The sequence below is a fragment of the Microbacterium sp. NRRL B-14842 genome (assembly GCF_050470785.1).
The window spans coordinates 55,847-137,284 of sequence record NZ_JBFLUM010000048.1 but is presented as its reverse complement, the minus strand read 5'-3'; the positions used below and the strand labels follow the sequence as shown (position 1 = coordinate 137,284).

Sequence of the window (81,438 nt, the reverse complement as noted above, 5' to 3'; positions counted from 1 at the left end):
CTTCCCGAGTGCCCCGCTCGCTGCGCTCGCAGGGACGGGCGCCCGGCAGGCCGGGCGCTGCGCGCGGGGTCGGGCCGCTGCGCGGCCCTCCGGTTGGGTGCGGTGTGCGTGCCTCTGGCTGGCGGTCTCGGGGTGGCTGGTGTCGGTACGTATGCCGGTCACGAGTCTCCCGCTCAGCGAGATCGTCGAGATCCATCGGATCCTCGACACGCACCACGCCGTCGGCAAGACCGTCGTGGACCTCTCCGACAACCCGCACCTGCCCCAGGAGGCGTGACCAGATGTCCACGACGCAGACGCCGACGCTGACGCTGATCGGCCCCGGTCGGCACGGCACAGCGATCGCAGGCCTGTTCGCCTCCCACGGCGTGAACATCAGCCTGTTCCACTACAAGCCGGCGAAGGCTGAGGCCGCCGCCCGGCGACTCCGACCGATCGCGCGGAATGCCCGCATCGACATAGCGACATCCCTGGAGGAAGCCGCCCAGGCATCCCCGTTCCTTGCCCTCACCACCCTCTGGGGCGCCCCGCAGCAGGCGGTGGTCTCTGCACTCGGGGACCTCCTGGACGGCAAGATCCTGATCGACGTCGCCAACCCGCTGGACGTCACGCCCACGGGCGTGCAGCTGCGGCGACCCGTGGAAGGGTCTGCGGGGCAGTACCTGGCGTCGCTCCTTCCGGCGAACGTGGGACACGTGAAGGCGTTCTCGAACCTCGCCACCGCCGCGGTCGCGAGCTCCGCGATCGCCGAGGCGAGCCCGAAGGCGGTCCTGCCGTACCTGGCCGACTCGGCGGAGACATCCGCGCAGGTCCGCCCGCTGCTGGCGCAGACCGGCTGGCAGCCCCGCTACGTCGGCACGCTCCGCAGCGCCCGCGACCTCGAGATCACCGGCACCTACAACCAGGTGTCCGGCCGGCTCGGACGCAACGTTCTCGACGTCGACGAGTTCACCGCCCGGTTCGGCCCCGAGCAGACGCCGGACGCCTGACGGCCGCGTGAGCCATCCGGCACACCGGGCGAAGCGGCGCCGAATCCCGGTCAGTCCCGTCGTGCAGGCGGGCTGAAGGCGTGCTCTGTCTTGATGGATGCCGTCGAATCGGACGCGAAGAACGCCAGGACGTCGCGGGCTCGTCGCGGGTCGGATGAGGTGGTCGCGACGGCGCCCGAGAACACGGTCTCGATGGCGCAGTCCGAAGGCAGGACACCGAGGATGCGCACCCCGGGTTGACCGACGAGCTCGCTGAGCTGCTGGAAGCCGAGGTCGACCTGGCCGTCGGCGAGCAGCCGGGCGACCGGGATGCCGGGTCGCGCCTGCACGAGACGATCGCCCACCTGGCCGGTGAGGCCCCAGTCGTCGATCGTGCGGACGAGCGCCGTGCCGCTCGGGCCGGTGGAGTAGCCGATGCGAGCGGCGGCGCGCAGGGCCTCGCGGACCCCGCGGGCGTCCGCGAACGCCGCCGTGTCGGGGCGGGCGGCGGGCGAGGGCGTGCCCGAGGGAACCGCGACCGCGACGCGCGAGAGCATGAGCGGTGTGACCGTCGCCGCGTCCACGTGGCCGTCTCCGGAGAGCCGGTCCAGAGCGTCGGCGGCGAGGAACACCAGATCGAGCTGCTCACCCCCGGCCACGCGCTGGGCGGCGTCCACTCCGCCGACGGACTCGATCTCGACGAGGGGCAACCCCCTGTCCGCTGCCGCCGTGGCCAGGTCGGCGAGGACCTGACGCGTCGCCATGGAGGAGATGGCTCTCACACGGCCGCCTCGAACGACTCGGCGTCGACCTCGCTCGTCCCGGTGGCGTTGTAGCGCGGCCCCGACACCGTGGCGGTGTCGATCAGCTCGCCCGCGCGCACGAGCACCGCGGGATCGACGACCGTGCCGAGAGAGCGCTGGTTCTCGCGCACGTGGTGCGCATCCGTGCTCCCGGGGATCGGCACGACGTGATCGCCGCGGGAGAGCAGCCACGCCAAGGCCAGCTGTGCCGGCGTGCGGCCGGCCTCGGCGGCGAGGGCTCGCCACGCGGGCAGCAACGCGGCGTTGGCGGCCCAGTGCTCCGGCTGGAAGCGCGGCATCGCGCGGCGGATGTCCTTCGGCGGCAACTGCTCCGGGTCGGTGATGGAGTCGGCGAGGTACCCGCGTCCGACCGGTGAGAACGCGACCAGCGCCACCCCGGCGTCACGGGTGGCGTCGAGGATGCCGAGCTCGGGATTGCGACTCCAGAGCGAGTACTCGTTCTGCACCGCGGCGATGGGCGCCGCCGCGAGCGCCTCCCGGAGACGGTCCACCGACACCTCCGACAGCCCGATGGCGCCGATCTTTCCCGCCGCCACCATCTCGGCCAGCGCCCCGACGCTCTCGGCGATCGGCACCTTCTTGTCCCACCGGTGCAGGTAGTAGAGATCGATGTGTTCGACGCCGAGCCGCCGCAGCGAGGCGTCGACCTGTGCGCGCAGCGTCTCGGGGCGCCCGTCGATGACCTTCACGCCGTCGACGAGCGCCATGCCGCCCTTGCTGGCCAGCACGACCTCGTCCCGACGCCCCGCGATCGCGCGCCCGACGAGCTCCTCGTTGCGGCCGCCGCCGTACAGCGTGGCGGTGTCGAGCAGCTGGACGCCGTCGTCGAGCGCGGAACGCACGAGCGCCACTCCGTCCTCGAGAGACGGAGGGGTGCCGTAGGCATGGCTGAGGGACATGCACCCGAGCCCCATGCGGGGAAGCCTCACGCGAGCTGCTCCTCGAGCGCGCCGAGCACGCGGTAGCAGTCGATGACCTGGCGGATCGACGAGTTCGGCTCGCGGCCCTCGCGGATCGCGCCGACGAACTCCCGGTCCTGCAGCTCGATGCCGTTGAGGCTGACGGCGACCTGCGAGACGTCGATCTGCTCGTCACGACCGTTGTAGAGGTCGTCGTAGCGCGCGATGTAGGTCTCGGTGTCGCCGATGTAGCGGAAGAACGTGCCGAACGGTCCGTTGTTGTTGAACGACAGCGACAGCGTGCAGATCGCGCCGGTCTCGCTCTTGAGCTGGATCGACATGTCCATCGCGATGCCGAGGTCGGGGTGGATCGGGCCCTGGATGGCGTTGGCCTGCACGATCCGACCCGCCTGGTAGGCGAACAGGTCGACCGTGTGTGCCGCATGGTGCCACAGCAGATGGTCGGTCCACGACCGCGCCTCGCCTTTCGCGTTCGTGTTCGTGCGGCGGAAGAAGTACGTCTGCACGTCCATCTGCTGCACCGCGAACTCGCCGGCCGCGATCCGGTTGTGCACCAGCTGATGCGACGGGTTGAACCGCCGCGTGTGCCCGACCATGGCGACCCGGTCGGAGGCGGATGCCGCGGCCAGGGTGGCCTCGGCATCCGCCAGCGAATCGGCGAGCGGGATCTCGACCTGCACGTGCTTGCCCGCGGCGAGCACCGCCTGCGTCTGATCCGCGTGCTGCTGCGTCGGCGTCGCGAGGATCACCGCGTCGACGTCGTCTCGCTCGAGCACGGCGTCGAGACCGAGCACGGCATTCGGCACGCCGTACTTCTCGGCCACCGACTCCGTGGGCTCGGGCCTGGTGCCGCTGACGACGGTCACCTCGGCGTCGGGGATGTTCGCGAGGCCGTCGAGGTGCTTCATGCCGAAGGCGCCGGCGGCGCCGACGACGGCGACGCGAACCTTGTCACTCATGCGTGGACTTCCTCCAGGGGGAGGCTCACACTCTCGGACTCGACGGGCCGCGGCGCGACGGGGTTGGTGACGACCAGGTGGCCGACGGCGGTGTTGGACGCCGGGACGTGGTAGAACCGGTGGTTCACCTCGGGCGCCCCGCCGCCGAACTGGTCGTCCATCGCCCCACGGGCGATGAGCCAGTCCACCAGCTCGATGCCCTCGGATCCGGCCTCGTCGACGTACTCCATGTGCGACCATTCGGTGAGGCCCAGCGGGTCGGCGATCAGGTGGTCGAGGAACGCGTTGTCCCACTCCTCGTTGATCAGTCCCGCGCGCGGGCCCTGCAGCTGGTGGCTCATCCCCCCGGTGCCCCAGATCTGCACGTTGAGCTCGGGACCGTCCCACTTGTCCAGCGCGCGACGGATCGCCTTGCCCAACTCGTAGCACCGACGCCCGGACGGAACCGGGTACTGCACGACGTTCACCGGAAGCGGGATGACCCGGCACGGCCACTCCTCGACGTCGCCGAACACCAGCGACAGCGGCACGGTCAGGCCGTGGTCGACGACCATCTCGTTGACGAGGGTGAGGTCGAAATCGTCCTGGATGACCGACTGGGCGATGTGCGCGGCGAGCTCGGGATACCCCTTCACGTCGGGCACCGGGCGCGGGCCGTAACCCTCGTCGGCGACGGGATAGTGCGCGCCCGTGCCCAGGACGAAGGTCGGGATGATGTTCGAGTCGAACGCCGTGGCGTGGTCGTTGTACACCAGGATGATGACGTCGGGCGTGTTCTCCTTGGCCCACTTCCGGGTCCACTGGTACCCGTCGAAGACCTTCTTCCAGTACGGCTCCTCGGTCTTGCCCAGGTCCATCGCGGCGCCGATCGCCGGCACGTGCGACGTGAACAGCGCCGACGTGAACTTCGCGGGGGCGTCCGGGCGCATCACCTCGGACTTCTCGTTCGAGGGCGGGGTCCACCCGTCGAGATCCTTCAGGCGCACGCCCTCGGGACGTCGGCCACCTCCGACCATCATGTCGCGGTACGCCGCCTCCGACATCCCGGTCATCGAGCCGGCCATCTGCTGGAAGCTCAGACCGTGCGTGGCGCCGATCTTGCTCAGGAAGTAGATGTTGCCGCCCTCGGCGATGCAGGTGTTCAGGTCGAGATCGAGCACCGCCTGACGCTGCACCGGGGTGAGGGGCCATTCGTCGAGGTACGCCTCGCGGTCGGCGAGGTAGCGCTCGCGGTTCTCGGGCTTCATGAGAGACATCGAGAACTGGTTGAGGTGGTAGCCCTTGCGGGCCTGCTCGGCATCGAAGATGGTCGTGCCGGGGATGTCCTTGTACGGCTTGTCGAGTGCCATGGTCATTCTCCTTCGGGCCAGTACAGCCGCGACGGGTTGTCGACGAGCAGCCTCTGCTGCAGTTCGGGGGTCGTCGCGATCTGTGGGATGTAGTCGACCAGCAGCCCGTCGTCAGGCATGTGGTCCTTGAGGTTGGGGTGGGGCCAGTCGGTGCCCCACAGCACGCGATCGGGGAACTCCTCGACCACGCGACGGGCGAACGGCACGACATCCGTATAGGCGTGCTGCTCGCCATTCAGCGCGCGCGGACCGGTGGCGCTGAGCCGCTCGGGGCACGACACCTTCGTCCACACGTTGGGGTTCTCGCGCATGAAGCGCAGGAACAGCTCGAACTCCGGACCCTCCGGGTCCTTCGTCACATCCGGACGCCCCATGTGGTCGACCACGACGTCCGTCGGGATCGCCGAGAAGAAGTCGTAGAGGTCGGGAAGGTCCTCGGCCTCGAAGTAGATGACGACATGCCACCCGAGGGGGGCGATCTTCTCCACGATCGCGTCGAGCGAGTCGGTCGGCACCCGGTCGACGAGGCGTTTGACGAAGTTGAACCGCACGCCGCGCACACCGGCCTCGTGCAGCTCGGCGAGCTCCTCGTCGGTCACGTCGCGACGAACCGTCGCGACCCCGCGGGCACGCCCCTTGCTGCGGCGCAGCGCGTCGACGAGCGCCCGGTTGTCGGCGCCGTGGCAGGTCGCCTGCACGATGACGTTCCGGTCGAAGCCGAGCTGGTCGCGCAGCGCGAACAGCTGCGCGGCCGACGCGTCGCACGGCGTGTACTTGCGCTCGGGGGCGTAGGGGAACTCCGCGCCGGGGCCGAACACGTGGCAGTGCGCGTCGACAGCGCCGGCGGGGAGCCGGAACGTCGGGGTCGTCGGGCCGTCGTACCAGTCCAGCCAACCGGGCGTCTTCTCGAAGCCGCCGCTGGTGTCGCCGTGCGCGATCGCCTGTGCGTGAGCCATCGTCAATCCTCCACGTACTCGAGGCCCGCGGCCGCCAGCGGCTCCCGCATGCCGTAGATGTCGAGACCGAGCACGCCCTCGCGGAACTTCTGGCGCTTGGCCTCCTCGTTGTCCTCGCGCTTCTGCGAGGCGTCGGCGACGGCGCCGACGAGCTCGCGGGGGACGACCACGACGCCGTCGACATCCGCGACCACCACGTCGCCGGGGTTCACCACGGCGTTCGCCACGACCACGGGGATGTTGACCGAGCCCAGCGTCGCCTTGACGGTGCCCTTCGCGCTGATGGCGCGGGAGAAGACCGGGAAGCCCATCTTCTCGAGGTCGGCGACGTCGCGGACGCCCCCGTCGATGACCAGGCCCTTGCAGCCCCGGGCGGTGAGGGAGGTGGCGAGCAGCTCGCCGAAGAAGCCGTCCTCGCTCTCCGTGGTGCAGCCGGCGACGATGACGTCGCCCTCCTGCACCTGCTCGGCGGCGACGTGGAACATCCAGTTGTCGCCGGGCTGCAGGAGCACCGTGACGGCCGGGCCGCACAGCGTCGCCCCGCTGTACGCCGGGCGGATGTACGGCCGCAGCAGGCCGACCCGGCCCATCGCCTCGTGGATCGTGGCGACCCCGAACCGCGAGAGCCGCGCGACGTCGGCGGAGTCGGGCCGCTCGATGCGCGTGCGGACGATGCCGAGGTCGTTCAGTCGCTGAGTCATCGGGTTCTCCAGGGTGAGGTCACAGGCCGCGGGCTCGCAGGGCGTGGTCCAGGCGCGGGTACACGCGGCGGGCGTTGCCTTCGAAGACCTGTCCGCGTCGTTCGTCGGTGAGGTTCCCGGTCGCATCCACGTATCGCTTCGTGTCGTCGAAGTAGTGGCCCGTGCGCGGGTCGACGTCGCGGACGGCGCCGATCATCTCGCTCGCGAAGAGGATGTTCTCGGTCGGGATGACCCCGGTGAGCAGGTCGATGCCCGGCTGGTGGTACACGCACGTGTCGAAGTACACGTTGCCCAGGAGGTGCTCCTCCAGCTCGGGCTTGCCGAGCGCCATCGCCAGGCCGCGGAAGCGTCCCCAGTGATAGGGCACCGCGCCGCCGCCGTGCGGGATGACGAGCTTCAGGTCGGGGAAGTCGCGGAACAGGTCGCCCTTGAGCAGCTGCATGAATGCCGTCGTGTCGGCACCCAGGTAGTGGTCGCCGGTGGTGTGGAACTGCGGCTTGCACGAGGTGCTCACGTGGATCATCGCGGGCAGCTCGTACTCGACGAGCTTCTCGTAGAGCGGATACCAGCTCTTGTCCGTCAGCAGCGGGGCGGTCCACAGTCCGCCGGACGGGTCGGGGTTGATGTTGACGGTCACGACGCCCAGATCGTTCACCGCCCGGTCGAGTTCGGCGAGGGTCGTCTTCGGGTCGACGCCCGGCGACTGCGGGAGCATCGCGCCCGGGAGGAAACGGTCGGGGAACAGCTGCGACACCCGCGCGACGAGGTCGTTGCAGATGCGCGCCCAGGTCTCGCTGACGGCGAGGTCGCCGAGGTGGTGGGCCATGAACGATGCACGGGGACTGAACACCGTGACATCGCTGCCGCGGTCGTCCATCAGCCGCAACTGGTTCGCCTCGATGGTCTCGCGGATGTCGTCATCGCTGATCCGCAGCGCGGCCGGGTCGGGCGCCTCGCCCGCGCCTTCCGCATACGCGATCTGCAGATCGCGCCACGCTCCCAGCTGCGCGGGGGCCGTGGTGTAGTGGCCATGGATGTCGATGATCAACGTGCGTCCTCGTCACTGTGATCGGGTCGGTGCCGGGTGGTGCGTGCCACGTCGGCAGCGGTGCCGGTGCTGTCACCCTGACTCTAGTTCGCTCTATGGGTATGGTCCAATAGATGTAGGAGCCGAACCGTATAGATGGGATCAATGCGATGTCGCTCACCGATCTCAACCAGTTGCGCACTTTCGTCGTGCTGTACGAGCTGCGCAGTCTGACCGCCGCCGCCGAGCGATTGCACGTCACGCAGCCGACGGTCAGCTACACGCTGAGGAGGTTGCGGCAGCGGTTCGGCGACGACCTGTTCCGCCGCCAGGGGAACGAGATGGTGCCGACCCCGCGTGCCCGGCAGCTGTTCGGACCGCTGCACGAGGCACTGTCGCGCATCGATGCCGTGGTGAGCGCGCCCGACGCCTTCGATCCCGCGAGCTTCGGCGGGGAGCTCTCGCTCGCGCTGACCTCGATCGGCGAGCAGACCTTCCTGCCGCCGATCATGCCGGTGCTCGCGAAGGAGGCGCCGGACCTTCACCTGCAGGTGCGGCGGCTGGACGCGGATCAGGTGGAAGACGGGCTCGTCCGGGGCACCATCGACCTGGCGATCACGGTGTCGTTGCTGGACTCGCCGCGGCTGTGGCGCACACCGGTGCGCGACGTGGAGTACGTGGCGCTGTCCTCGCGTGCCCATCCGCTGCCTCCGACCGCCGCGGACATGTTCGTCGGGCGCCGCTTCGTGCGGGTGTCCTCCCGCGGCGGCCACGTGTACCCGCTCCAGGCGATGATCGAACAGGGACTCATGCCGCAGGTGACGCTGACGGTCGAGGAGTACGCCACCGTGCCCGCGGTGCTCGAGGCGACCGATCTCGTCGTGCTGCTGCCGCGACACGTGGCCGAGGTGTTCTGCGGATGGTTCCCCGGTCTGCGCATCGCCGAGCTGCCGTGGCCGGGCCAGAGCACCCCGGTCGCGCTCTACACGCGACGCGAACTGAGCATGTCTCCCGCGCAGACGTGGTTCCGATCGGTGGTGCTGGATGCGGTGGCCGCCGACGACCACCGGCCGACCTAGCCGTTCTTGCGGTTCCAGCTTGCCTTCGCGGGCGCGAAAGGGCTGCGCACGTGGATCGACCAGTTCGAGTGCGGGTGGACGGAGAGGATCGCCCGTTCGAACCACGACCGGGCCTCGTCCGAGAGCTGCGGCAGCACCACGTCCTTGTCGAGGTCATCCTCCGGCCGCGGCCGCAACGCCTTCCAGACCAGCTGCACCTCGGGCGCACCGGTCGGAATGCCGTCGACCTCGAGCACGGCGCGATCCCACGGCAACTGCAGCCGCGGGTCTCGCCGGTACAGCCAGGCATGTTCCGTCCCATCCTCGACGTTCACCTGAAGCACCCAGGCGCCGGAGCGCTCGTCCTGAATCCGCACCGGCTGCACATCGGCATCGTCGGGCGCGTCGGCCCAGGGGATGACGGCGTCCTCCCCCGCAGGCGCCCAGGCGGTGAAACCGGCAGGCAACGCCCGGACCAGCTGCGGCAGCCCGCCTTGGGTGGTGCTCACGTCCGTGTTCGGCCGTTCGCGGATCGTCCGGCCCAGCCAGTGCTCCAGGGCCACCCCGCCCGACAGCCACCAGCGGGCGCTACCGACCCGAAGGAGCTCAGCGACAGCATGAGGCGTGAGGGGCTCCCAAGCCGTTGCAGCATCCGGAACAGAAACCATGAGCCGAGGCTACCGCCGTCGCGTCAGGCAGGGGACCAACCATCGCCGCAACACCGTCGACGCGAGCCGTGTCATCCTGAGCGCATGGCGAACTCGCCCTCCAGCGACTCGATGATCGACCGCATCGTGCGCGTCCTCGAGACGTTCACAGCTGATCGTTCGGTGCAGTCGGCCAGTCAGATCGGGCGCCGAGCGGCGCTGCCGTCGTCCACCGCGCACCGGATCGTGGACGAGCTGGTCGACGCCGGACTGCTCGGACGCGACGAGGACCGCCGCGTCCACCTGGGAATGCGCTTGTGGGAACTGGCCCTCCGCGGGTCGACCGCGCTACGTCTGCGCCAGGCGGCGCTCCCCTATATGGAGCGCGTGCAGACGCACATCCGCCAGCACACCCAACTCGCCGTTCTCGAACAGGACGAAGCACTGTTCCTCGAACGCCTTTCGCACCCCGACGCCGGTGCGAACATCACACGGATCGCTGGGCGGCTACCGCTGCACGCCTCCTCGTCGGGCCTCGTCCTGCTCGCGCACGCTCCCGCCGATCTCCGCGAACGCGTGCTCGCCCAGCCGTTGCGCGCTCTCGCACCCGAGACGGTGACCGATCCCGGACGTCTACGCCGTCTCCTCGCTGGCGTGCGTCGCGATGGCGTGGCGATCGCGCAAGGTTCGATCGAATCCGTCTCGACCGGCGTGGCCGTGCCGATCCGCGACGCAGGTGAAGTCGTCGCCGCGCTTTCCGTGGTGCTACCACGACAAGCGCCGCACACGGCGGCGATCATCGCTCTGCGAGAAGCCGTGACCGGCATCGAGGCCACGCTGCGGTCCCCCCGATAGTCGGCGTCTCCCGTTCAACGGGAATGCGGCGTTCGACCGTCTGAACCGGGTTCACACTGAGCGAGGCATCCGTTGTCACGTCGAAGGAGACGCCCCAATGTCCACCATCCGCACCCGCGTCGCCATCGTCGGCGCTGGACCCGCCGGACTGCTGCTGTCGCATCTGCTCGCGGCGTCCGGCCTCGAGTCAGTCGTCATCGATCAGCGTTCCCGTGAAGAGATCGAGACCACGATCCGGGCAGGCATCCTCGAACAGGGCACCGTCGAGGTGCTCGACACGCTCGGCGCGTTCAGCCGCGCCCGCACCCTGGGAGACCGCCACGACGGCATCGAGCTCCGCTTCGCCGGCAGCGGACACCGCATCGACTTCGCCGACCTCGTCGGCCGCGGTGTGTGGCTGTACCCGCAGCACGAAGTCCTGAAGGATCTCATCGCCGCGCGGCTCTCCAGTGGCCAAGACCTGCGCTTCGGCGTGACGGCGCATCGTATCGAGGACCCCGCGTCCGACCGCCCACGCGTCATCGCCACCGGCGCAGACGGATCGCCTCTCGAGATCGAGGCCGAGTTCGTCGTCGGCGCCGACGGGTCACGCAGTGTCGTGCGGGAGGCCGTAACCGGTTCCCACACAGGCGGGCACTTCCGCGAGTACCCGTTCGCCTGGTTCGGCATCCTCTGCGAGGCGCCGCCCAGCGCCGACGAGCTCATCTACAGCAACTCCCCCGATGGCTTCGCGCTCATCAGCCAGCGAAGCACCACCGTGCAGCGCATGTACTTCCAATGCGATCCCCGCACCGACCCCAGCACCCTCACCGAGGAGCAACTGTGGGAAGAACTGCAGAAGCGGGTGCCGGGGACGACGCTCAAGGAAGGCCCCGTCTTCCAACGCGACGTGCTGCGATTCCGGAGCTTCGTCGCCCTCGAACTGCTTCGCGGCCGCCTCGCACTCATCGGCGACGCCGCCCATACCGTGCCGCCCACCGGCGCGAAAGGCATGAACCTTGCCGTAGCCGACGTCCTCGTTCTCGAGCGCGCGCTGCGCGCGCTTCTGCTCGAGAGGGACAGCCGCCTCGTCGAGGCCTTCCCCGAGACGGCGCTGCACCGCATCTGGAAGGCCCAGCACTTCTCCTGGTGGATGACCAGCATGCTTCACGTCGCCCCCGATGCAAGGGACTTCGACCGCCTCCGCCAGCTCGGAGAGCTCCAATCCGTCGTCGAGTCCGAAGCCGGCCGCCGCTTCCTCGCCGAGGCATACACCGGCTGGCCCCTCCACACCCTCACCTGAGCCGGCGCTCACGGTTCGGACCAGAGGGTGCGGCACCCGCGGGTCGGCGTCAGTCCAGCCAGCCGGGGACCGCGGGAACCACCGGGTAGTCGATCGCAGGCGCGTCGCCAACGATGGGATCCATGCGGATCCGGCTCAGTCGCATGAAGGCGATGCGCCAGCCGGACTCGGTGAGTCGGTAGAGCTCCTCGTAGTAGCCATATCCCCGCATCCCCCTCTGTTCCGGCACGGTGATCCCCATATACCCTCGTGACCCGCGTGGCCACGTCAGATAGTCGGTCATGGCCCAGCGCCCGCGAGCCGAGAAGTCATCGATCCGCCGAAACTGCGGCATGAACCCGTGATGGACGCTGACGACCTCTTCGGTCATGTTGCGCATCAGGTTCTCCACGAACGTGTCGGGGTCGGGCGCGGCGGCCCACAGTCCTTCGAAGACGCAGTCGTCCACGAAGAGTCCGCGCAGTTCGTCCCACTGCTTCAGGTCGACGTAGTGAAAATAGCGTGCCTTCAGGTCGCGGAGCTCCTCTGCCACGGTGGGGGTGACCGCACGTACTCGGGGCATCGAGAAACCATCCTCGCTCTTCACGGCGCCTGGGTACTTCCTCTACTGCTCGTCGATCTCGAAGTCGACCGAGGCGATCTGCTCCGAGATCGCTCCGGAGAGAGGGAAGAGCGGCAGATGCGCGGGGTGCGTCGCGTAGGCACGGACATCGTCGAGGGTGCGGAAGTCGGCGACGAGTGCATAGTCCCATGCGCGTTCGCTGCGCATCACGTCGGGGCCGTGTGACAGTCGGACCAGGCCGGGAATCTTTCCGAGCAGACCATCGAGCAGGTCGCGCCACTCCTCGAGCACGGCAGGATCATGGTTCGCTGCGAACGAGAAGAACACGACGTGACGGATCATCGTGCCCCGGCTCCGTCGGCAAGGCTCAGGTCGCCGATCGACGCGCCGCTGGCGGTACGCCCGAGAAGGTAGGCCATGGTCATGATCGGACCGAGCGTGGCGCCGGCGCCGGGGTAGCCGGCGGCGAAGGCGTTCTCGGAGGCGTTGCCGACCGCAAACAGGCCGCGTATGGCATCGCCGTCTGCGTCGAGGACCCTTCCGAGGCCGTCGGTGGCGATCCCTCCGCTGGTGCCGAAGCAGCCGTTCACCACGGCGAGAGCGTAGTAGGGGCCTTGCTCGAGCGGTGCGAGGCTGGGATTGGGATACGGGTTCTGTTCGTCTCCCCAGTAGCGGTCGTACGCGCTCGCACCGCGGTGGAAGTCCGGATCCTCCCCACGGGCGGCGTGCTCGTTGAATCGCGCGACCGTCTCGGCCAGCGCCTGGGCGGGAACGTCGATCTTCCCGGCGAGCTCTCCGAGGGTTGCTCCTTCGACGAGCCAGTCGGGAGTCGGCTCCTGGCGTGCATCGACCAATGTCGGAGGCCTCCCGTAGCCTGTAAATGTCACATTCACTAGCCAACGTTCCGGGAGGACACCATGGCCACCACACCGACCACCATCAAGGCGGGCACCCCGCGCGACTTCCTCGGCCTCGTGCCCGCGCTGCTCGGCTTCACCCCGCAGGACTCGCTCGTGCTCGTGCCCTTCGAGGCGTCGCGCACGATCGGGGCGATGCGACTCGACCTCGACGCGGATGCCGCGACGCTCGCGCACACCAGCCTCGGGCTGGTCTGCCGAGTGCCGCGCGTGACCGGGGTAGCCGCCGTGATCTACGCCGCCGAGGACGCCGACAGCACCCGCGATCTCGGCCAGCAGATCGCCGATGTCGCCGACCGGCAGGGACTGCACCTGGTGGACGTGCTCTACGTCGCCAGCGACGGCTACGGCAGCCACCTGACCGGCGAGGCACCGCGCCCCGTCGCCGAGATCGCGACCCCGGACGCGCTGCGCGAGAAGGTCGCAGCATCCCAGACCGCCGGGGCGAGCATCCCCGACGCCGACCCGGCGCGTGCCGCCCGGATCGCGTTCGCGGCCGCGCGGATGGACGACGATGCCCTCGCGGACTTCGTCGCCGTCGCGGAGGACGCCCTGACCGGTGACCCCGCCGACCTCGACACCCGCCAGGCTGCGATCCTGCTCACCGGCATCGGCATCCCGCTGTGGCGTGACGTGGCCCTCATCCAGTGGGCCACCGACCGCGGCAACGGCACCCGTGCCCTGGCCGCGCAGATCGGCCACTCGATCATGGGCGCACCCGTCCCCGAGAGCATCGCCCGCACCCTCTACGGACAGGGCGACCGCCCCGACGCCGACCGGCTGACGGCGGGACTCGCGCTCGTGCGCCACCTTGCCGCCTACGCCGACGACCAGGAGCGCCCCAACCTGCTCGCCGCCGCCGCCTGGCTGTCCTGGGCGCTGGGCCGATCCACTCACGCCACCGTCTACACCGACCGCGCCCTCGCGATCGACCCCGACCACGGCATGAGCCAGATCGTCGCGACCCTCTGCTCGGCAGCCGTGCTCCCGGATTGGGCGTTCGCCCGCTGAGCGTCACCGAGTGCCCGCCGGTCACCCCGGCGGGCACTCGCCCGTGACGCACTCGCGATGTCCCCGCGCGATGTCGGAGGCCACCCGTAGCCTATGAATGTCACATTCACTAGCAATCGTTCCGGGAGGACTCCATGACCGAGACCATCAACAACGTCCACGACATCCGCGCAGCCGTCGAGCGCGCGATCCGCTTCCACGCTCCGCTGCGCGCCGAGTTCGACGAGGGATGGACGACCATCGAGCCGGACGAGCTGCGCCAGGCCTGGGACGACTACAGCCTCAGCGACCCGTTCACCCTCGACCCCGCAATGCCCGCCCTGCTCGCTCGCATCGACGCCGACCACCCGGACGACGACCCCCAGGTGTGGGTGCCCCTCGGCGGGCAGGGCGACCCCGACTATCTGGATGCCGTCGTGGTCACCGAGCGCACCGTCACCAAGTACACCGCGCGCGACGGCCAGATCGAGCAGCCCTACTCGCTCCCCGAGGGCGACCCCCACGGCCTCACGCAGAGCGGCTGGCGGGCCGCGGCGAGCGCAGCGCGCTACGCGATCATCGGCCTCAACGCCGACGCCAGCAACACCGAGTACCTGCGCGGGCAGATCGAGGCGTACCTGACCGCGTTCGGTCACTTCGAGCCGGGGCGCGATGCCGACGCCAAGCGCGAGCGGGTCACCGCCGAGATCACCGCGGCGATCGCCGCCCAGTGACCCACGCCGGGGCGGGCGCGCAGACCGCGCCGCCCGCCCCGCCCAATGTCGGAGGCCACCCGTAGCCTGTGAATGTCACATTCACCGTCGAGAGTCCAAGGAGGACGCCATGACCGACACCACCACCCTCATCACCCGCACCCCCGGCGACACGTTCCGCTTCCGCGGCACCGAGTACGTGCTGATCGACTTCGCCCGCACCAAGGCGAAGATCGCAGCCCTCACCGAACCCGGCAAGGTGTACACCCTCGCCCGCACCGCCACCGTCGAGCCGACCGGGCACAGCGACGACGCGCTCGCCGCTGCCCTGCAAGCCACCGCGGCCGCGCTGCCGAGCCTGATCCCCGGAACCCGCGTGCGCATCGTCGCCAACCCGCGCACCACCCGTGACGGGCTGGCCGGAGTCGAGACGCTCATCGTCCGCACCAACCCCAAGTCGTACACGCTCGCCAACGGCTGGCGCGTCAGCCCTGGGCTGGTCGAAGCCGTCTGACCCCCTCGCCGCCGCCGGGTGCACACCTACCCCGGCGGCGGCGAGCACCACCCACCCGAGGGGAGCCGGCTACACGCCCCTCCCCTCGGCGGGAGCACCTCGAGTTCTAATCCCCGCCCGCGCTCGCCGCAGGCCTTCACCGTTCCCAGGAGGACACAATGACCACCACCGAACCCGCGGCCGCGGCCGCTCCCCGCATCCCTGCCGACGACCTGATCGACCGGCTGTGGAGCGTCATGCACGAGATCGAGGCAGCCGATTTCCCCGCGCTGCGCATCGTCGAGCTCGACGAGCCGACCGACTACGGCGAGCGCGTCGTGCTGTGGTGCCCGCGCTGCGATCAGCACGTCAACGTCGAGGACGGCTACCTGCGCGCGATCGACGTGGACGTGCGCTACAACAGCGTCGGCCAGATCAACACCATCGAGCGCACCGTGCCGCAGTACGAGGCCGACCCCGACCCCGGCGACGTGCTCGTGTACCTGCACCAGACCGACGAGCACGGCGAGCACGGCGTGCGTCTCCCCGAGGGCTGGGAAGGCACCTGGAAGGCGTAGCCACACCCCACGACGTGAGCGCCCTACGCCTCGGCTGGGGCGCTCACGCACCACGCACCCCACGACCGACACCCCGCGGCGATGTCCGACCCCCGCCCTAGACTGTGAACGTCACATTCACTACCAACCGATCCGGGAGGACACCATGACCACCTACATCACCTTCGGCCCCGACCACGCCGACCTGCACCCGCACGTCGGCACCGGCCTGAACCGCGGCTACGTCGCGATCAGCACCGGCGACCGCGGCCGCGACATCGCCGCGGCGTTCGCGATCCTCGGCGAGCAGTGGGCCTTCGACTACCAGGACGCCGCGGCGCTGGATGCCCGCTACCCGGACGGCGAGATCGCCCGCCTCACCCTCATCGACGAGGCGGCACAGAAGGAGATCGCCGGTCTGATCGAGGACACTTTCGCCGCCGCCGAGGGCGACAGCAACGACACCGAGATCGAGGCGCTACAGGCCGCACGCGACCGCCTCGCGGCGCTGATCGACTACACCCCCGCCCACGAACGGGACTGGACGCCGCTCGACGCGGCCTGACCCCACGCGGTGCCCCGCCGGACGACCGGCAGGGCACCGTCGCGTGCGCTCGCCGCCGATGTCCGATCCCCTCTCTAGACTGTGAATGTCACATTCACTAGCCAGCGTTCCGGGAGGACATCATGGCCACCACCACTACCGACTGCGACCACGCCAACATCGAATGGCTCTCCGGCGTCCCCGGCGTCGTCGTCACCCTCAACGGCGACGTCGCCGCCCGGTGCCTGGACTGCGGCGCGACCGCGACCATGGACACCGACGACGAGGACGCACCCGCCGAGCCGCTCGCCCACCAGTGGCAGAGCGGCCGCTTCACCGGGACGACGACCTGCCAGGCGTGCGGACTGTTGCCGCTCGACCAGGACGACATCGACACCGAGTGCCCCGGCGCATAGCCAGCCCCTCGTGTGGTGCCTCGCGGCGACGGTCGCGGGGCACCGCCCTGCGATGTCTGCGAACCCCCGAAACCGAGGCCTATACCCGTGGGCAGCTCCAATGTCGGAGGCCACCCGTAGGCTGTGAATGTCACATTCACTAGCCAACGATCCGGGAGGACACCATGGCAAACCGCACTCGATTCATCACCATCGACACCCGCCAGTACACCGAGGCGGAGGGCGAGATCGCCAGCAACCGCGCTCGCCAGCAGCGCGACGACGACCTGAACGCCTACGGCGCACAGGGCTACACGCTCCTGTCCACCGTCACCATCCCCCTCCACAACGGACTGCGGATCATCGACACCCTCGCCCGCACCGACGAGGACTACTGACCCACCGACAGCGCCCCGCCGGGATCTACCGGCGGGGCGCTGTCGCGCTCGCCGCAATGTCCGACCCCCGCCCTAGACTGTGAACATCACATTCACTACCTGACACCCAGGAGGACACCATGACCAGCGAGAGCGGATCGCCCGCAGGATCACAGCCGAAGCCCATCCCCGTGAGCCTGGCCGCAGCCGAATGGGGCGCGATCGCGGGCGTGATCGCGGCCTACGGCGAGTCACACAAGGACGGCGCGATGATCCTCGCCGCCGAAGAGATCAAGACTCAGGTCACCAACGCCCTCTCCCCCCAGTAGGCGACGAGCACGACCCCTCCCGCAGCGCCCCGCCGGAACTGACCGGCGGGGCGCTGCCGCGCTCGCCGCAGTGTCCGACCCCACCCGTAAGCTGTGAACGTCACATTCACTAGCCAACGATCCGGGAGGACACCATGGCAACCGCACCCCTCACCTTCGGCGACCGACTCACCGCGGCCGGACTGACCTGGGAGGTCTCCGACGCCCGCAGTCACGAGCCCGGCCCCACACTCGGCGAGCCGCGCGCCGACCTCTGCCCGATCGACCCCGACAGCGGCGAGCGCATCAGCAACGTGCGCATCGGCCGCGCCGAGCGTCCCTACGTCCGCGTGAACATCCGGGCTGGCCGCAGCGGAGACCTCGAGCTGTACCCCAGCAGCGGGTACGGCACCCCGCTCACCGATCGGCAGCGCGCGATCATCCTGGCCGACCTCGCCGGCTACCGCTTCGAGCTGCCCCCACTCACCGTCCCGGAGATCATCGAGCGGATCACCCACGACATCAGCACCCGCTCGGCGCACAAGGCATCCGAGGCTCTGCACTACAGCACCCGCACCGCCCTCCGAGACGCGCTCGCGACCCTCCCCGCGGGCGAGAGCAGCACCTATCGTGCCGCCGTCATCGACGCGGCGTGCGCGGCGTTCCGCGAGCGCATGGCGCGGGATGTCGGGCAGATGTAGCCCGCCCGGACATCGGCGAGCGCCCCACGTTCGCGGCGAGCGCGCGCCGATGTCCGACCCCCTCCCTAGGCTGTGAACGTCACATTCACTAGCCAACGATCCGGGAGGACACCATGGCAACCAAACCGATCAGCGAGATCGTCGCCGAGACGATCGCGCTCAACTACGAGGACATCGACGGGCTCACCCAAGCGCTCGGCCAGGGCGACGTGGACGCCGACGCGATCCGCGCGCTCGCGACCGGCGCCGCCGAGCGGGCCGTCGCCGACCACGCAGGCGAGGCCGCAGGCATCGACGTGCACGGGTACGTGTCCCTCATCGACGGCGCGGCCGTCGCGCAGATCGACACCACCGAGAGCACCGGCCGCATCCGGGTGTTCCTCAACGACGGCACGATCTACGACGGCAACCCCGAACACGACGACGCCCCCCGCCAGGTGTACACGCTCCGCGATCTCGACGGCACCGACGATGCCGCCGACTGGATCACGACCGGGCATGTTCTCGACGCCCAAGAGGTCGACTGGCTGCGCTCCCTGCGGGTGGTGGCACCGTGACCGCGGCGAGCGCGACCCGGCGCAACCCGATCGTCGAGGCGTTCCGCGACTGGGCATGCCTTGAGACGTTCCCGCTCACCGCGTGGGCCTGCGATGAGTGGGTGCACTCGATCGACCGCGGCGACCACGACGCGCTCAGCAGCCGCGATGAGATCGCCCGCGCTCGCCGCGTGCTCGACCGGCTGGGCACGGCGCTGGACGCGATCGAGGCCGAGCGGCCGGACGACCCGGAGGCGGTCATCCACACTCGCAGCTTCGATCCGGCCGCGCGGACGATCACCGAGACGTGGAGGCTGTTCGACACGGAGTACGCCGCCCCGTGGGGCGGGCCCGGCTTCGTGGCCTTCCAGGTCATCACCGGCTACGCCGACCGCGCCTACCAGGGCACGGCCCGCCGCATCCTCACCGGCAGCACCCCGCACCAGGCTCCCGAGCGAGACGTGCACCCGCAGCGCATCCAGCCGCTCCCCACGCGCCGGTACGCGGCGAGCGCGCTGCACATCGCCCACGACGGCATCGCGGCACGGTTCGACCTGCCGTGGGCGCTCTACTGGGCGCGCGGCATCCGCCGCTGACGCTCTAATCGGTGCCCCGCCGGGATCATCCGGCGGGGCACCGTCGCGCTCGCCGCGGCCAATGTCTGACCCCCTCCCTAGGCTGTAAATGTCACATTCACTAGCCAACGATCCTGGAGGACACCATGGCAAACCCCACCACGCAGCTCGAGCTCACGATGAGCCGCGAGCTGCACGCGAACACCGAGACCGACACCATGCAGCGCTCGCGGTTCCGCACGGACACGCTCATCGCGGCCTGGTACGACGACGAGCCGAGCGAGCCGGACCAGGCGATCCGGGACGTGCTCACGGATCTCGTGCACTTGGCCGACGCGCGCGGCGTCGACCTTCACCACGCGCTCGACCGGGCCGTGTGGATGGCCGACGAGGAACGAGCCGACTGGGGACTGGGGAAGGTGCAGCGATGAGCAGCGGAACGATCCCCGACCTCGCCGTCGTCGCGGCCGCGGCCGACATGATCGGCAGGTGGCATGACGACGTGTTCAGCTCGATCAACATGACCGAGGGCCGCATCCTCGCCGACCTGTTCGACGAGCTGGGGCACACCGGCACCGCTGACCACATCATCCGCGAGACCTGGCTGGCCGAGAGCGACGGTGACCGCGACCCGCTCCCCTGGGCGAACGGCCACGGCTCCCGGCTCAGCGAGGACGAGTACGTGGCCCGCAGCGACGACCTCGCCCACAACGAGGCCCGCGAGCGGTTCCACTTCGACCCCCGCCTGGAATGGTCGGAGGACGAGGAATAGCCGCACGGTGCCCCGCCGGGATCAATCGGCGGGGCACCGTCACGTCTAGGCCAGATAGCTCGCCACGTCGAAGCTCTGCAACGGCCAGGCGTAGCGGGCGCGTGACGGATGCCGGGGGTGCCCGCTCTTGAGCAGATCGCCGATCGACACCCAGTCACAGCCGGAGGCATCCGTCACCGAGGCGATGCCCTCAAGCATCTGCGGGAGGTAAGGGCGGGATCGGATCAGCTCGCCCCACGCGGCGACGATCGTGAGCTGGCGTCCGCCGATGAGATCGGCGATGTGTCGCTCGTTATCGGCTTGCAGCTGGGGGTCGTGCACCAGGTGCATGCCCTTGGGGTCGATGGATCTCTGCGGGTAGAGGTTCAGCATCACCCAGCTGTCGAACCCGTTTCGGGCCGCGAACCCCATGACCTTGCTGACGGTGCGATCCGGGTCTCCCGGCGCCGCGGTGCTGGGGTTCACACCGACGCACACGAGAGGGTTTACGCCCACCGTCCCCAGCACGAAGCGCGCAGAGTTGTCCGCCGTGCGCTCGTAGATCCACGTCTCAGTCATGCACGCCGCCGTCTCCCCATCGTCCTGCGCTCACCCGCCGGGCCCAATGTCTGACCCCTCACTTAGAGTGTAAGCGTCACATTCACTAGCAAGCGATCCGGGAGGACACCATGACCGAGCAGAGCGAAAACCCGTTCAAGGGCGCAGAAATCATCGCCGTCTACACCGCAGAGGAGGCCGTCGCAGACGGGCTGCTGCTGCACTTCAACCCCGCCACCGCCCTCGAGGCCGGATACCGGCTCACGGTACTGCTCACCCGCGCCGCCTACGAGGCCGCGGTGCAGTGGACCCGCGAGGGCGACTGGCAGAGCGAGGACGCCCGATTCTGGGACGTGCTCAACGTCATCCGCCCCACCGCCCGCCAGGTCGCCGGCGATCTCGTCCCGCGCGAGACCTACGTGCTGCGCGTGCCGAACGCCACCCGCTCCGGCAACCCGAGCACCGCCACCACCGCCAGCCGCCAGCGACTCCGCGTGAGCATCGAGGGGTACAACCTCACCGGCCAGGCGTGCATCATCATCGCCCTCCCCGGCGAAGACTGACCCCCACCAGCGCCCCGCCGGGATCTACCGGCGGGGCGCTGCCGCGCTCGCCGCAGCAATGTCGGAGGCCTCCCGTAGCCTGTGAATGTCACATTCACCGCCTACGTTCCAAGGAGGACACCATGGCACCCACACCACTCACCGTCGACGAGATCTCGCGGACGATCCTCGAGCGGATGACCAGCAACCACGGCGGCTCGCTCATCGAGGCAATCGACGACGGCGCGTTCGTCGTCGACGACCAGGCCGTCGCCTACTGGGTCGGCCAGGCCGTCGAACTGGCCCGCCAGGGCATCGACGACGACACCGAGACCGACGCCCCGCCGGTCGGATACTCCTGCGCCGAGTGCGGCGTCCAGGACGCCCGCAACTACGTCGTCACGATCTTGGACCACGAGGACATCCGCCACACCCGCACAGAGGTCTGCATCCCCTGCGCCGTGACGGTCTCGGCCGAGTCCGTCGACAGGATCATCGCCGGGCTGCTCACCCGCTGACACCACCGGGGGCGGGCACCGCGCCCGCCCCCGACCCTCTGACGAAAGGACCAGCCATGACCACCGCACTCACTCCCTACGACACCGGCCAGCGCGCCGAACCGGCGACCTGGACGCCGAGCAACTCCCACCTGTACTCGATGCCCGTCGACGACCGAGCACGCATCCTCGCCCACCACGGCGACGACTTCGGCAAGGTCGACTTCGACAACGCCGAAGGACAGGCGATCGCCACCGTGTGGGCGACCCCGACCGGCGACGGATGGACGCTGCACATCACCGAGCACGGAGCACCCCTCGCGCTCGCCGCAGACACCGCCCGCCTGCGCGAGCTGACCGGCGCCGCACAGGCGGCGATCGAGGAGGCCGAGCGCTCCACAGAGGCCGATACCATGGATGCCGTCTTCGAGGCCCGTGACGGGGCTGTGGACGCCCTCAGAGCACTCCTCGCGGCACTCACACCACCCGCCAGCTGAACCTCCCCCAGTGCCCCGCCGGGATCTACCGGCGGGGCACTGCCGCGCTCGCCGCAGCAATGTCGGAGGCCCCCCGTAGCCTGTGAATGTCACATTCACCGCCTACGTTCCAAGGAGGACACCATGGCAACCACCACCAACATCGAGTTCGCTCAGGGCCAGCTCGACATGCCCGCCCCGGTCACCGAGCGGCGCGGCGCCTACGTCGGGGAGATGGCCCGCACGCAGGCCGATCTCGTCGCCGCCCAGGCGCAGGCCGCGGATCTCGCGCTGACCGTCGAACGGCAGCAGCGCGAGATCGACAGGCTGCGACTGCCGATCACCGACGCCGCCGACGACCGGCTCGCGGCGATCTGGGAGAAGGGTGAGCAGATCGCCAACGATGAGGGCTTCTGCTCCGAGTACGACCGGCTCGTGGAAGCGATCGGCGGCACCCCGCGCGAGCGCGACTTCCGGGTGACCCTCTCCGTCACACTGACCCAGCGCGTTACCGTCTCGGTCACCGCCCGCACGTCGGACGAAGCGGAAGACCTCGCGATCGAGGCGTACACCGTCGAAGACGTGATCGAGTCGCTCCGATCCGACAACTACGTCGCCGACTCGATCGACGCGGAAGTCACCGACTGGGAGCGCGAGTAACCCAACCCGGCGGGGCGGGCACACCGCCCGCCCCGCCCCTCGCGGCGCTCGCCGCTGCCAATGTCGGAGGCCCCCCGTAGCCTATGAATGTCACATTCACTAGCAATCCGGGAGGATGCCATGACCACCAACCGCACCGTACACGCCGTCTGGTTTCAGTCCGTCGACCCCGAGGAGGCCTGCATCGGCGGATGCCAGTGGCACCCCGACAACGCGCAGATCGACCGGTTCATCGAGTCGGAGCGCGCCTGGCGCAACGAGGTTGACTTCGAGTACCTGCGCAAGACCCTCACCCTGCCCGATACGATCCTGCCCGGCCTGGCCGTCGACCAGCTGACCGAGGCGCAGCGCGCCGACGTCACCGACTGGGTCGACTCGCTCACGGGTGAGGTCGCATGGGATCGCCGCGTCGTGCTGCTGGGCAGCACTCACCCCGGCGGCGAGCGGCGCCGGATCGACGCTGAGCTGGCAGCCGCACGAGGCTGACACCGCCGCGCTGGGCCCCGTCGACGAACGCGGGGCTCAGCCCAGCCCGTCCAGTTTGTCCAGACGGGTCGCGATGTCCTCTGCCCAAATGTTCTTCGACGGCCAGGATCGCACCAACGCCTCGGTCGCCTCCGGGAGGGTGTAGTCCCGACCTCCGGGATATTCGCCACGTCCGCCATCGGCGTGAGCGCTCAGAATGTTGCCGTCACGGTCAAGCCACACGACAGGCCAATAGTCGACTTGAGTGTCGTCTTCCGAGTCGACGTCGAAGTGGACTGAGTAGTCTCCCTCCCTTCCGACGCAAATGGCACTCGGCGTGACGGCATAGCTCATCTGTCTTGGGGTATTCCAGGGGAACGCCTTGGGGAATGTCTCGAGCAGCGCAGAGTACATCTCGTGGGTGGGCAGCGGGCGGGCGATAATGGCCCTCACCTGATCCATGAGCGCCCGCGCGTCATCGACCGTAGGCCCCTCCACGGACACCGCTAACCCGCGCTTCATGCCCGACGCGATCTCGGTCTCGAAGTATGGGCCGGGATAGCTGCGCCCCTCGAAGGGTCGCTCGTCATAGAAGCGCTCAAACGCGCCAAGTTCCACGTCCTCAAACCTGTCTGCCCTCATGGCCGAGAGCGTACACAGGCCCGCGGTAGCAACCTAGATCCCCGGCGAAACCCCTCTCATCAACCGCCTGCCCTCATCGCTTCCGGTTCGCGAACGGCCAGCGACCGAACACGTCAGCGAACGCGGCGCGGTAGCGAACCTCCACGTCCTCCGCGGACTCCTCCGGCGTCGTCACCCACGCAACGAGCAGCTCGTCTTGATCGGCCAGCTGCCAGATCGAACGCCCGCCCTGGTGGCTGGCACCCTTCCGCGCGAACTGCCCCAGCCGCTTGCGCAGCCCGCCCACTTTCGCCTCTGCCTTGCCGATGTACAGCACCGGCGTCCCCGACACCCACCGAGCCGCGAGGTCATCCAAAGGGTAGGCGGATCCCGCCCGCGCTCGCGTCAGCTCGAGCAGCTCCGGCGACGTCGCCGCCGGACGCAGCACCACGTAGATCCCCGCCTCAGTCGGCACCCTCGCGGCCGCAAGATCCGCGAATCGAACGAACCCCACGAACCCGACCGCCTCGAGCGAGGCCCGATCCCACACGGCCGGCATCCGCAGCCCACCCGCCTCGCCGTCGCGATGGGTCGTCTTCATCGACGCATCGTCTCACGGCACCACAGGCGATGTCCCGGCTCCGGGCAACAGACCCCTCGGCTATGGTCTGAGCTACAGACGCCTGATGAGGAGACTCGTTCATGCCCAACGTAGACAGCAGCGGCCGCGACAGTTTCGGGCGGCGTGTAGAGACAGGGCTGGCAGCTGAACTCTTCAAGCAGCTCAAGCCGCTGCTTCTCGAAAGTGACATCGACCTCGACAGCGGCAAGGCCTACACAATCGACGAGATCAACGATGGCCTACAGGTGGCGATCCAACGTCACAACTTCATCATGGCGGTGCCTACAGGTGAGGCTCGAAAAGAGGCGTTCCGCGCGATACGGCTCGCTGCAGAGTACTTGTGGGAGGCCGACTACGAAGACTTCTCCGACTTCCTCACCGGGATGACCCCCGACGAAGAACCAACCCCCGCGCAGATCATCGGGACGACGCTCAGCCTCCTGGATTCCTGGTTCGAGGACGAGGTTCTCACCGGGGCAATCGCGCGCCCATCCTTCACCGAACGCTGGGACGAGGAGTCAAGCAAGATCATGTACGAGATCTTCGAGCGAGCCAGAGAGCACAGAGCTTTCGACTCCTACTCGGAGTTCATCGGCCGTTGGGGCGGACTCGTCGTGATGACGTTTGCAATCGGCGTGGTCTTCGAGGGCCTCTACGCATGGAGTGAAGACGACGACTACTTCGTCGATGTCGCTGACGAACTTCTTGACCCCGAGGCCTGGTAGCCCCTTCGCTCTCCCCCGAGCTCGGCCCCGCGCTCGCGCTCGCCATCCCGCCGCCGTCGTTGTTGCTGTCACGTCGGCGATGTCGGAGGCCTCCCTTAGCCTGTGAATGTCACATTCACTAGCAACCGAGGAGGACACCATGGGTGCCACATCCACTCACAAGACGGCCGGCGTCAGCGTCAGCGACTACTTCGCGGACTACTTCACCAACGCCACGATCATCGCCAGCGGCACCCGCCGCGACCCCGACTACATCGGCGGGAGCTACGACTGGCCCTACGAGTTCTACGCCGCGGTGCGCTACAACGACGGCCACCCCCACGCCGGGGAGGTCTTCGCGTTCGTCGTGCTCTACTCCGTCGCCCCGTCCAGCTACTACAACTTCACGTACAAGGACATGGACGAGACGGTCGGCCCCGGCGCAGTCCACGCACCCCGCCGGGTGCTCGAGGCCCTCACCCCGACCGACCACGAGTACGCCAACCAGTGGCGCGCCGCCTGCTGGGCGAACCTCGAGCTCGAGGAAGCCAAGCCCCGCGTCCGCCGCGGCGACCACATCCGCTTCGCAGAGCCGTTCACCTTCGGAGGAGGGCTGCAGACCACCACGGAGACCGTCTTCGAGGTCGAAGGGCGCGACGTGCTCCGCGTGATCGACCACCACGGCGTGCGCGTGCGCATCCCCCGCTGGCGGGCACGCAGCTACGCGCTCGCCGCAGCCAGCTGAGCGAGTGCGGGGCGCCCCACACAGGGACGCCCCGCAGTCCTCACCGCGCAGCTGCTCACGCGCCGGGGCGCCGGCGCCAGTGACCGGCGATCTCCCGTCCTGCGCGCGTGTGCTCCGGCACCCACACCATCCCCCGCCCATCCGGGAGCGCGACAGGCTTGACCAGCCCATCTAGGGACTCCTCGAGCATCAGCGCCGCCGTATGGCGATCGCCACCCGCCGCGAGGTACTCCTGGCCTCCCGCGGCGTCGAAGACCCGCTGACGCAGCTCCGCGGGCGCGTCGAGGCTGTCTCCCCGCAGTCGCCGTGCAACGGCATCCATCCGAACCTCTTCACGGATCTCCGATATCCTGCCCGCGCCCGTGCGCAGCTGCCGCCGGAACCGCGACAGCTGCGCATCCCGTCGACGCGCCAATGGCGACCTCGCCCGCCACGCCTCGAGCGCCGCCTGATCCAGCGGTGTGTACTCCGCCATGACCCGCTTCCGCGCGCTCACCGCCCGGTCCCGCTCGAAGAACTCCCGCGACTCCGCCTCATGCGCTCGCCGCTCTGCTGCCGGGGACCGACGCACGCGCTTTGCCGGCAACCCCAACGACTTGAGGCGGCGAGCCAGCCGCTTCGACTCACGGTTGGACTGCAGCGCCCGCTCATACACATCCGGGTTCTCAGCCCGATACTGCCGCTGCCACTCGGTCAGGTGTTCCCGGTTGCGCTGCTGCCAGTCCCGCGACGACGCCTTCACCTTCTCCGGGCTCTGATCTCGACGCTGTCTCGCCCTGGCCAGCACCGCGTCACGGTTGCGCTCGTAGTAGCGCCGCGAGTACTCCGCCGTCTTCTCTGGGTGCTCCGCGTGCCACCGCCTGATCGTCTCGCGCTTGCGCTCACGGTTAGCCTCGGTCCACCGCCGCACCCGCTCGCGGTCCTTCTCGCGCCGCTCCTTCTGCGCTCGCATCTTCCGCGACCGCTCCCGCATGTACTCCCGGTTCTTCCGGTTCACTTCGTCACGGTTCTCCGCGTGATACTTCGCCCGGTACGCGCGGATCTCCTCGCGATGCTCCTCGCGATACCGCTTCGCGTAGTCCCGCTTCGGATCGGCCGCAGCGCTCGCCGCAGCCGACTGCTCCTGCTCGGCGCGCTTCGCCTGCTGGCGTGCCTGACCCGCTCGCAGCCATGCCGCGTGAGGGTCGGTTGGTCCGCCAACCGGTCGCGCCGACGAGTCGTCGACGCCGGCGGACATTACGACTCCGCTGGCGCCAGCTCGAGCAACGTCTGGAACAGGGCGTACCGGTGAGCTGTCGGGTTGGTGATCGCCAGGCCGACCGCCTCTCGCAGCGGGGCGCGTTGCTCATCGGTCAGGTCGGTCACCGGCTCGAGGCACCAATCAACGTCGGTGTCGACGGTGTAGTCCGGCTCGTCGATGTGAATCTCTGGGTAGTACGAGATCGCCGCCAGCCCCACGCGCTGCAGGACGTCGTCTACCTCTTCGCGACTCGGCATCGCTCCTCCTCTCGTCGCGGGCTTGTGCCCGTCTGAGGGGTATAGGCCGCATCCCGGCTGCTTCGCGGACACAGAGTGCATCGCTCGCTCGCCGGCGCAATGTCGGACCCCCACCGTAGCCTATGAATGTCACATTCACCACCTACTACGGAGGACACCATGAAGCTCACCCTCAACTTCGGGCACCGCCAGGAAGAGATCGACCTGGGTGAACCCGACGCCCGCGACGGGCTGTTCGACAACGGCGAGATCGGCGCCTACGCCGGGAACATCTACCTGTACGTCGACGGCCGCGAGTACGGGTCGCTGTTCATCCACCACGACGACCAGGGGCCGATCATCGAGCTCGGCCAGTTCGACGAGACCGCCGACGAGTGGGTGACCCGCGCCGCGCTACGCGCCCTGCCGGCACACGTCGCGCAGCCGCTCGAGAACGCCGGCGCATGAACGGCCACGAAGGCGGCTCCAAGACCGTTGGCCGGTGGTACGTCGAGGTCAGCCCCCTCGGTGTGATCGCCGGCCCCCTCGAATCCGGGGCCACCTACACCACGACCACCCTCCGGTTCCCCATCGGATGGCGCGTCGGAAAGGTGTGGAGCAACGGCGTCGCGTCCGGCCCTCCCGAAATCTTCGGCATCCCCCGTCGAGTCGTCAGCGCCGCAGCCGGCATCGCCAGACAGATGCAATAGACCGAGCTGAGGGCGGCGGCAACTCCGCCGCCCTCAGTGACGCACTCGCGATGTCCCCCAGCGATGTCCGACCCCCTCCCTAAGCTGTGAATGTCACATTCACTAGCCGACGATCCGGGAGGACACCATGGCAACCATCAACCAGCACCCGTCCGGCGTCGCGGACTGGGCCACCATCTGCGCCTGGATCCACGAGAACCGCCCCGACCTTTGGGAAGGGCTCGGCCCCGCCGACGAGGACCGCGCACCCGCGAGCTGATCCAGCAGATGCAGGCCAGATCGCCACTTGACCTCCGGGCAGGAAACACCTACCCTAGTAAATGTCACATTCACTACTAACTGAGTAGAGGGAGAACCCACAGACCCACAACCAGGGGAACCGCGCAACGCCGTTCCCCTCCCAGGGACAGGCGCCACACCGCAGCCTGACGAGCGCTCGCCGCGCTCGCCGCCATGTCCCTCCCGGCGACCCGCCGTCCTCCCAACCAGGTCGCCGCCGCGGGGGCGGCTCCGTGACACAGCCGCCCCCGCCCCTTCCCCTTCATGTCCGCGAAGAGAACGATCCGCGGCCTATACCCACAGACGAACCGGAGGATCCCATGGACAGCATCGACACCACCGCACCGGCCGATTGGCACGACTTCTACGTCGACCCCTTCCCCGGCCGCAAGGGCTCCGAGCGGATCACCGACACCTGCGGCAAGTGCATCGGCACCGGCCTGTACACCGCGCCGACACATTTCACCGATGGCCAGGGGCGCCCGATCTGCTTCGACTGCCGCGGCACCGGCACCCGCAGCCGCCTCGTCAGCAGCGCCCGCGCCACCGCACGAGCCCACGCGAAGGCACACGCCGAGCACGTCGACACAACACGGGCGATCACCGCCCGCCGCGCCGCCTTCGAGGCCGAGCACCCCGGCCTCCGCGACCAGCTCACCGAGGCACACCTGAGCATGCGAGACGGAAACCCGCTGCGCGAGAAGATCGGCTACATCCTCGACTCCCTCGAGGACTACACCGGCACCCTCGACGACGACGAGGTCCGCACCGCCCACGAGCTGCTCGAGCAGTACGAGCTCGAGCTGGCCGCGCGCCGCCCGGTCCCCACCGGGCGCACCCTCATCCAGGGCGAGATCCTCGCGACCAAGACCACCGACACTCAGTGGGGAATCACCGTCAAGATCCTCGTCCAGGGCGAGGGCTGGCGCGTATGGGGCACCAAGCCCTCCGAGATCTCCACCGCCGCCCGCGGCGACGTCGTCGCGTTCACCGCCACCGTCTCCGCTTCCGACGACGACGACAGCTTCGGCTTCTACTCCCGGCCCACCAAGGCACACATCATCGCCGCCGGCATCCGCCGCACCGCATGAACGAGCGCCTCATGAACAGCCGCACCAGCCTGACCATCTACCCCGCCCACGACGAGAAGTCTCTGCTCCCACCGACGCCGATCCTCGTCGACGAGCACTACTTCGTGCGCGCCGGGCTCGAGCAGCTCCCCGCACGACTCATCGGATTCAGCCCCGCCGGCGCGCTCGCCATCACGGCATGGGTTCACGACGTGTTCCGCACCCCCGAGCTCGCACGCGACCTGTACCCGATCTTCATCATCGCCGGCCACGTCCAGGCGTATCCGATCCCCGCAGCCAGAGTCACCGTGCGCGAGCCATCCGGCGTCGTCCAGGTCGTCATCACAGACCCCCGCGGCAAGCGATACCGCCCGTACCTCGGAGAGGACCGCGACGTCGCCGACCGCATCGCCGCCGCCTGGGGTTCCCACCGCGGCTACTCCGCCACCGTCCAACCGATCACCCCGGCAACAAGCGCCTGACCACGCGAACGGAGATCACCATGCGCTGCCTTATGTGCGAAGAGCCGACCACCATGTACATCCCCTCCGACGACGTCGACGGGATCGGGCTGCACAGCTGCGGCGCGTGCGGCTTCGAGATCGAAGCTCCCCGCGACGAGCCCGTGCGGATGATTCCCGTCAACGAGCGTCGAGAGCGGCCCGTCGACGTGACGACGACGACGGTTGCGAAGACCCTGCAACCTCTCTAGTATCAGTGAATGTCACATTCACTACTTTCTTACTGATCCGAGGAGTGCTCCCCAATGAGCGAAGAGGCAGCGACCGTCACCGAGGAAGTCGTCTACGTCGGCCGCAAGGCCGCGAGTAATGGAAAGCTCGCGCACTGGTATCGGACGCTCGACGACGGTGAGCTCACCAGCAAGGAGCTCGGCTCGTACAAGCCGTACACGTCGGCTCCGGTGGGCGCGATCATCACGATCACCCGCCCCGCCGGCGAGCCGACCGTGCTCTACACGGGCGGACAGTACACGCCACGGATCACCGGCAGATACGCCGACACAGCCGCCACCGACGAGTGGCGCGTGGCCGATCAAGCGGAGGCGCAGCGGGATGCGAATGAGCGGCGCATCAAGCGGGATCTCGACGGTCTGCCCGAGGAGTTCACCACGGCGCTAGACACCGTTGGTGCGCACTTCTCACGGCTCAACGCCCCGCAGCGGGCAGCACTGTTGACCCTGGTCACCGCGAAGCTCCTCCGCTACTGAGGTCGACCGTCATGTCCACCCTCGATCTCCTCGACGACCGCTTCCCGCACGGTACCCCGGACGGGTACCGCCACGGATGCCGCACTGCCGCGTGCCCCGCGCTGATCCCCTGCCGCACCGTCCACACCCGCTACGTGGGCGACTACTCCTTCGCGAAGCTCATCGACGCCGGCACACCGCTCGCCGAGATCCTCGAGCGCGACGAGGCCGCGCGTGCCGAGTCGCGGCAACGGGACAAGATCGCCGCTCGAGAAGAGCGCCGTGCCGCCGTCGAAGCCACACGCCCCCGTCGACCCAAGCCGACCCCCAAACCGAAGCCGGCGCGCGCCAACACACCCAAACCCCCGCGCATGCCGAAGGAGGCGCCGGCGCCGGCGCCGACCGCACGGCCTCGCCCGTCGACGCCGCGGCCGCGCACCCATCCCGGCTACCAGTGGCTCGACAAGGCACGCAGCGACGCCGAGAAGCTCCCCGCAGAGCTCGCCAGCGCGTTCTCAGAGGCACTCGACGGCTACGAAGCGGACCTCGATCGTCACGTCGACGAGCTCGAGCAGTGGCGCAAAGACCACCGAGAGCTGCGCGGCCAGCTGCGCGCCGCGGCCGAGACCCTCAAGACGGCCACCATCGCCGCCGGCACCGGCCTCTCCGTCGGAGGGGTGATCGAGAGAGCGCTGCAGGAGGCAACCCTGCGGCACCAGTCCGCCGTCGACGCCCTCGCAGACCACGATCGCCCTTCCCCACCGGCCAGGCCACGCACACCGCGACTTCGGACCGCGCGTGCTGCCCGAACCTCGCAGCCGAGGCAGCTGCAGCCGCACGGCACCAACGCATGCCGAGCGCGCGGCTGCGACCGCCCCGAGTGCATCGAAGCCGGCCGCGAGTATCACCGGCAGTGGATGGCGAACCGGAAGGCGCAGAGCATCCCGCTCGAGCACCACGGGACCGCCTACGGCTACCAGCTCGGCTGCAAGGACCGCGACCACTGCCCCGCGGAGATCTCGTGCGCCGATGCGTCACTGGCTGAGGAACGGCGCCGACGCCGGGAGGCCGGCATCGCCCCGCAGGCCCCGCGCGTGCCCGCCGAGCCGATCCGACAGCACGTCCGCCAGCTCATGGCATCCGGCATGACCGTCCTCGAGATCGCCGACCAGGCACAGGTGTCCAAGACCGGCGTGAAGATCCTCCTCTACGGCCGCTCAGGCACCCGCAAAGGAGAGCTGCCCCGCGAGATCGAAGCAGAGAAAGCACGACGACTGCTCGCCCTGCAGCCGACTACCGCAGCCACGAAGTTCGCCCGCTCCGCCTGACACCAACATCAGGAAGGCCACCATGAACGACCGCACCACACCTACCACCACCATCACGATCCAAGTGCCCAGCACCGCACCCGAGGACGTGATCTCACGAGTCACCGCGCTCGGCGCGGAGCTCGGCGCCCAAGGCGGAATCGACCAGGTGCTCCTCGAGCTCGTGCGCACCTGTCACGTCTGCGGCTGCACCGACGAGCGAGCATGCTTCGGCGGCTGCTGGTGGGTCAACGACGACGGCACCCCCGACCTCTGCTCGAGCTGCGAGGACAGGCCCCACCAATGACACAGGAAAGCACCGCCCGAACCTGCCTTGCCACCGCCACAGGGCAACGCGGCTACTGCGGACGCAAGACGTCATCGGCAGCCACCACGATCGCCGACGTGACCTGCAAAGACTGCGGCGCAGCCGTGCGTGCAGACCAGCAAGCCGGCATCCTCACCCCCGAGCTGACCGCGGCGATCGCATGCTGACCGCCAGCTGGTCATCATGGACTCCCGGACGCCCAGGAGGCGCGCTGCGCGGCGTCATCGACGACGTCGCCGACAAAGACACCCACCAGTCCGGCGAACGAGTGTGGCGCTGCGCCCACCATCACACCACCGAGGCCGACGCCACGCGATGCGCCACCACCGAGCTCAAGCGCCGCCAGAACGCCCGGCCGCTGAACTGGTCCCAACGAGTCACCATGCGGATGATCGCCGATGGCCGATCACTCTCCGGCGGCGCCAGCTACCTCGACACGACAGGCCTGGGGATCCCCGGCGGCACCATCCAGTCCCTCCGCAGGCGAGGACTGATCGAACGCTACTCGTGGGTCGAACCCGGCTGGGTGCTCACGAAAGTCGGCGTCGACGCCATCAACAGCGGCGCGTGCGACGAACCCGACAGCGGCCCCGACGACTGACCGCACCGACCTCCACAACCCGGATGTCCGCGAACACCCCCAACATCGGCCTATACCCAGCAAGAAGGGCCTGCAGCAACACCATGCACGGGGGTTCCCCCACCGGGCATGCAGGCGTATAGTCAGTGAATGTCACATTCACTGTTCGATTGAGGAGAAACGCCATGACCATCACCCAGACCGCCGCCCCCACGGGCACCGCGGTCACCATCACAGGAACCATCCGCACCCCGCTCACCCTCGTCCGCCGCCTCCCCGACCGCCGAGCACGAGTAGGGTTCCGCGTCGACACCGACGCCGGCCCCTACAACGTCCACGCCAACGGCGCCCTCGCCGAGCTGCTCCGACTGACAACGCACCGCGGGGACCGCGTCACCGTCCACGCCCCCGCCGCCACGTTCAGCCACCCTGACCAGACCATCCCCGACCTCGAAGCCGACAGCGTCGAACTCGACCTCCACTGACCCGCGACGAAGATGGACACCACCGACGCACTACCAGGGAGCACCATGACCCGCATCTTCCACGTCAACGGCAAGCCCGTCGACGTCACCGACGCCGCGGCCGTCCAGGCACTCACCCCGGACGAGTACGCCGACCTGCTCACGCAGACCCTCAACGACACCGACGCGAACGACACCGAGATCATCGGACTGCGCCAGGACCAGCCGCCCACCGGCACAGGGTTCATCATCATGAATCCGCCCACAGAGGAGGCCGAGCATGCCTAACCCCGCCCCCACCACGACCGGCACCGACAGCTCCCTCCTTACCCCCATCCAGCGCCAACGCGCACTCACCCTCTCCGACGCACTCTGGCGCCTCCGCACCGGCCAGCACGACGCCGGCGACGACATCACCCTGACCATCCCCGCACCCGCCATCGAAGGCATCGAGAAGATCCTGTTCGCCCTCGCCGAAGGGGATCTGCGGTTCGCGTCCGTGCGGGCCGGTCAGCTGATGGATGGTGTCAGCGCGGCGCTGCGCGATCGCGCAGTGGGGGAGCAGTGGCGGGCGGCGTTCGATCACGCCCGCCAGGACGGACACAACGAGGCCGAGGCGCGTGAGTTCGCCGACGAGTACGCCGCCTACGTGGAGGACCGGCAGTACGAGCTGCGCGACCCCGACCTGCCGATCCCCTCACCGAGCGAGTACACCCGATGACCGGGGCTGCGCCGTCGTCCGTCACTCTGGATGTGCGCGCGACGATCGTGCGAATAATCCAGCAGCACACCGACGAGCCTGACGAAGAGGCAGGTTTCATCGCCGACGACATCATGGACGCGCTGAACCTGGGCAGTGAGCTCACGGTCGCCGTCCCGAGGCCGCGGCGCCGCGGCGAGCATGAGTGGCCGTGCGCGCTGTTCTACACCGGCAATTGGAAAGGCCAGCAGCCACGCGCCCGATGCAGCTGCCCGCCGGTAGCGGATGGGTCCGTGTCATGAAGGATCCACGCCAGCTCTCGCAGGCCGAGCTCGACGAGTACCTCGACCAGCTCATCAATGAGGGGAACGATGACAGCCCCGAGTTCCACCGCGCGTACCAGGTCTGGGAGGAGCTCAACGGCTGACCCAGACCTCGACCGCACTCCTCGGGGCCCCGCTCACCGGCGGGGCCCGATTTCTGTCCGCGAACACCCCCAACACCGGCCTATACCCAGCAGACGAACGGGAGAGGCCATGTGCGACGACATCGACCACGGAGGGCGACGGTGCCCGTCGTCGACAGCCGCAGGGCAGCGGCGTCGGCGTGCGGAGAAGCGTGAGCAGAACGCCGAGAAGCAGCTCGAGGCCTTCATCGGGGCAACCCCGTTCCGGCCGGTCTCTGGCGAGCTGATGCGAATGAGCTCCCGCCCCAGCTACTACGACACCGACGAGTGGATCGAGTACGAAGACACCCTCCGCGCCGCCGCGGAACGCCACGGCATCGAGATCTCGGAACTGCAGCACGCAGACGGGCTCTGGGAAGGCGCATCTGAACCAGCCGGCGCCTACATCGTCCGTGCGGACAGCTTCGAGCAGGTCACCGACTGGGCGGGAGAGCTCGCAGGACGGTATGAGCAGGACAGCATCATGGCCGGGTACTTCGACCCGGACGGACCTGACCGGGTTTACAGCTTCGCCGCCGACACCGGCTCGCAGCTGCAAGTCCAGGAGACTCTCGACATCCTCCGCGCCGCCGGCGCACCAGGTGGCAGGCTCTACGACGGCAAGCTCGAGATCGCCGAACCCGCCGAGTACCCGCTGCCGGCATCCGCCGTGAACGCGATCGCCGCACGTCTCGGCACGTCGCCCACCTTCGCTCGAGCGCACGTCGCGTTCGTGCCAGGCACCGACAGCTACCAGCGCCACCAGCCCATCAAGGAGATCCAATCGCTCAGAGAGCGATACGCCGACGCGCACGGGTTCCCGCAACGCAAACCCATCCCCCGGCTGACCGAGCTCGACGACATCGCTGCAGCGCGAGCCTACGCGGCCGCAGCGCACGAACCCACCCACCCACAGGTCGCCCGGTCTTACCGAAGCCTGCGCCAGCACATCGGCGCGCAGTGGGACATGCTCACGGAAGCCGGCTACACCTTCGAGCCCTGGCACGGAGAGGCCGAGCAGCCCTATGCCGACTCCGCCGCGATGCTCGACGATCTGCGACAGAACAAGCATCTGTTCTACTTCCGCACCGAGGTCTCGCAGCACACCGAAGGCGCTCTACCGCCGGACCACCCGATGGCACGCACCGTGACCGTCACCCTCCCCTCGGGAGAGCGCGCGCCGATGCTCGCCAACGACGTGTTCCGCGCTGTCCACGACGCAATCGCCCACAGTGAAGGGCACCAATTCGGCCCCTACGGGGAGAAGCGCGCCTGGTGGACGCACCGGGCATGTCTCCCCCGCGAAGCGCGACTCGCGCTGTGGTGCGAGACGCGCGCACAGAACTGCTGGACCAACGCTGGCCCACACATGACTGCTGAGACCGAGCCCGGACACCCGCGCCTCCTCCGCCGAGGAGAAGAGGGCTGGATCCCGTTGAGTGACCGTCCCTACGCGCAGCAGAAGTGCTGCCGCGTGGACACCGCGCTCCTCTAGCGCGTCAGAGACCTCGGGCGATCTCGTGCGCCAGCGCCGAGGGGAACACCTCATAGTCGTCTGTACCGACCGCGAGGATCCTCACGGTCGCATCCTCCTCGAGGAAAGCGGCATTGTAGGTTCCCGCTCGAGATGGCATGAACCCCTCGCGATTCCACGGTAGTTGGCAACGGTTTCAGGGCCAGGATTCCACGCGAAATGGCATTTTCCTACAGTTGGTCCGACTCAACTCAGATGCCCGCTTGGGTGACGTCCCGCTGTGTGGTGGAGTTTCTCAACACCGTGCGGGTCAGCTGTTTTTGATTATGCCGCGGTCAGTTCCGGGATGGCCACCTCCTCGGGTTCGGTGAGGAGCAGGGCCATGGAGTGTTCGCTGAAGTAGCGGCGGTCGGCGCCGTCCCATTCGTCGTGCTGCTCGATGAGAACGTGCCCGGCGAGGCGGAGCAGCGCGGCAGGGTTCGGGAAGGTTCCGACGACGTCGGTGCGGCGTTTGATCTCCTTGTTGACCCGTTCGAGGGGGTTCGTGGACCAGATCTGACGCCAGTGCTGGAACGGGAACTGGCAGAACGCGAGGAGCTCGTCTTGCGCGTCCTCGAGCATGCCGGCGACTTTCGGATGCGACCGGGTCAGCATGCGCACGACTTCGTGGAACTGCGCGAACACGTGCTCCGTGTCGGGCTGGGCGAAGATCGTGCGGATGATCGACGCGACCATCGGGCCAGCGGTCTTGGGGACCGCGGTGAGCACATTCCGCATGAAATGAACCCGGCAGCGCTGCCAGCTGGCGCCTTGGAACACGGTCTGGATCGCGGCGACCAGCCCGGTGTGCGCGTCGGAGATCACCAGCTTCACCCCGCCGAGCCCACGGGCTTTCAGCGAGCGGAGGAAAGTCGTCCAGAACGGTTGCGACTCGGTCTCCCCGACCTCGAACCCGAGCACCTCACGGCGCCCATCCTGCGCGACCCCGACGGCGACGACCACGGCTTGGGAGACGACCCGGCGCCCGACACGGGCTTTGCAGTAGGTCGCGTCGAGGAACACATACGGGTAGGCCTGGTCGGCGAGGGGCCGGTCCCGGAACGCGGCGACGTCCTCGTCCAGGTTCGCGCAGATCCGGGAGACTTCAGACTTGCTGATCCCGGTGTCCGCGCCGAGCGCTTTGACGAGATCGTCGACCTTGCGTGTCGAGACGCCGTGGACGTAGGCCTCCATCACGACCGCGAACAGGGCCTGATCGACCCGTCGGCGCCGCTCCAGCAGCGACGGGAAGAACGAACCTTGCCGCAGCTTCGGGATCCGCAGCTCCAGTTCCCCGGCCGTGGTTGTCAGCGTCCGCGGGCGGGTGCCGTTGCGTTGCGTGACCCGGTCCGGGGTGCGCTCGAACGGGGCGGCGCCGATGAACGCGGCCGCTTCCGCGTCGATCAGCTCCTGATAGAGCGTCTCGGTCGCTGTCCGGATCCGGTCGGTGACGTCGGTGAGTTTCAGTTCCCCGAGGAGCTCGAGGAGGGCAGACTGGTCTAGAGCCATCGTGCGTTGTGTCTTTCTGTGAGTAGCTTTAGTCGGTTCTCACTGACCATCGCACGATGGCTCACCACGTCCTCGACGTGACACCCAGCACCGAGAACTACACCACCCCAGGGGACGTCACCCCCGCTTGCGGCAGGCAGATCGACCTAGAGTGTGTTAACGAGTGAGCAGCCGCGCCGTTCAGAGGCGAGGGCGATCGCCGACGGGGCGGCTCACTCTTCTCCTCATCCCGGTGTTGCTCAGCGCGACCGGCGTCCTCGATCTCCGCATTCCTTGGCCGTGGCTCCATGGCGAGTCCGCGGGGGATCGTCCGGTCGAGCACTCACCCCTGAGAGCCCTGTCAAGGTGAGCTGGACCGGGACAGCCGCTGGAGTGCTCTATCTCGCGTGGCTGGCGTCCGCAACCCTGCGCCCCGGCGGCAACGGGCTATTCGAGACACAATCCCACGCGCGCGACTCCCGGTCGAAGCTGTTCCGGATGGGGCTCGTCACCAACCTGCTCAACCCCAAGGCCGCTGTCATGTAACTCGCGATCATCCCGCAGTTCATAGATCACGGGCAGGGAAACACGACCGCTCAGGGATTCGTTCTCGGCGGAGTTCAGATCATCGTCAGGATGATCGTCAACTCCCTCATCGTGCTGGGCGCCGGCACAATCTCCGGATTCGTGTCGACGCGACTCACATGGATCCGGCACCCCGCTCGGCGCAGTGGCGGTCACGCTGGCCAGAGAGGTCCCGCAATGCATCTCGCCCCTGAACCGGGCGATCATGCTGCAGGACCTCCGTGAGACGCCGCTCAGATAGACCGTCCTCCGGAAGCTCGACGAGTACGAATGACCCTTTCTGAAGGGATTGAACAGGACTGTTGTTCTGCACAGATTCTGCTAGGTAGAGTGGGATTCCATCCGACGGAACCCGCCGTCGGTGAACAAAGGAGTTCCAGAATGCGCATCGTCTTGGTTCATGGAGGTTGGCAGGGTGGTTGGGCGTGGGACGGCGTTGTCGCTGAGCTCACGAAGGCAGGCCACGAGGTATGGGCCCCAACCTTGCAGGGTCACGGTGACAACGACGACCGTGCAGGTGTCACGCTCTCGACCATGGCGGACAATCTCATCGGCCGGATCGCCGACAAGGGGTGGGACCGGTTCGTCGTAGTCGGCCACAGTGGCGGCGGCCCGCTCATCCAACTCGTAGCTGAGGCGATGCCGGAGCAGGTGGAGCAGGCGATCTTCATCGACGCGTGGGTACTCGCCGACGGCGAGTCGATCAATGCGATCCTCCCCGCCGAGTTGGCGAATTTCGCCCGTGGCACAGCCGCGTCCTCGCCCGACCAGAGCGTGCCGATCCCGCCGCAGCTATTCATGACGGCTTTCTTGCAGGACGGATCGGAGGAGCTTCACGCGCAGGTCGAGCCTCGTCTGGTGCCGTCGCCTGGCGGTTGGCTCGACGAGCCGATCCGTCTTCGGACGGCCGGCACCGGTGACGTGCCGAGCGGCTACATCTTCCTGCAAGAGGATCGGGCTGTGCCGCAGGAGTTGTACCGCGCATCAGCAGACCGGCTCACGAACCCGACGACCGCGAGCTCGCCGGGGAGCCATCAGGCCATGTTGACGCGCCCGGTGGAGCTGGCAGCAGCCATCGTCTCCGTTATGTCGTGACGACGTTTCGCTCTTTCGCGACTTCCGCTGGGACCGTCGCTTACGCCGAATGGCTGCCCGGCGGCCCCGCCCGTGCGACGGTGCTGCTCGTTCACGGCGGGGGGGTGGGCCCCGGTGGCTGGAGTCGAGCGATCGGCGGGCGACCCGGGTGGGCACCCCGTCTCGCCGAAGCCGGATACCGCGCGGTCGTGATGACGTGGCCTGGGTTGTCGGCTGGCGGCGCATGGGACCCCGACACGCGGCTGGATGGGGCGGCGGTCGCCGGCGCGATCGTCGAGCTAATCGCTGCGCTCGGCGGCCCGGTCGTCCTCGTGGTCCACTCCATGTCCGCCGCTTTCGGCTATCGGGTCGCTTTCCACCATCGGGATTCACTGATCGCCCTAGTCGCGCTGGCACCCGCTCCCCCCGGGGACATCCAGCCCGAGCCCGCCGTGCTGGAAGAGGACGCCGATCACATCGTCGTCCAGGGACGCCCGCTCACCTGGAGGCTTCCCCGTCGCGGCTGGTGGCATCCCGGACCAGAGTTCATCGAGGCGAAGCTGGTCGGTGCAAGCGAGCAGTTCCCACCCGGTCACCTGGACGAGCTCCGTTCGCAGCTGGTGCCAATCCCAGCCGGGCTCCTCCTCGAGCGGCAGAACGTCCGCGGTGCGCAGGTCCATATCGGCGACAGGGAGTTGGACGGCCTACCGACCCTCGTGATGGTCGGTACCCACGACACCGATCATCCGATCGAGTCGGACCGCGCGACTGCTGACTGGCTCGCCGAGCGAGGCGGCGATGTCAGGTTCGTCGCGTTGACGGCAGCGAACGTGGCTGGCAACGGCCACATGCTGATGCAGGAGTCGAACAGCGATGCGGTACTCACCCTGGTGACGGAGTGGCTCGGTCCAAATGTGCGCCTGCGGCGGTGAGGATGGTGCAGTTGATCGCGACCCGGGCTCCGGACATCTGTGATGGCCCGACTACAGCAGGAGCCGTTGCTCAGCAAGTTCCTGCAGCAGGAATCGCCAGAGATGCCCGTCGTTGAATGCGTCACCCAGGTCGGGCAGGTCGGCGAGATCGTCGTCATCGATCGGCATAGGCTCGGCCCCTGCCTGCAGAACGGCGAGGTGCACGCGAGCCAGGCTGTCGACATTGATCGCGCGGATGACGGCCTGCGGGACGCTCTCGCCGACGGCCGTGAGGCCGTGACCGCGCAGGATGCCGACCGGCCGCGTGCCGAAATCGTCCGCCATGGCCGTCGCGCGTGCGTGGTTGCGGATCAGCGCAGACGAGGGGTGCGCGGGGATGCCGCCGCGCGCCATCCGCATAGCGGGGATGTTGAAGGCACCGACAATCGGTAGCAACGTCCGTCCGGTCAGCGAGAACGCGACGACAGCCGGCGGATGCGCGTGGACGACGGATCGAGCCGCAGGATTGCGGCGCAGCAGCTCAAGATGCAGAGACAGCTCGTTCGGCGCCCGGTACCCGCCGGCGAGCTCGAACGATCCCTCAAGGGGCACGGCGAGGATGTCGTCGGCGGTGGTGAACCGCAGCCCCCGCTCCTGCGGTCCGCGGGCTCGGATGAGGACGGTGTCGTCGTCGACCCGCAGGCTGACGTGCCCGAGGATGTCGTCCACGAGCCCCCGGACCGCGAGCACGCGGCAAGCATTGGCGACGAGCATGCGTTCGTCGACGTAGTCGTTCATCATCCACTTCTCCTTCGAGGCGTGATCTCCGATTGCGAATTCCTGGAAAATCTAGCAGAATCAGATTCTGTCTTAAAGAAAACCGGTCTCGACCGACATCATCTTCAAGGCGCGGAATAGGACTCTGACATCAGGAAGCAGCGACCCAATGGCGAGCAAGACGACGATCTTCGAGGACGTGCGGCGCGGCATGATCCCGGCGCACATCTATAACGACGAGGAGATCTTCGAGCAGGAGAAGAGCAAGCTCTTCAGCCGCGCGTGGATTTTCGTCGGACATGAATCCGAGATCCCTCAGCCCGGTGACTACGTGGTGCGGCATGTGCTCGACGACTCGTTTATCGTCGTGCGCGATGAGAGTGGTGAGATTCGGGCGCACTTCAACATGTGCCTGCACCGCGGGATGCAGGTGTGCCGCGCCGAGGTCGGCAACGCCTCCCACTTCCGTTGCCCCTACCACGGGTGGTCATACCGCAACGACGGCCGGATTATGGGCCTCCCGTTCCACGAGGAGGCCTACGGGGGTGAGGCAGGGTTCAACAAGAAGGGTGCACGACTGCTCCCGGCGCCGAACCTGGACACATACAACGGTCTGATCTTCATCAGCATGGACCCGAACGCGCCGACCCTGCGGGAATACATCGGCGACTTCGCGTTCTACCTCGACTACTACACCGGGCAGAGCGCCAAGGGCATCGAGCTGCGTGGCCCGCAGCGGTGGCGCGTCAACGCGAACTGGAAGATCGGCGCCGAGAACTTCGCCGGCGACATGTATCACACGCCCCAGACCCACACCTCGGTCGTCGAGATCGGGTTGTTCCGTGAGCCGAAGGCGGAGAAGCGCAAGGACGGCAACACGTACTGGGCCGGCAACGGCGGCGGCACGACCTACAAGCTCCCGCCGGGCAGCCTCGAGGAGCGGCTGCGCTACGTCGGATATCCCGACGCGATGATCGAGCGGATGAAGGAGCAATGGTCGCCTGAGCAGCTCGATGTGATTGGCCGTGACGGGTTTATGATCTCAGCGGCATCGCTCTTCCCGAACATGAGTTTCGTGCACAACTGGCCGAAGGTGGAGGACGGGGACGACGTGCTGCCCTTCATCTCGATCCGTTCGTGGCAGCCCATTAGCGAGAACGAGACGGAGGTCTACTCCTGGTTCGCGGTCGATGCCGAGGCGCCGGAGGAGTTCAAGGAGCTCTCGTACAAGGCCTACCTTATGTGCTTCGGTAGCACGGGAATGTTCGAGCAGGACGATGTCGAGAACTGGGTCTCGCTGACCACGACTGCCAAGGGTTCGATGGCTCGACGGCTCCTGCTCAACAGTCGGATGGGGACTCTCAAAGACGACACTCCGGTCGTCGCTGCGCTGACGCCTGAACAGTTCGCCGGTCCAGGCGTCGCGCACGTTGGTTACGGCGAGTACAACCAGCGTCATCTGCTCGATCGCTGGGCCGACTACCTCGACACCGATGACGAAGTCGAGGTGCAGGTCGCGAGCATCGGTACAGGCATCACCAACAACGGGGAGGCACCCGCATGATGAACACCGAGACCGGTGTCCAGATATCCGAGCAATCGCCTCTCGGCGCCCACGCCACGCGCGCCGATCGAGTCGGGCGGTCCCTACTGTTCTCCGACGAACTGCATCTCGAGGCGCATCGTTGGTTGATTGAAGAGGCTTACACCCTCGACGAGCAACGGTACGAGCACTGGCTTGAGACGCTTACAGAGGATATTCACTACATCATGCCGGTGCGTCAGACGACGGCTCTCGGGTCTTCCTTCACGACGGCGAGGGGGATGTCGCACTGGGACGAGAATAAGTACTCGCTCAGCCGCCGGGTCGCGCGATTCCTGACTGAACACGCTTGGACGGAGGACCCTCCCTCACGCCTGCGTCACTACGTGACGAACGTGCGCGTGTTCCTGTCCTCGGTCGAGGACGAGCTCATCGTCGACTCCGCCGTCCTGCTGTTCCGCAGCCGGGGAGACGTCAACGAGCCGTCAATCATCTCCGCTCACCGCGAGGACGTATTGCGTCGCGTCGGTGACGACCTGCAGTTGGCACGTCGGGTGATCATGGTGGACGAGTCGGTGCTCCGCACCCAGAACCTGGCGATCTTCCTGTGAGCGGCCTCGACTGGGAGGGTGCCGACGTCGATCGTGATGCCGCGGCGGCTGCGGCGGCGGAGCGCGAGCGTCTTATTGCCCGCACCGTCGGAGAGCCGCTCGTCATCGCCAACGAGTTTTCGGAGATCGAAGTGCGCCGCGTGGAAACTCACAACGGCACGAGGCTACTGATCGACGCCCCGAAAACTGGCCAGTGGATCGCGATCGACCCCATGGAACTCGAGGCCCTGACCTGGCAGACCACGCAGACGTTCTCCGAGATGATCGCGCGGCCTGACCAGCCGATGTTTCCCGAAATGCGACCGCAGTAGAAAAGGAGAGACCGATGGCACGGATCATCGCCGACCGCAGCGCCTGCCAGGGCTACGCCAATTGCGTTGTCGCCGCGGGCGACTACTTCGACCTAGATGACGACGCCCTAGTGATCGTTCTGCGCGAGGACCTGCCCGACAGTGACCGCAAGCGAGTAGAGGAGGCGGCGCGCAGCTGCCCCGTCTCCGCCTTGGTTGTGGAGGACTGACGTGTCGCGGGTCGTCATCGTCGGCGCCTCTGTTGGTGGGCTCAAGACCGCCCAAGCCCTTCGAAGCGAGGGATTCGAGGGCGAGATCGTCCTGATTGACCAGGAACGCCATCCCACCTACGACAAACCTCCGCTCTCGAAGAAGTACCTCACCGGTGAGACGGCGCGACACGAGATCGAGCTTCTCTCCGAGCACGAGACGCGGGGGATCGGAGCCATCTCAATCTTCGGCACGCCCGCGGCATCCCTCAACCTCGAAGGCCAGGTTGTGACGCTCGAGGACGGTACAGCCGTCTCATACGACACACTCGTGATCGCCACCGGGTCACGCGCCCGTCGCTCTCCGTGGGGTGAAGGTGAGCATATTCACTTGCTGCGTACCAGCGGCGATGCCGAGCGCTTGCGGGATGAGCTGGCCACAGCGCGGCACCTTGTGGTCATCGGCGCAGGCTTCATCGGGGGGGAGGCTGCCGCAACGGCGATCACGGCGGGCGTACGGGTCAGCATGGTTGACCCGTTCCCGGCGCCGATGTCGCGGGTGCTCAATGCCGAAGTCGGCCAGATCTTCAGCCGCAAGTATGCCCAGGAGGGCGTCGAGGAGTACTTCGGAAGGACAGTCGAAGGCGTCGAACAGACGGCAGACGGGGTGCGCGTGGTGCTCGATGGCGGCGAGATCATCGAGGCCGATGCAGCTCTCGTCGGTATCGGAGCTGTGGTCAACACAGAGTGGCTCGAGGGTTCCGGCATCGAACTCGACAACGGGGTGACCTGCGACTCTGGGCTGCGGGCCATCGGGCATCCTGAGATCTTTGCCGTCGGCGATATCGCACGTTGGGCGAGTGCGTCGCGCAACGTCTCGCTGCGCCTCGAACATTGGACCAATGCCGTTGATCAGGCTCGCGTCGTCGCACACAACATCGTCCACCCTGATGATTGCGAGGACTACGACACGACCGAGTATGTCTGGAGCGACCAGTACGACTGGAAGATCCAGATCGTCGGGCATACCGGATCTGATCACTGGACGATGGTGGGCGACCCTGCGCAGGACCGCTTCGCCGTCGTGTACGGCGAGAGCCAAGGGCAGGCCGAAGGTGCCGTCATCGTGAACTGGCCGCGTGCCCTCGTCGACGCCCGCCGCTCGGTCGCCTCGCGAGCGAAGGCGGACGAGCTGATACATCGGCTGCGCGCCCTCCTCGAGCCCTCGAGCACGGCTCCGGCGAAGGCGGCCGCCCGATGAGAGCTGACGACACCACCCTCCCCCTCCTGCACGGTCACCGCATCCCGCGAATCGGGGTGGGCACGTGGCCACTCACGGGAGACGAGTGCGCAACGATGGTCGAGAAGGCGGTCGGCTACGGTTACCGCCTGTTCGATACGGCGTACAAGTACGCGAATGAGGAGGCCGTCGGTGCCGGTCTGCGTGCATCGGGCATCCCTCGTGACGAGGTCTTCATCACGAGCAAGTTCAACAAGGAGGACCACAGCGTCGAGGGAGTGCAGCGCGCGTACGACCGATCGCTGAAGACCCTTCGCGTCGACTACCTCGATCTGTTCCTGATCCATTGGCCGGTTCCGGCCCTCGACCGATACGTCGAAGCGTGGAAGGGTCTGGTGAGACTGCTCGAAGAGGGACGAGTGAAGGCGATCGGCGTCTCCAACTTCAAGTCTCACCACCTTCAGCGCGTCGTCGACGCGACCGGTGTCGTCCCCGACGTCGATCAGATCCAGCTCAGCGTCGACATCGCCCGTGTCGAACAGCGCAGCTTCCAGCGCGCTCACGGCATCCTGACCGAGGCGTGGAGCCCGCTCGGACGCGGAGGAGCCCTGCTGTCCGATCCCGCGGTGACCGCGATCGCGTCGAAGTATGACAAGTCGCCCGCACAGGTCCTACTGCGCTGGCACATCGAGGAAGGGATCGTTCCCGTCCCGCGCGCCGGCGATGAGAAGCATCTCGCGCAGAACATCGACGTCTTCGATTTCACGCTCAGCTCGGAGGATATGGCGACGCTGAGTGGGCTGGATCAAGGCGAAGAAGCCGCCCGCGACCCGGACGATCCGGCCAACGGGCACTGAGGCCCACGGCGGCGGGTCGGTCGCTCCCGCAGCCACGCTCATCAGCGGCGTGTTCGCGTGCGCAGCGCATCCATGGGCGCTACGACGACCCGGGCCGGTTCACCCCAACAGTTCGGCGAGGCGGATCGCGGCGTCCTGCAGTGACCGCGCTAGGGACTTGACCTTGCCCGGCGGTAACCGCTGCACGGGCGCGGAGGCGTTGATCGCCAGTCGCAGTCCCGACGAGACGTGGACCGGGACCGCGACGCTCGCCACGCCGTCCTCGCTTTCCTGCCGATTCACGGCATAACCGTCCAGTCGTGTCCGAACCAGTTCGGCGACGAGTTCGTCTCGGGAACGTATGGAGTTCGGTGTGACGATCTCGAGCTGCTCGTCCGGGTACAGCCGGAAGAGCTGCTCGTCGCTCAGCTCGGCAAGCAGCGCCTTGCCGGTCGAGGTGCAATGCGCCGGCAGGGTCTTGCCCAGTCTCGAAACCACGCGCACGGCCACATCGGGCTCGGCAACGGCGAGGAATCGGACATGGTTGCCCTCGAGCGTGCCCAGGTGGCAGGTCTCACCGAGGGCGGCGCTGAGGTCCTCGAGGATCGGCTGCGCCAGTCTCGGGACATCCATCCTGCGCAGCACCGAGAAGGCCACCGTCGTCAGCGCCGGGCCAGGGCCGTAAGCCTTGGTCACCGGGTTCTGCCGCACGAAGCCGCGCCATGCCAGCATCGCGAGAAGTCGGTGCGCGGTCGAGGTCGCCACCCCGAGGAGGGCACCGGCGTCCGTGAGCCGCAGCTCGTGCTCCTCACCCAGCAGCAGGATCAGCTTCAGCGCGTTGTCGACCGACTCGATCGGATACTGGGGTGGATCGCCCGGCGACCCGAGCTGTCGATTCTGCACGGCAGAAAGCTTACTTGCAACGTGGGCGCGCTCCTCCTGCACCGCGCGCTCCGATGCCGACCCGACAGGCGGGAGGATCGTCTCCGCGGTGCCACTGCAGCCCGTGCCACCCCACGCCGCCCGCGTGGCTCCCTGTGACGGCCCCGACGGCCCAGGCGCTCTACGGTCGGAGCAGGACCTTCAGGCTGCTGGACGCGTCGCGGGACTGCTCGAAGGCGGCGGCGGCATCGTCGAAGGCGAACTCGTGGGTCGCCAGCGGCGACAGATCGATCCCCTGGGCGTCGGACGCCTGACGATCGACTCGAGGACGGCCTCGTACTCGCGATGAGCGATGGCGAACGACTGCGGGTGCCACAACTGATAGATGTGTAAGCAGCGTTCCGGGTAGGAGTCCACTACCCGCCCCAACGGGATGTCTGCACGCGCGACGCAGCAGCGGAGGAACGCGTGGTGCGCCACCAGCCAGGCGTCCATGTCACCGACTGCCAGCGCCGCATCCATTAGCGTCCCGTACTCGCGCGAAGCGCCGATCTCGGAGCGCAGCATCCGTCCACCGTCCGGCGCGCGCCTAAGGACTCCAGCTGAAGCCGGACACCGTAGAGCTGGTCGACCTCTTCTACGTCCGGGTGATACACCGTCGCTCGGCGATGGTATCGGCCTCGTTTGAGCCTTTCTTCCCGCAGCAAGCGAAACGCCTCGTGCAAATGACCTCCCCGTCGATCCAGGTCTTTCAACTTTCCATCCTGCGTGAGGCGGCAGTGGCGGTGACACTCCACTGCTCGGAAGAGCACTATTTCGCGCTATTGATCCGGACCCCGATGGTCGGAAGCTGTTCAGTGCCGCGTCATCGGCGCAATACGCTGGGAGACGGGGCTTCCTCTGCCCCGGGAGGACACCATGCAACCAGATAACCTCACGGTCACGGCTCGGGTGGCGCGCACAGCCGTCCCCGGGCGGCTGGACGATCTCACCGAGTGGGCGCATGGTTTCACCGGCCGGGCCCAGTCGTTCCCCGGCTACCGGGAGTCGAAGGTCCGAGTCTCGGAACGGCACCGGCGCCAGGTTGTCGTCGAGATCACGTTCGCTTCCCCCCATGACCTCATCCGGTGGGAGGACAGTAAGGAGCGGCAGGCGCACCTGCAACAGGCCGTGCCGCTCACGATCGGGCAGGCCCGTCCACTGACTCCGGACGCCCTCACCGGTGCAATCCCGACGGCCGGTCCCGCGCGCCCGCGGTGGTGGACGGCGATTTTAGTGTGGATCGCGCTGGTACCGCCTGCCATGTTCAACGCCTACTTCATCGCTCCGCTCCTGACCGGCCTGCCGCCGTACCTCCAGATCCTATGTACGACGCCACTGACCGTCGCGTGCGTCATCTGGGTGATGTTGCCTCTATTGCACGCGCTCGAGGAGAGCATCCGCCACTGGCTCGCGTGGCGGCGCGGGCGCTGAGCGTCTGCCCCATTAGGCGCTGTCGCGGCGGGCAAAGCCCTCTCCGCTCCCTCTTGTCAATCTTGCCTACCTTGGTGAGGGGCATGTCGTCGACGGCGATCAGCCGCTCGGGGTGCTTATGCTTAGCCACCCCGGCGGACTCCATGGCGGCGCGGATCCGTTCGAGCCCGAGCGGGCCGCCCTCCTTGAGACTCACGTAGACGCATACCCGCTCGCTGAACACGGGGTCGAGCATCGCGACGGCGGCCGCTAGATCGAAGCTGTCATAGCGGTAGACGAGGTCCTCCACCTCTTCGCACGAAATCTTCTCGCTGCCTCGGTTGATCATGTCGAGATGTAGCCATCCTCGGTGAAGGACCGCGCGTTCGTCTCAGGTGCGCGGTAGCATCCGCGCGGGGTGTAGCGGATCGGTTTCCTGCTCGAGCATAGATCGACGGCTCATCAGATGCCTCCAGAGTTCTTTTCGTCGGTTATGTCGGTGTGGTGATCAGCGGCGGCGCTGGCGCTTGCCGCCCCAGAACGCGCGGACTGCCATGGTGATCGCTTCGTCTTTGGTGAGGCGATCACCACGGGCCGCGGCTTCGTCGCGTGCCTGGTTGATGTACTCGAAGACGTCCGGAGGTAGTCGGAAGGTCGCGGGGTGTTTTTCGATGCGCTGGACATTGTACGGGCCGCGCTTCTTGCCGGTGCGGGGCGACGTGTCACACCCCAATCAGGGCGGCTTCGACGTCGTCATCGGCAACCCACCCTACGTCAACCGGCGCGAGCTCAGCTACCGCATCACCGGCTTCGAGACAGACAACGTCGACGACATCTACGCCTCCTGCTGCGAGCGCTCGGCGCAGATCACGCGCCCGGATGGCCGGCTCAGCCTGATCGTTCCCATCCGCAGCCAGTTCGCCGATCGCGACGAGTCACTGCGGAAGTTCTACGAGCGGCGGTTCGATGCGATCTGGGTGAGCACCTTCCAGGAACGCCCGGCTGCCCTGTTCCAGGTGAAGGTGCGCAGCACGATCATCACCGCCGCCGGGTATGGCAGCGTCTCCGAGCTGCACACGACGCTCACCCACAGCTGGATCGAGGCGTTCCGTCCGCATCTGATGGCGACACTGCGGTATTCGCTTCGGCCCGCCGGCTCGCGGACCCCGAACTGGATGCGCGCCAGCAGCGACGCGATGTTCGAGCTGATCGACACGCTGCTTGCGAAGGGCACGATCTCCTCGACGCCGCTTGTCCGTGTGAGCGACTACTCCGTCGGTTTCAAGAAGACCGCCACGTACTTCCTGAGCACGTACACGGTGCCGCCGGTCACCTACGACAAGACCACGCACGCCACGGTGCCCCTCAACGAGGGGAAGCTGTTCGTTCAGAACCGGAAGGACCAGCTCGCGGCCAGCGCGATCGCGGCGTCGCGGCTGGCGTTCCTGTGGTGGACGTTCACGGGCGACTGCTTCAACGTCACCAAGGGCACGATGTCGCAGATCCCATTCTCCCCGCACGCTTACGGGCAGGACACGTTCGATGCTCTGGTGGAGCTCGGCGAGAGGATCGAGGAGGCGCTGCCGGCCGTGCGCTCCTGGGATCTCAACTCCGGGAAGTACGTGGGCGGGTACGCGATCCCCGAACTGCGTCATCTCACCGGTCAGGCCGACGAGATCATGCTGGAGGCGATCGGCCGCATCGATCTGCTGCCGGAGATCCAGTACGCCCACGCCCGGATGTACAAGAGCACCGGGATTTCCGCGACGACACTGCGAAAGTTGCCGTTCGAGGTCGAGGTGTGACGCGCGACATCCGCACGGGTCCTTTGCCCTCGAGCGACTGCGATCGTTCGTCCGGGTCAGGATCCTCTGAGTGATGGATATGACAGGTAGGCGCTACCGGATGAGTTGACCCATCTCCCAGTCGCCGAGAGGGATCGTCCGACAAGTTCTGTCAGCGGTCCAAGCGGGACGGTGGCGGTCAGGTTGATCATCGCCGCACAGCATAGAACGCGTTCTCGAACTCGATGGGCGGGACGACACACCGACAGCGGTGGGGTGCCTACCCTTCTCAGGCGGAGTCACGGAGCGAGGTGACAAGCTCCGCGGGGAGGGCAAAGACCTTCTCGAGCAACGGGAGAAGGTCCCGGACTGCCTCGAGGTGCTGCTCTTCGGTCAGATCGTCGATCGCCGGAGGCTCGTCGCCAGTCCAGCCGATCGCTTCCGCCACGATCGTCAGGGACCAGGAGTCCCACCTGAGCCGCCCCTCGGATCGCAGCTGCTCCCGGAACTGACCGAGCACGCCCACGGGCTGAAACGCATTGCGATCGCGCGCGAGCTCGTCGCGAACGTACAACATCGCCGTTTCGAAACCGAGCAGGAACGTGTGCACTCGCTCGAACGTGACGGGCTGCCCGATATACATTCCGGATCGCTTCACGAATGCCTCGGCGATCGAGTAGACCGGCAACTCGGCCGGCCCGTTAGTTTCACTCATCTCGACTTCCCTGCCAGCAGCTCAGGAGACGGTCATTACCCGCGGCGCCGTTTGCGGCCCCAGTAGGCGCGAAGCGCAACGGTGACGATCTCGTCCTTGGTGAGGCGGTCGCCGCGGCTGGCTGCATCCTGCTTGGCCCAGTCCATCAGTTCAAGCGCGTCGTCGGGGAGACGGATCGAGACGGGCTTCTTCTGGACGTAGACGACGTTGTAGGGCCCCCGCTTCTTCTTCGCCGGCGGTGGCGTCTCCGCCTCGGCCGACTCAGGAGGCGTCGCGCTCGCCGCTGCCGGCTTCTGGCTTGCGCGAGGTGCGCGTGCGGGTGCTTCGGACGTCGCTGCCTGGTCGACGTCGCTGGTGACTTCCTCAGCGGGGGGCGCGGCCTTGCGTGCGCGGGGCTTCGCTGCAGCTGTGGGCTTCTTCGGGGCGGCCATGGTCACTGACCACCTCCTCGGTTTCCACGGCGGCGAGCGCGGCGCTCCTCGATGCGCCGCTTCTCTTCCATGCTGATGAGCTCCGCCGGCGACAGCGAGCGGGGGCGGCGAGTGCGGCCGCGCTCGGCCTGCCTCTGGTACTCGGTCGTCTTGGCCGTGCTGACGACGTTGAGGGTGACGCCGGTGATGGTGTCGCGGCTGGTGTCGAGGTTCACGTATCGGTTCTTCGACTCTTCGCGGAACCAGCCGAGGGCGTCGCCGCCGTTCTCGTGGATGCGCTTGAGCATCGTCGAGGCGTTGTACGAGTTGACCTCCATCACGCGGCCGTTGGAGAAGGTCAGGTGGGCGGTGATCTGCTTCTGCTTGTCGTGGGACTGGCCCTTGGCGGCGTTGCGGACCTGCTTGATCAGTTCGGCGTTCGCCTGCTCGCGGCCCTTCGCGGTGCGGCCCTTGGGGATGCGCATCTCGATGTACCGGTCGCCCCCGGTGGCGTATGCCACGTCGACGCGCAGCCGACCACCCTGGCGACCCTCAACGTAGGTGCCGCTGAGGTCTTCGGGGATGACGGGCTTGGCGCCGGCCTTGCCTCGCACGGGGGCGATCGAGCCGTCCTTGCGCCGGCGCCGCGGCGGGACGTGGGTGAGGCGTCCGGTGTCAGCGAGCTCCTGGAGCGCCTGGCGGTAGAGGGCGCCGCTGGTTTCGCCGTTGAGGATCTTGCGGACCATTCGAGGCGAGCGGTGCAGCTCCTCGGCGATCTCGGCCGTGCTGATGCCCTTGCGCCGCAGATCGCGGATGAGGTCTTGGGCGGTGCGCTGCTGGTCAGCCATCAGCCCTTCTCCTCTGCCTGCTCGAGCGCCTTGGCGATGCCGGCCCGCTCGGCACGTGCTTTCAGCGCGTCACGCTGCCGCAGCGTCTCCGGCGTGATGAAGGATCCGTTGAGGTAGCCCTGCAGGCGCAGGCGCCCGGTCTTGCCGTCGTCGCCGCCGCCGATGAACCGGTCCGGCAGGGACCACGCCGGCAGCTTGGTCGTGTAGATCGCATCACCCTGGATGCCGATGAGCGTCGAGGGGTCGACCGTGAGAGCACCGGAGGTGTAGCCGCCGAGGGAGCTGGGGCCGTGGAGGACGCGAGCGCGTGCGCGACCCCAGACCTGGGCGGCGAGCTCCGGGTGGTAGAAGCTTCGGGTGCGGTCGTTCGGGCGCGACGGGATGCGATAGATCCAGAGGTTGCCCTGTCGCAGCATCTTGGCCCTGTACTCGGGCGGGACGTCATCGGGCGACGCGGCGACGCGGGTCTCGTCGCGGCCCGCGGCGGCGAATGCACCGATCGAGTGCAGCATGATGTTCCGCAGCGCGGCGAGCACAGCGCGGCGCAGGTCCGGGTGCATCTCGTCCTGCAGCTGGACTCGCTCGCGGGCGCGCGTCATGCGCTCGGTGAAGGTGTCTAGAGGCTTGGCCTTGCGGAACACCACGGCCTCGTGAGGGCGGATCTCCCACCCGTGCTTGAGGGCGACGTGGATCTCGCTGCCGTCGGCCCAGGTGTCGTGCACCGCTCCGGGCCGGTTCGGATAGAACCAGCCTTCGCGAACGTCCAGGTGCTTCACACCGAGCAGGCCAACGTGGTTCCAGCCCTGAGGGACGCGGAACCGCACGTGGAAGCGGGCGCGCGCGTAGGGGTCTTGCTCGAGCAGCTCGTACGCGGCGGCCTGGTTCAGCCGGATCGCGGGGCCGATACCGAGCTCGCGCCCGACGCCGGCGAACATGAACCGGCCGTCGACGTAGGCGAACTCGCTGATCTTCTTCGTCTTGGCCGGGTCGATCAGCGGGACGCAGTCCTCGTGCTTGGCGAACGACTCCCCCGCGACCAGGTGGTCGTAGTGGTGCAGGCCCGAGGTGAAGTGGATCTCCTGGGCGATGTCGTCTTCGACCGGCACGGGGTTGATGTTCTTCGGCAGCGACAGCGCCCACAGGTTCGTTCCGGTGGCGGCAGGGCTGTTGAACAGGCGCGCGTTCTCGTCGGCGTGGCGAATGATCGACGCGGTGACGTTCCAGGCCAGACGAGCCTGGGCAGGGGTCAGCGGCCCGTCGCCGAACCACTCCTCCGCGGTGCGGACTTCGATCTTGAAGCCGGTGACCGCGTGCTCGAACCGACCGGTGGGCGGGCCGTTGTTGACCCAGTGGGCTCCGGGCTTCCAGTTCGGGGTCTGGACGTACAGCCAGTGCCGCACGCCAGGCGCAGGCTCGGGGCGCTTCCCGGTCAGCATGATGCGGTTAGCGCCGTACGAGGCAGCCGTGTCGAGCAGGTCCGTCAGGTTGGGGTTCTTGCGGCGCTCGCCGATGACGGGGCGAACGGGCGTGCCGGCGTCGGTGACGCCTTGCCCGGTGGTCTGGTCGACCCAGATCGTGGGCACGTCCTTCGGCGTCCACGGCTTGGGTCGGTAGTTCAGCTCGTCCATCTCACCCCCTCATTCGTCAGGTTATATTAGTCAAGAGTGCTTGAAAATTGCAATCAGATTTCGCAGTCGACGGGCGCTCCATGAAGGTCTGGCGGGGTCGCTAGGACGCGAGGCGGCCGCCGTAAGAGCGCCCGCGTCCGTGGTAGGACTTCTGCGCCTTCCGCAGCCCTTCCTCGGTCATCCCCAGCAGGAGGGCGATCTCTCGCTGGGTCAGCTCGGCCGCGCGCGCCTCGTCGACGACTTTGCCGCGGCGTTCGCGCAGCTCGTCCGCTTGCGCGAGCTGCTGGCCGATGCGACGGAGCTCCTCACGGATGGCGTCCGCGTCCTTGTTAGCCATGCGCCCCAGCATCCCCAACCAAGTTGGGTCTGGTTGCCGCGGCGCGCCGTAACCGCGAAAGTGGTTATATTCATCCAGCTGAGAGGAGCGCTGATGACCGGACGGCACCTCACCACGGCGGACGTCGCCGAGAAGCTCGGCGTGTCCGTCGTCGCGGTCTACAAGATGCGCTCCATCAGCAACAAGCTGCGCAGAGCCGGCCAGGAGGGTCCTCTGCTCCCCGAGCCGGTTGCCATAGAAGGCAACTCCCCGCTCTACGACGAGGCCGCGATCGACGCATTCGCGCAGGAGCGCGCGCGCAGGGCGCCCTCGCAGCGCGGCCGCCGGCCGCGACTGATGCCGGGACTGGCGCGCGATGCGGCTTTCGCGGAGCGGTTGCGGGCGGCGATCGCGGACGGGGCGGGGGCGCCCGAGGTTCCCACGCAGGCGGCTCTGATCGACCTGCTCGGCTTGAACGTCGTCACGTTCGGTGAGCGGATGCGAGGGCGCACCCGCTGGACCGACGCCGAGCTCGAGGTGATCAGGCGCACCCTCGGTGTCGACACGACGGATGCGAACGAGGTCGTAGACCGCGCTCGCGCGGCCAAGCGTCAGGCGCGCGCGGCGAGATCCCACGCGGGTTCGTAGCGGCTTCACGACATGCTCCCGCTCTCGTCGCTGGCTTGCTGGGCAGCGCAGGTTGAGAGCGTGTCCACGAGCGCACCGCGGTCGGCTTCGTCGACCGCGAGGTGCCAGGTGTCGACGATCTCCGTGTAGCGGGCGACGTAGGTGCACACGTAGTCGGCGTTCGATGGCAGCCACAGGGCTGGCCCGTGGTCGTTCTTGGCCGCATTCGTGTTGCCATCGACGGCGACGATGTTGTCGAACGAGTTGGCGAACTGAATGCGCTGCTGCTCGGTCCACGCCCACGCGCCCCCGGCGTGCGCCGCCGAAAGGCTGACGATGTGGTCGATCTGGACGCCGGAGCTTCCCGGGGCTCCAGGGGCGGCGATCCGGTCGTGCTCGAACTCAATGCGTGTGCCCGTGTACGGATCGGGGTCGAGCACGCCGGAGAGCACCGTGCAACCGTCACGGACGACGTCCTGCAGCTGGACGGCGAGGAGATCGTCTCGCTGATCGCAGCCGTTTCCCTCGATGTCGATCCAGCGCTCGCCGAACGTGGCGCGGCGATACTCGGGAATCTCCTCGGTGGGATCGATCAGCGGCAGCTCCTGCGCGACTGCGGCGAGCGCGGTGTAGTCGTAGGTCGGGTCCGGGGCGGGTGCCTGCGGGCGCGTCCATGTGTCGATCCAGGAGGTGATGCCCAGCTGGTGGGCGCCGAAGCCGAGCGCGAGAGCTGCGACCGCGGCGAGGGCTGTGCTGGCGCGGCGGGTGCGTCGGTTCATCTGCGCTCCTTTGCCTGTGCGGTGTCGGCTTGGTCGAGCAGCAGTATGGTTCGGGCGATCTGGGTGCGTGCCTCGTCGATGACCTCGAGGGTTTCGTCGTCGGCGTCGAGCTCTGAGAGTGCGTGGCTCTGGCGGCGGAGCTGGTCGCCGAGGTGGAACATGCCGGCACTGAGGAGGACCTCGGCGAGCGCGGCCGCGCGGGCGCCTTGGTGGTCGGCGCTGACGGCGAGGTCGTCGATGATCTCGATGAGGGTTGCGCGGGATCCCATCGTTGGGTCTTCTCCTGGAGTGAGCTCGCGGAGCGCTTCACGGTTGAGCAGCGTCTGGAAGAGCCTGTGCATCCGTTGGGTGAGGGGGCGGCCGTCGCGGCGGGTGCAGTTGAGCGCGAACTCGCGGAAGCTCCATCGGACGGTGACGGGTGTGCCGGTCTGGATGGTCATGGCTTCCTGGAGGCGCACGGCGATGTCGGTCATCAGTGCTCCTCGGTTCGGCCCAGGTGGGGGATCTGCTTGAGGTGGGCGCCGCGGCCGTTGCCGAGCTGGGGGGAGATCGCGCAGCTGGGCAGGTGCAGTCTCGCGTTCGGCCCGTGGCCTGCTGCCGCGTGGGGTGTGGGCTGCCGCGTTGGCCGGGTGTGCCGGGCGCCTCGCTGAGTCAGCGGGAGGGGGTTGAAGCGCAGCGACAGGGCCCAGCGATGGCCGCCGAGCGCGCGGACGACCCGCAGCCACTCTCCCTCTTTGGTGGAGTCGATGGTGAAGGTGTTCGGCTGGTCAGACATCTGCGGCTTCTTTCGGTGCGAAGGGGCTGTTCTTGGCGTCGCGGAGCATCTGCCGGGTGATCGGCTCGGTCTCCTCGAGCGAGGCGAGCGAGAAGTAGTGGCGGCGGGCGCGGGCCGCTTCGGTGCAGGTGAGCAGCTGGCGGTTGCCGTGGTTCGGGCATCCTCCCTTGCTGCGGCATCCGGCCAGGTAGCCGGCGGTGGTGCCGTGCAGGGCGGCTTCGAGGATGTCGAGCGTCTTGCTCATCAGGCGGCCTGCCGGAGTCCGAGGTCGTCACGGTCGCGGTCGATGGTGCGGACGTCGACGCCGAGCAGGTCGCTGAGCTGGGTGAGGCTGAGTCCGCGTTCGGTCCCGCGTCGGGTGGCTTCGAGGCGCTCGTCTCGGGTGAGGCGGACGTTCTGGCCGGCGAGAGCGAGCTCGATCGCGATCTCGTCGAGCAGGGGTTCCTGCCCGGCTGTGGGCGGTGCCGGGTCGGTGTCGATGTCGTCCCAGGCCAGCGGCGGCAGCCAGCCGTGCCGGCGTGCGACCGTGAGTGCGTAGGAGCGGCCGACCCGCTGCGCTCGGGTGTGGGTGGGGGGCTGCTGGTCCCAGAGCTCGTCGTAGAGCGCGGCGATGTCGTCGTGGACACGGATGTCCACGTAGGCGCCTTCGAGTGCCTTGTTGACCTTCCAGCGCGGGTAGCCGAGTCGGCGTGCGATCTCGTGGTGGTTCCATCCGATCGCGGCCAGAGCCTGGAGGCGCCGGCGGGTGCCGCGGCCGTTGACTCGGCCCTGCGCGGCGAGAGTGCTGCTGTCGGGGGTGACTGCGAGGAGTTTGCGGGCGGTGGCGCCGGTGACGAACCGTGCCGTCTCGCTGTTGAGCAGGCGACGGACCGTGGCGCCGCCGACGCCGGCGCTGATGGCGATCCGTTCGGGGATCATCCCGGTGTCGACCAGTGCCTGCAGGTGCTGCCGGATCGGCTCGATGGGTTGGTGCGCGTCCTGGTATCGCCCGTAGGCCAGGAGACGGTAGCGGTCGCGGCGGCGGCGCGCGTTGCCGTCCATGCAGGCGCGGCACCCGCAGAGGTGGACGACGTAGCAGGTGGAGGTCAGCCCGTGCTTGTGGTCCGGCGGGCAGGTGTGGGTCCGCATCTTCTCCTCCTCACAGATGGTTATATTCCCGAATATAACCCGTTCCCGAGGGTTTGGAACCCCCTCACTGCTAAGGGGTGGCCCCAGAGGCTCGAAGTCGACAATCTGAACGAGCTACAACGTTTGTTGCGGTTTCTCGCTACACTGTGCGCATGGCAGGATCAACTTTCGCTCGTCTGGGCGAGCTCGCGTCACAGCGTTGGGGCCTGGTGACCACCGCCCAGGCGCTCGAGGCTGGCGTGGCGCGCCCGACCCTGACGCGCCTCGCCAACAGCGGCGCGCTCATCCGCGTCGCGCGCGGCGTCTACCGCCTCGCCGGCGCGCCAGAGCACGAGCAGGAGGCGATCCTCGCGACCTGGCTCGCCCTCGGCGGCGCCGACCGTCCCCGCACAGACACCGGCGTCCCGCCCGTCGTCGCCGCAGGCCAGACGGCCGCGCAGCTGCATGGCATCGGCGACTGGTTCCCCGGGCCACTCGAGTTCGTCGTTCCCACCCGCCGCGGTACCCGCCTGGACGGGGTGCGGCTCCGCACCCGCGAGCTCGCGCCCACCGAGGTGGTCTCCGTCGACGGGATGCCGACCATGAGCGTCGAGCGCACGATCGCCGACCTGATCGAGCAGTGGGTCGACCGCTCCCTCGTCGCCGATGCGCTCGCCGACGCCGCGGACGCGGGAAAGCTGCTCTCCCCCGCCCGCCTGACCGAGTATCTGGAGCCGCTGGCCAAGCCCAACAAGTACCCCTCGGGTGCCGCGCTCGCGGCTGATCTGCTCGCTCTTGCGGGCGTCGACGCGGTGGTGCCGGCCGATGCCTGAGCCCGACGGCTACAAAGACTGGACGGGGCTTGCGCAGGCGATCAAGGCGGCCGCGACGAAGGCAGCCGGTGACGGCGCGAGCGCGCTGGATGTGAATGCGCAGATCGTGCAGGCACAGCACGATCGTTTCCTCAGCCGGGTCTTTGCGGAGGGGGAAGAGTCCGAGTGGCTGCTCAAGGGCGGCACGGCGATGCTCGCCCGGGTGCCGAAGTCACGGTCGACGAAAGACCTGGATCTGGCCTCGACCGGCGCCGCCGATCTGGATGCCGCGCAGCAGGCGCTCGAGCAGGCAGCCGCGCGTGATCTCGGCGACCATGTGCGGTTCCAGCTCACCCGTGCCCGTGCGACCGGGCGAGGAGAGAACCAGCCGGGTGTCGCGACCCGGCGCCTGGTGTTCACATGTCTGGACGCGAACACCGGCCGGAGGATCTCCGACATCCCCATCGACGTGGTCGTCGGCCCTCCCCCGGTCGGCCGCGTCGAGACGATCGAGCCGTCGACGCGGCTGCAGCTGGGGCGGCCGGTCCCGTCGCACCCCTACCGGCTGTTCCCGATCTCCGATCAGGTCGCGGAGAAGGTCACTGCGACGATGAGCACCTACAACGGCCGCCCCAGCAGCCGCGCGAAAGACCTGGTGGACATCGTCACCATTGCACGCACGCAGCGCGTCGACCTGCGCGAGCTGCAGATGGCCATCGACGCGAAGCGTGCACTGTCAAAGCTCGACTCGTTCACTACGTTCACGGTCCCGGACGGTTGGGACGGTCCCTACCGGGTGCTCGCGGCCGGCACGCCCTCAGCCGGCGGGATCACCGATCTGGGTGAGGCCGTGGCTCTCGCGCGTCAGCTGATCGATCCCGCGCTCGCCGACGCGCCCGTGCAACCGGGGACGGTCTGGGTCCCTGGCTCAGGCTGGACACAGAACCCTCCGCCGCCGGAGCCGGGCGGCAGCGGATCCCCTTCGGGGGAGGTCCACGTGCGCGCGCACGTGCGCTCCGGTTATCCCGTCACGGAGCACTGGCGCGCAGCGCGCGGCTCAGCCCAGGAGTGACCGCGTCAGTGCGCCGCGTCGTACGCCTCGAGGATGGACGCGGGAACCCTGCCGCGATCGCTGACCTGGTGTCCGTTCTGACTGGCCCATTCACGCACCGTGTTGAGATCGGCCCGTCCGCCCCGCGACGTCCTCGCCGGACGCCGGGTGGCTGCGCCGATGCGGCGCGCGCTCTTGGCCCAGGCCTCGAACTCGAGATCGATCTCGAGTTGCTTTCCGTCGATCGCGAAGGTCGCGGGATCGAGCCGCTCGCCAGGTCGCGCACACCACCGCGAAGGGCGGCGTCATCGCGATGACGAAGTCGCTCGCTGCGGAGGGCGCCCGCTACGGCGTCCGCGCGAACTCGATCTCGCCTGGCTTCGTCAGCACCCCGGCGACGGACAAGGCGGTGGATGCGGAGGGCAAGGCCTGGCAGGTCGGCAACGCGCTCATTCAACGCCCCGGCACGGGCGAGGACATCGCGTACATGCCGCTCTACCTGGCCTCCGACGAGTCCTCTTGGGTGACCGGACAGAACTACAGCGTCGACGGCGGCGCGACCGCCGGGTGGCGGAACGACAGCGAGACGGACCGACTGGCCGCGAAGAACGGCTGACACGCGGGTCGCGGCGCGACCGGTGACGGACGTGAGGCACGGTGTCAGCTGACACCGTGCCTCCCGTCCGTCGTGGCCACCTCGTCTAAATCGCGAGGTACCCGCCGTCGACGGCGAACTGCGCGCCGGTCGCGAAGGCGGCCGCGTCGGAACCGAGCCACGCGACCATCTCGGCGATGTCGTGCGGCGTGCCGAGTCGGCCGATCGGGTGCTTCGTCAGCAGCGCGTCCTTGAAGCCGGGGTAGGTCTCCTCCAGCGCGTCTATCATTGGCGTCTGGATCACCCCGGGCAGCACTGCGTTCACGCGGATGCCTTTGTCGGAGTACTCCACCGCGGCGGCTCGGGTGAGGCCGATGACGCCGTGCTTCGACGTGACGTAGGCGGACTGGTGGGCGATGGCGACCTGCCCGAGGGACGAGGCGGTGTTGATGATGGATCCGCCGCCCTGCGCCAGCATCTGCGGGATCTCGGCCTGCACGCCGGTTCAATATTCCGCACAGAGGAAGTTGGCCCCACGGCGTTACTGCAGTCAATCGTTCTGTTGCGCAAGCCCCCGCAGGTAAGCACGTGCGTCGTCGAGGCTGACGACATCGCCGTACTTCGCGTCGATGTCAAAGAGGCTGGCCAGGTGCGGAAGGGCTGCCCGGTCGCCGACTGCCTCTTCGACGACGATGGTGTGGAAGCCGTAGGAGCAGGCGTCAACCGCCGAGGCGCGCACGCACCCACTGGTGGTGCAGCCGACGATGATGATGGTGTCGACACCCCGTGAGATCAAGCGTGCGGCGAGATCAGTTCCGAAGAAGCAGGATGCGTACTTCTTCACCAGGGTCATCTCGTGGGGCAGCTGGCCCAGCCTGCTGTCGACCTCCACCCATTCGCTGCCCTCCACCAACAGGTGGTTGGACGGGATCTTCTTGATCCAGAGCCCCGCCTCCTGCAATTCGGTGTCGTACGCGACCGTCGAGAAGAAGATGGGGATCTCGAGTTCACGGGCGGGGACGAGTAAGGCATTGGTGGCGGCCAGCTGTGACTCCAGTTCGCCTGACAGGGGCGAACGGCTGTCCGTGAATCCGGTGATCAAGTCGACGATCAGCAGCGCCGGCTTCTCGCCGTAGCCGATCCGGCCGCCCAATCCCTTGGCCTTGAACTCGTCGCGCAGCCGTGCGTACTCATCGATCAGCTCCGTATTCGTCACGAATCGGCTCTCCTGTTCCCCGTCGACTGATAGTGCGCCGCGATGGCATCGCTCGTCGTCACCCAGACACCATCGTGAGACGTGATGTGCTCGAGGGCCCGATCAAGGTAGCGGTGGCGGAACGGCTGGCCGACGATGAACGGGTGCAACGGCAGCGACATGACGCGACCCGAGTGCTCGGAGTCTGAATAGAGCTGATCGAACTGGTCGATCACCGCTTCCAGGAACTGCGGGCCGGTATAGCTCTTACTCACGAACATCGTCACATCGTTGAGTTCTATCGTGTAGGGAACGCTGAACATCCCGTCGACGTTCAGCGGATACGGCTGATCGTCGTTCGTCCAGTCCAGGACGTAGTCATACCCCAGCTCCCGAAGGATCCGCGGCGTCTCGAACGTCTCTGTGAGCGCCGGGCCAAGCCAGCCCCGCGGCCGTACTCCGGTGGCGGAGGCGATTGTATCCGTCACGTCTTGAAGGTAGGCGCGCTCCGTGTCAGCACCCATTCCAGCTTGGAAGGTGGAATTGTCGCGGCCATGCGCGAGCCACGCCCAGCCGCGTTGCCGGCCTGCCTCGAGAATCTGGGGGTAGTGCCGACAAACGTCGGAGTTGAGAAGCACACTTGCGGGCACTCCATGTCGGTCGAGGCTCTCGATCATCCGCCACAGGCCTACCCGCGGACCGTAATCGCGCCAGCCGTAATTGAGTGGATCCGGCTGCAGCATCGCGGTACCGCCGAAGATGCTCGTGGAGGGCTTGTCGATCTGATAGTGCTCGATGTTCAGCCCGACATAGAACGCCACTCGGGCCCCATTCGGCCACGAAATCGTCGGTCGCTCCGTGATCGGGCTGTAATCGAAGCGGAAAGTGTCAAGGCGGGTGAGACAGATTCCGTCAGGCGGTCTGTATGAGGGCCTCCTGTGAGGGCTGGTTGATCCAGGCGGCCTCGGGCAGCTTGGGCGCCTGGGGTCGGCGGTGGCCGAAGCGCTCGGGACGGGCGGCGTAGGCCGCGTCCAGGGTGGCCTGGCGCTGGGCGCGGACCTGCCCGGCGGTGCCGAAGTGGACGCTGGCGGGGGTGTGCAGCCCGATCCCGCAGTGGCGGTGCTCGTGGTTGTAGTAGGCGAAGAACTGCTCGGCGAACGCGCCGGCGTCGGCCAGGGACCCGAAGCGCTCGGGGAAGACCGGGGCGTACTTCAGCGTCTTGAACGCCGCCTCGCTGTAAGGGTTGTCGTTCGACACGTGCGGGCGGGAGTGCGACCTGGCCACCCCGAGGTCGACGAGCAGCTGAGCGACCGGTTTGGAGGTCATCGAGGTCCCGCGGTCGGCGTGGATCGCCTCCGGCACGCCATGGATGCCCATGGCGTGCTCGAGCAGGTTCTTGGCGATCTCGGCGTCCTCGCGGGCCGCGATGGTCCAGCCCACGACGAACCTGGAGAAGATGTCGAGCACGACGTACAGGTCGTAGTACACGCCCCGCTCCGGCCCCTTGAGCTTTGTGATGTCCCAACTCCACACCTGCCCCGGCGCCGTCGCGACGAGCTCGGGCCGGGTCCGGGGCGGGTGGCTCGCCTGCCGGCGCCGTTCCCCGGCCATGTCGTGCTCGCGCAGGATCCGGTGCATCGTGGACATCGAGCACAGGTAGGTGCCCTCGTCCAGCAGCGTGGCCCAGACCTGGGCGACCGACTTGTCCGCGAACCGCTGGCTGGTCAACACGGCCAGCACGTGGGCCCGCTCGGCGGCGGACAGCTTGTTCGCCGGTGCCGGCCGCGGTGTCCGTGGACGTGGCGGTGGCGGGTTCTTGGCCCGGTAGTGACTGGCGCGGGAGCGACCCAGCAGCGCGCACGCAGCCGCGGTGCCGACGTGCTCGGCCAGCCCGTCGACGGCCGGGTTGATCACCGCGGCGACCGCGGCGGCTTGTCCGCGCTCTCGGAGAGCGTCTCCAAGAGCGCGTGTGCTTTTCCCATCAGGTCCAGCGCCGCCCTGGTCTTGGCCAGCTCGGCCTCGGCCTTCTCCGCCCGGGCCCGTAGCGCCTGCAGCTCCCGCTCGCGCCGGTCCCGCGGCTTGCTGCCCAGCCCGGACAGCGAGCCGGCGGCCGCGGCCTTGCGCCACTCGATGATGTGGGAGGTGTACAGGCCCTCCCGGCGCAGGATCTCCCCACGCCCAGAGCGGTCCGCGGCGTCGTACTCGGCCAGGATCGCCGCTTTGAACTCGGCGGTGAACGTCCGCCTCTTGGGCCGGTCAGCACGAGGAGCCATAGCCCCATCATCGGTGCCGACGTCAGCAACCGTCATCGTCATCTCAGTATTGGTCCGTTCTCGCCCCGTGCAGTGCGAAGGTCAGCAGTGCTGGTGTCTCACCCCATCCTGACGCACAGGGGGCGGCTGGACGATCTCACCGAGTGGGCGCATGGTTTCACCGGCCGGGCCCAGTCGTTCCCCGGCTACCGGGCCTGGAGTCCCGCGGGGTGGTGGTCTTTCGGGCCCGCGGCGTCGTGACCGCGACGGGGTGAGCCATCGTGCGATGGTCAGTGAGAACGACCAAGAACTCACACAGAAAGACGACACCGCACGATGGCTCTTGACCAGTCTGCCCTCCTCGAGCTGCTCGGGGAACTGAAGCTCACCGGCACCACCGACCGCATCCGAGCCGCGACCGAGCGGCTCTACCAGGAGCTGATCGACGCGGAGACAGCCGCATTCATCGGCGCCGCCCCCTACGAGCGCACGAGCGAGCGCACGACTACCCGCAACGGTTCCCGGCCGCGGGTGCTGTCGACCACGGCTGGGGATCTGGAGTTGCGGATCCCGAAGTTGCGGCAGGGGTCGTTCTTCCCGTCGCTGCTGGAGCGGCGCCGCCGGGTCGACCAAGCCTTGTTCGCGGTCGTGATGGAGGCCTACCTCCACGGCGTCTCAACCCGGAAGGTCGATGACCTCGTCAAAGCGCTCGGCGCTGACACTGGCATCTCGAAGTCCGAGGTGTCCCGCATCTGCCAAGGGCTCGACGCCGAGGTCGCATCGTTCCGCGACCGCTCGCTGTCTGACATCGCCTACCCCTACGTGTTCCTCGACGCGACCTACTGCAAGGTCCGCATCGACCACCGTGTCGTGTCCCAGGCGGTCGTCGTCGCGATCGGCGTCGCCGCTGACGGGCGGCGGGTCGTGCTGGGCTTCGATGTCGGAGACAGCGAGACCGAGGAGTTCTGGAAGCAGTTCCTGCGCTCGTTGAAGACACGAGGTCTGGGCGGGGTGAAGCTGGTGATCTCCGACGCCCACGCCGGACTGAAGAAGGCCGCAGCGACCGTGTTGCAGGGCGCCGCCTGGCAGCGCTGCCGCGTCCACTTCATGCGCAACGTCCTGACCGCCCTCCCGAAGGGCCGGCAGGAGATGGTCGCCAGCGTGATCCGCACGATCTTCGCCCAACCCGACGCCGAGCACATCGATGCCCAGTTCGACGAAGTCGTGCGCATGATCGAGCGCGTCCACCCCAAGACCGCCGTGATGCTCACCGACGCCCGTGACGACATCCTCGCGTTCAAAGCGTTCCCCGCCCGGCATTGGCGACAGATCTGGTCCACGAACCCGCTGGAACGCCTCAATCGGGAGATCAAGCGCCGCACCGACGTCGTTGGCGTGTTCCCGAACAACGCCGCCCTGCTCCGCCTGGCCGGCTCCGTCCTCGTCGAGCAACACGACGAATGGGAAGCCGCCGACCGCCGCTACTTCTCCGAAGCCTCCATGACCGAGCTCACCGCGACCACCCCCACCATCGACGAGGCGGTGATACTCCCCGAGATCACCGCCGCCTAAACTAACGACAGCTGATCATCGCAACGAAGCGAAAGACCACCACTCAAACGGACGCGGCCAAGACGATCGGCAAGGCGGGTGTCGCCGAGATGCTCGGTTTAGTCGTAGAAACGCCGACCGCCCGGGCCTGGCTCATCCAATACCTGCAAACCTCGCCCAACTACGCGCACAACGGCGATCAGCAGATGAGTCGTTCCGCGCAGCGGCTTCTCCGACTCGCCCGCGCACAAGGGCACGATGTTGTCGTGCCGGCCTGCACACACTGTGATCGAGATCTGCTGCTCGGAGCCAATCACCCCGACGGCTCACGATGTTGTCACGGGTGCTATACCAAGGCGACACCGAAGATCTGCGGCCGATGCCACCTCCCTAAGATCATTCGACGCAGACTCGAAGACGGCTCGGCCGTGTGCGGGACGTGCTGGAGGAAGGATCCCGCCAACTACCGGCTCTGCACGATCTGCGATCGGATGCAGCCAGCGCACAAGCGAGTCGACGGCCATAGCGTCTGCGAGAACTGCGCGGATGGACGCATCGGGCGATGTGTCCACTGCCACAAGACCACGACCATCGCCGTCTCCTTCCTCGGAGGAGACACCTGCGAGTCGTGCTACCGGCACGCCAAGTCCACGAAGAAGAAGTGCCCCACCTGCTACACGAGTGCTCTGCTCGTCGCGGTGGACGAAGCCGGCAACCTGGTTTGCAGCACATGCGCCGGAACCCCACCCCGATACGCATGCCCACGTTGTGGCAACGAAGAGCCACGGTACGGCCGCATCTGCCATCGCTGCCACGCAACCGACTGCGTCAATGACCTCTTTGCCGAAGGAACCGCGCGAACGCGCTCGCTCCTCGCACCCCTGCAAGTGCGGCTACTCGATCACCCTGAACCCCAATCGATGGCGAAGTGGACCAAGCGAAGCCGCACCGCAGCCCTGCTCCGGAAGATGCTGCGTGAGGAGATCCCGATCAGCCACACTGCACTCGATGATCATCCAGCCTTCCAGCCTGCCAACCTACTCCGGCACTCGCTTACAGACGTCGGCATCCTCAAGCCGCGCGATGAAGGTGGAGTCCGGTTCGAGCGATGGCTCGACGCCTTCCTCAGCGACCGGCCCGACTCTGTCGCGCGACACCTCACACCGTTCTGCCGATGGGAAGTCACCGCACGCACCCGCCAGCTCATCAGGCAAAAGGGGATCACGGACGGGTCCTACATGCGGGCGCGACTGATCTGCCGCACAGCAGAGAGATTCCTCAACCACCTCGACCAGAACGGCATCGATCTCGGGACAGCGCCGCAGAGCGTCGTCGAGCAGTACCTCGACGACAACCCAAAGGAAGCCTCCTCCCTGCGAAACTTTCTCCGCTGGGCCGCGCGGACGGGCCGCGCAAGACGGCTCCGACCCATCAAGCATCCCAGCGGTCTCAAAGCGACCAGCTACCCACCAGACGAACACAAGAAGTGGCTCCAGAGACTGAGCACCGACGAGTCGCTGCCGCTGATCACGCGGATCACAGGTCTCATCAGCGGCCTCTACGGTCGACCCGCTTCCCACGTATTGCGCCTCACGCGCGCGGACATCATCGATGATGGCAACACCCTTCAACTTCGGCTTGGACAGACTCCAATCACCCTGCCACCGCCACTCCCAGAGCTCATTCGAAGCCAGATCGACGCGCCCCGACGATGGGATACCGATTCCGATTGGCTCTTTCCCTCCAAGCTCAGGGCGGGTGCGCATGTCGACTACGACCGTCCCGTGACCAGCCTCGAAGCGCTCGGCTGCAGCATTGTCGCGCTCCGAGGCTCCGCAATGCTCAACCTCGCCAGCACCATGCCGATCGGTCCTCTCTGTGACCTCACAGGCGTGGCGCCAAGCGTCGCCCGACGATGGCAAATCGCAGCCGCAGCACCATACGCAAAGTACCCCGCGATGCGACAACCTGCGCGACCGTGACAAAGCGGTGAGCAGTTCCCGGAAGCGTTGCACCAACAATCGATCCGAGTCGCCCGCCGACGATGGCACCGACGAGAAGACACCCGCCCGGACAAGGTCAAGGGCTCGCACGCATTCGGGCGGCTTGGCCGGTGAGCGCAACACCCGACTTACCCGGCATACCCTTGCCCTCGAAGCGATCTAGACGCGTGTTGGCGAAGCAGAACAGTCCCATAGTGTGCCGCGTCGGGCTGACTATGGGCCATCGAGCTGATCGTGGAAGCGAGTCCTGCTCGTGCCGCGGGTTGGTCCATCGCCTGGAGGAGCGCCACCGACGCCGTTGCGCCACTGCTACTGCTGGTCGATGCGGCTTCCTCATTCAGCCGCTCGACCAGCACGAGTGCCTCGGGCACCGTGGCAGCGACTCGTGCGAGGTGTCGTGCGAGGATCTGCGCTCGTGCTCGCGTCGTCTGGCCGCCGGGCTTGATGTACTTGCGTCCTTCGGTGAGCGTGGTTCGTGCTTGTTTGGCTGCCGGCGACATGCCGCTGCTGTGCTCGCTGAGGTACTTGGTCGCGAGGTTGGAGAGGTTCTTTCTGCTGAGTTCGTGCAGCGACTCCAGCGCGATTGCGCTTTCGCGCTCGGCCTGCGATAGCGCTAGATCCATAAGGTCGGCGAGTGATCGGGGCAACTCTGGAGCAGTTTCCGCGAACTGCGCCATCGCGCTCGTCAGCAGCGCGCGTCTCACGGCGGGGAACTCAGCGCCGAGATTGTCGAGATAGAGCTCACCAGCGAGTCCGGCACCGAGGGCGGTCAATGGAGTTTCTGCTGTGGTGGTGTCGTACTCGGTCACGATCTGTATGACTTCGTCTGTGAGGTGCTCGCGCCGCTTGAGAAGTCTTCCCGCGGCGAGGAGCCAGGTGTTTCGCCAGTGGCTAGACGGAATGAGCGTCTTCAGTCCGCCGAGCACGGTTGCGTCGTCGCCGTCCGTGAGGGCTCGCGCTGCCATGTACTCCTGCAGGGATCTGACCTCGAACTCATACTTGGCCGGCCTGCGTGAGACGAGCATGACGACCCGTTCGGTGGAGAGCCGAAGGAGTTTGTCCGCAATCGTCTCCGACTCAGTCTCATCGAATCCGGCCATGGTGAGACGCCTGCGGAGGATTCGACCGATTTCCGTCTTCGTCAGTACGGCGTCGGATTTGCCAGGTTGTTCGGTGCGTGCCTGCAGTTTGATGCCGGCTTGTTCGTGCAGGTGATCGATGTGTTGGCGGAGTGTCTTGAGTTCGGCGAACGCCTCGCTCTTGGCGAGCTCCCGCTCGTACACCACCTTGTAGTAGCGATCGAAGAGCTCGAACCGGTCGCTGGGAAGGTCAACGGCCTCCTCTGCAAGGGCGGTCATGATCGTCACCTGCAGGGGTGTCGTCATCAGTCTCTGCGTGACTCGTTCGTGAACAGCGGTGATGAGCCGCTCGGTGACCTGCGCGGCGAGGTCTGGGTCTTCCGACGTTCGGACGGCTGTGAGCGCTTCGGAGTAGCTCAGCGCTTCGCCTTCCGTGAACTCGAGCAACTCCAACTGTTCACACGGTAGAGCGTCGCCGAACTCTCCGCGGTACCCCTGCGGGCGAGTGGTGGCGACGACAAGAACGTCGGCGCGTTGAGCGCTGAGTTCGCTCACGAAGCTGCTGATGGCATCGATCAGCCTGCTGCGCACTTTCGCATCTGGAACCTCGTCGAGGCCGTCAAGGATGAGGCAGGCCGGCCAGCTGCTCATCCATTCCAGCAGGGCGCTCGGGTCGGTCGGGTTTCCCTCCACGAGGATTGAGTCAGCGATGTACTTGAGGAGCGAGAAGGCGCCTTCGTCTCGAGCGACCGACGTTCCTGCCTTGGCCAGCTCGACGACGATGGGCCAGCGTCGGCGCTTCGGGGCTGGGATCCCGGCGGTGGTGAGACGGTCGCGCAAGCCGTCGAAAGCGTGCTTCGCGTTGGCGCCGTATCGGGTTATGTCGGTGTCGCGGAGGAACGCTACCCGGTAAGCATGTGCAATCACCTGCGCGATGGTGCTCTTTCCTTGGCCCGGTCCTCCGATCAGGACCACACCTTGCGGGCCGGAGCCCCCAGAGCTGGACAATGCGCGATTGCCGATCGCGAGCGTTACGCGTGCAGCCATGCGTCGGCCTTCGGCCTCGTTGGCGGGCCCCGCGCGCCATACGCACGGGAGATCGATTGCAATGTCCGCCAGTCGGACCTTTGAGGTGTCGCTGTAGCCGGCGTCGCCGGTGCGAACCCATTGTCGGGTGATGAGTTCCGCGACAGCGTGACCCGCCAGCCTGTCGGCTTCAAGTGCGGTCCTCTTGGGCAGCAGAGACTCGAGTTGCACGAGGAAGTCGCCGGTCACGATCAGTTCGAGGTACCGCTGTCGTATCGAGGTGTGCTTGTCGAGCATCGTGCGGATCTCCGCGTAATCCCAGACGAACCAGCCGTCCAAACCCAGCTCGGCGGCCGAGTTGCTCATCAGAAGCTCAAACTGGTCCTTCCCTCCGCTGCCCTCCGTGCCGGAGAGCGCCACGTTCGTGGCGAAGAGGAGGTACTTCGGTGTCTTCTTGCCGAGACGCTTCTTGCCGAGCCAGCCGCGGATCTCGCCGCGCACCTCCTCGATGAACCACTTCCAGTCGGCGGTAGCTGTGGTTGGCTTCTCGTGGTGCTTCACCTGGATGACGCCGTATCCATTCCAAGAGCTCGCGCTGCCCACAGGGAAAGTGACCCGACCTTCAAAGGTTGCGTCGCGTTGACCATCCTTACCGGACCCAAACGGGCGTACACCATTGCCCAGCTCGGCCTTTGCGAGAGCTTGAAGCATGTGCTCGAACTGCTGCCAGCCCATGCGATTGAGGTCGTAGTGGCCCATCTGCTCCCTCTCTCCGGGCTGCCGCGTAGATACCGTACGAGTCCGCGACTGATCTCTCCGGAGATCATGATGCTGAGGTTACGAGACCACGATTCGCGCCTACGGCAGTCTCTCAGTGAAGGCTCTCCGCTGGTGGTTCCCGGGACGGTGCGTCGTGACGGTAGGGATGCCGCCCTCCGCTTCGGGTGTGCGGCAGTACGTATACGATCTGACAGACCGGCGGCTGATTGTGGGATCTCATGACCAACTGTCATGCGTGAACCCGCTGACCTGAACCCCTTGCTCGACCGGATCGACGCTGGCACCGATTTGTCTCATGAGAGCCGTCACAAACTGGCCCGATTTTGATCGGGCTGCCGTTCAATCCCACAGCATCGCTTTCCCTTGACACGGCTCCGCGGTTCCGCCGGCACATGACTGCTGCTCGCGATCAACACGATTCGTCACGGCGGGGCCACTGGCGGTCCAGCGCGCCGAGGAGGTCCTCGAGCGCGATCAGCAGTTCGTTGTATCCCATCTGGTAAAACAGGGCATCGGAGTTCGAGGTCTCGCTGGCGTCAAAGTCCGCGACGAGTTGACGGGCCTCACGGATCGTGACATCGAGCCACGGCTCGACGTCCGGCAGGTTGCGGATCCAGGCGTCGATGACGGTGAAGGGGATGGGCGCGTACCCGTGGGCGTCGACGCCGACGTGGAACTGGTGGCCGATGGGGCCGTGATCGCGTGCGTGGGTGTGGCCATGCAGGAGCGGGATCCCGTCGTCCCAGCGCGGCCGGTGCGTGGTGTGCCGGTCCGACTCTTGGGAGTCGCCCTTGTAGGGGTAGTGGGAGGCGAGGATCCGGTACCCGCGCCGGGTCCCTTCGATGACCTCCGGCAGGATGGTCCACCCGGCCGCCTCGTAGAGCGGCGCGAACCTTTCGATCGCCTTCCTCGACTGCGTCGCGGGCGACACCCGGTCATGGTTTCCGGGTACCAGGTATCGGCAACCGTTCAGCTGCGCGGTGAGGCCGATCGATTCTTCGATCGGTCCGAGTGCGACATCCCCGAGATGCAGCACCACATCGGTCGGGCTGACGACCTCATTCCAACTGCGGACGAGTTCGGTGTTCATGTCGTCGACGGTGGTGAACGGGCGTTCCGCGAGCTCGCTGATCCGCGCGTGGTCGAAGTGGGTGTCCGCAGTGACGTAGTCGACCTGGTCGAAGTCGAACCACGGATACTCACTCATGGCAGGCCTCTCGCAGGTGATGGATGCTCTTGCAGAATCTAGCGATGTCTAGCGTTTCGATAGACCCGGATAGATATCGCTAGAGTTCGTCGAGATCGATCCCGAACTTCCGAGCGAGGTCGGCCAGCGGGATGTCCTCACTGTCGGTGGGCCGTTCCCGGACGATGCGGGCGATCTCCTCGTTCTCGGCTGCGTCCGCCGCTTCCGCGATCATTGCCAGTTCCTCAATCAAGGCATCAACGGGTCTCCCGACGTCGGCCGCGCGGCGCCGGATCTCTGCGGCGGCGTGGGCGAGGGTGTACATACGCTCCCACGGGTAGTCGCCGTGCCGGGCGACGGCGACGGTGTCGCGGGTGTAGCTGCGCTCATCGCCGGGGACGAGCCACCGTTCGGCGCCGTCCGAGGTGAGGAAGAAGTCGACGTAGCAGTTCCCACACGGCATCCGGTATACCCCCGGCTCGGTGGGAGCAGACTCGGCGCTGCGCGCGATCATGCCGCGGATGACCTCCTCCCAGTCGACATCGCCATCATCGTGCGTCACCGGTGCCCCTTCCAAGCAGAACAGAGAAGTGTCCTACGGAAACGCGACCGACGCAAGCCCGCCTACACGGTGCAGTCCGCGGGCACATGGCGCAACAATGAGCGTGGCGAGATTCTTCGAGCTCGTCGGGCGCAAGCAAGACACAAGCAAGGAAAGAACTGATGAGCACTCCGTTTCGGGAGCTGGAAGTCGCATCGCTCGCGGCCATGACGACAGACGAGCGCGCACGGTTCGACGCCGCGCTCGAAGAGGAAGAGGCACGGCGCGCGATGGCAGAGATGGTCTATCAGGCGCGCACGGCCGCGGGTCTCAGCCAGGCGGCACTCGCAGATCGAGTCGGCTCGAAGCAGTCCGTCATCTCCGCCATCGAGAACGGATCTCAGCAGCCCACCCTCTCCACACTTCGACGAATCGCGCGCGCCGTCGACCGCCAACTCACCATCGAACTTGCCTCCGCTGACCGACCGGCGCGCCCTGGGGCGAGCGATCACTGTCCGTGATCGCGCGAGGGCGAGCCTTTACGCCCGATCGACAGGAAGGTGTGCGGGAGTCGGACAGCGATAGCAGTGTTCCAGCGTGAATAGCGACCCGACCGCGATCAGCTGGCGGCCGTCCGTAACGCCTCGCGTGAGGATGCCGGTGCGACAAGTCGACAATCCGCTCGTCCTGCTCGATCCGGGCCAGTAGCAACTCCACCAGCGTCGACGTTCCGGTCATGGCGACCTCCTCGAGAGAGACCTGCCGGGATCGCGCACCCCCAGACTTCGGCGTCGGAGTCGGAGGCCTGCTGCATGATGGGCATCGCCAACGATCCGTCCCGCACATAGGGGAGCCCCTCGCACCACAACCCACTATCTGGCGACACGCCGCTCGACCAAGCGGCACATGTACCCGGCAAACAATGCAGTTCTTATGCTAGCCTTGTCGGCGGAGGTGACTGATGGCGGATGCGGCGATCTCGATGATCACCCTGCTGCGTGAGGCGAAGGGCTGGAACCAGACCGAGCTGGCGCGAGAGGCGGGGGTCTCGCAGGCTGTCATCTCCCGCCTGGAGACCGGGGCGCTGGAGCTCACCCCGGATCGCCGGGACGCGCTCGTGAAGGCGCTGGACTGCCCGCCGGAGATCCTCGAGGAGCAGCCCACCGTCCCGGGCCTAGCGATCAGCTGCCTGCACCACCGCCGCCGGGCGAGCACGATGACGGTTCGCACGATGCGACGCATCGAAGCGCTCACGCACCTGACCAGGCTCACGATGGAGGGCCTGCTCACCGGGATCGCGCCGCAGCCGCAACGCACCCTGGTCCGTGACCCGATCGACCTGGACGGCGATCCCCGCGAGGTCGCTCGCCGGCTCCGGGAACGCTGGGACCTCGGCGACGGGCCGATCCGCAACCTCGTCGGCATCGTCGAGTCCGCCGGCATCATCGTGATCGAACGCCCCCTCTCGACCCCCGGGCAGGACGCCGTCTCCACCTGGCCCGGCGACCAGTCCCGGTTCCCGATGATGCTGGTAACCAAGGGCCTCGCCCCCGACCGGCTCCGGTTCACGGTCGCGCACGAGCTCGGGCACCTGCTGATGCACGACATCCCCGGCCCTGAGCAGGAGGACCAGGCCAACAAGTTCGCCGGCGAGCTGCTCGCGCCCGCCGACAGCATCCGCCCCGACCTGGCAGGGCTGCGCACCGGAGAGTTCCGGCGGCTGCTGACCCTGAAGGAGAAGTGGGGCATGTCGATCGGCGCGCTGATCCGCCGCGCCTACGACCTGGAGATCATCACCGACCGGCAATACCGCGAGTTCAACATGCGCCTCGGCCAGATGGGCTGGCGCAACAGCGAACCCGGCGACGTCGCCGTCGAGACCCCGTCCACCCTCACCCAGATCATCAACGCCCACAAGAACATCCGCCACCAGAGCGTCGCCGATATCGCACGGCTGGCGGGCATGACCGAAGACGGCTTCCGCCGTCACTACCTCGGGGAGAACCCTCAACCCGAGAACCTCGTTCCGATCACGTTGGGAGCCGCAACATGACCGACCTCGCCCCGCCCTCCGGTCACCATCCCGCCCCGGTTCCCGCCGGGACGGGCATCGACAGCGCCATCCTCATCCACGCACCGCAGTCCAAGGTCGACCGCATCGCCGCGTTCAGCCGCAACGCGGGCATCACCGCCCTCTACACCGTCGCCGGCGGCAACAAGACCGCCGCCGCCGACAAGCTGCTCACCACCCACCGCTCCATCGCCGGCCCCGAATCGCGCATCCTGTTCGACGCGAACCGCTACTCCGGCAAGAACCGCGCCACCGGCGACGCACCGCTCAGCCTCGAATGGGTCACCTGGCAACTCGACCACGGCGCGCCGGTCGCGCTCACCGACACCGGCTACATCAGCCTCGAGAACATCGCCCAGGTCGACCTCGCGCTCGGCCGCGGCGCAGACATCGCGAGCCAGGCTTCCGGGACTGTGATGACGATGCTGCCCATCGAGTCCCTCATCCTGAAGAACTCCGCCGACCAGCTGCGCACCGCGATCGACCGCGCCGGCGTCCCCGTCGCCCTCGCCCTGGGCCACAGCACCGACCCGTTCGGCGCCGTCGACACCGTCCGCGGCCTGCTGCACGTGCTCGGCTCACAGGTGAGCATCGCGCTGCTGCGCACCGACCTCTCCGCCGTCGCCGCGGTCGCCGCCGGCGCCCGGTTCGGCGCGGTCGGCACCAGCAGCACCCTCCGCCACATCTGGCCCTCCAAGGGCGGCGGCCGCAGCCCCGGCACCTCCGTGCTGGTCCCGCGGCTGATGTCCTACCACCTGCTCGAGCGGCTCCCGCTGGTCGCCGCGCAGGTCCCCGCCGACTACTTCTGGTGCGACTGCAACATCTGCGAAGGCGGCGCGGTCTTCGACCACGTCACCGAGCACACCGCACCCGAACACAGCATCGGCTCGATCGCCACGTTCGCGGCGAACCTGCTCTCCGGAACCCGCGAGGAGAACCTCAAGTCGTTCCGCGAGAAGGCGATGAACGCCCAGACCCTGCACTCCGAGATCCAGGTCGAGATGGAAGACGTCCGCTGGGCGCCTGCCCGCTCACTCGACTCCTGGGTGAAGGCCCTCGACGGCCGGTAACGCGCACGGCAGCGCATCCGACCGGATCGCCCACTCGAACAACCGCTCCTCATACACCCGACGCCACAACGGGCTCAACGCCGAGCCCGCCCGCACGCCGGCATCGCCGCCCACATGCACCTCGACGCTCGACTCGTCACACACCACCAGCGCCGTCCCCTGCGCGTCGAACTCCTCCGCGACCAGCGGCGACCGGCGCGGGAACACGGGAAACATCCCGATCGTCCTCGCCAGTGACCGCAGCGGCCGCAACGCCCGCCTCGTCGGCGTCGGCGCGCCCACCCCGACCATCGCCGCGACCCGCAGCACCGTCGGGCACCCCGCATCCAGCAGGTCACGCACGGCATCCGTCGACACCGCCGGGCCATCCATCCGGGTCAGCCGCAACGACAGCGCGCGCCGGTCCCAGACGACCACCGGATACACGTTCGCGTCCAGGAACGTCGTCAACGGCAACACCGCCGCGCCCGGCAGCAGCGTCGTAGTCGCGTGAGCGGCCGCGGCATCCCGCAGCCCGGGCTCACCCCACGCGCGATCGGCAGCAGTCCGACGAGGGGTCTGCAGCACGATCGAGATGCTCATGCTGCCCCCTCCAGCTCAAATTGCAGACGAGACCCGGCTAGGACCTCCACAACGGCGTCAGCCCGCGGCCGAGCATAGATCGCACCGCCCACACCAACCCCGAGAGTCTGCATCACCCACGGCGGAGTCACAAGCTGGCCCACCTTCGACACCATCTGAGCACCCTCCTCACCCTCCTCCGCGCGACGCACACACACCACCCCCTCGGCCACCTCGAACCGCACCCGACCCGGCACCTCGATCCCCGCCGACACCAGCACGCGCCGCGGGATAGACAACTGCCGACGCGCCCCGATCATCCGCGGCCCATGCACCAACAACCCACTCATGCCTTAACTTTAAGATGACTTTCGATCGACGTCCACCGGCCCCGCCGATTCGGTGGCACGCTGAGACGATGAGCAGCCCCAGCCAGCCGCCATCCAACGCCGACAGCGTCGCTGGCTTCGACCGCACCATCCCGCTCGCTGTCGAGGCCCTCGAGCACCGGGCGCGTGACGTCGAGAGCGTTGCTGGCGCCGGCGACGAGGCTGCGGTAGTCAAGGCATACGCGGCCGCTCGGTTCTTCATCGTCCAGATCGACGTCGACATGCGCGTGCTGCTGCGCGCCATGGCCGCAGACCCCGCTGCGCGGGTCACGACCGAGAAGCTCCTCGCCCTCGTCCTGCGCGAGAGCATCGAAGGCGTCTACAGGGTCCTGGGAGACCTGCAACGCACTGCACGCACGCAGACCGGTCGGTTCGCTGACTTCATCGACATCGAGGGGCTCACCGCGGGGCAGAACACCTACAAGGCAAGCGTCCGGGACATAGCCGATGACCGCTCCTTCAAAGAGACGCTCGTGAAGATCCGCAACGAGGTCGCCGCACACATGTTCAGCGACGACGTCGGCATCGAATCAGGGGCCGCCTGGGTCGTCTCTCGCTCCGTCATGCCCAAGACCGACGACGCCATGTTTGAGAGCCTGATCTTCAGCCGCTCGATCCAAGTCCTCCACGCGCTCCACACCCTCGATGAGGCACTCGCTAATATCCGCCGGATGTGATCGAAGCGGTCGCAAGTCAGCTGGGGAGCTCCAACGCGCCAGACTCGATGCGCGCCTGCCACGTATCGAGGACGAACTCCGCGATTGTCACGGTTGCGTTCAGAGCGAGACGGGCATGGCGAGCAAGCGCTGCGCTGCGAGACGATTGCCCATGTCCGATTCCGAGCTCGTTGCGCAGCTCGGCAAGTGAGCTCACAGTCGTCACGAGCGTTCGGAGGATCTGCTGAGAGGTCTGGCTGGCGCGAGCCGACTCGGGGACGGCTTCCGCATTCAGAGCTAGCAGCTCGGCGACCTTGCGATACAGGCGCGGCACGTCGTCGTTGCCGCCGTAACTCACGCCACTGCGGTCCAGGATGATCTTGAACAGGCTCTCGAGCAGGTTCTTGCACGAGGAGATCGCCGCCGCCGGGTCAGCCACCAGCCCGGCCCGGATCCGAGTGAGATGCTCCTGAAGCACCGCAGGATCCGTGAGCGGCCGCTCGCTCAGACGCAACTCGGGCGCTGAGCCGTGAAACGCGTCGAGTCGCCGCCAGCCATAGACAGCGTGCCCGCTAATCCAATCGGAGGCATACAGTTCATACCCGTCGCGGGCCAGCGCCTCGTTGAAGCCCTTGAGGAGCGCCGCGACCTCCGATTCGTCGGAACGAACGAGGGGATGCAAGATCTCGGCGAGGAACGCGAGAACTACATCGTCATCACCATGCGCGAGGTTGAACCGACTGTCCGAGAAGACCCAGTCGTCGTCCCAGTCGTAGTTGTTCACGCGGTGCTGCCAGATGTCTCCATGCGCATCGCGATACCGCGTATCCGCGCTCGGCAAGCTGCTCAGATCGTAGAGGCGCCCAAGGAAGTCCGGCTCCTGGAGACGGCCCGACCAACCCAACCCTGACAGCGCGATCGAATCGAACAGCTTTCGACGCGTGATGGCAGAGATGCGATTGCGAGATGCCGGCATGCCACCGATGCTATGCACTCCGCAAGCCCGGCCTCGAGACGGTCGGGCCGCGCCCTCAAGCTCACTGCGATTGAGCACTGCACCAGACGACCAGGCCCGAACTTCATGGCAAGTTCAATGTCCCATTGGGCGGCCATGGCACTTGCTCGGAGCGGTGCCGTGCCGCTCTAAGCGTCGTCGATACCCATCGCGCGTCGGGTGGCGGCGTCCAGATCTGCCTGCTCCTGTGGCATCTTCTGGAGCATGGCCTCTACCGTCCGCTGGGAGTAGCCCTGAGCGTCTACGGATTCGCCGTCCTTCGTGAATATGAATCGCTTGCCATCGTGACGACGAACGAACGCCGTAATCACCTTCGCCAGACCGTGCAGGCCGCCGGCGCTGCCGGCAGCTATGCCGAGCACCTTGACTACTTCGATCCAATCAGTCGGATCATAGGAATGCTCCATGGCTGTGTTGTGGTCGATACCGTGCTCGTCGAGAAGCTTCAGGATCTCGTCGCTGTGCTCCGACGGGAAACGCAGCTGCAGGCTGTCGTCGCCGAGATGTCCTAGCGTGACCAGTATGGGTACGACTTCCTTGTCAGTGCTCATGGAGCAAGTGTTCCAGACCGTGAACGCTGTTCGAGCGGTGGTCTCAGTCGCGCACGAACGCTCCGCCCAGGGGCACCGACGAATTAGGGGGAACGATGGCGATCAAGAAGCGCTCGGATACGCAGTTGCGCGCTGAAACTCCGGAGAAGCTGTTCCCGCTACTGCGGAAGACGGGGGAAAACTCAGACACGCTATGGCCGCAGCAGGTCGATCTGCTGCGCGAGTATGCCGAGAAGCGCGTGGGTGCCCGGGATCTTGCGATCGAACTGCCGACTGGTACGGGGAAGACGTTGACCGGCCTTCTTATCGCGGACTGGCGGCGCCGCGAGGGTAAGGGGCGCGCCATCTTCGTCTGCCCAACCAAGCAGCTCGTGCGTCAAGTCGTAGCGGCAGCGGAGAAGGAAGGTATCGACGTCGTCGATCTCTCGGGGTCTTGGAAGCAGTGGGATCCGTCGGCTCAAAGCAAGTACGAGCGTGCGAAGGCTACGGCCGTGGTCCCCTACAGCTCGATCTTCAACACGTCTCCGAAGCTGATTGAGGCAGACATCATCGTGTTCGACGACGCGCACGCGGGCGAGCAGTACGTGTCAAAGGCGTACACCGTCGAAATACCACGCCACCTCTACGGGTCGATTTGGAGCGAGGCGCTGGAAGCGGTCGCACCGATGCTCCCCCAGGAGCGGTATCAGCAGCTCATCGGGAACACCCCCGGCGCAGGAACCCGTGAACTTGTTGACGGTCTCGTCCTCGCCCAACGCGACGACGCACTGCCGGGACTTGCACGTGCTCTCGGCGCCTTCGCGCGCGTTGACCGCTCCGATCGGTTCGCAGCAGCACAGAAATTCGCCTTCGACGCAATAGGAGGCCACCTCGCTGCCTGCACGCTCTACGTCTCCTGGTCGAAGATCGAAGCACGACCCGTCACCCCGCCAACATTCGAGAACTCGCTGTTCGCCTCGGCAACGCAACGGGTCTACCTCTCGGCGACGCTCGGAACCTCTGGCGAGTTGGAGCGCGCCTTCGGAAGGCCATCCGTCGCACGCTTGCACCGCCCCGAGGGAGCACCAACCCCCACCTCCGGACGTCGCTTCCTCGTATTCCCGCACTTGGTTCCTAATGCGGATCCAGACAAGCTCACCAAAGAACTCATCAAGTCGGTCGGGAAGTCCATCGTCATCACCCCGAGCGAGAAGGAGGCGGAGAACGCCAGCACAACGATCGTGCCCAAGAACTGGACTGTGTTCCGAAAAAGCGACGTCGAGGATTCGCTCGACGACTTTGCCGCGTCGACCAAGTCGGTCGCTTTGCTCGCCAACCGCTACGACGGCATCGATCTCCCCGGCAAGGCCTGCCGATCAGTAACGATGGCTGGATATCCCGGCGTCACCAACCTCCAGGAGCGGTTCTACGCTTCCCGTGCGCGCGCGGCCGCCGTCTCAGCCGAACGGGTACGGAGCCGCGTGGTTCAGGGCATCGGACGGTGCACCCGCGGCCCAAGGGACTGGGCACTCGTCATCGTCGCCGATAAAGAGACCACCACCTACCTTTCCCGCGAAGAAATGCGCGCAACACTGTCGCCTGACTTGCAGTCCGAAATCGAGTTCGGTCTGGACCAGTCCGATACGTCGCTCGACGACGTTCGAGAGAACGTCGCGATGTTCCTCGAGCAGGGCAAGCAGTGGCGAAGTGACCCAGAGGAAGAGCTCGCGCGAATCAGGGCTGCTGCCGTGCAGCATGAGCCCGCGGAGGCACCCGGACTCGCGGAGGCGGCGAAGCACGAGGTTGAAGCGATGGAGAGAATGTGGAACGCGGATTGGAAGGCGGCCAGCGAAAAGCTGCACCTCGCGGCGACCGCGTTGACCTCGTATCCAGCGGTGCGGGGCTACCAAGCCACGCTGCTGTTCCGAGCCGCGGTCACCATCGATAAGGCCGCCCGCGATGCAAACGACGAAGAATTGGCCGTCAGGGCGGACGCGCTTGCCGCGCAGGCGGTCGATGCCGCCAAGCCCGCTACGTGGATGGCAGCGTTCCTTCCGTTCCAAGGCCGGCAAGCTCTCGCCCCGAGCGCACAGCTTCTGAGTGCAGCATCACGGCTCAGCACCTATATAGACGGGGTGGGAAGTCCCGCGAAGCTCAAGACCGCGTTCGAGAACATGCTCGATGGCCTCTCGCAGATCGACCACAAGGCCTACGAACCCGCGCTCACACAGCTCGGGCTGTTCCTAGGGGCGCACGCGTTCAAGCCGAAGGGGAACTCGCGGACCGATTCTGCTTGGTGCTGGGACGAGACACAGTGGATCAGCGTCGAGGCGAAGAGCGAACACAAGATCGACGGCGTTATTGGTGTGACCGACACCCTGCAGGTGAACGGGCACCTCGCACTTGTGGCGGAAGACAGAGCGGTCGCGGTCCCCGAGATTAGCGCAGCGGTTATGGTCACCCCGCGCACGCTCGTCCATAAGGACGCGATCGCAGTTGCCGGCGGAGACAGCTACCGCGTGACACCCGACGACATCCGCGCACTCGCGACAGATACCGAGCGGCTCTGGGAAGGTCTGCAGCTACTGCGGAACATCAAAGTGGCGAGCGAACGTACCGATGGAGTTGTGAAGTTGCTCGATCAGCACCGGTTACGGCCGGAAGACGTTCTCGACAGGCTTACTGTCACACGTATCGGGGAGGTCTGACGGCAGCCATCCAGCCCGACACCCGCCGCGTCCTCATCGTGACCGAAGCACTCCACGACCCAGCTCCCACCGATGTTGACACGCTACGAAACGACCCCGCAAGAGCGCTCAAGCAGCACTGGCAGCCCGCCACCGGTTGCATCTCACAGGTGAGTGTCGACATACCGCCCGAGGATGTAGAAGTTCGACCAAGCTGAGTCGCCCGGGGCGCCGCTCTCAGTCACGCTGACGACATCGATTCCCTCGCGGTTTAGGGCGTGTTGATCAAGTCATCTGCCCTTGTCTCGGTGAGCCTTGAACGGTGATGCGACACGAGATCTCTGACGAGGCGTGGGCCGTGATGGAGCCGTTGATGCCGACGGTTACGGGCCGGTCGAGGCCGTGGACGAATCATCGGCTCGCTGTCGAGGGAATGGCGTGGAAGTACCGCACCGGCGCTCCCTGGCGGGACGTGCCGGAGCAGTATGGGAAGTGGAACTCCATTTACAAGCGGTTCAGCCGATGGGCCGCGGACGGCACCTGGGAGAAGCTGCTCGCGGAGGTCCAGAGGCAGGCAGATGCCGCCGGGAAGATTGACTGGGTGGTCTCGATCGACTCCACGATCGCGCGTGTGCATCAGCACGGCGCGACCCTGAAGCGGGACACAGGGGGCTCTACCGAATGACAGGAATCCGTGGGTCGAGCCGCCGGATCACGGGATCGGACGCTCTCGCGGCGGACTGACAACCAAGCTGCACATGGTCTGCGATGGCCGTGGCCGGCCGTTGGGCATGCTGATCACCGGCGGCAACGTCAACGACACCACGATGATGACCGCGGTCCTCGAAGACATTCGCGTGCCCCGCGCCGGTAAGGGTAGGCCCCGAACCCGCCCGGACCGGGTACTTGCCGACAAGGGCTACCCTTCGAAGGCGAACCGCGCCTGGCTTCGCAGCCGCGGGATCGCTGCGACCATCCCGGAGCGTGACGACCAGATCGCGCACCGCCGGAAGCGGCCGGGTCGGCCGATCGACTTCGGCGACCAGCAGCAAGCTCGCTACAAGGGGCGCAACGTGGTTGAGCGGTGCTTCAACCGGCTCAAGCAGTGGCGCGGGATCGCGATGCGCTCTGACAAACTCGCCCGCAACTACCGCGCCGCGATCTGTCTCGCCGGAACTTTAATCTGGGTCAAGACCGGCGCGCGCTGAGCGGACTTGGGTGAGCCGCTTACACCTTCGTGGAGCGGGCGTGAAGTTGAGCGACGAACTCCTCGGCGGCGGCGAGTTGGATTCTGAGACGGTCGCGCCGCTCGAGCGCCTCCTGCCGGACACTCTCAAACCGAGCATCAAGTTCCGGATCGCGCGGGTTGGCGTTGACCAGATTGATGAGGTCGAGCAGCTCACGCATCTGGTCGAGGCTGTAGCCGAGGGGTTTCATCCGGCGGATCAGCATCACCCGTGCCTCGTCGTCGGCGGTGTAGAGGCGGAACCCGCCATCGGTGCGTCCGGACGGAGTGACGAGACCGATCTCGTCGTAATGGCGGAGGGTGCGCAGTGACAGACCAGTG

109 protein-coding genes (1 of these 109 running past the window's edge) are annotated in these 81,438 nt (G+C 67.3%); 65 read left to right on the top strand and 44 right to left on the bottom strand.

What is annotated here, in order from left to right:
* Together AB1285_RS22430 and AB1285_RS22425 are read left to right on the top strand one after the other, a co-directional pair.
* On the top strand, positions 1 to 277 hold a 277-nt coding region (locus tag AB1285_RS22430; RefSeq protein WP_251448512.1), incomplete at its 5' end, for a hypothetical protein.
* A 4-nt stretch (positions 278 to 281) separates the two neighbouring features.
* Positions 282 to 989, top strand: coding sequence for an NADPH-dependent F420 reductase (locus AB1285_RS22425; RefSeq protein ID WP_005052154.1), 708 nt, complete (start codon positions 282 to 284; stop codon positions 987 to 989).
* 50 nt (positions 990 to 1,039) lie between these two features.
* On the opposite strand, the gene AB1285_RS22420 is transcribed toward AB1285_RS22425, so the two are convergent.
* From AB1285_RS22420 to AB1285_RS22390, 7 genes are read right to left on the bottom strand one after another with little or no spacing between them, the layout of a single operon-like run.
* Entirely contained in the window at positions 1,040 to 1,750 is a 711-nt protein-coding gene (locus AB1285_RS22420; RefSeq protein WP_005052156.1) for a substrate-binding domain-containing protein, read from the bottom strand.
* The gene (locus tag AB1285_RS22415; protein ID WP_005052159.1) at positions 1,747 to 2,721 is read right to left on the bottom strand and encodes an aldo/keto reductase; all 975 of its coding nucleotides are present in this window, start codon (positions 2,719 to 2,721) and stop codon (positions 1,747 to 1,749) included. Before AB1285_RS22415 ends, AB1285_RS22420 begins: the two co-directional genes overlap by 4 nt.
* Positions 2,718 to 3,671, bottom strand: a complete 954-nt coding sequence (locus tag AB1285_RS22410; protein ID WP_005052163.1) for a Gfo/Idh/MocA family oxidoreductase — start codon at positions 3,669 to 3,671, stop codon at positions 2,718 to 2,720. Before AB1285_RS22410 ends, AB1285_RS22415 begins: the two co-directional genes overlap by 4 nt.
* On the bottom strand, positions 3,668 to 5,020 hold the full coding sequence (locus AB1285_RS22405) for a protocatechuate 4,5-dioxygenase subunit alpha/beta (RefSeq protein ID WP_005052165.1): 1,353 nt from the start codon (positions 5,018 to 5,020) through the stop codon (positions 3,668 to 3,670). The genes AB1285_RS22410 and AB1285_RS22405 overlap by 4 nt, the downstream gene beginning before the upstream one ends.
* A 2-nt stretch (positions 5,021 to 5,022) precedes the next feature.
* Positions 5,023 to 5,976: an amidohydrolase family protein gene (locus AB1285_RS22400; protein ID WP_005052167.1), complete on the bottom strand. Its 954-nt coding sequence runs from the start codon at positions 5,974 to 5,976 to the stop codon at positions 5,023 to 5,025.
* Positions 5,977 to 5,978: 2 nt separating this feature from the next.
* Positions 5,979 to 6,677 carry a 4-carboxy-4-hydroxy-2-oxoadipate aldolase/oxaloacetate decarboxylase gene (gene ligK, locus AB1285_RS22395; RefSeq protein ID WP_005052171.1) on the bottom strand — a complete coding sequence of 233 codons (699 nt, stop codon included), beginning with the start codon at positions 6,675 to 6,677 and terminating at the stop codon, positions 5,979 to 5,981.
* Positions 6,678 to 6,696: 19 nt separating this feature from the next.
* Entirely contained in the window at positions 6,697 to 7,725 is a 1,029-nt protein-coding gene (locus AB1285_RS22390) for an amidohydrolase family protein (protein WP_370428830.1), read from the bottom strand.
* Positions 7,726 to 7,874: 149 nt separating this feature from the next.
* Between AB1285_RS22390 and AB1285_RS22385 the strand changes: the two genes are divergently transcribed.
* The gene (locus AB1285_RS22385) at positions 7,875 to 8,783 is read left to right on the top strand and encodes a LysR family transcriptional regulator (RefSeq protein WP_005052175.1); all 909 of its coding nucleotides are present in this window, start codon (positions 7,875 to 7,877) and stop codon (positions 8,781 to 8,783) included.
* Here AB1285_RS22385 and AB1285_RS22380 read toward each other — a convergent pair.
* On the bottom strand, positions 8,780 to 9,430 hold the full coding sequence (locus AB1285_RS22380; protein ID WP_005052177.1) for a hypothetical protein: 651 nt from the start codon (positions 9,428 to 9,430) through the stop codon (positions 8,780 to 8,782). The genes AB1285_RS22385 and AB1285_RS22380 overlap by 4 nt on opposite strands.
* 84 nt (positions 9,431 to 9,514) lie before the next feature.
* Here AB1285_RS22380 and AB1285_RS22375 point away from each other — a divergent pair, with 84 nt between their 5' ends.
* Both AB1285_RS22375 and AB1285_RS22370 read left to right on the top strand, forming a co-directional pair.
* Positions 9,515 to 10,264, top strand: a complete 750-nt coding sequence (locus tag AB1285_RS22375; protein WP_005052180.1) for an IclR family transcriptional regulator — start codon at positions 9,515 to 9,517, stop codon at positions 10,262 to 10,264.
* 97 nt (positions 10,265 to 10,361) lie between these two features.
* Entirely contained in the window at positions 10,362 to 11,546 is a 1,185-nt protein-coding gene (locus AB1285_RS22370; RefSeq protein WP_005052183.1) for a 4-hydroxybenzoate 3-monooxygenase, read from the top strand.
* Positions 11,547 to 11,595: 49 nt separating this feature from the next.
* On the opposite strand, the gene AB1285_RS22365 is transcribed toward AB1285_RS22370, so the two are convergent.
* From AB1285_RS22365 to AB1285_RS22355, 3 genes are read right to left on the bottom strand one after another with little or no spacing between them, the layout of a single operon-like run.
* A complete protein-coding gene (locus AB1285_RS22365; protein ID WP_052323124.1) occupies positions 11,596 to 12,132 on the bottom strand; it encodes a nuclear transport factor 2 family protein in 537 nt (178 codons plus the stop codon).
* 18 nt (positions 12,133 to 12,150) lie between these two features.
* Entirely contained in the window at positions 12,151 to 12,450 is a 300-nt protein-coding gene (locus AB1285_RS22360; RefSeq protein ID WP_005052188.1) for a Dabb family protein, read from the bottom strand.
* Entirely contained in the window at positions 12,447 to 12,962 is a 516-nt protein-coding gene (locus tag AB1285_RS22355; protein ID WP_005052190.1) for an FAD-binding protein, read from the bottom strand. Before AB1285_RS22355 ends, AB1285_RS22360 begins: the two co-directional genes overlap by 4 nt.
* 63 nt (positions 12,963 to 13,025) lie before the next feature.
* Between AB1285_RS22355 and AB1285_RS22350 the strand changes: the two genes are divergently transcribed.
* The 13 genes from AB1285_RS22350 (at position 13,026) to AB1285_RS22290 (ending at position 19,986) form a co-directional block, all read left to right on the top strand.
* Entirely contained in the window at positions 13,026 to 14,036 is a 1,011-nt protein-coding gene (locus tag AB1285_RS22350) for a DUF4192 family protein (protein ID WP_005052192.1), read from the top strand.
* Between the two features lie 134 nt (positions 14,037 to 14,170).
* Positions 14,171 to 14,749: a hypothetical protein gene (locus tag AB1285_RS22345; RefSeq protein WP_005052196.1), complete on the top strand. Its 579-nt coding sequence runs from the start codon at positions 14,171 to 14,173 to the stop codon at positions 14,747 to 14,749.
* Between the two features lie 109 nt (positions 14,750 to 14,858).
* Positions 14,859 to 15,242, top strand: a complete 384-nt coding sequence (locus AB1285_RS22340; protein ID WP_005052841.1) for a hypothetical protein — start codon at positions 14,859 to 14,861, stop codon at positions 15,240 to 15,242.
* A 158-nt stretch (positions 15,243 to 15,400) separates the two neighbouring features.
* On the top strand, positions 15,401 to 15,799 hold the full coding sequence (locus AB1285_RS22335) for a hypothetical protein (protein WP_005052842.1): 399 nt from the start codon (positions 15,401 to 15,403) through the stop codon (positions 15,797 to 15,799).
* A gap of 145 nt (positions 15,800 to 15,944) precedes the next feature.
* Positions 15,945 to 16,343: a hypothetical protein gene (locus AB1285_RS22330; RefSeq protein WP_005052843.1), complete on the top strand. Its 399-nt coding sequence runs from the start codon at positions 15,945 to 15,947 to the stop codon at positions 16,341 to 16,343.
* A gap of 122 nt (positions 16,344 to 16,465) precedes the next feature.
* Positions 16,466 to 16,738 (top strand): hypothetical protein, encoded by a 273-nt coding sequence (locus tag AB1285_RS22325; protein WP_005052845.1) that lies wholly within the window; start codon positions 16,466 to 16,468, stop codon positions 16,736 to 16,738.
* Between the two features lie 164 nt (positions 16,739 to 16,902).
* A complete protein-coding gene (locus AB1285_RS22320; RefSeq protein ID WP_005052853.1) occupies positions 16,903 to 17,115 on the top strand; it encodes a hypothetical protein in 213 nt (70 codons plus the stop codon).
* A gap of 119 nt (positions 17,116 to 17,234) precedes the next feature.
* Positions 17,235 to 17,423: a hypothetical protein gene (locus AB1285_RS22315; RefSeq protein ID WP_005052851.1), complete on the top strand. Its 189-nt coding sequence runs from the start codon at positions 17,235 to 17,237 to the stop codon at positions 17,421 to 17,423.
* 134 nt (positions 17,424 to 17,557) lie between these two features.
* Entirely contained in the window at positions 17,558 to 18,103 is a 546-nt protein-coding gene (locus tag AB1285_RS22310; protein WP_005050853.1) for a hypothetical protein, read from the top strand.
* 113 nt (positions 18,104 to 18,216) lie between these two features.
* Positions 18,217 to 18,660: a hypothetical protein gene (locus tag AB1285_RS22305; RefSeq protein WP_005050851.1), complete on the top strand. Its 444-nt coding sequence runs from the start codon at positions 18,217 to 18,219 to the stop codon at positions 18,658 to 18,660.
* Positions 18,657 to 19,235: a hypothetical protein gene (locus AB1285_RS22300; RefSeq protein ID WP_005050849.1), complete on the top strand. Its 579-nt coding sequence runs from the start codon at positions 18,657 to 18,659 to the stop codon at positions 19,233 to 19,235. Before AB1285_RS22305 ends, AB1285_RS22300 begins: the two co-directional genes overlap by 4 nt.
* 125 nt (positions 19,236 to 19,360) lie before the next feature.
* Positions 19,361 to 19,645 carry a hypothetical protein gene (locus AB1285_RS22295; RefSeq protein WP_005050846.1) on the top strand — a complete coding sequence of 95 codons (285 nt, stop codon included), beginning with the start codon at positions 19,361 to 19,363 and terminating at the stop codon, positions 19,643 to 19,645.
* Positions 19,642 to 19,986 carry a hypothetical protein gene (locus tag AB1285_RS22290; RefSeq protein ID WP_005050845.1) on the top strand — a complete coding sequence of 115 codons (345 nt, stop codon included), beginning with the start codon at positions 19,642 to 19,644 and terminating at the stop codon, positions 19,984 to 19,986. The genes AB1285_RS22295 and AB1285_RS22290 overlap by 4 nt, the downstream gene beginning before the upstream one ends.
* Positions 19,987 to 20,031: 45 nt before the next feature.
* On the opposite strand, the gene AB1285_RS22285 is transcribed toward AB1285_RS22290, so the two are convergent.
* Positions 20,032 to 20,544: a DUF1643 domain-containing protein gene (locus AB1285_RS22285; protein WP_005050843.1), complete on the bottom strand. Its 513-nt coding sequence runs from the start codon at positions 20,542 to 20,544 to the stop codon at positions 20,032 to 20,034.
* Positions 20,545 to 20,654: 110 nt separating this feature from the next.
* Between AB1285_RS22285 and AB1285_RS22280 the strand changes: the two genes are divergently transcribed.
* From AB1285_RS22280 to AB1285_RS22260, 5 genes are all read left to right on the top strand, one after another.
* A complete protein-coding gene (locus tag AB1285_RS22280) occupies positions 20,655 to 21,086 on the top strand; it encodes a DUF6573 family protein (RefSeq protein ID WP_005050841.1) in 432 nt (143 codons plus the stop codon).
* 122 nt (positions 21,087 to 21,208) lie between these two features.
* Positions 21,209 to 21,583: a hypothetical protein gene (locus tag AB1285_RS22275; RefSeq protein WP_005050838.1), complete on the top strand. Its 375-nt coding sequence runs from the start codon at positions 21,209 to 21,211 to the stop codon at positions 21,581 to 21,583.
* Positions 21,584 to 21,639: 56 nt separating this feature from the next.
* The gene (locus tag AB1285_RS22270; RefSeq protein ID WP_005050836.1) at positions 21,640 to 22,059 is read left to right on the top strand and encodes a hypothetical protein; all 420 of its coding nucleotides are present in this window, start codon (positions 21,640 to 21,642) and stop codon (positions 22,057 to 22,059) included.
* 123 nt (positions 22,060 to 22,182) lie between these two features.
* Entirely contained in the window at positions 22,183 to 22,698 is a 516-nt protein-coding gene (locus AB1285_RS22265) for a hypothetical protein (RefSeq protein ID WP_005050834.1), read from the top strand.
* Between the two features lie 120 nt (positions 22,699 to 22,818).
* The gene (locus tag AB1285_RS22260) at positions 22,819 to 23,184 is read left to right on the top strand and encodes a hypothetical protein (RefSeq protein ID WP_005050832.1); all 366 of its coding nucleotides are present in this window, start codon (positions 22,819 to 22,821) and stop codon (positions 23,182 to 23,184) included.
* Between the two features lie 36 nt (positions 23,185 to 23,220).
* On the opposite strand, the gene AB1285_RS22255 is transcribed toward AB1285_RS22260, so the two are convergent.
* Positions 23,221 to 23,805, bottom strand: coding sequence for a hypothetical protein (locus AB1285_RS22255; RefSeq protein ID WP_005050830.1), 585 nt, complete (start codon positions 23,803 to 23,805; stop codon positions 23,221 to 23,223).
* Positions 23,806 to 23,878: 73 nt separating this feature from the next.
* Positions 23,879 to 24,385, bottom strand: coding sequence for a hypothetical protein (locus tag AB1285_RS22250; RefSeq protein ID WP_005050828.1), 507 nt, complete (start codon positions 24,383 to 24,385; stop codon positions 23,879 to 23,881).
* A 101-nt stretch (positions 24,386 to 24,486) separates the two neighbouring features.
* Between AB1285_RS22250 and AB1285_RS22245 the strand changes: the two genes are divergently transcribed.
* Complete coding sequence (locus AB1285_RS22245) at positions 24,487 to 25,131, top strand: hypothetical protein (RefSeq protein WP_005050824.1); 645 nt, start codon at positions 24,487 to 24,489, stop codon at positions 25,129 to 25,131.
* A 139-nt stretch (positions 25,132 to 25,270) separates the two neighbouring features.
* On the top strand, positions 25,271 to 25,855 hold the full coding sequence (locus tag AB1285_RS22240; RefSeq protein ID WP_005050822.1) for a DUF6927 domain-containing protein: 585 nt from the start codon (positions 25,271 to 25,273) through the stop codon (positions 25,853 to 25,855).
* A 55-nt stretch (positions 25,856 to 25,910) separates the two neighbouring features.
* Here AB1285_RS22240 and AB1285_RS22235 read toward each other — a convergent pair whose 3' ends face one another.
* Positions 25,911 to 27,092 carry a hypothetical protein gene (locus AB1285_RS22235; RefSeq protein WP_005050820.1) on the bottom strand — a complete coding sequence of 394 codons (1,182 nt, stop codon included), beginning with the start codon at positions 27,090 to 27,092 and terminating at the stop codon, positions 25,911 to 25,913.
* On the bottom strand, positions 27,092 to 27,352 hold the full coding sequence (locus AB1285_RS22230) for a hypothetical protein (RefSeq protein ID WP_005050818.1): 261 nt from the start codon (positions 27,350 to 27,352) through the stop codon (positions 27,092 to 27,094). The genes AB1285_RS22235 and AB1285_RS22230 overlap by 1 nt, the downstream gene beginning before the upstream one ends.
* 159 nt (positions 27,353 to 27,511) lie before the next feature.
* On the opposite strand from AB1285_RS22230, the gene AB1285_RS22225 reads away from it, so the two are divergent.
* From AB1285_RS22225 to AB1285_RS22145, 17 genes are all read left to right on the top strand, one after another.
* The gene (locus tag AB1285_RS22225) at positions 27,512 to 27,799 is read left to right on the top strand and encodes a hypothetical protein (protein ID WP_005050816.1); all 288 of its coding nucleotides are present in this window, start codon (positions 27,512 to 27,514) and stop codon (positions 27,797 to 27,799) included.
* Complete coding sequence (locus AB1285_RS22220; protein WP_005050814.1) at positions 27,796 to 28,041, top strand: hypothetical protein; 246 nt, start codon at positions 27,796 to 27,798, stop codon at positions 28,039 to 28,041. Before AB1285_RS22225 ends, AB1285_RS22220 begins: the two co-directional genes overlap by 4 nt.
* 127 nt (positions 28,042 to 28,168) lie before the next feature.
* On the top strand, positions 28,169 to 28,300 hold the full coding sequence (locus AB1285_RS22215; RefSeq protein ID WP_005050812.1) for a hypothetical protein: 132 nt from the start codon (positions 28,169 to 28,171) through the stop codon (positions 28,298 to 28,300).
* 340 nt (positions 28,301 to 28,640) lie between these two features.
* Complete coding sequence (locus tag AB1285_RS22210) at positions 28,641 to 29,411, top strand: hypothetical protein (protein WP_193599316.1); 771 nt, start codon at positions 28,641 to 28,643, stop codon at positions 29,409 to 29,411.
* An 11-nt stretch (positions 29,412 to 29,422) separates the two neighbouring features.
* Positions 29,423 to 29,872, top strand: a complete 450-nt coding sequence (locus AB1285_RS22205; RefSeq protein WP_193599315.1) for a hypothetical protein — start codon at positions 29,423 to 29,425, stop codon at positions 29,870 to 29,872.
* 53 nt (positions 29,873 to 29,925) lie between these two features.
* Complete coding sequence (locus AB1285_RS22200) at positions 29,926 to 30,102, top strand: hypothetical protein (protein WP_193599314.1); 177 nt, start codon at positions 29,926 to 29,928, stop codon at positions 30,100 to 30,102.
* Positions 30,103 to 30,156: 54 nt separating this feature from the next.
* A complete protein-coding gene (locus tag AB1285_RS22195; protein ID WP_005051910.1) occupies positions 30,157 to 30,618 on the top strand; it encodes a hypothetical protein in 462 nt (153 codons plus the stop codon).
* An 11-nt stretch (positions 30,619 to 30,629) separates the two neighbouring features.
* Positions 30,630 to 31,925: a hypothetical protein gene (locus AB1285_RS22190; RefSeq protein ID WP_193599313.1), complete on the top strand. Its 1,296-nt coding sequence runs from the start codon at positions 30,630 to 30,632 to the stop codon at positions 31,923 to 31,925.
* Positions 31,926 to 31,947: 22 nt separating this feature from the next.
* Positions 31,948 to 32,211, top strand: coding sequence for a hypothetical protein (locus AB1285_RS22185; protein ID WP_005050711.1), 264 nt, complete (start codon positions 31,948 to 31,950; stop codon positions 32,209 to 32,211).
* Positions 32,208 to 32,399, top strand: coding sequence for a hypothetical protein (locus tag AB1285_RS22180; RefSeq protein WP_005050712.1), 192 nt, complete (start codon positions 32,208 to 32,210; stop codon positions 32,397 to 32,399). The genes AB1285_RS22185 and AB1285_RS22180 overlap by 4 nt, the downstream gene beginning before the upstream one ends.
* The gene (locus tag AB1285_RS22175) at positions 32,393 to 32,833 is read left to right on the top strand and encodes a hypothetical protein (protein ID WP_005050713.1); all 441 of its coding nucleotides are present in this window, start codon (positions 32,393 to 32,395) and stop codon (positions 32,831 to 32,833) included. Before AB1285_RS22180 ends, AB1285_RS22175 begins: the two co-directional genes overlap by 7 nt.
* 164 nt (positions 32,834 to 32,997) lie before the next feature.
* Entirely contained in the window at positions 32,998 to 33,297 is a 300-nt protein-coding gene (locus tag AB1285_RS22170; protein WP_005050714.1) for a hypothetical protein, read from the top strand.
* A 45-nt stretch (positions 33,298 to 33,342) separates the two neighbouring features.
* Positions 33,343 to 33,564: a hypothetical protein gene (locus AB1285_RS22165; protein ID WP_005050716.1), complete on the top strand. Its 222-nt coding sequence runs from the start codon at positions 33,343 to 33,345 to the stop codon at positions 33,562 to 33,564.
* Positions 33,557 to 33,997, top strand: coding sequence for a hypothetical protein (locus AB1285_RS22160; protein ID WP_005050717.1), 441 nt, complete (start codon positions 33,557 to 33,559; stop codon positions 33,995 to 33,997). The genes AB1285_RS22165 and AB1285_RS22160 overlap by 8 nt, the downstream gene beginning before the upstream one ends.
* Complete coding sequence (locus AB1285_RS22155) at positions 33,994 to 34,278, top strand: hypothetical protein (RefSeq protein WP_005050718.1); 285 nt, start codon at positions 33,994 to 33,996, stop codon at positions 34,276 to 34,278. Before AB1285_RS22160 ends, AB1285_RS22155 begins: the two co-directional genes overlap by 4 nt.
* Positions 34,275 to 34,403, top strand: a complete 129-nt coding sequence (locus AB1285_RS22150; protein WP_264674921.1) for a hypothetical protein — start codon at positions 34,275 to 34,277, stop codon at positions 34,401 to 34,403. Before AB1285_RS22155 ends, AB1285_RS22150 begins: the two co-directional genes overlap by 4 nt.
* Before the next feature lie 109 nt (positions 34,404 to 34,512).
* Entirely contained in the window at positions 34,513 to 35,916 is a 1,404-nt protein-coding gene (locus AB1285_RS22145) for a hypothetical protein (protein ID WP_005050720.1), read from the top strand.
* Positions 35,917 to 36,219: 303 nt separating this feature from the next.
* On the opposite strand, the gene AB1285_RS22140 is transcribed toward AB1285_RS22145, so the two are convergent.
* On the bottom strand, positions 36,220 to 37,443 hold the full coding sequence (locus AB1285_RS22140; protein WP_370428831.1) for an IS256 family transposase: 1,224 nt from the start codon (positions 37,441 to 37,443) through the stop codon (positions 36,220 to 36,222).
* Positions 37,444 to 37,596: 153 nt separating this feature from the next.
* Here AB1285_RS22140 and AB1285_RS22135 point away from each other — a divergent pair, with 153 nt between their 5' ends.
* The 3 genes from AB1285_RS22135 (at position 37,597) to AB1285_RS22125 (ending at position 40,013) form a co-directional block, all read left to right on the top strand.
* Entirely contained in the window at positions 37,597 to 37,968 is a 372-nt protein-coding gene (locus AB1285_RS22135) for a LysE family translocator (protein WP_363250050.1), read from the top strand.
* A gap of 420 nt (positions 37,969 to 38,388) precedes the next feature.
* Entirely contained in the window at positions 38,389 to 39,102 is a 714-nt protein-coding gene (locus AB1285_RS22130; protein ID WP_005050723.1) for an alpha/beta fold hydrolase, read from the top strand.
* Positions 39,099 to 40,013: an alpha/beta hydrolase gene (locus AB1285_RS22125; RefSeq protein ID WP_005050725.1), complete on the top strand. Its 915-nt coding sequence runs from the start codon at positions 39,099 to 39,101 to the stop codon at positions 40,011 to 40,013. Before AB1285_RS22130 ends, AB1285_RS22125 begins: the two co-directional genes overlap by 4 nt.
* Positions 40,014 to 40,064: 51 nt before the next feature.
* Here the strand turns inward: AB1285_RS22125 and AB1285_RS22120 are convergent, their stop codons facing one another.
* A complete protein-coding gene (locus AB1285_RS22120; RefSeq protein WP_005050727.1) occupies positions 40,065 to 40,793 on the bottom strand; it encodes a class II aldolase/adducin family protein in 729 nt (242 codons plus the stop codon).
* A gap of 145 nt (positions 40,794 to 40,938) precedes the next feature.
* Between AB1285_RS22120 and AB1285_RS22115 the strand changes: the two genes are divergently transcribed.
* The 6 genes from AB1285_RS22115 to AB1285_RS22090 are packed head-to-tail and all read left to right on the top strand — an operon-like array spanning position 40,939 to position 45,519.
* Positions 40,939 to 42,333: an aromatic-ring-hydroxylating dioxygenase subunit alpha gene (locus tag AB1285_RS22115; RefSeq protein ID WP_005050729.1), complete on the top strand. Its 1,395-nt coding sequence runs from the start codon at positions 40,939 to 40,941 to the stop codon at positions 42,331 to 42,333.
* Complete coding sequence (locus AB1285_RS22110) at positions 42,330 to 42,923, top strand: 3-phenylpropionate/cinnamic acid dioxygenase subunit beta (protein ID WP_005050730.1); 594 nt, start codon at positions 42,330 to 42,332, stop codon at positions 42,921 to 42,923. Before AB1285_RS22115 ends, AB1285_RS22110 begins: the two co-directional genes overlap by 4 nt.
* The gene (locus tag AB1285_RS22105) at positions 42,920 to 43,234 is read left to right on the top strand and encodes a hypothetical protein (RefSeq protein ID WP_005050731.1); all 315 of its coding nucleotides are present in this window, start codon (positions 42,920 to 42,922) and stop codon (positions 43,232 to 43,234) included. The genes AB1285_RS22110 and AB1285_RS22105 overlap by 4 nt, the downstream gene beginning before the upstream one ends.
* Before the next feature lie 14 nt (positions 43,235 to 43,248).
* A complete protein-coding gene (locus tag AB1285_RS22100) occupies positions 43,249 to 43,443 on the top strand; it encodes a ferredoxin (RefSeq protein WP_005050734.1) in 195 nt (64 codons plus the stop codon).
* Between the two features lies 1 nt (position 43,444).
* Positions 43,445 to 44,683, top strand: coding sequence for an NAD(P)/FAD-dependent oxidoreductase (locus AB1285_RS22095; protein ID WP_005050737.1), 1,239 nt, complete (start codon positions 43,445 to 43,447; stop codon positions 44,681 to 44,683).
* On the top strand, positions 44,680 to 45,519 hold the full coding sequence (locus AB1285_RS22090) for an aldo/keto reductase (RefSeq protein ID WP_005050739.1): 840 nt from the start codon (positions 44,680 to 44,682) through the stop codon (positions 45,517 to 45,519). Before AB1285_RS22095 ends, AB1285_RS22090 begins: the two co-directional genes overlap by 4 nt.
* 99 nt (positions 45,520 to 45,618) lie before the next feature.
* On the opposite strand, the gene AB1285_RS22085 is transcribed toward AB1285_RS22090, so the two are convergent.
* Positions 45,619 to 46,401 carry an IclR family transcriptional regulator gene (locus AB1285_RS22085; RefSeq protein ID WP_039712028.1) on the bottom strand — a complete coding sequence of 261 codons (783 nt, stop codon included), beginning with the start codon at positions 46,399 to 46,401 and terminating at the stop codon, positions 45,619 to 45,621.
* 180 nt (positions 46,402 to 46,581) lie between these two features.
* Positions 46,582 to 46,947 carry a hypothetical protein gene (locus AB1285_RS22080; RefSeq protein ID WP_135012837.1) on the bottom strand — a complete coding sequence of 122 codons (366 nt, stop codon included), beginning with the start codon at positions 46,945 to 46,947 and terminating at the stop codon, positions 46,582 to 46,584.
* Positions 46,948 to 47,298: 351 nt separating this feature from the next.
* Between AB1285_RS22080 and AB1285_RS22075 the strand changes: the two genes are divergently transcribed.
* Complete coding sequence (locus tag AB1285_RS22075) at positions 47,299 to 47,853, top strand: hypothetical protein (RefSeq protein ID WP_005050743.1); 555 nt, start codon at positions 47,299 to 47,301, stop codon at positions 47,851 to 47,853.
* Here the strand turns inward: AB1285_RS22075 and AB1285_RS22070 are convergent.
* Both AB1285_RS22070 and AB1285_RS22065 read right to left on the bottom strand, forming a co-directional pair.
* The gene (locus AB1285_RS22070) at positions 47,774 to 48,181 is read right to left on the bottom strand and encodes an AMP-binding enzyme (protein ID WP_005050745.1); all 408 of its coding nucleotides are present in this window, start codon (positions 48,179 to 48,181) and stop codon (positions 47,774 to 47,776) included. The genes AB1285_RS22075 and AB1285_RS22070 overlap by 80 nt on opposite strands.
* Positions 48,182 to 48,340: 159 nt before the next feature.
* Complete coding sequence (locus AB1285_RS22065; RefSeq protein ID WP_039712023.1) at positions 48,341 to 48,565, bottom strand: hypothetical protein; 225 nt, start codon at positions 48,563 to 48,565, stop codon at positions 48,341 to 48,343.
* On the opposite strand from AB1285_RS22065, the gene AB1285_RS22060 reads away from it, so the two are divergent.
* A complete protein-coding gene (locus tag AB1285_RS22060; protein WP_039712022.1) occupies positions 48,552 to 49,637 on the top strand; it encodes an SAM-dependent methyltransferase in 1,086 nt (361 codons plus the stop codon). The genes AB1285_RS22065 and AB1285_RS22060 overlap by 14 nt on opposite strands.
* A 268-nt stretch (positions 49,638 to 49,905) precedes the next feature.
* Here AB1285_RS22060 and AB1285_RS22055 read toward each other — a convergent pair whose 3' ends face one another.
* From AB1285_RS22055 to AB1285_RS22035, 5 genes are all read right to left on the bottom strand, one after another.
* On the bottom strand, positions 49,906 to 50,331 hold the full coding sequence (locus tag AB1285_RS22055; protein ID WP_005050749.1) for a hypothetical protein: 426 nt from the start codon (positions 50,329 to 50,331) through the stop codon (positions 49,906 to 49,908).
* Between the two features lie 35 nt (positions 50,332 to 50,366).
* Positions 50,367 to 50,768, bottom strand: coding sequence for a hypothetical protein (locus AB1285_RS22050; protein WP_005050751.1), 402 nt, complete (start codon positions 50,766 to 50,768; stop codon positions 50,367 to 50,369).
* Positions 50,765 to 51,589, bottom strand: a complete 825-nt coding sequence (locus AB1285_RS22045; protein WP_047801722.1) for a hypothetical protein — start codon at positions 51,587 to 51,589, stop codon at positions 50,765 to 50,767. Before AB1285_RS22045 ends, AB1285_RS22050 begins: the two co-directional genes overlap by 4 nt.
* Positions 51,589 to 53,217: a hypothetical protein gene (locus tag AB1285_RS22040; RefSeq protein WP_005050756.1), complete on the bottom strand. Its 1,629-nt coding sequence runs from the start codon at positions 53,215 to 53,217 to the stop codon at positions 51,589 to 51,591. Before AB1285_RS22040 ends, AB1285_RS22045 begins: the two co-directional genes overlap by 1 nt.
* A gap of 100 nt (positions 53,218 to 53,317) precedes the next feature.
* The gene (locus tag AB1285_RS22035) at positions 53,318 to 53,554 is read right to left on the bottom strand and encodes a hypothetical protein (RefSeq protein WP_043340519.1); all 237 of its coding nucleotides are present in this window, start codon (positions 53,552 to 53,554) and stop codon (positions 53,318 to 53,320) included.
* 93 nt (positions 53,555 to 53,647) lie between these two features.
* On the opposite strand from AB1285_RS22035, the gene AB1285_RS22030 reads away from it, so the two are divergent.
* Positions 53,648 to 54,181, top strand: a complete 534-nt coding sequence (locus tag AB1285_RS22030; RefSeq protein WP_005050761.1) for a helix-turn-helix transcriptional regulator — start codon at positions 53,648 to 53,650, stop codon at positions 54,179 to 54,181.
* Positions 54,182 to 54,186: 5 nt separating this feature from the next.
* Here the strand turns inward: AB1285_RS22030 and AB1285_RS22025 are convergent, their stop codons facing one another.
* Genes AB1285_RS22025 through AB1285_RS22005 form a run of 5 tightly spaced genes read right to left on the bottom strand, consistent with a single transcriptional unit; the run spans position 54,187 to position 56,842 of the window.
* Positions 54,187 to 54,939 (bottom strand): HNH endonuclease family protein, encoded by a 753-nt coding sequence (locus tag AB1285_RS22025; RefSeq protein ID WP_005050763.1) that lies wholly within the window; start codon positions 54,937 to 54,939, stop codon positions 54,187 to 54,189.
* Positions 54,936 to 55,412: a hypothetical protein gene (locus AB1285_RS22020; protein ID WP_005050765.1), complete on the bottom strand. Its 477-nt coding sequence runs from the start codon at positions 55,410 to 55,412 to the stop codon at positions 54,936 to 54,938. Before AB1285_RS22020 ends, AB1285_RS22025 begins: the two co-directional genes overlap by 4 nt.
* Positions 55,412 to 55,714: a hypothetical protein gene (locus AB1285_RS22015; protein ID WP_005050767.1), complete on the bottom strand. Its 303-nt coding sequence runs from the start codon at positions 55,712 to 55,714 to the stop codon at positions 55,412 to 55,414. Before AB1285_RS22015 ends, AB1285_RS22020 begins: the two co-directional genes overlap by 1 nt.
* Positions 55,707 to 55,958, bottom strand: a complete 252-nt coding sequence (locus tag AB1285_RS22010) for a hypothetical protein (protein ID WP_005050769.1) — start codon at positions 55,956 to 55,958, stop codon at positions 55,707 to 55,709. Before AB1285_RS22010 ends, AB1285_RS22015 begins: the two co-directional genes overlap by 8 nt.
* Complete coding sequence (locus tag AB1285_RS22005) at positions 55,958 to 56,842, bottom strand: hypothetical protein (protein ID WP_005050771.1); 885 nt, start codon at positions 56,840 to 56,842, stop codon at positions 55,958 to 55,960. The genes AB1285_RS22010 and AB1285_RS22005 overlap by 1 nt, the downstream gene beginning before the upstream one ends.
* Positions 56,843 to 56,994: 152 nt before the next feature.
* Here AB1285_RS22005 and AB1285_RS22000 point away from each other — a divergent pair, with 152 nt between their 5' ends.
* Both AB1285_RS22000 and AB1285_RS21995 read left to right on the top strand, forming a co-directional pair.
* Complete coding sequence (locus AB1285_RS22000; RefSeq protein ID WP_005050774.1) at positions 56,995 to 57,654, top strand: type IV toxin-antitoxin system AbiEi family antitoxin domain-containing protein; 660 nt, start codon at positions 56,995 to 56,997, stop codon at positions 57,652 to 57,654.
* Positions 57,647 to 58,705, top strand: coding sequence for a nucleotidyl transferase AbiEii/AbiGii toxin family protein (locus AB1285_RS21995; RefSeq protein WP_005050776.1), 1,059 nt, complete (start codon positions 57,647 to 57,649; stop codon positions 58,703 to 58,705). The genes AB1285_RS22000 and AB1285_RS21995 overlap by 8 nt, the downstream gene beginning before the upstream one ends.
* A 5-nt stretch (positions 58,706 to 58,710) precedes the next feature.
* On the opposite strand, the gene AB1285_RS21990 is transcribed toward AB1285_RS21995, so the two are convergent.
* Positions 58,711 to 58,866 (bottom strand): Lsr2 family DNA-binding protein, encoded by a 156-nt coding sequence (locus AB1285_RS21990; RefSeq protein ID WP_425488716.1) that lies wholly within the window; start codon positions 58,864 to 58,866, stop codon positions 58,711 to 58,713.
* On the opposite strand from AB1285_RS21990, the gene AB1285_RS21985 reads away from it, so the two are divergent.
* A complete protein-coding gene (locus AB1285_RS21985) occupies positions 58,857 to 59,300 on the top strand; it encodes an SDR family NAD(P)-dependent oxidoreductase (protein WP_082157159.1) in 444 nt (147 codons plus the stop codon). The two genes, AB1285_RS21990 and AB1285_RS21985, sit on opposite strands and share 10 nt — an antisense overlap.
* Before the next feature lie 85 nt (positions 59,301 to 59,385).
* On the opposite strand, the gene AB1285_RS21980 is transcribed toward AB1285_RS21985, so the two are convergent.
* The 4 genes from AB1285_RS21980 to AB1285_RS21965 form a co-directional block, all read right to left on the bottom strand.
* A complete protein-coding gene (locus tag AB1285_RS21980; protein WP_005050794.1) occupies positions 59,386 to 59,778 on the bottom strand; it encodes an SDR family oxidoreductase in 393 nt (130 codons plus the stop codon).
* A 51-nt stretch (positions 59,779 to 59,829) separates the two neighbouring features.
* Complete coding sequence (locus AB1285_RS21975) at positions 59,830 to 60,495, bottom strand: N-carbamoylsarcosine amidohydrolase (protein WP_005050795.1); 666 nt, start codon at positions 60,493 to 60,495, stop codon at positions 59,830 to 59,832.
* Positions 60,492 to 61,295 carry a polysaccharide deacetylase family protein gene (locus AB1285_RS21970; protein ID WP_203225534.1) on the bottom strand — a complete coding sequence of 268 codons (804 nt, stop codon included), beginning with the start codon at positions 61,293 to 61,295 and terminating at the stop codon, positions 60,492 to 60,494. The genes AB1285_RS21975 and AB1285_RS21970 overlap by 4 nt, the downstream gene beginning before the upstream one ends.
* A 91-nt stretch (positions 61,296 to 61,386) precedes the next feature.
* A protein-coding gene (locus AB1285_RS21965; protein ID WP_370428832.1) for an IS3 family transposase occupies positions 61,387 to 62,783 on the bottom strand; the annotation gives its coding sequence in 2 pieces (ribosomal slippage) (positions 61,387 to 62,447 and positions 62,447 to 62,783; 1,398 coding nt in all).
* 279 nt (positions 62,784 to 63,062) lie between these two features.
* Here AB1285_RS21965 and AB1285_RS21960 point away from each other — a divergent pair.
* Both AB1285_RS21960 and AB1285_RS21955 read left to right on the top strand, forming a co-directional pair.
* The gene (locus AB1285_RS21960) at positions 63,063 to 64,298 is read left to right on the top strand and encodes an IS256 family transposase (RefSeq protein WP_046746337.1); all 1,236 of its coding nucleotides are present in this window, start codon (positions 63,063 to 63,065) and stop codon (positions 64,296 to 64,298) included.
* An 899-nt stretch (positions 64,299 to 65,197) separates the two neighbouring features.
* A complete protein-coding gene (locus AB1285_RS21955) occupies positions 65,198 to 66,259 on the top strand; it encodes a hypothetical protein (RefSeq protein ID WP_370428833.1) in 1,062 nt (353 codons plus the stop codon).
* A 149-nt stretch (positions 66,260 to 66,408) separates the two neighbouring features.
* Here AB1285_RS21955 and AB1285_RS21950 read toward each other — a convergent pair whose 3' ends face one another.
* The 3 genes from AB1285_RS21950 to AB1285_RS21940 form a co-directional block, all read right to left on the bottom strand.
* Positions 66,409 to 69,144 (bottom strand): NACHT domain-containing protein, encoded by a 2,736-nt coding sequence (locus AB1285_RS21950; RefSeq protein WP_217584119.1) that lies wholly within the window; start codon positions 69,142 to 69,144, stop codon positions 66,409 to 66,411.
* A gap of 430 nt (positions 69,145 to 69,574) precedes the next feature.
* The gene (locus tag AB1285_RS21945) at positions 69,575 to 70,372 is read right to left on the bottom strand and encodes a metallophosphoesterase (RefSeq protein ID WP_217584118.1); all 798 of its coding nucleotides are present in this window, start codon (positions 70,370 to 70,372) and stop codon (positions 69,575 to 69,577) included.
* 79 nt (positions 70,373 to 70,451) lie between these two features.
* Complete coding sequence (locus tag AB1285_RS21940) at positions 70,452 to 70,913, bottom strand: zinc ABC transporter ATPase (protein WP_217584117.1); 462 nt, start codon at positions 70,911 to 70,913, stop codon at positions 70,452 to 70,454.
* A 161-nt stretch (positions 70,914 to 71,074) separates the two neighbouring features.
* Here AB1285_RS21940 and AB1285_RS21935 point away from each other — a divergent pair, with 161 nt between their 5' ends.
* The 3 genes from AB1285_RS21935 (at position 71,075) to AB1285_RS21925 (ending at position 74,033) form a co-directional block, all read left to right on the top strand.
* Complete coding sequence (locus tag AB1285_RS21935) at positions 71,075 to 71,413, top strand: helix-turn-helix transcriptional regulator (protein ID WP_231860830.1); 339 nt, start codon at positions 71,075 to 71,077, stop codon at positions 71,411 to 71,413.
* Between the two features lie 440 nt (positions 71,414 to 71,853).
* The gene (locus tag AB1285_RS21930; protein ID WP_061682412.1) at positions 71,854 to 72,945 is read left to right on the top strand and encodes an XRE family transcriptional regulator; all 1,092 of its coding nucleotides are present in this window, start codon (positions 71,854 to 71,856) and stop codon (positions 72,943 to 72,945) included.
* A complete protein-coding gene (locus tag AB1285_RS21925; protein WP_061682415.1) occupies positions 72,942 to 74,033 on the top strand; it encodes a hypothetical protein in 1,092 nt (363 codons plus the stop codon). Before AB1285_RS21930 ends, AB1285_RS21925 begins: the two co-directional genes overlap by 4 nt.
* Here the strand turns inward: AB1285_RS21925 and AB1285_RS21920 are convergent.
* A complete protein-coding gene (locus AB1285_RS21920) occupies positions 73,995 to 74,615 on the bottom strand; it encodes a hypothetical protein (protein ID WP_061682416.1) in 621 nt (206 codons plus the stop codon). The two genes, AB1285_RS21925 and AB1285_RS21920, sit on opposite strands and share 39 nt — an antisense overlap.
* A 397-nt stretch (positions 74,616 to 75,012) precedes the next feature.
* Here AB1285_RS21920 and AB1285_RS21915 point away from each other — a divergent pair, with 397 nt between their 5' ends.
* On the top strand, positions 75,013 to 75,660 hold the full coding sequence (locus AB1285_RS21915; protein WP_251448559.1) for a hypothetical protein: 648 nt from the start codon (positions 75,013 to 75,015) through the stop codon (positions 75,658 to 75,660).
* 16 nt (positions 75,661 to 75,676) lie between these two features.
* Here AB1285_RS21915 and AB1285_RS21910 read toward each other — a convergent pair whose 3' ends face one another.
* Together AB1285_RS21910 and AB1285_RS21905 are read right to left on the bottom strand one after the other, a co-directional pair.
* Positions 75,677 to 76,615 (bottom strand): abortive infection family protein, encoded by a 939-nt coding sequence (locus AB1285_RS21910; protein ID WP_061682422.1) that lies wholly within the window; start codon positions 76,613 to 76,615, stop codon positions 75,677 to 75,679.
* 167 nt (positions 76,616 to 76,782) lie between these two features.
* A complete protein-coding gene (locus AB1285_RS21905; protein ID WP_061682425.1) occupies positions 76,783 to 77,205 on the bottom strand; it encodes a hypothetical protein in 423 nt (140 codons plus the stop codon).
* Positions 77,206 to 77,300: 95 nt separating this feature from the next.
* Here AB1285_RS21905 and AB1285_RS21900 point away from each other — a divergent pair, with 95 nt between their 5' ends.
* Together AB1285_RS21900 and AB1285_RS21895 are read left to right on the top strand one after the other, a co-directional pair.
* Positions 77,301 to 79,892, top strand: a complete 2,592-nt coding sequence (locus AB1285_RS21900; RefSeq protein ID WP_061682427.1) for a DEAD/DEAH box helicase family protein — start codon at positions 77,301 to 77,303, stop codon at positions 79,890 to 79,892.
* Positions 79,893 to 80,196: 304 nt separating this feature from the next.
* Positions 80,197 to 81,079, top strand: a protein-coding gene (locus AB1285_RS21895) for an IS5 family transposase (protein WP_246367098.1) whose coding sequence is annotated in 2 segments (ribosomal slippage) — positions 80,197 to 80,550 and positions 80,552 to 81,079 — 882 coding nt in all. Because the reading frame shifts where the segments join, the coding sequence is not laid out codon by codon here.
* 19 nt (positions 81,080 to 81,098) lie between these two features.
* Here AB1285_RS21895 and AB1285_RS21890 read toward each other — a convergent pair.
* A protein-coding gene (locus AB1285_RS21890) for a MerR family transcriptional regulator (protein WP_061682430.1) crosses the window boundary here: on the bottom strand, positions 81,099 to 81,438 show its 3' portion. Its footprint extends 41 nt past the window's final position; 340 of the gene's 381 nt are visible here — the last part of the coding sequence; the start codon falls outside the window, past its right edge — the gene reads right to left on this strand; it ends in the stop codon at positions 81,099 to 81,101.

Coding starts and splice junctions, on each gene's coding strand:
- AB1285_RS22425 (WP_005052154.1), top strand. CDS start 282: ATGTCCACGACGCAGACGCCGACGCTGACGCTGATCGGCCCCGGTCGG.
- AB1285_RS22410 (WP_005052163.1), bottom strand. CDS start 3,671: ATGAGTGACAAGGTTCGCGTCGCCGTCGTCGGCGCCGCCGGCGCCTTC.
- AB1285_RS22405 (WP_005052165.1), bottom strand. CDS start 5,020: ATGGCACTCGACAAGCCGTACAAGGACATCCCCGGCACGACCATCTTC.
- AB1285_RS22400 (WP_005052167.1), bottom strand. CDS start 5,976: ATGGCTCACGCACAGGCGATCGCGCACGGCGACACCAGCGGCGGCTTC.
- ligK (WP_005052171.1), bottom strand. CDS start 6,677: ATGACTCAGCGACTGAACGACCTCGGCATCGTCCGCACGCGCATCGAG.
- AB1285_RS22385 (WP_005052175.1), top strand. CDS start 7,875: ATGTCGCTCACCGATCTCAACCAGTTGCGCACTTTCGTCGTGCTGTAC.
- AB1285_RS22380 (WP_005052177.1), bottom strand. CDS start 9,430: ATGGTTTCTGTTCCGGATGCTGCAACGGCTTGGGAGCCCCTCACGCCT.
- AB1285_RS22375 (WP_005052180.1), top strand. CDS start 9,515: ATGGCGAACTCGCCCTCCAGCGACTCGATGATCGACCGCATCGTGCGC.
- AB1285_RS22370 (WP_005052183.1), top strand. CDS start 10,362: ATGTCCACCATCCGCACCCGCGTCGCCATCGTCGGCGCTGGACCCGCC.
- AB1285_RS22360 (WP_005052188.1), bottom strand. CDS start 12,450: ATGATCCGTCACGTCGTGTTCTTCTCGTTCGCAGCGAACCATGATCCT.
- AB1285_RS22350 (WP_005052192.1), top strand. CDS start 13,026: ATGGCCACCACACCGACCACCATCAAGGCGGGCACCCCGCGCGACTTC.
- AB1285_RS22345 (WP_005052196.1), top strand. CDS start 14,171: ATGACCGAGACCATCAACAACGTCCACGACATCCGCGCAGCCGTCGAG.
- AB1285_RS22340 (WP_005052841.1), top strand. CDS start 14,859: ATGACCGACACCACCACCCTCATCACCCGCACCCCCGGCGACACGTTC.
- AB1285_RS22335 (WP_005052842.1), top strand. CDS start 15,401: ATGACCACCACCGAACCCGCGGCCGCGGCCGCTCCCCGCATCCCTGCC.
- AB1285_RS22330 (WP_005052843.1), top strand. CDS start 15,945: ATGACCACCTACATCACCTTCGGCCCCGACCACGCCGACCTGCACCCG.
- AB1285_RS22325 (WP_005052845.1), top strand. CDS start 16,466: ATGGCCACCACCACTACCGACTGCGACCACGCCAACATCGAATGGCTC.
- AB1285_RS22320 (WP_005052853.1), top strand. CDS start 16,903: ATGGCAAACCGCACTCGATTCATCACCATCGACACCCGCCAGTACACC.
- AB1285_RS22315 (WP_005052851.1), top strand. CDS start 17,235: ATGACCAGCGAGAGCGGATCGCCCGCAGGATCACAGCCGAAGCCCATC.
- AB1285_RS22310 (WP_005050853.1), top strand. CDS start 17,558: ATGGCAACCGCACCCCTCACCTTCGGCGACCGACTCACCGCGGCCGGA.
- AB1285_RS22305 (WP_005050851.1), top strand. CDS start 18,217: ATGGCAACCAAACCGATCAGCGAGATCGTCGCCGAGACGATCGCGCTC.
- AB1285_RS22295 (WP_005050846.1), top strand. CDS start 19,361: ATGGCAAACCCCACCACGCAGCTCGAGCTCACGATGAGCCGCGAGCTG.
- AB1285_RS22290 (WP_005050845.1), top strand. CDS start 19,642: ATGAGCAGCGGAACGATCCCCGACCTCGCCGTCGTCGCGGCCGCGGCC.
- AB1285_RS22285 (WP_005050843.1), bottom strand. CDS start 20,544: ATGACTGAGACGTGGATCTACGAGCGCACGGCGGACAACTCTGCGCGC.
- AB1285_RS22280 (WP_005050841.1), top strand. CDS start 20,655: ATGACCGAGCAGAGCGAAAACCCGTTCAAGGGCGCAGAAATCATCGCC.
- AB1285_RS22275 (WP_005050838.1), top strand. CDS start 21,209: ATGGCACCCACACCACTCACCGTCGACGAGATCTCGCGGACGATCCTC.
- AB1285_RS22270 (WP_005050836.1), top strand. CDS start 21,640: ATGACCACCGCACTCACTCCCTACGACACCGGCCAGCGCGCCGAACCG.
- AB1285_RS22265 (WP_005050834.1), top strand. CDS start 22,183: ATGGCAACCACCACCAACATCGAGTTCGCTCAGGGCCAGCTCGACATG.
- AB1285_RS22260 (WP_005050832.1), top strand. CDS start 22,819: ATGACCACCAACCGCACCGTACACGCCGTCTGGTTTCAGTCCGTCGAC.
- AB1285_RS22255 (WP_005050830.1), bottom strand. CDS start 23,805: ATGAGGGCAGACAGGTTTGAGGACGTGGAACTTGGCGCGTTTGAGCGC.
- AB1285_RS22250 (WP_005050828.1), bottom strand. CDS start 24,385: ATGAAGACGACCCATCGCGACGGCGAGGCGGGTGGGCTGCGGATGCCG.
- AB1285_RS22245 (WP_005050824.1), top strand. CDS start 24,487: ATGCCCAACGTAGACAGCAGCGGCCGCGACAGTTTCGGGCGGCGTGTA.
- AB1285_RS22240 (WP_005050822.1), top strand. CDS start 25,271: ATGGGTGCCACATCCACTCACAAGACGGCCGGCGTCAGCGTCAGCGAC.
- AB1285_RS22235 (WP_005050820.1), bottom strand. CDS start 27,092: ATGTCCGCCGGCGTCGACGACTCGTCGGCGCGACCGGTTGGCGGACCA.
- AB1285_RS22230 (WP_005050818.1), bottom strand. CDS start 27,352: ATGCCGAGTCGCGAAGAGGTAGACGACGTCCTGCAGCGCGTGGGGCTG.
- AB1285_RS22225 (WP_005050816.1), top strand. CDS start 27,512: ATGAAGCTCACCCTCAACTTCGGGCACCGCCAGGAAGAGATCGACCTG.
- AB1285_RS22220 (WP_005050814.1), top strand. CDS start 27,796: ATGAACGGCCACGAAGGCGGCTCCAAGACCGTTGGCCGGTGGTACGTC.
- AB1285_RS22215 (WP_005050812.1), top strand. CDS start 28,169: ATGGCAACCATCAACCAGCACCCGTCCGGCGTCGCGGACTGGGCCACC.
- AB1285_RS22210 (WP_193599316.1), top strand. CDS start 28,641: ATGGACAGCATCGACACCACCGCACCGGCCGATTGGCACGACTTCTAC.
- AB1285_RS22205 (WP_193599315.1), top strand. CDS start 29,423: ATGAACAGCCGCACCAGCCTGACCATCTACCCCGCCCACGACGAGAAG.
- AB1285_RS22200 (WP_193599314.1), top strand. CDS start 29,926: ATGTACATCCCCTCCGACGACGTCGACGGGATCGGGCTGCACAGCTGC.
- AB1285_RS22195 (WP_005051910.1), top strand. CDS start 30,157: ATGAGCGAAGAGGCAGCGACCGTCACCGAGGAAGTCGTCTACGTCGGC.
- AB1285_RS22190 (WP_193599313.1), top strand. CDS start 30,630: ATGTCCACCCTCGATCTCCTCGACGACCGCTTCCCGCACGGTACCCCG.
- AB1285_RS22185 (WP_005050711.1), top strand. CDS start 31,948: ATGAACGACCGCACCACACCTACCACCACCATCACGATCCAAGTGCCC.
- AB1285_RS22180 (WP_005050712.1), top strand. CDS start 32,208: ATGACACAGGAAAGCACCGCCCGAACCTGCCTTGCCACCGCCACAGGG.
- AB1285_RS22175 (WP_005050713.1), top strand. CDS start 32,393: ATGCTGACCGCCAGCTGGTCATCATGGACTCCCGGACGCCCAGGAGGC.
- AB1285_RS22170 (WP_005050714.1), top strand. CDS start 32,998: ATGACCATCACCCAGACCGCCGCCCCCACGGGCACCGCGGTCACCATC.
- AB1285_RS22165 (WP_005050716.1), top strand. CDS start 33,343: ATGACCCGCATCTTCCACGTCAACGGCAAGCCCGTCGACGTCACCGAC.
- AB1285_RS22160 (WP_005050717.1), top strand. CDS start 33,557: ATGCCTAACCCCGCCCCCACCACGACCGGCACCGACAGCTCCCTCCTT.
- AB1285_RS22155 (WP_005050718.1), top strand. CDS start 33,994: ATGACCGGGGCTGCGCCGTCGTCCGTCACTCTGGATGTGCGCGCGACG.
- AB1285_RS22150 (WP_264674921.1), top strand. CDS start 34,275: ATGAAGGATCCACGCCAGCTCTCGCAGGCCGAGCTCGACGAGTACCTC.
- AB1285_RS22145 (WP_005050720.1), top strand. CDS start 34,513: ATGTGCGACGACATCGACCACGGAGGGCGACGGTGCCCGTCGTCGACA.
- AB1285_RS22140 (WP_370428831.1), bottom strand. CDS start 37,443: ATGGCTCTAGACCAGTCTGCCCTCCTCGAGCTCCTCGGGGAACTGAAA.
- AB1285_RS22130 (WP_005050723.1), top strand. CDS start 38,389: ATGCGCATCGTCTTGGTTCATGGAGGTTGGCAGGGTGGTTGGGCGTGG.
- AB1285_RS22120 (WP_005050727.1), bottom strand. CDS start 40,793: ATGATGAACGACTACGTCGACGAACGCATGCTCGTCGCCAATGCTTGC.
- AB1285_RS22115 (WP_005050729.1), top strand. CDS start 40,939: ATGGCGAGCAAGACGACGATCTTCGAGGACGTGCGGCGCGGCATGATC.
- AB1285_RS22110 (WP_005050730.1), top strand. CDS start 42,330: ATGATGAACACCGAGACCGGTGTCCAGATATCCGAGCAATCGCCTCTC.
- AB1285_RS22100 (WP_005050734.1), top strand. CDS start 43,249: ATGGCACGGATCATCGCCGACCGCAGCGCCTGCCAGGGCTACGCCAAT.
- AB1285_RS22090 (WP_005050739.1), top strand. CDS start 44,680: ATGAGAGCTGACGACACCACCCTCCCCCTCCTGCACGGTCACCGCATC.
- AB1285_RS22080 (WP_135012837.1), bottom strand. CDS start 46,947: ATGCTGCGCTCCGAGATCGGCGCTTCGCGCGAGTACGGGACGCTAATG.
- AB1285_RS22075 (WP_005050743.1), top strand. CDS start 47,299: ATGCAACCAGATAACCTCACGGTCACGGCTCGGGTGGCGCGCACAGCC.
- AB1285_RS22070 (WP_005050745.1), bottom strand. CDS start 48,181: ATGATCAACCGAGGCAGCGAGAAGATTTCGTGCGAAGAGGTGGAGGAC.
- AB1285_RS22055 (WP_005050749.1), bottom strand. CDS start 50,331: ATGAGTGAAACTAACGGGCCGGCCGAGTTGCCGGTCTACTCGATCGCC.
- AB1285_RS22045 (WP_047801722.1), bottom strand. CDS start 51,589: ATGGCTGACCAGCAGCGCACCGCCCAAGACCTCATCCGCGATCTGCGG.
- AB1285_RS22040 (WP_005050756.1), bottom strand. CDS start 53,217: ATGGACGAGCTGAACTACCGACCCAAGCCGTGGACGCCGAAGGACGTG.
- AB1285_RS22035 (WP_043340519.1), bottom strand. CDS start 53,554: ATGGCTAACAAGGACGCGGACGCCATCCGTGAGGAGCTCCGTCGCATC.
- AB1285_RS22030 (WP_005050761.1), top strand. CDS start 53,648: ATGACCGGACGGCACCTCACCACGGCGGACGTCGCCGAGAAGCTCGGC.
- AB1285_RS22025 (WP_005050763.1), bottom strand. CDS start 54,939: ATGAACCGACGCACCCGCCGCGCCAGCACAGCCCTCGCCGCGGTCGCA.
- AB1285_RS22020 (WP_005050765.1), bottom strand. CDS start 55,412: ATGACCGACATCGCCGTGCGCCTCCAGGAAGCCATGACCATCCAGACC.
- AB1285_RS22015 (WP_005050767.1), bottom strand. CDS start 55,714: ATGTCTGACCAGCCGAACACCTTCACCATCGACTCCACCAAAGAGGGA.
- AB1285_RS22010 (WP_005050769.1), bottom strand. CDS start 55,958: ATGAGCAAGACGCTCGACATCCTCGAAGCCGCCCTGCACGGCACCACC.
- AB1285_RS22005 (WP_005050771.1), bottom strand. CDS start 56,842: ATGCGGACCCACACCTGCCCGCCGGACCACAAGCACGGGCTGACCTCC.
- AB1285_RS22000 (WP_005050774.1), top strand. CDS start 56,995: ATGGCAGGATCAACTTTCGCTCGTCTGGGCGAGCTCGCGTCACAGCGT.
- AB1285_RS21995 (WP_005050776.1), top strand. CDS start 57,647: ATGCCTGAGCCCGACGGCTACAAAGACTGGACGGGGCTTGCGCAGGCG.
- AB1285_RS21960 (WP_046746337.1), top strand. CDS start 63,063: ATGGCTCTTGACCAGTCTGCCCTCCTCGAGCTGCTCGGGGAACTGAAG.
- AB1285_RS21955 (WP_370428833.1), top strand. CDS start 65,198: ATGGCGAAGTGGACCAAGCGAAGCCGCACCGCAGCCCTGCTCCGGAAG.
- AB1285_RS21950 (WP_217584119.1), bottom strand. CDS start 69,144: ATGGGCCACTACGACCTCAATCGCATGGGCTGGCAGCAGTTCGAGCAC.
- AB1285_RS21945 (WP_217584118.1), bottom strand. CDS start 70,372: ATGAGTGAGTATCCGTGGTTCGACTTCGACCAGGTCGACTACGTCACT.
- AB1285_RS21935 (WP_231860830.1), top strand. CDS start 71,075: ATGAGCACTCCGTTTCGGGAGCTGGAAGTCGCATCGCTCGCGGCCATG.
- AB1285_RS21930 (WP_061682412.1), top strand. CDS start 71,854: ATGGCGGATGCGGCGATCTCGATGATCACCCTGCTGCGTGAGGCGAAG.
- AB1285_RS21925 (WP_061682415.1), top strand. CDS start 72,942: ATGACCGACCTCGCCCCGCCCTCCGGTCACCATCCCGCCCCGGTTCCC.
- AB1285_RS21920 (WP_061682416.1), bottom strand. CDS start 74,615: ATGAGCATCTCGATCGTGCTGCAGACCCCTCGTCGGACTGCTGCCGAT.
- AB1285_RS21915 (WP_251448559.1), top strand. CDS start 75,013: ATGAGCAGCCCCAGCCAGCCGCCATCCAACGCCGACAGCGTCGCTGGC.
- AB1285_RS21910 (WP_061682422.1), bottom strand. CDS start 76,615: ATGCCGGCATCTCGCAATCGCATCTCTGCCATCACGCGTCGAAAGCTG.
- AB1285_RS21905 (WP_061682425.1), bottom strand. CDS start 77,205: ATGAGCACTGACAAGGAAGTCGTACCCATACTGGTCACGCTAGGACAT.
- AB1285_RS21900 (WP_061682427.1), top strand. CDS start 77,301: ATGGCGATCAAGAAGCGCTCGGATACGCAGTTGCGCGCTGAAACTCCG.